This window comes from Micrococcaceae bacterium Sec5.7, assembly GCA_039636785.1.
Classification (GTDB): Bacteria; Actinomycetota; Actinomycetes; order Actinomycetales; family Micrococcaceae; genus Arthrobacter.
The window spans coordinates 3501541-3613787 of record CP144169.1 but is presented as its reverse complement, the minus strand read 5'-3'; the positions used below and the strand labels follow the sequence as shown (position 1 = coordinate 3613787).

115 protein-coding genes, 2 pseudogenes and 2 riboswitches (2 of these 119 only partly in view) are annotated in these 112247 nt (G+C 64.3%); of the genes and pseudogenes, 51 read left to right on the top strand and 66 right to left on the bottom strand.

Annotated elements, in window-relative coordinates; all coding sequences use genetic code 11:
- The 3 genes in view from V3C33_17330 to V3C33_17320 are tightly spaced (each overlapping or abutting the next) and all read right to left on the bottom strand, a layout consistent with a single transcriptional unit that may run on beyond the window.
- Positions 1-673: the 5' portion of an O-succinylhomoserine sulfhydrylase gene (locus V3C33_17330; GenBank protein ID XAS67188.1), read on the bottom strand. 536 nt of this gene lie to the left of the window's left edge; 673 of the gene's 1209 nt are visible here — the first part of the coding sequence; the start codon lies at positions 671-673; the stop codon falls past the left edge of the window.
- Positions 674-1093 carry a rhodanese-like domain-containing protein gene (locus tag V3C33_17325; protein XAS67187.1) on the bottom strand — a complete coding sequence of 140 codons (420 nt, stop codon included), beginning with the start codon at positions 1091-1093 and terminating at the stop codon, positions 674-676.
- Positions 1090-1401 (bottom strand): DUF1737 domain-containing protein, encoded by a 312-nt coding sequence (locus V3C33_17320; GenBank protein ID XAS67186.1) that lies wholly within the window; start codon positions 1399-1401, stop codon positions 1090-1092. Before V3C33_17320 ends, V3C33_17325 begins: the two co-directional genes overlap by 4 nt.
- Before the next feature lie 13 nt (positions 1402-1414).
- Positions 1415-1529, bottom strand: a riboswitch (SAM riboswitch).
- 224 nt (positions 1530-1753) lie between these two features.
- Between V3C33_17320 and V3C33_17315 the strand changes: the two genes are divergently transcribed.
- The 4 genes from V3C33_17315 (at position 1754) to V3C33_17300 (ending at position 6369) form a co-directional block, all read left to right on the top strand.
- Positions 1754-3088, top strand: coding sequence for an NtaA/DmoA family FMN-dependent monooxygenase (locus V3C33_17315; GenBank protein ID XAS69778.1), 1335 nt, complete (start codon positions 1754-1756; stop codon positions 3086-3088).
- Between the two features lie 2 nt (positions 3089-3090).
- Entirely contained in the window at positions 3091-4749 is a 1659-nt protein-coding gene (locus V3C33_17310) for an aromatic amino acid ammonia-lyase (GenBank protein ID XAS67185.1), read from the top strand.
- On the top strand, positions 4746-5780 hold the full coding sequence (locus V3C33_17305; GenBank protein XAS67184.1) for a cysteine synthase family protein: 1035 nt from the start codon (positions 4746-4748) through the stop codon (positions 5778-5780). Before V3C33_17310 ends, V3C33_17305 begins: the two co-directional genes overlap by 4 nt.
- A 205-nt stretch (positions 5781-5985) precedes the next feature.
- Positions 5986-6369, top strand: coding sequence for a hypothetical protein (locus tag V3C33_17300; GenBank protein XAS67183.1), 384 nt, complete (start codon positions 5986-5988; stop codon positions 6367-6369).
- Positions 6370-6451: 82 nt separating this feature from the next.
- On the opposite strand, the gene V3C33_17295 is transcribed toward V3C33_17300, so the two are convergent.
- Both V3C33_17295 and V3C33_17290 read right to left on the bottom strand, forming a co-directional pair.
- Positions 6452-6931, bottom strand: coding sequence for an SRPBCC domain-containing protein (locus V3C33_17295; GenBank protein ID XAS67182.1), 480 nt, complete (start codon positions 6929-6931; stop codon positions 6452-6454).
- A 156-nt stretch (positions 6932-7087) separates the two neighbouring features.
- Positions 7088-7798, bottom strand: coding sequence for a DUF4386 domain-containing protein (locus V3C33_17290; protein XAS67181.1), 711 nt, complete (start codon positions 7796-7798; stop codon positions 7088-7090).
- Positions 7799-8063: 265 nt separating this feature from the next.
- Here V3C33_17290 and V3C33_17285 point away from each other — a divergent pair, with 265 nt between their 5' ends.
- Positions 8064-8813: an ABC transporter permease gene (locus V3C33_17285; protein XAS67180.1), complete on the top strand. Its 750-nt coding sequence runs from the start codon at positions 8064-8066 to the stop codon at positions 8811-8813.
- An 87-nt stretch (positions 8814-8900) separates the two neighbouring features.
- On the opposite strand, the gene V3C33_17280 is transcribed toward V3C33_17285, so the two are convergent.
- Entirely contained in the window at positions 8901-9848 is a 948-nt protein-coding gene (locus V3C33_17280; protein XAS67179.1) for an aminodeoxychorismate lyase, read from the bottom strand.
- 123 nt (positions 9849-9971) lie between these two features.
- On the opposite strand from V3C33_17280, the gene cls reads away from it, so the two are divergent.
- Both cls and V3C33_17270 read left to right on the top strand, forming a co-directional pair.
- Entirely contained in the window at positions 9972-11417 is a 1446-nt protein-coding gene (gene cls, locus V3C33_17275) for a cardiolipin synthase (GenBank protein XAS67178.1), read from the top strand.
- 146 nt (positions 11418-11563) lie between these two features.
- The gene (locus tag V3C33_17270) at positions 11564-13144 is read left to right on the top strand and encodes an NCS1 family nucleobase:cation symporter-1 (GenBank protein XAS67177.1); all 1581 of its coding nucleotides are present in this window, start codon (positions 11564-11566) and stop codon (positions 13142-13144) included.
- Here the strand turns inward: V3C33_17270 and V3C33_17265 are convergent.
- Entirely contained in the window at positions 13077-15281 is a 2205-nt protein-coding gene (locus tag V3C33_17265; protein ID XAS67176.1) for a chorismate-binding protein, read from the bottom strand. The two genes, V3C33_17270 and V3C33_17265, sit on opposite strands and share 68 nt — an antisense overlap.
- Positions 15278-15838 carry a low molecular weight protein-tyrosine-phosphatase gene (locus tag V3C33_17260; GenBank protein XAS69777.1) on the bottom strand — a complete coding sequence of 187 codons (561 nt, stop codon included), beginning with the start codon at positions 15836-15838 and terminating at the stop codon, positions 15278-15280. Before V3C33_17260 ends, V3C33_17265 begins: the two co-directional genes overlap by 4 nt.
- Positions 15839-16004: 166 nt before the next feature.
- Between V3C33_17260 and V3C33_17255 the strand changes: the two genes are divergently transcribed.
- Positions 16005-17222, top strand: coding sequence for a transposase family protein (locus V3C33_17255; GenBank protein XAS67175.1), 1218 nt, complete (start codon positions 16005-16007; stop codon positions 17220-17222).
- Between the two features lie 462 nt (positions 17223-17684).
- On the opposite strand, the gene V3C33_17250 is transcribed toward V3C33_17255, so the two are convergent.
- The 7 genes from V3C33_17250 to V3C33_17220 form a co-directional block, all read right to left on the bottom strand.
- Positions 17685-17936 carry a hypothetical protein gene (locus tag V3C33_17250; GenBank protein ID XAS67174.1) on the bottom strand — a complete coding sequence of 84 codons (252 nt, stop codon included), beginning with the start codon at positions 17934-17936 and terminating at the stop codon, positions 17685-17687.
- 77 nt (positions 17937-18013) lie between these two features.
- Positions 18014-18415, bottom strand: a complete 402-nt coding sequence (locus V3C33_17245; protein XAS67173.1) for a VOC family protein — start codon at positions 18413-18415, stop codon at positions 18014-18016.
- A gap of 10 nt (positions 18416-18425) precedes the next feature.
- Positions 18426-18905, bottom strand: a complete 480-nt coding sequence (locus V3C33_17240; GenBank protein ID XAS67172.1) for a helix-turn-helix transcriptional regulator — start codon at positions 18903-18905, stop codon at positions 18426-18428.
- 48 nt (positions 18906-18953) lie between these two features.
- On the bottom strand, positions 18954-19223 hold the full coding sequence (locus tag V3C33_17235; GenBank protein ID XAS69776.1) for an amidohydrolase family protein: 270 nt from the start codon (positions 19221-19223) through the stop codon (positions 18954-18956).
- A 209-nt stretch (positions 19224-19432) separates the two neighbouring features.
- Positions 19433-19684: a VOC family protein gene (locus V3C33_17230; protein ID XAS67171.1), complete on the bottom strand. Its 252-nt coding sequence runs from the start codon at positions 19682-19684 to the stop codon at positions 19433-19435.
- Positions 19629-20243, bottom strand: coding sequence for a glyoxalase (locus tag V3C33_17225; protein ID XAS67170.1), 615 nt, complete (start codon positions 20241-20243; stop codon positions 19629-19631). The genes V3C33_17230 and V3C33_17225 overlap by 56 nt, the downstream gene beginning before the upstream one ends.
- 487 nt (positions 20244-20730) lie before the next feature.
- Entirely contained in the window at positions 20731-21657 is a 927-nt protein-coding gene (locus tag V3C33_17220; GenBank protein XAS67169.1) for a LysR family transcriptional regulator, read from the bottom strand.
- Between the two features lie 48 nt (positions 21658-21705).
- Between V3C33_17220 and V3C33_17215 the strand changes: the two genes are divergently transcribed.
- Positions 21706-22710 (top strand): DMT family transporter, encoded by a 1005-nt coding sequence (locus tag V3C33_17215; protein ID XAS67168.1) that lies wholly within the window; start codon positions 21706-21708, stop codon positions 22708-22710.
- Between the two features lie 86 nt (positions 22711-22796).
- Here the strand turns inward: V3C33_17215 and V3C33_17210 are convergent, their stop codons facing one another.
- The 8 genes from V3C33_17210 to V3C33_17175 all read right to left on the bottom strand — a co-directional run bounded on the left by V3C33_17210 (position 22797) and on the right by V3C33_17175 (position 28148).
- A complete protein-coding gene (locus V3C33_17210) occupies positions 22797-23255 on the bottom strand; it encodes a hypothetical protein (GenBank protein XAS67167.1) in 459 nt (152 codons plus the stop codon).
- 767 nt (positions 23256-24022) lie between these two features.
- Positions 24023-24445: a GNAT family N-acetyltransferase gene (locus V3C33_17205; protein ID XAS67166.1), complete on the bottom strand. Its 423-nt coding sequence runs from the start codon at positions 24443-24445 to the stop codon at positions 24023-24025.
- Positions 24446-24454: 9 nt separating this feature from the next.
- Positions 24455-24658 (bottom strand): sigma factor-like helix-turn-helix DNA-binding protein, encoded by a 204-nt coding sequence (locus V3C33_17200; GenBank protein ID XAS67165.1) that lies wholly within the window; start codon positions 24656-24658, stop codon positions 24455-24457.
- The gene (locus V3C33_17195; protein ID XAS67164.1) at positions 24655-24960 is read right to left on the bottom strand and encodes a sigma factor; all 306 of its coding nucleotides are present in this window, start codon (positions 24958-24960) and stop codon (positions 24655-24657) included. Before V3C33_17195 ends, V3C33_17200 begins: the two co-directional genes overlap by 4 nt.
- Entirely contained in the window at positions 24896-25258 is a 363-nt protein-coding gene (locus V3C33_17190) for a YciI family protein (protein XAS67163.1), read from the bottom strand. The genes V3C33_17195 and V3C33_17190 overlap by 65 nt, the downstream gene beginning before the upstream one ends.
- A 169-nt stretch (positions 25259-25427) precedes the next feature.
- Entirely contained in the window at positions 25428-26243 is an 816-nt protein-coding gene (locus V3C33_17185; protein XAS67162.1) for a class I SAM-dependent methyltransferase, read from the bottom strand.
- 58 nt (positions 26244-26301) lie between these two features.
- A complete protein-coding gene (locus V3C33_17180) occupies positions 26302-27135 on the bottom strand; it encodes a GNAT family N-acetyltransferase (protein XAS67161.1) in 834 nt (277 codons plus the stop codon).
- Between the two features lie 65 nt (positions 27136-27200).
- On the bottom strand, positions 27201-28148 hold the full coding sequence (locus V3C33_17175) for an NAD-dependent epimerase/dehydratase family protein (GenBank protein XAS67160.1): 948 nt from the start codon (positions 28146-28148) through the stop codon (positions 27201-27203).
- 162 nt (positions 28149-28310) lie between these two features.
- Between V3C33_17175 and V3C33_17170 the strand changes: the two genes are divergently transcribed.
- Entirely contained in the window at positions 28311-29096 is a 786-nt protein-coding gene (locus tag V3C33_17170) for a WHG domain-containing protein (protein XAS67159.1), read from the top strand.
- Between the two features lie 457 nt (positions 29097-29553).
- The gene (locus V3C33_17165; GenBank protein XAS67158.1) at positions 29554-30546 is read left to right on the top strand and encodes an extracellular solute-binding protein; all 993 of its coding nucleotides are present in this window, start codon (positions 29554-29556) and stop codon (positions 30544-30546) included.
- A gap of 240 nt (positions 30547-30786) precedes the next feature.
- On the opposite strand, the gene V3C33_17160 is transcribed toward V3C33_17165, so the two are convergent.
- The 6 genes from V3C33_17160 to ltrA all read right to left on the bottom strand — a co-directional run bounded on the left by V3C33_17160 (position 30787) and on the right by ltrA (position 35269).
- On the bottom strand, positions 30787-31251 hold the full coding sequence (locus tag V3C33_17160) for a GNAT family N-acetyltransferase (GenBank protein ID XAS69775.1): 465 nt from the start codon (positions 31249-31251) through the stop codon (positions 30787-30789).
- Positions 31252-31264: 13 nt separating this feature from the next.
- Positions 31265-31687 (bottom strand): NAD(P)H-binding protein, encoded by a 423-nt coding sequence (locus V3C33_17155; protein ID XAS67157.1) that lies wholly within the window; start codon positions 31685-31687, stop codon positions 31265-31267.
- Between the two features lie 231 nt (positions 31688-31918).
- Positions 31919-32272 carry a RidA family protein gene (locus V3C33_17150; protein ID XAS67156.1) on the bottom strand — a complete coding sequence of 118 codons (354 nt, stop codon included), beginning with the start codon at positions 32270-32272 and terminating at the stop codon, positions 31919-31921.
- Complete coding sequence (locus V3C33_17145) at positions 32269-32964, bottom strand: SDR family oxidoreductase (GenBank protein ID XAS67155.1); 696 nt, start codon at positions 32962-32964, stop codon at positions 32269-32271. The genes V3C33_17150 and V3C33_17145 overlap by 4 nt, the downstream gene beginning before the upstream one ends.
- 363 nt (positions 32965-33327) lie before the next feature.
- Entirely contained in the window at positions 33328-33780 is a 453-nt protein-coding gene (locus V3C33_17140; protein ID XAS69774.1) for an IS30 family transposase, read from the bottom strand.
- 115 nt (positions 33781-33895) lie between these two features.
- Positions 33896-35269 (bottom strand): group II intron reverse transcriptase/maturase, encoded by a 1374-nt coding sequence (gene ltrA / locus V3C33_17135; GenBank protein ID XAS67154.1) that lies wholly within the window; start codon positions 35267-35269, stop codon positions 33896-33898.
- A 53-nt stretch (positions 35270-35322) separates the two neighbouring features.
- On the opposite strand from ltrA, the gene istA reads away from it, so the two are divergent.
- Both istA and V3C33_17125 read left to right on the top strand, forming a co-directional pair.
- On the top strand, positions 35323-36876 hold the full coding sequence (gene istA, locus V3C33_17130) for an IS21 family transposase (GenBank protein ID XAS67153.1): 1554 nt from the start codon (positions 35323-35325) through the stop codon (positions 36874-36876).
- Positions 36873-37622: an ATP-binding protein gene (locus V3C33_17125; GenBank protein ID XAS67152.1), complete on the top strand. Its 750-nt coding sequence runs from the start codon at positions 36873-36875 to the stop codon at positions 37620-37622. The genes istA and V3C33_17125 overlap by 4 nt, the downstream gene beginning before the upstream one ends.
- 103 nt (positions 37623-37725) lie before the next feature.
- On the opposite strand, the gene V3C33_17120 is transcribed toward V3C33_17125, so the two are convergent.
- The 3 genes from V3C33_17120 to V3C33_17110 form a co-directional block, all read right to left on the bottom strand.
- Positions 37726-37914: a hypothetical protein gene (locus tag V3C33_17120; GenBank protein XAS67151.1), complete on the bottom strand. Its 189-nt coding sequence runs from the start codon at positions 37912-37914 to the stop codon at positions 37726-37728.
- A 538-nt stretch (positions 37915-38452) separates the two neighbouring features.
- Complete coding sequence (locus V3C33_17115) at positions 38453-39823, bottom strand: IS30 family transposase (GenBank protein ID XAS67150.1); 1371 nt, start codon at positions 39821-39823, stop codon at positions 38453-38455.
- Positions 39824-40132: 309 nt separating this feature from the next.
- The gene (locus tag V3C33_17110; GenBank protein ID XAS67149.1) at positions 40133-40435 is read right to left on the bottom strand and encodes a hypothetical protein; all 303 of its coding nucleotides are present in this window, start codon (positions 40433-40435) and stop codon (positions 40133-40135) included.
- Positions 40436-40666: 231 nt separating this feature from the next.
- Here V3C33_17110 and V3C33_17105 point away from each other — a divergent pair, with 231 nt between their 5' ends.
- The 8 genes from V3C33_17105 (at position 40667) to V3C33_17070 (ending at position 48716) form a co-directional block, all read left to right on the top strand.
- Complete coding sequence (locus tag V3C33_17105; GenBank protein ID XAS67148.1) at positions 40667-41233, top strand: hypothetical protein; 567 nt, start codon at positions 40667-40669, stop codon at positions 41231-41233.
- Between the two features lie 82 nt (positions 41234-41315).
- A complete protein-coding gene (locus V3C33_17100; GenBank protein ID XAS67147.1) occupies positions 41316-42635 on the top strand; it encodes a ParM/StbA family protein in 1320 nt (439 codons plus the stop codon).
- A gap of 835 nt (positions 42636-43470) precedes the next feature.
- The gene (locus tag V3C33_17095; GenBank protein ID XAS67146.1) at positions 43471-43773 is read left to right on the top strand and encodes a hypothetical protein; all 303 of its coding nucleotides are present in this window, start codon (positions 43471-43473) and stop codon (positions 43771-43773) included.
- Between the two features lie 435 nt (positions 43774-44208).
- Positions 44209-46092, top strand: a complete 1884-nt coding sequence (gene dnaK, locus V3C33_17090; protein ID XAS67145.1) for a molecular chaperone DnaK — start codon at positions 44209-44211, stop codon at positions 46090-46092.
- Positions 46093-46094: 2 nt separating this feature from the next.
- Complete coding sequence (locus V3C33_17085) at positions 46095-46784, top strand: nucleotide exchange factor GrpE (GenBank protein XAS67144.1); 690 nt, start codon at positions 46095-46097, stop codon at positions 46782-46784.
- A gap of 94 nt (positions 46785-46878) precedes the next feature.
- A complete protein-coding gene (locus tag V3C33_17080) occupies positions 46879-47856 on the top strand; it encodes a DnaJ C-terminal domain-containing protein (protein ID XAS67143.1) in 978 nt (325 codons plus the stop codon).
- Between the two features lie 15 nt (positions 47857-47871).
- Positions 47872-48294, top strand: a complete 423-nt coding sequence (locus V3C33_17075; protein XAS67142.1) for a helix-turn-helix transcriptional regulator — start codon at positions 47872-47874, stop codon at positions 48292-48294.
- Between the two features lie 65 nt (positions 48295-48359).
- Positions 48360-48716: a hypothetical protein gene (locus V3C33_17070; GenBank protein ID XAS67141.1), complete on the top strand. Its 357-nt coding sequence runs from the start codon at positions 48360-48362 to the stop codon at positions 48714-48716.
- Positions 48717-48840: 124 nt separating this feature from the next.
- Here the strand turns inward: V3C33_17070 and V3C33_17065 are convergent, their stop codons facing one another.
- Positions 48841-49995, bottom strand: coding sequence for a glutamate--cysteine ligase (locus V3C33_17065; protein XAS67140.1), 1155 nt, complete (start codon positions 49993-49995; stop codon positions 48841-48843).
- 158 nt (positions 49996-50153) lie between these two features.
- On the opposite strand from V3C33_17065, the gene V3C33_17060 reads away from it, so the two are divergent.
- Both V3C33_17060 and V3C33_17055 read left to right on the top strand, forming a co-directional pair.
- Complete coding sequence (locus tag V3C33_17060) at positions 50154-50366, top strand: hypothetical protein (protein XAS67139.1); 213 nt, start codon at positions 50154-50156, stop codon at positions 50364-50366.
- A 240-nt stretch (positions 50367-50606) separates the two neighbouring features.
- Complete coding sequence (locus tag V3C33_17055) at positions 50607-50783, top strand: CsbD family protein (protein ID XAS67138.1); 177 nt, start codon at positions 50607-50609, stop codon at positions 50781-50783.
- A gap of 210 nt (positions 50784-50993) precedes the next feature.
- Here V3C33_17055 and V3C33_17050 read toward each other — a convergent pair whose 3' ends face one another.
- Entirely contained in the window at positions 50994-54449 is a 3456-nt protein-coding gene (locus V3C33_17050) for a DEAD/DEAH box helicase (protein XAS67137.1), read from the bottom strand.
- A 178-nt stretch (positions 54450-54627) separates the two neighbouring features.
- Between V3C33_17050 and V3C33_17045 the strand changes: the two genes are divergently transcribed.
- The 7 genes from V3C33_17045 (at position 54628) to V3C33_17015 (ending at position 60228) form a co-directional block, all read left to right on the top strand.
- Positions 54628-55491, top strand: coding sequence for a hypothetical protein (locus V3C33_17045; GenBank protein XAS67136.1), 864 nt, complete (start codon positions 54628-54630; stop codon positions 55489-55491).
- A gap of 278 nt (positions 55492-55769) precedes the next feature.
- Positions 55770-55991, top strand: a complete 222-nt coding sequence (locus V3C33_17040) for a hypothetical protein (protein ID XAS67135.1) — start codon at positions 55770-55772, stop codon at positions 55989-55991.
- A 4-nt stretch (positions 55992-55995) separates the two neighbouring features.
- Positions 55996-56829 (top strand): ABC-2 family transporter protein, encoded by an 834-nt coding sequence (locus V3C33_17035; protein ID XAS67134.1) that lies wholly within the window; start codon positions 55996-55998, stop codon positions 56827-56829.
- Between the two features lies 1 nt (position 56830).
- Positions 56831-57805 carry an ATP-binding cassette domain-containing protein gene (locus tag V3C33_17030; protein XAS67133.1) on the top strand — a complete coding sequence of 325 codons (975 nt, stop codon included), beginning with the start codon at positions 56831-56833 and terminating at the stop codon, positions 57803-57805.
- Positions 57806-58097: 292 nt separating this feature from the next.
- Complete coding sequence (locus V3C33_17025) at positions 58098-58757, top strand: protein tyrosine phosphatase (GenBank protein XAS67132.1); 660 nt, start codon at positions 58098-58100, stop codon at positions 58755-58757.
- A gap of 132 nt (positions 58758-58889) precedes the next feature.
- Positions 58890-59453, top strand: coding sequence for a sigma-70 family RNA polymerase sigma factor (locus V3C33_17020; protein XAS67131.1), 564 nt, complete (start codon positions 58890-58892; stop codon positions 59451-59453).
- Positions 59446-60228, top strand: coding sequence for a hypothetical protein (locus V3C33_17015; GenBank protein ID XAS67130.1), 783 nt, complete (start codon positions 59446-59448; stop codon positions 60226-60228). The genes V3C33_17020 and V3C33_17015 overlap by 8 nt, the downstream gene beginning before the upstream one ends.
- 45 nt (positions 60229-60273) lie before the next feature.
- Here the strand turns inward: V3C33_17015 and V3C33_17010 are convergent, their stop codons facing one another.
- Positions 60274-60798: a hypothetical protein gene (locus V3C33_17010; GenBank protein ID XAS67129.1), complete on the bottom strand. Its 525-nt coding sequence runs from the start codon at positions 60796-60798 to the stop codon at positions 60274-60276.
- A 170-nt stretch (positions 60799-60968) separates the two neighbouring features.
- Here V3C33_17010 and V3C33_17005 point away from each other — a divergent pair, with 170 nt between their 5' ends.
- Positions 60969-61469, top strand: a complete 501-nt coding sequence (locus V3C33_17005) for a sigma-70 family RNA polymerase sigma factor (GenBank protein XAS67128.1) — start codon at positions 60969-60971, stop codon at positions 61467-61469.
- Positions 61466-62140, top strand: coding sequence for a zf-HC2 domain-containing protein (locus tag V3C33_17000; GenBank protein ID XAS67127.1), 675 nt, complete (start codon positions 61466-61468; stop codon positions 62138-62140). The genes V3C33_17005 and V3C33_17000 overlap by 4 nt, the downstream gene beginning before the upstream one ends.
- Here the strand turns inward: V3C33_17000 and V3C33_16995 are convergent.
- Complete coding sequence (locus V3C33_16995) at positions 62137-62610, bottom strand: SRPBCC family protein (GenBank protein XAS67126.1); 474 nt, start codon at positions 62608-62610, stop codon at positions 62137-62139. The two genes, V3C33_17000 and V3C33_16995, sit on opposite strands and share 4 nt — an antisense overlap.
- Before the next feature lie 32 nt (positions 62611-62642).
- Positions 62643-63473 carry a DUF1206 domain-containing protein gene (locus V3C33_16990; protein ID XAS69773.1) on the bottom strand — a complete coding sequence of 277 codons (831 nt, stop codon included), beginning with the start codon at positions 63471-63473 and terminating at the stop codon, positions 62643-62645.
- Positions 63474-64299: 826 nt separating this feature from the next.
- Here V3C33_16990 and V3C33_16985 point away from each other — a divergent pair.
- Positions 64300-64881, top strand: coding sequence for a hypothetical protein (locus V3C33_16985; GenBank protein ID XAS67125.1), 582 nt, complete (start codon positions 64300-64302; stop codon positions 64879-64881).
- Positions 64882-64934: 53 nt separating this feature from the next.
- Positions 64935-65381, top strand: a complete 447-nt coding sequence (locus V3C33_16980; GenBank protein XAS67124.1) for a hypothetical protein — start codon at positions 64935-64937, stop codon at positions 65379-65381.
- 84 nt (positions 65382-65465) lie between these two features.
- Here the strand turns inward: V3C33_16980 and trmB are convergent, their stop codons facing one another.
- Entirely contained in the window at positions 65466-66413 is a 948-nt protein-coding gene (gene trmB, locus V3C33_16975) for a tRNA (guanosine(46)-N7)-methyltransferase TrmB (protein XAS67123.1), read from the bottom strand.
- Between the two features lie 97 nt (positions 66414-66510).
- The gene (locus tag V3C33_16970; protein ID XAS67122.1) at positions 66511-66789 is read right to left on the bottom strand and encodes a hypothetical protein; all 279 of its coding nucleotides are present in this window, start codon (positions 66787-66789) and stop codon (positions 66511-66513) included.
- Positions 66790-67171: 382 nt separating this feature from the next.
- Here V3C33_16970 and V3C33_16965 point away from each other — a divergent pair, with 382 nt between their 5' ends.
- Positions 67172-68437, top strand: coding sequence for an MFS transporter (locus V3C33_16965; protein XAS69772.1), 1266 nt, complete (start codon positions 67172-67174; stop codon positions 68435-68437).
- 133 nt (positions 68438-68570) lie between these two features.
- Here the strand turns inward: V3C33_16965 and V3C33_16960 are convergent, their stop codons facing one another.
- The 3 genes from V3C33_16960 to V3C33_16950 all read right to left on the bottom strand — a co-directional run bounded on the left by V3C33_16960 (position 68571) and on the right by V3C33_16950 (position 72584).
- Positions 68571-69884 (bottom strand): DDE-type integrase/transposase/recombinase, encoded by a 1314-nt coding sequence (locus V3C33_16960; protein XAS67121.1) that lies wholly within the window; start codon positions 69882-69884, stop codon positions 68571-68573.
- A 132-nt stretch (positions 69885-70016) separates the two neighbouring features.
- Positions 70017-71306 carry an MFS transporter gene (locus V3C33_16955; GenBank protein ID XAS67120.1) on the bottom strand — a complete coding sequence of 430 codons (1290 nt, stop codon included), beginning with the start codon at positions 71304-71306 and terminating at the stop codon, positions 70017-70019.
- A 24-nt stretch (positions 71307-71330) separates the two neighbouring features.
- Complete coding sequence (locus V3C33_16950; GenBank protein XAS67119.1) at positions 71331-72584, bottom strand: M20 family metallopeptidase; 1254 nt, start codon at positions 72582-72584, stop codon at positions 71331-71333.
- 146 nt (positions 72585-72730) lie between these two features.
- On the opposite strand from V3C33_16950, the gene V3C33_16945 reads away from it, so the two are divergent.
- Positions 72731-73768 (top strand): Lrp/AsnC family transcriptional regulator, encoded by a 1038-nt coding sequence (locus V3C33_16945; GenBank protein ID XAS67118.1) that lies wholly within the window; start codon positions 72731-72733, stop codon positions 73766-73768.
- A gap of 72 nt (positions 73769-73840) precedes the next feature.
- Here V3C33_16945 and soxR read toward each other — a convergent pair whose 3' ends face one another.
- The gene (gene soxR / locus V3C33_16940) at positions 73841-74296 is read right to left on the bottom strand and encodes a redox-sensitive transcriptional activator SoxR (protein XAS67117.1); all 456 of its coding nucleotides are present in this window, start codon (positions 74294-74296) and stop codon (positions 73841-73843) included.
- Between the two features lie 84 nt (positions 74297-74380).
- Between soxR and V3C33_16935 the strand changes: the two genes are divergently transcribed.
- On the top strand, positions 74381-75841 hold the full coding sequence (locus tag V3C33_16935) for an MFS transporter (GenBank protein XAS67116.1): 1461 nt from the start codon (positions 74381-74383) through the stop codon (positions 75839-75841).
- A 91-nt stretch (positions 75842-75932) separates the two neighbouring features.
- Here V3C33_16935 and V3C33_16930 read toward each other — a convergent pair whose 3' ends face one another.
- The 3 genes from V3C33_16930 to V3C33_16920 all read right to left on the bottom strand — a co-directional run bounded on the left by V3C33_16930 (position 75933) and on the right by V3C33_16920 (position 78958).
- Positions 75933-77417: an amino acid permease gene (locus tag V3C33_16930; GenBank protein XAS67115.1), complete on the bottom strand. Its 1485-nt coding sequence runs from the start codon at positions 77415-77417 to the stop codon at positions 75933-75935.
- 457 nt (positions 77418-77874) lie between these two features.
- Complete coding sequence (locus V3C33_16925; protein ID XAS69771.1) at positions 77875-78093, bottom strand: DUF1801 domain-containing protein; 219 nt, start codon at positions 78091-78093, stop codon at positions 77875-77877.
- Positions 78094-78271: 178 nt separating this feature from the next.
- Complete coding sequence (locus V3C33_16920; GenBank protein XAS67114.1) at positions 78272-78958, bottom strand: class I SAM-dependent methyltransferase; 687 nt, start codon at positions 78956-78958, stop codon at positions 78272-78274.
- A gap of 435 nt (positions 78959-79393) precedes the next feature.
- Between V3C33_16920 and V3C33_16915 the strand changes: the two genes are divergently transcribed.
- Complete coding sequence (locus V3C33_16915) at positions 79394-81280, top strand: DEAD/DEAH box helicase (protein XAS67113.1); 1887 nt, start codon at positions 79394-79396, stop codon at positions 81278-81280.
- Positions 81281-81369: 89 nt separating this feature from the next.
- Here V3C33_16915 and V3C33_16910 read toward each other — a convergent pair whose 3' ends face one another.
- The 5 genes and pseudogenes from V3C33_16910 to V3C33_16890 form a co-directional block, all read right to left on the bottom strand.
- Positions 81370-82020 carry an MBL fold metallo-hydrolase gene (locus tag V3C33_16910; GenBank protein ID XAS67112.1) on the bottom strand — a complete coding sequence of 217 codons (651 nt, stop codon included), beginning with the start codon at positions 82018-82020 and terminating at the stop codon, positions 81370-81372.
- A gap of 21 nt (positions 82021-82041) precedes the next feature.
- On the bottom strand, positions 82042-83055 hold the full coding sequence (locus V3C33_16905) for an aldo/keto reductase (GenBank protein XAS67111.1): 1014 nt from the start codon (positions 83053-83055) through the stop codon (positions 82042-82044).
- A gap of 184 nt (positions 83056-83239) precedes the next feature.
- Positions 83240-83404, bottom strand: a pseudogene (locus V3C33_16900) (QacE family quaternary ammonium compound efflux SMR transporter).
- A gap of 351 nt (positions 83405-83755) precedes the next feature.
- The gene (locus V3C33_16895) at positions 83756-83947 is read right to left on the bottom strand and encodes a hypothetical protein (protein XAS67110.1); all 192 of its coding nucleotides are present in this window, start codon (positions 83945-83947) and stop codon (positions 83756-83758) included.
- A 986-nt stretch (positions 83948-84933) separates the two neighbouring features.
- Positions 84934-85431, bottom strand: a complete 498-nt coding sequence (locus V3C33_16890) for a hypothetical protein (protein XAS67109.1) — start codon at positions 85429-85431, stop codon at positions 84934-84936.
- Positions 85432-86008: 577 nt separating this feature from the next.
- On the opposite strand from V3C33_16890, the gene V3C33_16885 reads away from it, so the two are divergent.
- A complete protein-coding gene (locus V3C33_16885) occupies positions 86009-87406 on the top strand; it encodes an amino acid permease (protein XAS67108.1) in 1398 nt (465 codons plus the stop codon).
- A gap of 101 nt (positions 87407-87507) precedes the next feature.
- On the opposite strand, the gene V3C33_16880 is transcribed toward V3C33_16885, so the two are convergent.
- Genes V3C33_16880 through V3C33_16870 form a run of 3 tightly spaced genes read right to left on the bottom strand, consistent with a single transcriptional unit; the run spans position 87508 to position 91153 of the window.
- The gene (locus V3C33_16880) at positions 87508-89259 is read right to left on the bottom strand and encodes a cobalt chelatase (protein ID XAS67107.1); all 1752 of its coding nucleotides are present in this window, start codon (positions 89257-89259) and stop codon (positions 87508-87510) included.
- Between the two features lie 8 nt (positions 89260-89267).
- Positions 89268-90296, bottom strand: coding sequence for an AAA family ATPase (locus V3C33_16875; protein ID XAS67106.1), 1029 nt, complete (start codon positions 90294-90296; stop codon positions 89268-89270).
- On the bottom strand, positions 90284-91153 hold the full coding sequence (locus V3C33_16870) for an IclR family transcriptional regulator (protein ID XAS67105.1): 870 nt from the start codon (positions 91151-91153) through the stop codon (positions 90284-90286). Before V3C33_16870 ends, V3C33_16875 begins: the two co-directional genes overlap by 13 nt.
- Before the next feature lie 208 nt (positions 91154-91361).
- Between V3C33_16870 and xsc the strand changes: the two genes are divergently transcribed.
- Positions 91362-93266, top strand: coding sequence for a sulfoacetaldehyde acetyltransferase (gene xsc, locus V3C33_16865; protein XAS67104.1), 1905 nt, complete (start codon positions 91362-91364; stop codon positions 93264-93266).
- 138 nt (positions 93267-93404) lie between these two features.
- Here the strand turns inward: xsc and V3C33_16860 are convergent, their stop codons facing one another.
- Both V3C33_16860 and ald read right to left on the bottom strand, forming a co-directional pair.
- Positions 93405-94871, bottom strand: coding sequence for a PLP-dependent aminotransferase family protein (locus V3C33_16860; GenBank protein ID XAS67103.1), 1467 nt, complete (start codon positions 94869-94871; stop codon positions 93405-93407).
- A gap of 94 nt (positions 94872-94965) precedes the next feature.
- Positions 94966-96087, bottom strand: coding sequence for an alanine dehydrogenase (ald, locus tag V3C33_16855; GenBank protein XAS67102.1), 1122 nt, complete (start codon positions 96085-96087; stop codon positions 94966-94968).
- Positions 96088-96317: 230 nt separating this feature from the next.
- Here ald and V3C33_16850 point away from each other — a divergent pair, with 230 nt between their 5' ends.
- The 4 genes from V3C33_16850 to V3C33_16835 all read left to right on the top strand — a co-directional run bounded on the left by V3C33_16850 (position 96318) and on the right by V3C33_16835 (position 100720).
- Complete coding sequence (locus tag V3C33_16850) at positions 96318-97682, top strand: aspartate aminotransferase family protein (protein XAS67101.1); 1365 nt, start codon at positions 96318-96320, stop codon at positions 97680-97682.
- Between the two features lie 78 nt (positions 97683-97760).
- Positions 97761-98798, top strand: a complete 1038-nt coding sequence (locus V3C33_16845) for a phosphotransacetylase (GenBank protein ID XAS67100.1) — start codon at positions 97761-97763, stop codon at positions 98796-98798.
- Between the two features lie 122 nt (positions 98799-98920).
- On the top strand, positions 98921-99988 hold the full coding sequence (locus V3C33_16840) for a putative sulfate exporter family transporter (GenBank protein XAS67099.1): 1068 nt from the start codon (positions 98921-98923) through the stop codon (positions 99986-99988).
- Positions 99989-100000: 12 nt separating this feature from the next.
- Positions 100001-100720 carry a sulfite exporter TauE/SafE family protein gene (locus V3C33_16835; GenBank protein XAS67098.1) on the top strand — a complete coding sequence of 240 codons (720 nt, stop codon included), beginning with the start codon at positions 100001-100003 and terminating at the stop codon, positions 100718-100720.
- Positions 100721-100750: 30 nt separating this feature from the next.
- Here the strand turns inward: V3C33_16835 and V3C33_16830 are convergent, their stop codons facing one another.
- The 4 genes from V3C33_16830 to V3C33_16815 form a co-directional block, all read right to left on the bottom strand.
- Positions 100751-101137, bottom strand: a complete 387-nt coding sequence (locus V3C33_16830) for a multidrug efflux SMR transporter (protein ID XAS67097.1) — start codon at positions 101135-101137, stop codon at positions 100751-100753.
- Positions 101137-101460, bottom strand: coding sequence for an SMR family transporter (locus tag V3C33_16825; GenBank protein ID XAS67096.1), 324 nt, complete (start codon positions 101458-101460; stop codon positions 101137-101139). The genes V3C33_16830 and V3C33_16825 overlap by 1 nt, the downstream gene beginning before the upstream one ends.
- A gap of 9 nt (positions 101461-101469) precedes the next feature.
- Positions 101470-101535, bottom strand: a riboswitch (guanidine-III (ykkC-III) riboswitch).
- A gap of 97 nt (positions 101536-101632) precedes the next feature.
- Positions 101633-102163, bottom strand: coding sequence for a ferritin (locus V3C33_16820; GenBank protein ID XAS67095.1), 531 nt, complete (start codon positions 102161-102163; stop codon positions 101633-101635).
- 68 nt (positions 102164-102231) lie between these two features.
- Entirely contained in the window at positions 102232-102888 is a 657-nt protein-coding gene (locus V3C33_16815) for a HutD family protein (GenBank protein ID XAS67094.1), read from the bottom strand.
- A gap of 123 nt (positions 102889-103011) precedes the next feature.
- Between V3C33_16815 and V3C33_16810 the strand changes: the two genes are divergently transcribed.
- Complete coding sequence (locus V3C33_16810; GenBank protein ID XAS67093.1) at positions 103012-103608, top strand: phosphoribosylanthranilate isomerase; 597 nt, start codon at positions 103012-103014, stop codon at positions 103606-103608.
- A 166-nt stretch (positions 103609-103774) separates the two neighbouring features.
- Entirely contained in the window at positions 103775-104263 is a 489-nt protein-coding gene (locus tag V3C33_16805) for an SRPBCC domain-containing protein (protein ID XAS67092.1), read from the top strand.
- A 133-nt stretch (positions 104264-104396) separates the two neighbouring features.
- On the opposite strand, the gene V3C33_16800 is transcribed toward V3C33_16805, so the two are convergent.
- Positions 104397-105857, bottom strand: a complete 1461-nt coding sequence (locus V3C33_16800) for an amino acid permease (protein XAS67091.1) — start codon at positions 105855-105857, stop codon at positions 104397-104399.
- 208 nt (positions 105858-106065) lie between these two features.
- On the opposite strand from V3C33_16800, the gene V3C33_16795 reads away from it, so the two are divergent.
- The 4 genes from V3C33_16795 to V3C33_16780 all read left to right on the top strand — a co-directional run bounded on the left by V3C33_16795 (position 106066) and on the right by V3C33_16780 (position 109188).
- Entirely contained in the window at positions 106066-106467 is a 402-nt protein-coding gene (locus tag V3C33_16795) for a YccF domain-containing protein (protein ID XAS67090.1), read from the top strand.
- 551 nt (positions 106468-107018) lie between these two features.
- Positions 107019-107369, top strand: a complete 351-nt coding sequence (locus V3C33_16790; GenBank protein ID XAS69770.1) for a metalloregulator ArsR/SmtB family transcription factor — start codon at positions 107019-107021, stop codon at positions 107367-107369.
- Entirely contained in the window at positions 107362-107832 is a 471-nt protein-coding gene (locus tag V3C33_16785; protein XAS67089.1) for an SRPBCC domain-containing protein, read from the top strand. The genes V3C33_16790 and V3C33_16785 overlap by 8 nt, the downstream gene beginning before the upstream one ends.
- Before the next feature lie 279 nt (positions 107833-108111).
- Positions 108112-109188 carry an alkaline phosphatase family protein gene (locus V3C33_16780; protein XAS67088.1) on the top strand — a complete coding sequence of 359 codons (1077 nt, stop codon included), beginning with the start codon at positions 108112-108114 and terminating at the stop codon, positions 109186-109188.
- Positions 109189-109318: 130 nt separating this feature from the next.
- On the opposite strand, the gene V3C33_16775 is transcribed toward V3C33_16780, so the two are convergent.
- From V3C33_16775 to V3C33_16765, 3 genes are read right to left on the bottom strand one after another with little or no spacing between them, the layout of a single operon-like run.
- Positions 109319-109762, bottom strand: coding sequence for a VOC family protein (locus V3C33_16775; GenBank protein XAS67087.1), 444 nt, complete (start codon positions 109760-109762; stop codon positions 109319-109321).
- A 41-nt stretch (positions 109763-109803) separates the two neighbouring features.
- Positions 109804-110556 carry a 2-phosphosulfolactate phosphatase gene (locus V3C33_16770; protein XAS67086.1) on the bottom strand — a complete coding sequence of 251 codons (753 nt, stop codon included), beginning with the start codon at positions 110554-110556 and terminating at the stop codon, positions 109804-109806.
- Complete coding sequence (locus tag V3C33_16765) at positions 110553-111422, bottom strand: DUF4031 domain-containing protein (protein ID XAS67085.1); 870 nt, start codon at positions 111420-111422, stop codon at positions 110553-110555. Before V3C33_16765 ends, V3C33_16770 begins: the two co-directional genes overlap by 4 nt.
- A 27-nt stretch (positions 111423-111449) precedes the next feature.
- On the opposite strand from V3C33_16765, the gene V3C33_16760 reads away from it, so the two are divergent.
- Positions 111450-111677 carry a hypothetical protein gene (locus V3C33_16760; GenBank protein ID XAS67084.1) on the top strand — a complete coding sequence of 76 codons (228 nt, stop codon included), beginning with the start codon at positions 111450-111452 and terminating at the stop codon, positions 111675-111677.
- Between the two features lie 89 nt (positions 111678-111766).
- On the opposite strand, the pseudogene V3C33_16755 reads toward V3C33_16760, so the two are convergent.
- Together V3C33_16755 and V3C33_16750 are read right to left on the bottom strand one after the other, a co-directional pair.
- Positions 111767-111923 (bottom strand): annotated as a pseudogene (locus tag V3C33_16755) (DUF4031 domain-containing protein).
- Positions 111924-111975: 52 nt separating this feature from the next.
- On the bottom strand, positions 111976-112247 hold the final stretch of the coding sequence (locus V3C33_16750; GenBank protein ID XAS67083.1) for a hypothetical protein. It continues 469 nt past the right edge of the window; only the last 272 of its 741 coding nucleotides appear in the window; its start codon lies beyond the right edge, outside the window; it ends in the stop codon at positions 111976-111978.

Here is a 112247-nt window from a genome sequence, read left to right as displayed (position 1 = left end):
TCGCACCGCCAAGCACCCGGCCCTGGCCGTCGATGTGTTTGGTGCCCGAGTAGACAATTACGTCCGCGCCCAGCTCGCCGCAGCGCTGCAGCAGGGGAGTGGCAAAAACGTTGTCGACCACCACCGTGGCGCCGGCGGCGTGCGCCAGTTCGCTGACCGCGGCGATGTCCACAATCTCCTGCATGGGGTTCGACGGCGATTCGAAGAACACCGCCGCCGTCGGCTCCGCCAGGGCTTCGCGCCACTGATCAAGGTCCGGCCCGTCAACGAAGACCGTCTCCACGCCCCAGCGCGGCAGGATCTCGTTAAGGATCACGAAGCAGGAGCCGAACAGCGAGCGGGCGGCGACCACGCGGTCGCCGGCTGCCAGCAACGCGCCCAAGGCGGTGAATACGGCTGACATGCCGGACGCCGTCGCAAAGCATGCCTCGGTTCCTTCCAGCAGCCGGAGCCGTTCCTGGAAAGTGGCCACGGACGGGTTGCCGTAACGGGAGTAGACGAATCGTTCGTCCTCGCCGGTGAAGGCGCGCTCGGCGGCGGCCGCGGATTCATAAACGAACCCCGAATTCAGGAACACGGGTTCGGTGGTTTCCTGGAAATTGGTGCGGTCCAGCCCGCCGCGGACGGCCTGGGTTTCAGGGCTCCAGCCGGCGGCGTCTTTGTTGAATGTCACTTAGTTCTGTCCCAGCTTCGATGGCAGGCCGCGGTTCTTCCAGCCGTTGACGGTGCGCTCACCGTAACGGTCAGGTTCGCCTTCGAAGCCTTCGAGTACGTTGTATGCGGTGTAGCCGGCCTCGGTGGCAGCGATGGCTGCTGCGATTGACCGGGCGCCGGAGCGGCAGAGGAATACCAGTTCGACGGCGGTGTCCGCCGGAGCCTGCTGCTTGAGATCCGTGATGAATCCGGGGTTGAGGATGCCTCCGGGAAATGTCCACTGGATGAACAGGGGATCGTTGGCTGATCTGTTGGCGGACGCGGTGTCCGGGATGCCGATGTGCGCCCATTCGCCTTCGGTGCGGACATCCACCAGGACGGCGCCGTCTTCCAGCTTGGCCCAGGCTTCCGGCGGGGTGAGGTCTCCGGCGTAGCTCATGCGTGGCCCTCGCCGTCGAACTCGTCGTCGTTTTCCAGATCGTCCACGGCCGTGGCGACGGCGGCATCCGCGCTGGCGATTGCAGCCGGAAGGACGATGGCCTGCGCCACGATCACGCTGGTGCCGTTGAACGTCGCAGCAGGGCTGCCGTGCAGTACGTAGCCTTCGGCCAGGGCGGCTGAAATACGCTCGCAGAATATGCGGTCGTCCGTGCCTGTGATCAGGCGGTACGACAGTTTTTCCCCGGTGGCAGGTTTATCCCCTGCGGAGGCGGGTCCTTGGGACTCCGGGGCGGGCGCGTCAGACATGACGGATCTCCTTCTCTCACGCTTGCAGCTCGAATGGTCGATATGCCGAGTATTCACCTGAGGCACCCCGCCGCGAAAGGGAGGGTTGCCGACCGGCCAGTCAGGGCTTGGCGCCGGTTCTCATTACTCCCCAAAAACGTAACACTTGCAGCGGCGGCCCGCACCGCCGCCTTCGTCATGTTGCGTAACGCTCATCCTTGCAACGCGACTCCAACGCGGGGTCACCTACGGCCCATCCCGAGCCCCTCAATGGGCCGTAAGTGACCCCGCGTTGCAGTTACAAACGCCGTGGCCGGGGGGATAATGACGGGAGATGAAGCACCGTAACGCCGGATGAAATCAGGCAATTGTGATCGATTCGAAGAGGCCGCGTACCCCCAAATCCGGTCCCATGCTGCATTTTGGATGGTTTGTGGGACACGGATTCGGGGTCCAGGGCTGGGGTACGCCCGGCTACGGGATCGGCTACGACTGGAAGAAACCCGCGCTGTACCAGGACGCGGTGCGGGCGTTTGAGCGGTCCGGACTTGACCTGTTCATCATCGAGGATTCACTCACGGTGCCGGACACCTACGGCGGCACCTCCGAGGTTTCGCTGGCTCAGGCGTCCTTCGCGCCGAAGCACGATCCGCTGGCACTGGTGCCGTATCTGCTGTCCGCCACCGAGCATCTGGGCATCGTCCCCACTGTCAGCGCGTCGTTCTACCCGCCCTTCACCGCGGCCCGGCTGCTGGCCACGTTGCAGCACTTTTCCCACCGGCAACTGGGCTGGAACGTGGTGACCTCGGGCAGCGACCTCGCCGCGCAGAACTACGGCCTGGACCAGCAGATCGAGCACGATCTCCGCTATGAAAAGGCCGAGGAGTTTGTGGATGTGGTCCGCAAGCTCTGGCGGAGCTGGGAGCCGGACGCCATCAGGGAGGACGCCGAGGCCGGGATCTTCGCGGACCACAGCAAAGTGCACCCCATCAACCACAACGGCGAGTTCTTCAAGGTCCGCGGGCCCCTGAATACGGCGCCCTTGCCCGAAGAGCCGGTGCTGGTGCAGGCCGGTGCGTCACCCCGAGGCAAGGCGTTTGCGGGCGGGAATGCCGACGTCGCGATCGCCCTGGCCCGCGGCGCCGACGGCATGAAGGCCTACCGCGATTCGATCCGGGCCGAAGCGGCCAAAGCGGGAAGGAACCCGGACGACGTCAAAGTCCTTTTTGTTCTCAAGCCCACCGTGGTGGGCTCGCGCGCCGAAGCCGACGAGCTTCGGGCTGCGCGGAAGGAACTGACCCAGCGGGACATCGACAGCCAACTGAACTCCATGTCCTACCTGTCGGTGATCGACTTCAAACAGTTCGATCTCGACACACCGCTCCCGGAGCTCAGCACCAACAGCAACCGGGGCACCCTGGAGCACTTTGCCAAGGCCGCCCCTCCCGGTTCCACCCTGCGGGAAATCCTGCAGGCACGCAGCGGCGGCGCGGGGGACAGCATCATCGGCACAGCCGAGGAAGTCGCCGACTATCTGGAGGAAACCGGCGCCCACGTGGGCGGTGACGGCTTCCTCTTCTCCGGTTTTGTGGATCCTGCCACCGTGCACGGCGTGCTGGACAGGCTGACGCCGGTGCTCCGCCGGCGCAAGCTGTTGAGGACGAGTTACGGGAACGGCGGCTTCCGCCAGAACCTGCTGGACTTCTAGCCATGGCCGGTGTCCGCGCACCCAAGATATTCCTGATCGGCACGGCACAGGTCCGCGCCCGTGACGTCGCTGAGGCTGCGGCGGATCCATCTGCCGGGGTGGCCTTGAGCGCGGAGGCCCTTGAGCTCATCGGACGTTCCCGCGAAGTGGTGCAGAACGCCATTGACACCGGCCACAGAGTGTACGGACTCAACACCCTGTTGGGCTCCGGGCGCGATACCGCTGTGGAGGAAGAGTCGCTTTTGGCGTACCAGGTGCAGGTGGTCCGCTATCACCACAGCGGAATAGGGGAGATGCTGGGCCCTGCCGAGGTCCGGGCCGTGATGCTGGCGAGGCTGATCGGCTTCAGCCGCGGCGGCTCGGGAGTGAGGCCGGAAACTGCCCGCTTTTACGTCGAGCTGCTTAACCGGGGCGTGGTCCCGGCCGTTCCGCGCGACGGATCCGTGGGCTCCTCAGACCTGACGCAGCTGGCAGCGGTGGCCGCCGTGGTGATCGGTGAAGGGCAAGCACTGGGACCTGGCGGTGCGCTCATTTCCGGTGCCCGCGTGCTCGCCGACGCCGGGCTTCGGCCTCTGGTGCTGGCGCCCGGTGAAGCGCTCGCGCTGGTGAGCGCCAACTCTTATTCGATCGGCGCCGGGGCCCTGATCCTGGGCCGCCTTCTCCGGCTGGCGGACCTTGCGGACACCGCGCTCGCGCTGTCGCTCGAAGCGACGGCAAGGTACGACGGCGGCGGGAACCTCAGCCCGTTTTCGCCGGCGGTGCAGGCGGCCAAGGCGGTGGACGGTCAGCGGGTGTCTGCGGCCAATGTCCGGCGGCTGCTCAGGGGCGGCTGGCTGGAGGATTCCGGCCGGGAGGTCTCAGTGCAGGACGCACTGTCCTTCCGGGCTGCGCCGCAGACCCACGGCGCGTTCCGGGCGCAGGTCTCGGCGCTGGAGGATGCGCTGGCGGTGGAGCTCAACGGCCGTGGCGACAACCCGCTGACCGATCTTGAGTCCGGTCTGATGGTGTCCGGCGGCAACTTCCAGCCGCTGCAGCTGGCCCTGGCATTTGAGGCGCTGCGTCTGGGACTCGCCCACGTGGGCATCAGCAGCGAACGCAGGATCGCCAAGCTCTACCCGCCGCAGCGCCTGATCCGGCAAGGCAACCTCGAGGCAGCAAGGGGCATCGCCGGCCGGCACCCGGAGGCGCTGGAGTCCGAGGAACTGCCCGGTCTGCTGTGGTATTCGGCAGCGGGGCTGCTCTCCGAACTGAAGTTCCTCGCGGCGCCCGCCACGCTTGGGGCGCCCACGCTGTCGGCTGATGTGGAAGACCACTCAACCCTGGCGCCGCTGGCCCTGCAACAGCTGGAACGCTCAGCGGAAGCGGCTGAGAAGCTCCTCACCATCGAGGCGCTGACCGCCGCGTATCTGCTGGCGGAAGCGAAGAAGGCAGCGGACTCCTGCTGGTCCGGCGAATCCGCCGGGTCCGGTGCAAAGGTGCGGCCGCCCGGCACGGGGGCTGGCGCCGTCGTCGTGCATCTGGCGAAACTGCTGGCCGAACGGCTGCCCGCGGCAGCGCTCGTGGAGCGGGCGCGGACTGAACTGCGCACAGTTCTGGCGGAGCTGCCGGAACTGACGCCGGATGGGCCGCACGGCAGCGATCTTGCAGGAGGGGAATCATGAGCATCGTGACAGGCAGGCACACGGCTCCGGAAGTGGATGTTACGGCGGACGCGGAGGCCGTGCTGGCGCAGGTGGGCAACACGCCGCTGGCGCCGCTTGAGGTCCTCAGCAAAGGGCTGGGCAGCACCATTTACGTGAAGCTGGAGTCGGACAACCCGGGCGGGTCAATCAAGGACCGGACGGCGCTCAGCATGGTGCGGGCCGCCGAACGCAGCGGGGTGCTGCGGCCCGGCGCCACGATTGTCGAAAGTACGTCGGGGAATACGGGAATCGGCCTGGCGCTGATCGGCGCGCTGACGGGGCACCCGGTGGTGGTGGTTACGGGCGACACGATTTCCAGCGAGAAGCTCGCCGCCCTGCACCGCTATGGGGCGAGGGTGGTGCTGACGGACTGGGACGCGCCGTCGGAATCCCCGGAGAACGCGCGTGCCGTGGCGGCCCGGTTCACGGCGGATATCCCTGGCGCGTGGCGGCCGCAGCAGTTCGACAACCCGGACAACCCGCTGGCCCACTACCAGAGCACGGCGCCGGAGATCTGGCGGCAGACGGACGGGAAGGTGACGCATTTTGTGGCGGGCATCGGAACCGGAGGCACCATCAGCGGGTGCGGACGGTACCTGAAGGAGAAATCGGCCGGGCATGTTGAAGTGATCGGCGCGGACCCGTTCGGCTCCACCTACAGCGGCGGTCATGCGGGCGGGATCCTGGTGGACGGTGTGGGAAATGCCTGGCCCGAGGCGGAGTGGCCCAAAATTTTTGACCGCGGCATGGTGGACCGTTTCCTGCGCATTCCCAATGATGAGGTTTACACGACGGTGCACCGGCTGCTGAACGAGGAGGGCCTGTCATTGGGGCCGTCATCGGGACTGTCGGTGGCCGCGGCTGTCCGGGTGGCGCTCGCCGCACCGCACGGTTCCGTGGTGGTGGCCATAGCCCCCGACGCCGGCAGCAACTACCTGAGTAAGGCATTTAATCCGGTGTGGCTGGCTGAAAACCACATCCGGCTGGCGGGGGAGAGCGTGGAGGAGTAGCGGACTGACAACGATCCGGGCACAAAGCGGGTGCGGCCCGTCCGTTCCCCGTTTGCGCGGCGACAATGGGTGGATGGGGACCAGATTCAGGAACTGCCTTGGAGTCCGCTGCCTGAAGCCGGCTGTTGCTGCGGCTCTTGCGGCACTGTTTGTTCCGAGCGTTGCCGGATGTTCCGGCGGGCCCCCGTTCGGCCCGCCTCCTTGCATGCCGCCTGAATATTCAGTGGATCCGTCCTCGGCGAAGCCCGGCGACAAGGTGACGGTCGCTGCGGCGGACGCAACCTGCGATCCGCGTTACGGCGCAAACGCGCAGATCCAGGTGACCGTGTACAGCGCGAACGGCACAAGGATCCTGCAGGAGCTTGCTCCCATGAACGACGCCGGCGGGTTCCGTTTTGTCTTCAACGTTCCGGCCGGTGCGGCTCCCGGCGAGGCGGCGGTCACCGCGGAGCCGCACGGTCTGGACTGGTGCGACGATGCGGGCCGGAACAACCGTGCGGCACCCGGCAGGGCCGGCGTCGTTCCGGCGTTGGTGTCATGTGCACAGCGCATGCAGCCGCTGACAATTGCGCCAGCGGCAGCGGGGTGAGGTGATTCACCCCGCCAGAGGTGGTGCGATCACCTTGACAAGCAACCACAATCCACGTGGACGCTGATGCGGAAGCGGCTGTTCAGCCTGCGCTGGGTCGGGAATCCGTTTGATCCGGCGGTTGTGTTCCAGATTCTCGCTCGGCGATCGACTTCACGCCTTCTACGAGCTGGTCCCACATGCCCTTCGAATGCGCGGCTTCTTCAGTCGTCGCGTTGTTGTCCTGCGACAGCGTCAGGTCCGTCTTGCCGGCGTCGTCCTCGAGTGTCCACGTCAGCGTGTGGTAGTTCTCGGGCGTGTCCTCCTGGCCGCTGAGCGGACTGAAATGCGTGTTCACGAGCCGCCGTCCGGGTTCGAACTCGAGGACTGTGCCCTTGTCCTCGTAATTCTTGCCTTCCCAGACGCCGCGCCAGACGATGGGTCCTCCTATGGCCCAGTCGGTCACGACATCGGTCCCGAACATGAACTCCTCGATTGCGTCATGGTCCGTGAGGACGGACCACACGCGACTTGTTGGCGCATCGATGGTGATCATCGAAGTAGCTACATAGTTTCCAGCCATGGTGAAAGGTCTCCCGTCTGCGAAGTCAACTAACTATCCCACTATGGGTCGGTGGCCGTAAGAGTCAGGGGCTGGCGAGGAAGGGCTGCCCCTGAAGCAGAGGATTACCCGCCACAGGTGAATACACGGGCCGCCGGAGCCCCAGCTTCCGTGCGGTCAGGCCGCGGCGGGAACTTGTTCGGACTGCTTCGAGACTTTTACGCCCCTGATCAGCAGGCAGAAGACCATCCAGAGTTCGCCGGTGGCGGCCGGTATGGCGATGACTCCCGTGAGCGCCGATCCAATCCCGGGCCAGAGGAAGATGAAGGGCAGATGGATCAGGTAGCTGAAGCACGCGATCATCAGCAGCACGCCCAGTGCTCGCGGAAACATGCCCGATCTGAACGCAAGGTAGCCCAGCGGCAGCAGCCAGAGGCCGAAGAAGACCTGCGCGATGAGGAACCCATAGTGGTGCATGTCGACCAGGAGCAGCACGAGGGCGTCTGCCCCGTCGGCCCCGAGAGCGGATGGGTACGACGCGTCGGTGGCGACCAGCATCGCGGCGAAGTAGGGGACCAGGTTCACGGACTGCATCGCCACGCTGACGGCAACGAAGATCACCATTGCCTGAGCAACATGGATGCTGACGTGCCTGAGCAGCAGGTAGAGAGCCATCGAAACGAACAGGAAACACGTAACTTGGGCCAGGTCCGCCATGAAGCCGATTCGAATCAGCCCTGGGTTGGCCGCAATTCTATCTGCGGTGGCAGCAGCGTCACCGGGCACGTAGACGGAGGCGCGTACAAGGAATTCTCCGAAGGCAGCAAAGATGGCAACGGCGAGGTAGAGGACACCGGCAATTCTTGCCAGCCGCTTGGGTGATTTCATGACTACTCCTTGATTCTGGGTACGGACCAACCGCGTGATCTGGAACGCCGTCTCGAGGGACGCCGGCTCCAATGTCAAATATTATTGACACAATCAATGTATGGCTATGCAGACATGATGTCAAAGGTTTTTTACTTGCCGGTGATCGAACGGGGTCCGCGGGCAACGCCGGGATCAGGACCTGGATGGAAAGGGAATCTTCCCGCGGTGCATCCGCATGGAAGTCCTCGCCTACGACTTTCCCGTCCGTCGATAAGCTGGCCTAATGACGGAACTTGCCGGCGTCGCCCCGACCCTGCTTGGTGTTGGGCTTCTGGTGGCCTTGACGGTGACAGTTCTATCGGGTTTCCGGGCGCCGAACAGTTTCGCGCCCGCCGCTGCAATCCTTCGCGGGGCAGCGCAGCTCGCCGTCATCAGTTTCATTCTCGGCGGTGTGATCTCAAGCCCGGAATGGGTTGCCGTGGCGCTCCTGGTAATGTTCACGGTCGCCGCACTGACTGCTGCGCGTCGGATCGGCTGGAGCGGACCTCATCTCGCACTGGTTGCCGGTTCCATGGCGGGGGGCATCGCAGTAACGCTGGTCATCGTTTTTGTTACGGGAGCGATTGCGTTGACTCCCCGTTATGCCTTGGCTATTGGCGGCATTGTGATCGGGAACTCGATGACCATCGCTGCTCTGGCCGGTAGACGGTTCACCGAGTCCGTCGACGAACGGTGGGAGCAGGTGGAGGGGTGGCTCGCCCTGGGCGCTTCGCGGCGGCAGTCAACACTGGACCTCGCGCGCAGTGCCGTCTATTCCGCCCTGATACCTTCGACCGACCAGACAAAGACGACGGGCCTGGTCACCTTGCCGGGGGCGTTCGTCGGCGCCATCTTCGGAGGGGTTTCGCCGTTGGAAGCAGGGCGTTTCCAAATCGTGGTGCTCGCGTCGATCATGGCCGCGGGATCGGTCACGGCGGTCATGGTCATCGGTTTCCTCGCGCCCGTCCGCGTGCGGCCAACGGGCCTCCGGTGATGAGGTGGGCAAGGCGCATGGATTTCCACCGCCTGGCGTTTCGGTCGGCTCAACCGCCGGGCCCGCTCAACCGCCGGGTGGAACCGCCTACTCGATCCCGGCAATCAACTCGTTCAGCTCTGCCGTCAGCTGCTTCTGAAGTGCGGGCGTGCCGATTTCCTGCCCGTCGACGTGGTTCACCGGCGCGAGCAGCCGGATGCTGGAAATCAGCCACACGGCGTCGGCGTCCAACAGATCTTGCGGCTCCAGCGGACCGTAACCCAGCTCCCAACCGGCCGCCTTGGCGGCTGCGAACAGTGCCCCCTGCGACGTGCCCGGAAGAACGCCGCTGTCCAGCTGCGGCGTGATGAGCCGCTTGACCGCGGTCCCGCCAACACCAGCACCGCCGCCGGACGTTTCAAGGTGGGCCAACAGGACGGTCGACGTCGGTCCCTCCAGGACGCGGCCGTCCGTGGAAGTGAAGATGACGTCGTCAGCGCCCTGCTTGTGGGCATGCCGCAAGGCGGCCATGTTCACCGCATAGGAGAGTGTTTTCGCACCGAGCAGCAGCCACGGGGCGCGTTCGGCAACGCTGCTGTCGTAACCGCGGTCAAGCAGGATGACGTCGAGGCCGGTCTCGCGCTGACGCCGTCCGGCTGCCGGGATGGGGGACACCTGGACCCAGCAGGTGGGCGAGGACGCGCCCTCAACACCGCGGGTGACGATCAGCTTCACCACCACCTCGTCCTCGGCCGGGGCAGCCGCCGGGTGAAGGGTGCGGTGCTCTCCAATGCCCGTCTCCACGGCGCGCCGCCACGCATCCTGCACCGGAATATCAAGATCCAGCGCACGGGCTGAGCTGCCCAAACGGTCGAGATGGGCCTGGATCTTCCGGGGACGCCCGCCGACAGCAAGCAGGGACTCGAATACGCCGTCACCACGCGTGGCGCCCTGGTCCGTGGCCATCAGCTGCGGATGCGAGGCGTCGGCCAGGCGGCCGTTTTCGAAGGCTGGATCCAGGAAGACCAGCACTGTGGCAGGGGCAGGAGAAGTCATGCCTCCAGCTTAGTGCGGCGTGCCCCCGGTAGGCTGTGCTCACTGCCCGGTCGGGAACAGGTCCGGCGGGTGAGGGACTACGGGGGTTCGTCTGTGCTGTGGCCATTTCCGCTCGCGGGAACCATGCCTTCATGGCTGATCCTGCTGCTGAGCTTCGCTGACCTGGTCATCAGGGTGCTCGCCGTGGGCATCATCCCCGGCAACCGGCGCCCCACTACAGCCATGGCCTGGCTGCTGGGCATCTTCTTTGTGCCGTCCGTCGGCCTGGTCCTCTTCCTGCTGTTCGGCAACTTCCGGCTTTCGGGGCGCCGCACCGAACAGCAGCAGGAGGTCAACGGAAGGGTGCGGGCCGGCACCTCCGCGCTGTCCGACGTCGGGAGCCAATACCGGGGCCCGGAATGGGTAAAGTCCGCCGCCGAACTCAACCACCGGCTGGGCTCGCTGCCCATGGTGGACGGGAATTCCGTGGAACTCATCCCCGGCTACCCGGACTCCATCCTGGCCATGACCAACGCCGTCCGCGGCGCCAAAAAGTTCGTCAACGCCGAGTTCTACATCATGAGCACCGACCACGTCACCAACGATCTCTTCACGGCCCTCGAGGAGGCCGCAGACCGCGGCGTTGAGGTGCGTGTGCTGTTTGACCACATCGGAACGCTCAGGGTCAAGGGCTACCGAAATCTGTTGAAGAGGCTCACAGCCAGCAATATCCAGTGGCGCCGCATGCTGCCGCTGCTCCCGGTCCGCGGCCAGTGGCGCCGTCCCGATCTGCGCAACCACCGCAAGATCATGGTGATCGACGGCGACATCGCCTTCACTGGCTCCCAGAACCTGATCGAGCCCTCCTACAACAACCCCAAGCACCGCAAGGCCCGCCGCGAATGGGTTGAGCTCATGGCGTGCCTGCGCGGTCCGATCGTCCCCACCCTGAACGTGGTTTTCGCCACCGACTGGCTCAGCGAGACCGACGAATCACTCGAATACCAGCTGCAGCTGCCCGCCGATGTTGCACCCGGCGCCGTCACGGCGCAGGTGGTCCCCAGCGGCCCCGGATTCAGTACGGAAAACAACCTGCGGCTCTTCAACACCCTCATCTACTCGGCGCAGCACCGGATCTCCATCTGCAGCCCCTACTTCGTGCCTGACGACTCGCTGCTCTACGCGATCACCACCGCGGCGCAGCGCGGAGTCGCCGTCGAACTCTTTGTGTCCGAAAAAGGGGACCAGTTCCTGGTCCACCACGCCCAGCGCTCCTATTACGAGGCACTGCTGGAGGCCGGCGTGCGCATCTACCTGTACCGGGCGCCGTTCGTGCTGCACGCCAAGCACTTCACCATCGACGACGAAGTGGCCGTCCTCGGGTCCAGCAACATGGACATGAGGTCCTTCTCGCTCAACATGGAGGTCTCCGTGATGCTGCTGGGGGCGGAGATCGTCAACACCATGCGGGCCGTGGAGAACACCTACCGCGACATCTCGCACGAACTCAAGCTCGAGTCCTGGCTGCGCCGGCCACTGCTGGCCCGGTACGTGGACAATGTGGCCCGGCTGACCGCCACAGTCCAGTAGCGCAGGCGGGCAACAGCGCGGGGCAGCAGCGCCAGCTGAACGTGCCCGACGGCGGTGCTGCCGCCGGCGGGGGGCTTTTCATTCCGCCGGGATGGGGCGATTCTGTATGGAGAGGCACCACTCGGAAGCGCATCTGAGGAGGCATCATGGGCCTGAAAGACGAAATTCCAGCCAAATCGGCGCCGTCGGACAGCACCGACGAGTTCCCGGAAAAAGTCCGCATCCTCGCAGAGGGCCGGATTGTCAGTGACAGGCTGTGGAACGAGGACCTCGCGCCGGCCCGGCAACGGAACTGGAAGGTCCGCAGCCTCTTCGCCCTGTGGATGTGCGACGTCCACAGCATCGCCGGCTACACCTTCGCGGCAGGTCTCTTCATCACGGGGCTGGTGGGCTGGCAGGTCTTCCTGGCCCTGGTTCTGGGCATCATTCTGGTCTACTTCCTCATGAACTTCGCCGGCACGGCAGGGCAGAAGACCGGCGTCCCATATCCGGTCCTGGCGCGGATGTCCTTCGGGCTCTTTGGAGCCAATCTGGCGGCCCTGGTGCGGGCGCTGATCGCCATCGCCTGGTACGGCATCCAGACCTGGCTCGCCTCGGAAGCCGTCCTGGTGCTGCTGTTCTCGGTGTGGCCGGAGCTGACCGTCCTTGATGGGCCGGATGTGCCACATATTCTCGGCCTGACGCCGATCGGCTGGGCCGCGTTCCTGGCCCTGTGGGCCGTGCAGCTGCTGGTCATCCGCCGCGGCATGGAGTCGGTCCGGAAGTTCCAGGACTGGGCCGGCCCGGCCATCTGGGTGGCCATGTTCGCGCTGGCGATCTACATTCTGGTGCAGGCAGGCGACAAGTTCAGCCTTTCGATTCCCGGAGTCGCGGCCTTGGACGGACCCGCGGCGGTCACGCAGTTCTTTGCCGCCATCGCCCTGACGGTCACCTACTTCTCGGCGCTGCTGCTGAACTTCTGCGACTTCTCCCGGTTCTCGCCGGACCGCAGGACCATCGTCCGCGGTAACTTTTGGGGGCTGCCGGTGAACTTCATCGCCTTTGCGCTGGTCACAGTGGTGGTCACAGCCGGGTCCGCCTCGTACTTCACCGAAGACCAGTACCGGGGCCAGGACATGTTCAAGGTCATCACGGATCCGGTCGCGATCGTCCAGGCCGTCGACAACCCGTGGATCACCATCATCGCCGCCTTGACGTTTGTGGTGGCCACGATCGGCATCAACGTGGTCGCCAACTTCGTCTCGGCCTCTTACGATCTCGCCAACGTGGCCCCGCACCGGATCGATTTCCGCCGCGGCGGGCTGATCAGCGCCGTCCTGGCGATCGTGATCCTGCCGTGGAACCTCTTCAGCAGCCCGGTGGTGATCGTATACTTCCTGGGCGGCCTGGGTGCCTTGCTCGGCCCGTTATTCGGCGTCATCTTCACCGACTTCTTCCGGATCCGGCACCAGCGCTGCAAGGTCTCGGACCTCTACCACGAGGACGAGACCGGCCTCTATTTTTACACCAAGGGCTGGAACCTCAAGGCGATCGCCGCACTGGTCCCCGCGGCCCTCGTCGCCGGGGTGCTGGCCCTGCTCCCGGCGTTGCAGAACTTCCTGCCGGGAGGCTCGGGCCTGGGCCCGTACTCGTGGTTCGTGGGCGCCATCCTGGCCAGCGTCATCTACTATTTTCTGACCCGCGATGACGTGCGGACCAAGAGGGCGCTCGCCGAAGTCCACGACTGAGGCCGTTCCGGGTACCGGGATCCGGGAACTCTGCGCCGAGTGCCGAGAGCACGCCGAAGGCCTTGACCCGGATTTCCTCGTACTCCTCCTGCGGCGACGAATCCGCGGTTATGGCACCGCCGACGCCGAGAGAGAGTTCGGTGGTGCCCGCACCGTCTGAGCTGCTGCCGTCCGCCCCGGGACCGTCAGCCCTGATCACCAGGGTCCGGATGGCCACCGCCAGATCCGTGGCTCCGTTGAGGGAGAAGTAGCCGATCGCACCGGAGTAGACACCCCGCGGCGCACCCTCGAGGCGGTCCAGGATGGCCATGGTGCTGATCTTGGGCGCACCCGTCATGGAGCCCGCCGGGAAACAGGCGGCCACGGCCTCGGCCCGGGGAGAACCATTCCGGAGCCTGGCATCGATGGTGCTCACCAGTTGGTGCACCGTGGCATAGCTTTCGATCTCGCACAGCCTGCTGACCGTCACTGACCCGGGCTCCGCGAAGTGGCTCAGATCGTTGCGGAGCAGGTCCACAATCATGATGTTCTCGGCCCGGTCCTTCGGCGACGACTCGAGTTCGCGCCGCAGCAGATCGTCGGCCGCAGGCTCAGCAGCCCGGCGGCGGGTGCCTTTGATCGGCTCGGCTCGCATGCCGCCGTCGGCCGCTATCCGCAGGAAACGCTCCGGCGAGGTGCTGGCCACCGTCAGCTCCGCAAACCGCAGGTAGCTCGCGAACGGAGCCGGGTTCTTCCGCCGCAGCGCCAGGTACGTCTGCCATGGATCCAGGACGCCGGCGGGCACCTCGGCGGAGAGCGCCGTGGTGAGGCAGACTTCGTACGAATTTCCTTCCGCGATCTCGTGCTGCGCGTCGGAGATCTTGCGCTTGTACTCGGGCTCGCTGTCCCGGCTGGTGAAGGTCACTTCCGGTGAACGCACGACGCCGTTGCTGCCGCCGGCTTGCGCTGTTGCTCCGGCTTCCGCCGGGTTCGCGGCCGCCGTTGCCGAGGCTGCCGCGGCTACGGCTGAGCGCGCACGGGCAAGCCACTCACCGGCGTCGGGGGCTTCGAGGGCGAGCAGCCAGACCGTCCCCTCGGCATGGTCCAGCACCACGGCCCGTCCGGCGAAGATCAGCGCCGCGTCAGGGGTGCCGGCGGTTACGTCGGTGCCGCCGGTCTCGCGCTTGAGTTCGTAGCCGAGGTACCCCAGCCAGCCCAGGGTGAAGTCGCAGGGGTAGCCTTCGGGGGCGCGGACGGCCTTCCTGCCCCACACGCTGTCCAGCCAGCGGAAGAACGGACCGGACGTCACCACCGTTGCAGTGCCGGCGGTAACCCGGTTAGTCCCGGAACTGTGCCGGACCGACTGGCCGAACGTGCCGCCGTCGTCCGCCAGGATACTGAACCGGCTGCGTTCCGTGGCGGGTGTGCGCGGGGCGGCCGGTGCCGCCGTGTGAGCCATGGACGAATCGAGCCACACGGCATTTGGTGAATCCCCGTAGAGCGAGGCAAAAAGCGGGGCGGCGTCCGGGGCTGCCACGATCCGCTCAGTCCGGAGTTTGAGGCCACGGCGGGCGGCGAGCTCGGGCACCAGAGCCGGGGCAAGGGCAGGCAGGTAGGAGAGCACCTGCAGGACATCGCCGGGGGCCTGGCCCTCGGCGCGGTTGAGCACTCTGACATCAGCGTGGTCCCACACCTTGTCTTCGGCCAGCCACTCCGCTTCCTGGGCAGCCCACTGATCCCAGAACGGCTCGTAGGTGCCACCGTCCCGATCCAGGGCGCGGGCGCGGCGCTCGTCATCCGGCGAATCGGCCCAGATGACCGCGTCCAGCATGGGCCGGGCTGCGGCAGCCGCGGCCCCCACGCCCTCAATAATGACGACTTCCGCTGGCAGCGTGACCCGGGCTTCGCCGTCGTAATGCCTGTCCCAGTCCCAGCTGGTCCAGGTGGCCTGCTCGCCGCGGCGCAGCGGCGTGAGGACCGTGGTGACGTAGCGTTCCACGCCGGCGGCCAGACCATTCCAGCCAGGGTAAATGTCCTCGAGGTGGAAGAGCGACACTTTATGGTGCTCCCGCAAACGTGCGGCCAGCTCGATGGCCAGGGTGGTTTTACCTGCGCCGGACCGCCCGTCAATGGCGATGATCACAGGTGCGGGAGTCATGAAGTAGAGCGTACCTGCTGCTGGTTCTGCAGTTGGAGCCGGTCATCTTCTGCGATGGCAGACCGGACATATTCAACGATGCCGGGCACAGCGGCCTGGATCTGCTCCCAGACAGTATCGAAGTCCGCGTGGCCGCCGTACCAGGGATCCTCGATGCCCTGGTCCAGGAGGTCTTTGCCGGCCACTGCGGGATCGAAGCTGCGAAGCATGCGCACTTTGGCCAGGGGTTCGCTGTCCGGGGCGGTTTCACGCAGCCAGCCGTAGTGGTCGATGTCCAGGGCAAGAATGAGCTGGCGTTGCCCGAACCACTCCGGACGCCATGCACGTGCGACGTGATGTTCCGAGGCGATGTGGCGGGTGGCAAGTTTGCGCGCGGCGCGGGGGTCGATCGGACGGCCCGCCTCATACGCGGTTGTCCCGGCGGAATCCACGGCAACGGTGCCGGTGAACCCCTCAGCTGCGAAGGCCTCAGCCAGCATCAGCTCGGCCATCGGGGACCGGCAGATGTTGCCGGTGCAGACCGCGATGATCCGGTATGGGCTCGACGTTGAGGACATATTGCTAAGCATGGGGGATGCCTGGCCTTCTTGGCTAGTCAGGGCGTTGACTCATCAAAGATGCCCGCGTAGCTGCTATCGAAGAATCATTTGGTAATGCCCGCGAAGCGGTGTGTCTGCCGGGGCGGCGCCTGCCGGCCCGGCACGCTGAGCCATGGAGCTATCGATGAGTGAACGTAAGGCCGTCACGAAGACCATCGCCATCCGGTATGCGCGGTCTGACCGGGCCGCCAAGAAACTTATTCTGGACGAACTCTGTGCCACGACGGCGTGGCATCGGGACCATGCGAGGAAGGCCCTGCGCGGGGCTCTGGTGCTCAGACAGGTCAAGCCGCGCCCTGCCCGTCCGCCCCTTTACGGCGAGGCGGTGATCGAGGCCCTGCGGTTCTGCTGGGCTGTCCAGGGCACCCCGTGCGGGCGGTTGCTGGCGGCGGCGCTGCCTGATCTGGTGCCGCGACTGCGCCGGTTCAGGGAGCTTCAGATTGATGACGGGACGGCTGCGCAGTTGCTCAGGATCGCCCCGGCCACCATCGACCGGCGGCTCAAGGCGGACCGGGTGAAACTGGATCCGCGGGGCCGGTCCCATACCAAGCCCGGAACGCTGTTGAAGGACTCCATTCCGATGCGGACCTGGGCCGAGTGGGACGACGCGGTGCCCGGGTTTGTGGAGATTGATCTGGTCGGCCACGAGGGCGGGAAAAGCCAGGGGGAATTCTGCTTCACCCTTGACATCACCGACATCGCGACCGGCTGGACCGAAACACGGTCGGTGAAGAACAAGGCCCAGAAATGGGTATTCGCCGCGATCAGGGAAGCCACCGCGGCGTTCCCGTTTCCGATCCTTGGCATCGACTCGGACAACGGCTCCGAGTTCATTAACTGGGAGCTGTACCGCTGGTGCGAACAGGAGAAACTGACCTTCACCCGGTCCCGGTCCGGGAACAAGAATGACGGGGCCCACGTGGAGCAGAAGAACTGGCACATCGTCCGGCAGACCGTCGGCTACCGCCGTTACGACACCGCCGGCGAGCTGGAGTTGCTGAACCGGATCTGGGCGTTGCAGCGGCTGCTGAGCAATCATTTCGGGCCCCAGCAAAAACTCGTCGCGAAGGTCCGGACCGGTGCGAAGATCAGCAAGAAGTACGACCTGCCCGCGACCCCGTTCCAACGCGTCCTGGCCGATAAAGTCACAGTCGGCCAGAGCGTGCAGACCCGGCTGAAGCGGGAAAACAAACCCTTGAATCCGGCCGCGATCCAACGTCAGGTCCAGGCCCTCTGCGCTGAACTGCGGACCCTGGCCAACGCGAAACAAGACCCAAAACCCCAGCCGGCCATCCGGGCAAAATCAAATGATTCCACGAATCAATCCAGCCGGGCATCTTGACATGATTCCTCGGGGGCTCCGCCCGATATTCATGCTCTGCGAAGTAGCTCATTCCACGAGGTTAGGCGCGTCCGGCCCCGCCGGGCAGGGGCAGTGTGGGCTATGTGGAAACTGTCGGCCGTGGAGCCGGCGGGGCGGCACGATTCGCCAGTTTTGGCCGCATTGACGGCGCCATTCCGGCCAAAAGTGGCAATTGACCGCACCTTCGAAGCCGACATATGTAAGGAGCACGTCCTGCCCGCCATTCGCGCGGCTGCTAATACTACAGTCGTGTTTGTGGGGTCGGATTCCGGGCCCGGCAGTGGCGCCGTTTCGCGGTTTGTTGGTGTATCGCCAGTTCGGGCTTCTTCGCGAATGCGCGGGCCTCCGGGATGCCGGCGGACGCGCAGTGGTCCCGCTCATCCGTCCGGGCCTTGGGCAGGGTCGGCGGAGCCGAGATGGTCCGCACCCTAGGAGCGCAGGTCACCGCGGCCCGTCCGGGTCCCAGTCCGTGGTCGAAAGCAGCCGCTGCATCCGGTCCGGGATCGTCTGCCCGGCTCGCTCCGACAGGGTCCAGGAATTCTTCCGCTCCTCGGCCGACAGCAGACCCTTGAGGTACTCCACCGCCTTGTGGTGCGGTTCGGACCGGGCGAACCGCGGGGCAATCAGCTCCCGGATTTCCTCGAGCCCCTCCGCCCATTCCTGCACATCAGCCGCACAAATATCATCGCCCACCGACAAGGATTAACACGACGGCCGATGGACATCCGGTTAAAACGCCGACAGGAGACAAAATAAAAGCGACTGTAGTGCTAGTCCTGGGAAATGCGGACAGTGTTGCCGGACGGGTCGCGGAACGCGCAGTCCCGCGGGCCCCATGGCTGGGCGATGGGCTCCTGCAGCACCTCGGCGCCGGTGGCCCGGGCCTGCTCAAACGCGGCGTCCAGGTCATCTGTGCGGAACACGAGCATCGGCAGTACGCCCTTGGTGAGCAGTTCCTGGAGCGCGTCGCCGTCGGCTTGGGAGCGGCCGGCATGGGGTTCGGACAAGACGACGCCTAACCCGGGCTGGGCGTCGGTGCCAAGGGTAACCCAGCGGAAGCCGCCGGAAGCCACGTCATTGCGGACGGCCAGGCCCAGCGCGTCGCGGTAAAACGCGATGGATTCGTCGGGGTCGTTGACGGTGATGTTGGTGTACTGAAGTGAAATAGTCATGACGGAAACGCTATACGGCAGCACTCTGAACTGCTTCTTCATTCCTGCTCACCTTGCCCGGGGCCTCGGCTGTCGTGCCGACCGTCCGGGCACCGTAGCGAACGGGCCGCGTGGTGGCCCTGGCAAAGCACGGCGGCATGGCCTCGACGGCGTCGTGTTCCCGGGCGCGGTACGCGCTGGGCGTTTCGCCCATGAGCTCGGTGAACCGCGAACTGAAGGACCCCAGCGAGGCGGCGCCCACAGCCATGCACGCGTCGGTGACGGACGCGCCGGCCCGCAGCAGCGCCGTCGCCCGTTCAATGCGGCGGGTCATCAGGTAGCTGTAGGGCGTCTCCCCGTAGGCCGCGCGGAATTTGCGGGAAAAATGCGCCGCGGACATGAAGGCCTGCTGCGCGATGGTGGCCACGTCGAGCGGGAGCGCGAAGTCCCTGTCAATCAGGTCCCGCGCCCGTCGCAAGTGCGCGAGATTGGCCAGTTCCTCCGGGGTCATGGCTTGAGAATACCAGCGGTAGAGAGTAGCAACGCTGGGATGGCATATTTAGATCTGTTCGTAGCTGAATTTCCCGTCAACCGCTGACGCCACAACATAGATGTTGTCTAAAGTGTCACGGCCCAAGTACAGCGGATTTCTGTCCACGGCCACAAAATCAGCCAATTTGCCTGTGGAGATGCTGCCCTTGACGTGCCCGGCTCCCGTGGCTGGAGCAGACCACGTGGTGTAGGCGTACATGGCGTCCTGAACGGTGATGCGCTCGTCCGGGGCGAGAATGTTGCCGCTTTCCATGATGCGATCGATGAAAGCCTGCACACCGCGCAAGGGTGAAGCCTGGCGCGTTCATCGGCGCCCTGCCAATCTAGTGCGATTTCGCTGACCGAGGACATCTCGGCGTTCGGTGGGCGCGCTCAGGCCGAGGCACCGCGCGAGCTCTCCGAGGGTGAGGCCGTCCTGTTTCCAGAGGCAGGCGAGCAGGAACTGTTGCCCGGCGTGCAATCCATGCTGGCCGAATCGCTCGTCGGTCACCTCGACCATCGCGAGCTTCGTCGCCCATGACCAACCAGCGGCAGCGCGTTGATGCGGATCAGGTTGCCCGCGGGATCGCGGAAGGCGCAGTCGCGAACGCCGTACGGCTGCTTGGCCGGCTCCTGGATGACCTCGACGCCGCTGGCCTGCATCTGCGCGATGACGACGTCGAGGTCGCCCCGCTGCGCGCCCTCAGACTGACGCGGCCTCCCACGCGAACCCGTCCGGGTCGGTGAAGTTCCCGGCATCGCTGCCAAGGACGATCCGGTGCGATCCGTTTCCATCCGGTGAGACGCCGGCATCCTTGGCGGCGAATTTGCGCCCGTAGAGCGCCAGCTTGACGTGCCCTGATGGGGCGGCAAACTCGACGTACTTGCGGCCGAAGCTCTTCGCCACGGCAAGGCCGCGGTCGACGTAGAACCGCTTGGTCGCGGCAACGTCCGCGACTCCCAACAGCAGCACGATCTCATCGACCTGCCGGGTGGCCGGGCCGGTGTCCTTCTTCGACGACGTCGCGACCTTCCAGATCGCCCCGTCCGGGGCCCGTACGACGCCGCCGTAGCCCCAGAAACTCTTCTCGACTGGCTTCAGTACCGTGGCGCCGGCGTCGAGGGCGGTGCCGACGAGACTGTCGACGGTGGATGGCTGGGACACCACGAGCGACAGCGCGAACCCGCGAAAGCCGGTCGTCGGTGCCTCCGAGGCGCGTACGCCAACTTGAGTGCCCAAACCGAAGGCGGCGGTGTAGAAGGCGTTGGCGACCGTGGGGTCGGGCGCTTCGAGGGTGATGGATTCGATGGAGGTCATGGCAGGTCCTTAGATGAGGTGGGTTTGTCGTACTCTGGGCCGCCACCACGCCGCAGTGACAGCGGTACGATCGTGGCCGGCATAGATCAAGCCGTGGGTTGAGCCGGGTTGATCTATGCGATCGCCGCGCAGTTCGTTGATGCGTGTGATGTCCATGGCTGTCAGACTAGTTGCGGCTCGTGACCGGCGCTTCTCCAAAACTGCTCGCTTTCGGCCTGCCCTCCACGCCGCACGACGGCAGCTCCGCCGTCGTGCGAGCTGTCTGGCCCCGATAGATGCTGGGCGGCACACCGACCGACTCGGTGAAGCGAGTTCTGAAGGTGCCAGCGACGCGCAGCCGACCGCGAATCGTGTCGGGATCGGCCGTCAACGTCGGTAGCGTGTCGTCCAACTGAGCACCTGGCTCAAGCGGCTCACCGGTTAGGAGGCAAGCCCTTGGCCGCACAGCTGTCCTCAGTCCGGCCCCTACTCGGCGTCAGTGCAGAACTCAGAATTTCGTCGCTGAAGTTTCGGCGATGTCGCGCATTCGTTCGACGCCCGGATGCCACGGGCGCCCTGAGGGGCCGGCGAAGACGAGGGTGCGTTCGAGGTGCGGTTCGAGCTCGACCATCACGAGGTTGTTGGCGAGCATCGAGCCTGCAAGGGAGGGCAATATCGCGACGCCGATTTCAGCCTCGACCATGCCGAGCAGGGTGCTGGTTTCATGAACCCTCTGAGCCGGTGCATAAGGAATTCCGGCCATCGCGTGTATGCGGGTGATCTGGGGTTCACAGCCGCTGGAGGAGGCCAGCAGCGGATCGTCGAGGAGATCGCTGAGGGTGATGCGCTCCTCGCCGGCAAGCGGGTGGTCAGAGCGGAGCACGGCCCGGAACTCATCGCGGGCCAGGACGATGGAGCCGGAGGGAGCCGGGTCGGGGTCGACGAGAACGGCAGCGTCGACCGCGCCACTGGCTAGCCAGACTTCCAGTTCGTCGTCGCTACCTTCGAACAGGCGGATATCGAGCCCAGGTAGTTCTGCACGCCAACGTTTCAGGAGTTCGGGGATAAGCCGATGGGACGCGGTCGGTGCCGCCGCGAGGCGAACCATGCCTCTCACGAGACCTTCGCGCTGGATATCGACGGTGGTCCGCAGGGCGCGCACGTTAGCCAGGACGCTGCGGGCATGAGGCAGGATTGCGTCGCCCAGGGTCGTCGTCGCGATCCTGGGTGTGCGGACGATGAGAGGGGCACCCGACGCGCGCTCCAGCGCTGCGAGGGCGTGCGAGACGGCAGATTGACTCATCTGCAGATGATCAGCCGCAGCGCCGAAACCACCCTGCTCCACCACGGCGACAAAGACGTCAAGCTGACGCAAGGTGAGCGATCCCATATCTATTTTCGTCATATGCCTATGTGCCAGATTCATTTGATTCATGTCTTGAGTTTAGACAAGACTGACGTCAAGGAAAGATGAGGTGTGGGCGTGACAAGTCGATCAACAATGCGAGACGGACATGGAGTAGGTCTGGCCGCCCAGTACCTGGGCGCGGCCGCAGTATGGGGGGCAAGCTTCCTCTTCATCAAGGTGGCCGTCGGAGGGCTCTCCCCTGCGCAGGTCGTCCTTGGCCGGCTATTCTTCGGCGCACTCGTTCTCGCCATCATCATGCTCGTCACACGTCGACGGTGGCCACGCGGCCTGCGCGTGTGGGGTCACCTGACGGCGATCGGCGTGCTTATGTGTGTCGTCCCGTTCCTTTTGTTCTCCTGGGCCGCGCAGTACCTTCCAGCAGGGCTGTCCAGCATTTACAACGCGACGACGCCGATCGCCACCATGCTTGTCGCGCTGGCGATCCTTCCCGACGAGCGCCTTACCAAAACCAAAACAGCTGGCCTCTTCGTAGCCGCCGGCGGCGTCATCCTCGTCGCCGCACCATGGGACGCCGTGACAGACACGGCCAACGGCATGTTCTTCTGGGCGCAGCTGGCCTGTCTGGGGGGAACCACGTGTTACGGGCTCGGGTTCTCCTACACCCGACGCTTCCTCCGCGGACACGACTACGACGCCATCACGGTCTCCGCCTCCCAGATTGGCGCCGGAGCAATCATCATCCTGCTACTCACACCCTTCATCGGCACCGGCCCAGTCACCTTGAATCCCGGCATCGTTGCAAGCATCCTGATACTCGGCGGCGTCGGAACGGGCATTGCCTACATCTGGTACACAAACGTCATCAACGCGTGGGGTTCGACCATGGCCTCAACCGTCACCTACCTCACCCCGATCGGCGGCGTCATCCTCGGCGTCATGGTTCTCGGCGAATCAATCCACTGGAATCAAATTGCAGGCGGCACCGTCGTCATCATCGCCATACTCGTCGGCCAAGGACGACTACGGCCGCCACAACGCCGAAGAGGCACGGGGATCGGTACGGAAACACAGAAAATAGGACACGATCAAGACCAGGGTGTGGACATCAGGACTCGCTAGTACCTTCTTGCCCAAGAGGGGGAACCTCCTGCGGGCCAAAGCATCGTAGGCACGGGATCCCTGAGCGGTCTGCGTCGGGGCAACGTCTATGTGACCAGTCGCCTCAAATGCTTGCCTGCGGCATATGCTCCGAAAGTCGTGATGAGAGGTAGGGCCAGCAGCAGAACAGTTCCAATGTCGCCGTTGGTCAGCAAGGTGGCCGCTCCGACCCAGCAAAGAATTGCAGCGTAGATGCCAAGCAACACTACGGTTTTGCCCACACCCGCTTGGGGGATCGGTGCCGGTCGAATCTGTTCTTCACGCTGTGATCCGCCAGAATGGGTCACTGATGCGGGTCCACTCTGGTAGCGGGCAGCCCAGAACCCAGCGGCAGTTAAAGCCACCGGCGCGAACAGCAACACAAGAGCACCGGTGGAGATAATGCCCGATGCCGCGAGAACACCAAGCCAACAAAGCGCCGCCATGAATCTCATAGTGACGACCAGGAAAGTCGCCAATTGCAGACGATCCGGCAGGCGTATTTCAAGATCATCGGTCTCAGTCATAACAGCTCCTTCACCAACGGAAAATCCAGCGAACGGCCTTTGTGACTATCAGAGCACTAATCATTGGATCTGGCCATGGGTCGTCTGGATAGCCGAAGAGCGAACGGGGAACGCCTGTATATGTCTTACACGGCAAAGACTGGAGGGAAGACCGGCATCGACTTCGGGACACTTGACCTCTAGGTGGCAACTGCGCTGGCCGATGGTCTCGCCAAGCACACCGAAACGCCACAGGAATGCCATTTCGTTGCGTGGCTCGGCTATTCCGGTATAAGGGAGGAACTAACAGACGCACCCGTGGTGACACTTCCACCCGACCGCGAAATGGATCTTCTCAAGGGCCCAGTCGAGGCGGCCACAGTGGTCATAGATGAACTGCCATCAAGTAGGTGCTGTCTGCGATGGTCGCCGGCCGATCACGCTTGGTGCGTTGGGGGACCTATATGCCGATTCGATTTATGTCACAGGTTCCCTGGACTGCATACTGGCGCTGTTGGATAACCCTCGGCTTGAACCCATAGAGTCCTGCACTTGGATATTCATCCGGGAATCTACGCCTAGATTCCGTACCGTAAGCAGGTCGGCACCGTGCAGAACGTTCGCTGACCTGCACTGTCAATTGGTTGCGTCCATGAGGGCCGGCTACACCACGCTAATGGACTTGTCCACCATCAGAAACAGCCGATAGATTCCCGCTTCCTAGGCTAGCGAGGGCAGTAAGTCCGAAGTGAGTGCTCGTTCGTGCTGAATGAACCGATGCTGGATGGTCAATTCGTGAAGTGAACGAAGGCCCGAATACCTGGGTCGTGGTCATGTGACTCGGTAAAACCCAGGGATTCGTAGAAGGCCCGCTGCTTCTCCTCGACGTCCGTGATCAGGACTTTTTGGCGTACGCCTTCGTACGCTCCCAAGAGAATGGATACGAGTTGGCGTCCGACTCCCTGACGTTGTGCAGTGGGACGCACGAGAATATCTTGCAAATAGACGATGCTAACGCCGTCTGAGATTGCCCGTGCAAGGCCAACGAGCCGGCCATCGTCACGGGCCGTGACGATGGAGTGAGAGCCTTGGAGGGCCCCAAGGAGCAAATCAGGGTTCACCGTGTAGGCCATCCAACCGACCGACTCATACAATTCAACGACTTCATCGCGTTGTATCTGACTCGCGTTCTCGAAAGTTATTGCGGTCATTGTGGCAGCCTAGTCGCTTGGTCCTCCGGGTGGCACCTTGACGGTGGCCTCCGGAACCAGAAAGGCGCTCGCGATTTCGGCTGTCGAGAGTCCGCCCACGGCGCGCAGGATGAGGGCGAGCTGTGACGGTGCGGACAGCGCCGGGTGGCAGCACAAGTACAACAGCGTGAGGGCGTCGTCGGCGTCCGGTGCCGCACCGCCGTCGTGCCTCACCTTCGGTTCCTCGGAAGGAGCGGCCAGCGCAAAACTCCCGGCAACAAACTCTTCCTCCCGCCGCCGGGCACTCTCTCGCTACGCCACCCGTCCACCAGCCGACGGCCGGCCACGGTGATCAGCCACGCCCTCGGATTGTCCGGCAAACCGGCCGCCGGCCACTTCAGGGCGGCTTCAAGCAGGGCCTCCTGGACGGCGTCCTCGCAGGCCGGGTGCGGCCATGGCGTCAGCCAAAGGCTAGACCGAAGAGGGATCGAACTCCGGGATGGTCCGCAGCTCCACCACCTGCGAGTACTTGACAATCTGCGAGCAGATTTCAACGGCCCGTTCTTCGCTGGCTACATCCACCACCCAGTAGCCGATCAGCGACTCCTTTGCTTCCGCAAACGGCCCGTCCGTGGTGACCACTCCGTTGTCCGTCTGCCGGATGAGCTTCGCCGTGCTGCCATCCGCAAGGCCGGCGTTGAACACGAGCTCGCCGGATTCCCGCAGGTCCTTGTCGATCTGGATCATGAAGCCGATCATTTCCTGGACCCACTCCGGATCGGCGGTTTCCATCATGCCCTCGGCCGAGCCGAACATCATGATCATGTATTTCATCTCGTACTCCTTTTGACGGGGCTCCCTGTCCGGGTGCTTTCACTGACGAGTCGGAGCCGATGCACAGTTCTCTACATGGTCCGGGAAAACTCTTGAAAAATGTCCGACGTCGGCACTCACTCTCCGGTGCACGCTGAGGCGGCGGCTCTTACGCGTTGGAGCCCGGAGCTCATGCCCGGGCGATCACCTCGCCGTTGGGGATCAGGAACCAGCCGTCGTCGGTGGAGCCCCAGCGGTGCCAGCCGGCGGAGATCCGTGCGAGGTCCGCGGGATTCGCGAAGGCGTACTCGAGGGCCTGGTCGGCAAACGCAGAGTGCAGTACCCGCTCACCCCACACCCGCGCCTGCCAACGGCGCTGCTGCCCGGTGGCATACAGCCAGTTGCTGCTGGTGGGCGCAACGTCGCTGAAGCCGGCCGACTGTGCCCACGAGACCAGGCGGCGGCCGGCGTCGGGCTCGGCCCCGTTGCGGCGGGCGATCCGCTGGTAGAGGTCCATCCACTCGTCCAGCTCCGGGATGGCGGGGTACCAGCTCATGCCGTGGAAATCGGCGTCGCGCACGGCCACGATGCCGCCGGGCTTAGCCACCCGACGCATCTCGCGGAGAGCCTCCACCGGGTCGGTCAGATGCTGCAGCACCTGGTGGGCGTGGACCACATCGAAGGTGTCATCCTCGAAGTCGAGGTCGTAGATGTTGCCGGCCACGAATTCGACGTTCTCCACGCCGCGATCGGCGGCCAGCTCCTGGGCGTGGGCAATCACGTCAGGGGAGCGGTCCAGTCCGGTCACCTTCCCCGGTGCAACCATCCCGGCGAAATCGCAGGTGATGCTGCCTGGCCCACAACCCACGTCCAGAACGGAAACCCCCGCTGTCAGGTAGGGGATCACGAACGCCGCGGAATTCTCCGCCGTCCGTGAAGCATGGGCGCGGACCACGGATTCGTGATGGCCGTGCGTATACACATCTTCAGGCTGCTGCGCACTCATAGTGAAACGCTACTCCAGCGGAGCGGAAAACGCGCGGAGCCGCCCCAACTGAGTACCATCACCTGATGTTTTCGCCCGTCAGCGAGGTCACCCAGCCGGCGTCGGTGAAGCCCAGCCTGCGGTAGATCCCGGCCGCCGGACCGTCCGGCTCGGCATCGAGCACAAAAAGCTCCGTCCGCCAGTACGTGCGTGCGTGCGCCATCGCCAAGCCAAGCAAGGCCGCAGCGATGCCCTGGCGGCGGTGGGCCGGATCGGTCATGACGGCCTCGACTCTCGCCCGGTCGGCCGGCAGCCGGAGCAGAATCAGCGACGCCACCAGCGCACCGTCAACAAACCAACCGCAGCCCGCCCCCTGGTTCCGCCGGCTGATCCCGTGCTCAAGGCGGGTCTGTGTGCGGCAGAAGCGCGCGCCGTCGTCGTCCGCTTCCGCGGTGGTGCCCGTATCGGCGCAGCGCTGGGCGGCGAGAGCCAGCCAGTCGCCGTCGCTCTCCAGCAGGCGGCCATGCCCGACGGCGGGGATCCGGCCGGGTGGCGCGGCGCCGGTAGCGCTGGCGGTGGCACTCATGGTGAGGGTTGATTCGAGCCGAAGGCCGTGCCCGAACGCGTCCCCGCCGGGCAGGTCCCCGCCGGAAAAGTCCGCATGGGAAAACGCCGGCGCCGGCAAATCGCCGTTGATCCACAACGTGCGGTGCGTGGCATAGGGGAACTCCTGCTCGAAGAGGGTCAGCTCAGCAGAGCCCGCAGGCCAGTCGCTGAGTACCAGGTTGCCGTTGTGGAAGTACGGGTTGGAGTCGGTCCGGACCAGCATCGACCGGCCGTGAACAGTGATCTCCGCACCGTAGAGCCGGAGGGCATCCAGCGCTGTGGTGATGCCAAGTCCGTCGGGTCGCATGTGCGGGAGTCTAGCGCGCGGGTGCGTGGCCGCTTTGTCACACCGCTTTTGTCACACCGCTTTTGTCAGACAGCCGCCGGGGCAGTGTCCGTCGCCCTCCACCACGCAACGGTGGCCGCTGCTGCCCGGGACAGCGGGAGCGGCGCCAGGCCAAGGGCGGCTTCGCTGGCTTTCGAGTCCATCACAAACGGCCGCTGGAACTGGTACAGCATCTCGGCGAGCTCGCGCGCATCGGCCGAAACCACACCCGCCGCGCGCAAGACCCAGCCAGGCAAGACCCCTACCTCGGGTGCCGGTACACCGGCCGCGGCAGCAAACTCGGTGGCGAGCTCGCGCTGCGTCACGGCCGGGCCGGTGGGCGCGTGCAGCACCTGGTTCCAGACGGCTGGAGTCTGGGCTGCCCTGATCATGGCCGCTGCGAGATCCGCGATGTACGTGAACGAGTGCGGCCGGTCTGCGCTCCCGATCACCTGCAGCCTCTTACCGGAGAGGACCGACGGGACCATGCGCTCGCCGGCATGGGCTGTCCGCACCCGCGGTCCGAAAAAGTCGCCGGCCACCACGCTGACTGTGTTGGCAGGGGAGGTCGCGCGTGCTTCCAGGAGCTTGACCCGGATGCCGCGCTTGCCGGTCCGGGCTTCGCGGGGGCTGTCCTCGGACATCAGGCTGTCCGGCTCACTGTAGGAGTACAGGCTTTCGGGAAAAACGACGACGGCGCCCGCCCCGTGGGCCGCTGCAAGCACCGCCTGCTCGGCCTGAGGAAGTTCCCGTTCCCAGGACGTGGCGCTGTAAGCCGAACCATGGATGCAGTGGAAGACAGCCGTGGCGCCTGCGAAGGCCTCGCCGAGCCGGGCTGGGTCTGAGGCGTCGGCCTCGGTCTTTTCTATCAGCACATGATCCGGGCCGCTGCCGGATCTGGTTAGAACGCGGACCCGGTGGCCCTGTTCGGCGAGTTGTTCCGCAACGGTCCAACCCACGGGGCCGGCGCCGGTGACTACATACAGCTCAGACATTGGATGCTCTCTCTTTCGGATGGGCTCGCTTTTTGCGGTGGTTCAGCTAGCTAGCTAGCGAGAGCACTGCTCTCTGAACCAAGGATGCACCGTGTTTTTGGAAACGTCAAGAGCACTGCTCTCTAAAGTTGACACTGCTCTGTTTTGTGGAAAGCTGAGGTCATGAACGAGCGCCACCTCCAGCTCGACCCCAGGCCTGAGGGCTCGAAGGTTCCGGCATCCAAACCCTTGACGCCACGTGAGCGTGCCCGCGCCCAGACCATCGCAGACATCGTCCGGCTGGGACGTGAGCACCTGGCCGTGCGCGGCGCAGCCGCGCTTTCGCTGCGCGCTGTCGCCAGGGGGCTGGGCGTGGTGTCATCGGCCGTCTACCGCTACGTCGAGAGCCGCGACGAACTCCTGACTCTGTTGCTCATTGACGCCTACGGCGAGCTGGGCGATGAGGTGGATGCGGCCGTAGCTGCGGTTCCGGAAGAGGACTTCACTGGACAGTTCTGGGCCCTCAGCCGTGCCGTCCGCGCGTGGGCGCTTCGTGAACCTGCGCGCTACGCCCTGCTTTTCGGCAGTCCCGTGCCCGGATACCAGGCCCCGGCGGAGCGCACCACCGCTCCCGGGACGCGGGTGATCTACGCCCTCATGGCAATTTTCGATGCCGCCTACCGGGCAGGCGGGCTGAAAGCGGAACCTGCCGGCGCCGTCGTCGTTTCTCCTGCTCAGACCGCCGCACTTCCTCCCGCCCTATCCGCTGACATGGCAGCGATCCGCAGCGAACTGGGGCTGGCCGTGCCCGGCGCCCTGTTGGCGCGGGGGTCGCTCGTGTGGACGTCGCTGTTCGGCGCCATCAGTTTTGAGGTGTTCGGGCAGTACGGGGCGGACACGTTTGCGGCCCGCGATGAACTGTTCGACCATCACCTGCAGATGCTGGCGGGTGTCGCCGGGCTCGAGTAGCTCCGCCAGGCGTGGAGGCCGGGGGCGGATCGGGCCCGAACGAGGCGAAAATTTCACGAACAATTCTGTGAGCGCTAACAATATCCCTTGTATGTCAATTTACAACGATATAAAGTGGCGTGCAGCCCAGGGTTGCGAGGCCGGACATCCCGGTCACCCCGGACCGCCCGGCTGAAAGTTTTGACTGGCTACGTCCAAAAGGAGTGACGGTGAAGCAAGAGGATTCCAGCAGGAAGAGTTTGAGCCGCAGGCAATTGCTGCTCGGAGGGGGCGCAGTGCTTGGCGGCGTCGCTCTCGGAACGGGCCTGGCAGGGTGCGGCGGGGCGGCCCAGGCCGCCGGCACCGACATCCGGTTCTGGCATCTGTTGTCGGGCGGCGACGGCATCAAGATGCAGTCCATGATCGACCGCGCCAACGCGGCCTATCAGGAGTCCAGGGTCAAGCCCACGGTGCTTGCGTGGGGGCCACCGTACTACACCTCGCCATGGCATCTGCCGGCGGCCGTCCGCCCGAGGTCGCAATCATGCATGCGGCACGGGTTGCGGGCTACGCGCCGGGTGGCTTGCTCGACGCCTGGAACGTGCCCCTTCTGGCGGAGTACGGCATCCGCCCCGAGGACTTCACATCCCGCATCTGGGACAAAAGCCAGCTCGACGGGAAGGTCTTCTCAATCGCGCTGGACTCGCATCCGTTCATCCTGCTCTACAACACGGAGGTAGCCGGCAAAGCCGGGATCCTCGGAAGCAACGGCCAGCTCGCTGATATCTCGTCCCCCTCGCAGTTCCTCGAAGTGGCGAGGGAACTGCAGCGGGTCACCGGGAAGCACGGCCTGTCCTACGGCTACCTGGGAGACGGCGCCCAGATGTGGCGCATGTTCTACACGTTCTACAAGCAACATGGCGCGGACATGGTACTGGAGCCCGGGAAGCCGGCACAGGTGGACCGCGACGTCGCCATTGACTGCCTCGAATTCATCGCGTCGATGCTGGACGACGGCATTGCCACCAAGAGTGGAGACGGCGGAACAGCCATCGCCGAATTTGCCTCCCGGGGCTCGGGAATGCTCTTCACGGGAGTCTGGGAGCTGCCCACGATGAAGGCAGCCGGTGTCCCGCTCGACGCAACAACCATCCCGACACTCTTCGGCACGCCCGCGGCGTTCGCCGATTCACATTCGTTTGTGCTCCCCCACCAGGTCAACGCCGATGACGGCAAGCGGCGCGACGTCTACAAATTCGTGGCATCCATGCTCAAGGGCTCACTGGACTGGGCCGAAGCCGGCCACATCCCGGCGTACCAGCCGGTTGTCCAATCAAAGGAATACCGCGGACTCGTGCCGCAGTCCCACTACGCCCATGCCGCAGACATCATCAACTACGATCCCGAGGCCTGGTTTACCGGATCCGGTCCGACTTCCAGAAGTACTTCGCCGAAAACGTTCGTTCTGTGATCGCTTGGTGTCGCTCAACCGGGCTTTGAGTTGTCTTGCATCGCATGGGATTCGGGACACATTGGTTATGAGACACTTTCCCGAGCAATTTCGGGCTGTTTGTCTCATCCTCCGCGAATTGACACATTCCTACCGTTCCGCGGACGGCGTCTCGCCGAATTCCTTGAGCCGTGCTGGCGGGTGGTCGTCCGCTTGCGGGGTGCCCGTGTGCGGAACCGTCAGCGGGACGAGCGGGTGGAGCTAGTGAGCGAGTCGGTAGATGTGCTCGACGACATCGCGGCCCAGTCCATCGGCGTGCGATGTCTCGGAGCCGATCTCCACGAATCCCGCGTGGGCCAGCACCCTGGACGAGCCGAGATTGTGCTCGGCCACGCGGGCGAAGACCGGCCGTGTTGTCTCCACGGTCAGAAACACCGTCAAGGCTGCGGATGCAATTCCTTCGCCCCATCGAGCCGGGTCGATCCAGTAGGTGACCTCACGGTCACCATCGATTGTGAAACTTCCAATCGTTCCAACCAGGCCGTTACCGTCGTCGATCGCGCGGAGGGACACCGACGGGTCGTTTCGGATGCGCTCGTAGTGGGCATCGAACGCGTTCCGATCGGATGGATCCGCGCGGGTGAACGCCGCCATCTCAACTGCCGCACGATCCTGTTCCCAATCGAAGAGTCGATCAAGTTCAGCGTCGTCAAGATCCCGAAGCATTATCGTCACGCGCTCATCGTAACGGCTCCGACCGACAGCCGTACGCAAGCCGAACCTTGGGTTCTTGGGGTGGTTGCAACACTTGAGGGATGTCAGTGTTTACGTGGTTGCCGGCGTCGTCGATGTAGACGGCTTTGCTGGACAGCATGACGGCAGATCCAACCGCGTGCAGGTGGGGGAGAAGCAGACCTGCGTCGGCTGCCGTGTAGCAGGCGGCATCCACCACGAGGTCAGCTCCGTTCCTCATCGTGCGTCCAAGGTCGTCGTCGTTGCGCCGGTCTGAGGATAAGAACGTGGCCCCCGCGTCGCGCAGCACTGCAGGCATTTTTGACGCGTCCCGGCCCGTGATGTCCACCTGCCAACTGGCATCCAGCAAACGTTGCGCGATGGCCCGGCCCAACACGCCTGTACCCCCAAGAATGACAGCTCGTTTCATCACGCTAACCCTAGTGGACGGTCACCACGACTGCCGGGATGGCGTGGCGTGCAACGCCATCCCGGGTCCGCTTCAGAAAACGAAAAAAACGTACGGCAGATATCCGTCGGGTCAGCTCCCTGTTTACCAAGGCAACGCGTCAGCGTGCGTCCGTATGGGGAACCCTCAGCGGGAAGGTCCGGGTGCGCCAATGCCGGTCATGCTGTGCAGCGTTGTCGATGCTTGTCAGATTTAATTGCGATGCGTAGCGATGGCTTCGATTTCTAGTCGGAATTTTTGATCGATGAGTGCTGAAACTTGAACTAGGGTGCTGGCCGGTTTTGGATCTGCGAAGAAATTACCGATGACGACGCGGAGGCCGGGTAGATCGGTCATGTCGGTGAGGAAGTAGGTCAGTTTCACCACGTCAGCTAGGCTGCTGCCCTCTGTAGCCAAGACGGCGGATAGCCGTTCGAAGACGGCAGTTGCTTGTTCGCGGATCCCGCCACTAACAGGCATTCCTTGGTCGTCGAGAGGTAGCTGTCCAGAGATGAAAAGTAGAGGCCCGTCTGTCCAGCGGGCTTGGCTGAAAGCGGGCGGAGTCATTTATGCACCTGATGAGGCGGGTTAATGTTGATTGAATCGATCACGGCGTTACTTCCGAGATCTAGGGTTGTTTTTACCACCGCTGCCACTTGAGTCGGATGTATCCATGCCTCGCCGTCGTATTCTTTTTGCTCCCACGAATGCATCTGTTCCTGCATTGGTGTATCGACCCGGCCCGGATGCACTGAGGTCACTCGCACCCCGCGCGGCCCTTCTTCGAGTCTGAGTGCGTCTGCAAAAGCCCGCATTCCAAATTTACTGGCGCTGTAAGCACCGGAGCCAGGGACGGCGCGATTTCCCAATCCGGAATTCACCATGACCACGTGACCGGCGCTCTGGCGTAGTTGCGGCAACAACGCCTGCGTGAGCGCAACCGGGGCGAGGAGGTTGAGTTCCAAGCTCTCTCGCCACTGGTCCAAGCGAAGCTCTTCGACCGTACCTAGGTGAAGAACTCCTGCACAGTGGATTAAGGCATCGAGGTTTCGGACATTTGATGTGACGGCAGCGATGCCAGTCTCCGTGGCCAAGTCTCCGATGAGTACCTTTGCGGAAGGCAACTCATGCGCAAGGCTCTCAAGCGCTTCGCGGTTGCGTCCTGCCAGATAGAGGTGAGACGAGGGGGCCAAGGCCATCGCGATGGCCTTTCCGATTCCGCCTGACGCTCCCGTGATGAGTACGTTTCGTTCCGTCAAAATTCCCCCGATAGTTCGCTGTATTGTTTATCTGATTTCTGTAGGCAATGCACCGGTCTGGCAGCCAACGGGCGGCAGTTATGTCTGTAGCACTATGCATGGATGCCCTGTCGACAGATACTGTTCCCAGCGATCATCCTCCCTTGGACAGAGACGACGCCCAAATGAGGGCGGTGTCCCGGAAGCCGGTCCTTCACCGGCCGCCACCCTGCCTTGAAAAGCTCGCTTCGAAATGCCCGGATTTCCGGGCTCTCCAGATTCCCGTAAGACCCGCCCGCGAAACTGCCCGGTGAAGGTGGGGCGGTTTCTAGCGGTCGACGCAACAGATGCGTGAAATCGGGGCATGGTCCCGGTGTTTTGAGGCTACCGCAAAGCGGCCGACGGCGCTTTGCGTTCGGCTTTGAATCGTGCTGCCGGGGTGTCGTCGTCGAGAGTTTTCCGGGGCCGTTCGTTGAGTTCACGCATCACGTGGGAGACGTGCTCAACGCTGTGAACGGCGAGGTTGGTGCCCTTGGGGAAATATTGGCGGGCCAGTCCGTTGAAGTTCTCGTTCGCGCCACGCTGCCAGGGACTGGAGCGTTCGGCAAAGTAGACCGGAACCCCGGTCTTCTTTGTTAGTTCCTCGTGCCAGGCCATTTCCACGCCCTGGTCCCAAGTGAGTGTTCGTTTCAGGTGTGGTGGCAGCGTCGCGAACGCGCTGATGGCGGCCGCGTTGACGCTGGCAACGGTGTGATCCAGGGGCAGATTCACGATGATGCCGTACTGGGTTTTCCTTTCCCGTAGCGTCATCATCGCCGAGACGGACCCGACACCGATGATGTAGGGTCGGGCCGGAGCGCGATACCGGGATTGCTCCCGGCTCGTTTCTCGGACCCGCCCTCCGCACCGGACGTGCGACTCTCATCGCATCCGGCGCTCCACGGATAGCCACTCAGACCATGCTGGCAGCCCATGGCGTCGGGATATTGTGTCCTCGCCACCGATACCGTGTTACCGGGATCGTCGCGGTGTCGAACATGGTGACTCCCTCTGCCTGTGGCTGGTTCCCGGGCCTTCCTGTCAGAAAGCGCCGATAGAGTTCCCGCCACGTAATGCGTGGGTGCCGTTTACGAATCCATTGGGTCACTCGATGCCAAATGAACGCATCGAGATAACCAAAGGTCGCTTTTGAAACCCCATGCCGGAAATAGTTGCACCAGCCACGCACCACCGGATTCAACCGGCGGAGCAGGACCTCCAGCGAAGCATGCTCCGCTCGACGTGTCAGCGCCCGCACCTTCCCAAGAATCGTCAACAAGGACTTCTTCGACGGGTAGGTGTAGACGCTCATTTTCTGGGTTCCTTTCTTCAGTCTCCGCTGGATGTGAAAACCAAGAAAATCGAACCCTTCATCCAAATGGCAAACCCGGGACTTTGCCACGGAAATCTTCAACCCCAACGGGGCGATGACCTCCGCGACTTCGTCCCAGAGCGTCTCCGCATGGGATCTGGCACCGGCGACCATGATCACGAAATCATCGGCATAGCGGACGATGCGATAGGTCGCACCGCCCCGTTTCCGGTACGCATCCCTGCGTTGCGAGGTGCCGTGGGCATCCCACAAATCACAAAAATGCTTATCCAATACCGTCAAAGCGATATTGGCCAGAAGCCGAGAAATGTTACCTCCCTGCGGGCTTCCCATGTCAGATTCCCTGATCTTCCCCTCGGCGGACATGATGCCCGACTTCAGGAACTTGTCGATCAGGGTCAGCACCCGTTTGTCCGTGACGCGCTTGCGCACCTCGGCGATGACCGCAGAGTGCTTCAACTCGTCAAAACACGCCTCAATGTCCGCCTCAAACACCCAGTGATACCTTCGGGTGCCCAACGCATGTATCTCGGCGATCGCGTCCTGCGCCCGACGCTTCGGACGGAAACCGTAACTCACCGGTTTGAAATCCGCCTCAAATATCGGTTCCAACACCAACGCCAGCGACGCCTGAACCACCCGATCCCTCGCAGTGGGAATGCCGAGCCGGCGAAGTTTCGTGCTGCCCGGTTTGGGGATCATGCGCTCCCTCACCGGCAACGGAACAAAAGCCCGGGACTTGACCAGCTCCCTGACTTCCTCCAGAAACTCCTCGCTTTCAGCACCACCACTGATCAGAGCCGGAATGCGCCGGTCAACACCGGCCGTTCGGGCACCCTTATTGCTTTTTGAATATTCGCTCTTGAGGGGTCCATATGTGGTGCGGGTTAGCGCCGGGGTCCGAGCCCACGATTTGCGCTGGTCAGCGCCAGTGTTGGTGTGGTTGAGCGCCACCTGAAAAGCTCCTTCCACCGCGTGAGGGCCACGTGGTGGAAGGAGTACCGGTAATGGTACGGAAGATCAAGGCGAAGCTCGTCTTGCAGTTGCATAACCAGGGCCTGTCCGGCAGAGCGATCTCGCTTGCTCAGGGCATGTCCAGGCACAGCGTTCAGGCGGTGATCGATGCTGCGGATCAGCTCGGGCTCGGGTGGGACGATGTTGCGGAGAAGTCTGAGGGCGAGGTGTATCTGGCGCTGTTTCCCGGTCGCGGGGTGCGGGAGAGCGTGTTCGCGCAGCCGGACTGGGTCCAGGTGCATCGCGAGCTGGCCAGGGTTGGGGTGACGTTGAAGCTGCTGCACCAGGAGTATCTCGACGGGTGCAGTCGGGCCGGGCAAGCGGCGATGAGTTATGACCGGTTCTGCAGGCTTTACGGCGATTACGCCAACGTCACTGGCGCGTCGTCTCGGGTCGGCCATAAGGCCGGCCGCAGCGTCGAGGTCGACTGGTCCGGGCCGACGATGCAGCTCGTTGACCCGGCAACGGGAGAGGTCTCGAAGGTGTATTTGTTCGTCGCGTGCCTGCCGTTCAGCAGGTATGCGTTCGTGGAGGCGACGTTGGATATGCGGCAGGAGTCGTGGCTGCGCGCGCATGCGGCGATGTTCGCATTCTTCGGCGGCACGGTCCCGAGGCTCGTCCCCGACAACCTCAAGACCGGGGTGATCTCTCACCCGCGCGAGGGCGAAGTCGTCCTCAACGACGCTTATCGGGAGATGGCGGCGCATTATTCGGCGGCGGTACTACCGGGCCGGGTGCGGCACCCGAAAGACAAAGCCAGCGTAGAAAACACTGTCTCCCACGTCGCCACCTGGGTGATTGCGGGTCTGAGGCAGGAGCAGTTCACCAGCCTGGTGCAGCTGCGGGCCCGGGTTCGGGAGCAGATCGATGCCTACAACCGACAGCCGTTCCAGAAGCGGGAGGGCTCCCGGCTGAGCGTGTTCACGGCCGAGGAGAAGCCGCTGCTGCAACCGTTGCCGGCGGTGACTTTCGAGATCAGCACCTGGACATATGGGCGCAAAGTAGGCCGGAACGGACACGTGGTCTGGTCAAAAAACTTCTACTCCGTCCCGTTCACCCACATCGGCGCGCATGTTGATCTTCGCGTCACGGACACCATGCTCGAGATCTATCGGGGTGATGAGCGCCTGACCAGCCACCTGCTGCTGCCCGTGACGACGACGAACCAGTATCGGACGAACGAAGCCGACCTTCCCGAGGGGCACAGCTGGCAAGCCTGGGACCGGGCCCGGATCGACGCCTGGGCGTTACGGATGGGACCGGCGACCGGGACCGTGATCGAGAAGATCTTCGAGTCTGTCCGCATCGAGGAAGCCGGCTACGACCCGGCCCTGGCGGTGCTGCGTCTGTCTCGTAGGTTCTCACCAGCCCGGGTGGAAGCCGCATGCCAGCTCGCGCTGCGCGGTCCGATACGATCGCCCCGTTACGCCCACCTGCGGCCGATCCTGGACACCGGGCAGGACAAAACCGGGCACGTCGAGGAGCCTGATGACGAAGATGGCGGATACGTGCGCGGCAGCTCCTACTACGCAGGAGGGACCCGATGAGCCGCCTGGACACGGAAACCAAACGCAAGCTGCGGGAGATGAACGCGGGCGAGCTGCTGGAGGCCATAGATACCCAAGACGAGACGCTGAGCATCAGCCTGCCGTTCGAAGATCGTCTCCGGCTGGTCGTCGATGACGCCTACGCGTCGTTCACCCATGCCAAAGTCACCGGCCTGATCCGGCGGGCGGGGCTGCGCTACCCGAACGCTGACCTGCGCCGCATCGACCTCCTCGACGAGCGAGGTCTTGACCGGCCGCTGCTGAGCCAGCTCGGCACCTGCTCGTTCGTGGCCCGGCAGCAGAACGTTGTCTTCCAAGGGTTCACCGGGTCGGGGAAGTCCTACCTGGGGTGCGCGATGGCTAAACGCGCATGCGAACACCGCATCCGCGCGCATTACGTCCGCATGCCCGACCTCGAGGAAGCCTGGGTCGCCGCCCAAGACACCCCTGGCGGATCCGGCAAGTTCCTGCGCAAATATGCGGCATTCACCCTGCTGGTCATCGATGAGTGGCTGCTGGATCGGCCCACGGAATCGATGCGCACCATGCTGCTGGAACTGATGGAACGCCGCTACGGGGAGACGTCAACAGTGTTCTGCACCCAGTACTCGCAGAAGGACTGGCACCAGCGGCTCGGCTCCGGCGTTCACGCCGACGCGATCATGGACCGGATCATCCACAACACGATCTGGGTCGAGACAGGCAATTACAACATGCGCGAGCACACAGCACTCGCAACCGCCTAGCAACCGTCACGGAGAGCGTCAGCGGCGCCAGGCCCCGCGACCGCTGGCGCTCTCTCGCACGAACCCCGGCGCTGAACCGCACGAACAGGTGGCGCTCAAAGCTTCAAATACTCATGCTTTTGACCCGGCCCCACGCAACGGTGAGGAAATCCCGGTCATAGACGAGGTTGAACACATCCTCGAAAAGACGGCCAGGATCACTGACCGCCCAATGGTGCAGTTTCGTCTGCATCGCACGTACCCGCACGGACGCCTCATCGAGGTCAGCCCATCGCGGTTCACCGGTATTCACCAATGCCTCCGTTCCTTGCAGTAGCTACTGCGTCATATCCGCTGGGGCCCTTCGCCATGTACGAGGCTTTCCCCCGCCCGGACTACTACGGCCCCTCCGCCCCATCGCACATCGATCGACGGACAACACGCCCACCCGAACCCGCACCCCTGGATGGGGTAGCAAGCCCGGGAGACACACGATGGTTCCCACGTTCACTGTTAACCGATCGGCAAGTTAGGCGCCCAGCTATGCCCCTGCGATATCGCCACGGCTACGCCGCAGGCCTTCACCGTGGCCTCGAATGCCAACGACCTTAACCGACATTCAAGTTCCCACCCCGTAATGAGGAGGTGGTGCGCACCGCAGGCCAGCCCATATCCACCGAATTTGAGCCGGCGGGAGACTTGAGAGGCTTTTAGCACTGGTTCCTCGCGTACACCTTCCCGCCTTGCTTGCCGGACCCGGACCATCCGGTAGTGCTGGCCCGTCCCGGCGTTGTCGGGGCTGCTCTCCACCCTTCCCGGTGTTTCCCCAGGTCAGGCTGCCCCCAGCTTCATCATGCTGCTGCGACAGCACAACGGCGAAGGTCTTCCACCCCCGCTCGGTCAAACAGCGCCTCGTGGCGCACTAAGTCCCCTTCCCAATGGCCGGCCTCCAGGCGGGTTTCAACCTCGGCAGGCCGTTGGTCGATCATGGTCATATTGCGGATCCGTGATCCCTGCCCGATGCGGGTGCGCCAGCGGGTCTTGCGGATCCGCCGACCGGTGCGCAGCTTCGTGGCATACCGCCGGTGCAGGCCGTGGCCCTCACGCAGCAGCAATGCCCGGTAGATCGTTTCCGGGCATAACCGCATCGCGTGATCGTCGGGGTATGTCTTCTTCATCCACCCGCAGATTTCGTCCGGCGACCAGAAACGGTTGAGTTTACGTTGCACGAGGGTGCGCAGCCGGGCGTTGGCAACGAGCTTATGCACTTTCGGTCGGGCCCGTTGCGGCCGGGCGTCGTGATCGGCCGTGCGGGGCAGGTAGAGGCCCTGAGCGTCCCGATGGCGGTCCAGTTCCCGTTTGATCGTGGAAGCGTGACGGCCCAGCTCGATCGCGATGCGCCGCATCGAGTGCCCCAGCCGCAGCAGGTCCGCGATCCGCAGCCGCTCCCGCGCATCCAGGTAGCGGCCCGCGGTCAGGGACGGAACTCCGATGGGTGGGATCTGGAAGTTGCTGGCTCGACGCAGCTGCGTTCCCGTTCTTCTGTGCATGCCGAGAAGTCTGCATGCTTCTGCGTTGCTCACCCCGTCGCGCATCAGCTGCCAATACTTTTCGGCCCGTGCAGCGCGGTGTTGCTGCGCCTCAGAGAGCACCGCACCGAGCATCTGGTCTGCATAATCGCTGGAGGAGCGAACTGCGGCATGCTGCGCCGCCGTCGCCGCATTCTGCTCTTTCGATAATCGCGATAGCCGTTCGCGTTCGAAGTTCAGGCTGAGGCGATCCGTCAGGCGCAATTGGCCCTGGCACCGCCTAACGGTCACCTTGGACTGACGCAGCTGGTCGAAGCGATTGTGCATCCACCGATACGCGGTCGAACGGCTCACTCCCGCAGTCTTAGCTGCCTCCCCAGTGCTGTTCCCGCGATCAAACGCCGCCCAAAAGCTGGCCTCCTCGTCGACGTTAACTCGAAGATGATGGCGGTCTTTGACCTGGCCGACGTCCGCTTCCCACGCCACGAGCCGGGACGTGGTGAACCCAAGCTCCGCTGTCGTCTCGGCACGAGATTTGCCGTCGCGACGCAGTTGCAAGTATTCCTCGCGTAGCCAGCGGTAGCCGACCTCTTTATCGATGCCAGCTTGGCGGGCGGACGGTTTGAGACCATGCCCGTGCTTTACCGAGGCAAGAAACCGGATGCCTGCTGCTGACGAGGAACTGAGATACATGTCGAACCATCTTGAAAGAAGGTGTTGCTTCGATCAACAGAATCCCGCGTGCCCCATACGGACATGCAAAAACGACCTTTTTCGGCCAGGCCGATGGGCGCATAGGCCGGCTCAGCAAAAACTACCGCTGCAGTAGTCCGGGCGCTGTTAGCGGCCCAACCGGTCTCGAACAACGCTACCGCGGCCTCGCGTTGCTCATCGGATAACGAACAGCCCTTCAACGTAAAACTGCTCTCCGTAAGTCAGAACGGATTTCTCAGTCCAACTTTCGGGGAGCAGTTCATGACCCGGGTGGGGCCTATGTCTCAATTAGGCCATTGGCTCAAAATGAATGCCACGGCGACCAGAAGGTCGTGCTACTGAAGGGTTCAGGATTTCAGGGGAGGGTCGCTCCGCCGCGACCTGTTTGGTGAATCCGAGCGCCTCAGCAAGGCTTGCCGAGCTCATTCCTTCGTCGTGGGCTCGAATGACAGCTTCGATGAGGAGCTGGTCAACCGCCTGGCTGAGGGTCCTGAGGTCACGAAGAGCGGCTTCGGTCTCCGGTAACTGGAGGTTAATCTGGTGCCAACGAAATTCTTGGGCGTGGCGGCTGGCTTTTCGTTCTGCACTCATGTGGACAACATTAGTTCTACGGGCAGATACCAACAAAAAAGACACCGCTGCGCCGAGGCACAAGGATTAGTTGTAATGGCGGTAAATTGCTCCACAAATTGCGGGCTAAGGTTGGGTTGTTCCTGACCAGAACTGACCGGATATGTGGGTTGAGAGCTACGCGAGCGAGGGGTTTTGTCTGAGTCTCATCATGAACTTTTGTTAATCAGAGAAAGAGAGGGGGAGGGGTCCATGACCAATCTTCAGAGCAAGGTGGCAGCACCAAAGGCGAAGGCCGCTGCTGTGAAAACGGCAAAAACTTCTGCTGTAACAACTGTGAAACCGCAGCCGCACCGTTTCCGCGTGAGCGTCCCCGCAGCCGATGAGGCCGTGTTGGTGTGGATGAATTTGCAGGACAACCCATCACTGTCTATTCGGATGCTGATCCGTGAGAGCATCGAGCGCCTTGGCTACGTCGATGTCATTAACCGACCAGTTGCTCAGCTTCCCACGCGCGGGCGTCCTGTTGGTCCCGAAGATGAATCAACAGAGACAGAGCGGAATGCAGAAACGGCTGGGGCTCCGGCTGCGTTGGTGGAGCAGGTGGCGACACCTGCTGCGTCCGCGGATCTGGATCTCAGCCAGGAGACAAACACCGAACCCGAGATCCTGGGCATCGCCCTGGAAGCCCCGACACTGGTTCAGAAGTCTGCACCAAAACAGGACGACATCTACACTTCCTCCTCGACCACTCCTGAACCAGAGCAGCCTTCTGTCGGACAGGTTGAAGTCAACGACATTTTCTCGATGCTGCGCTGACTCCCGTAACAACTCCCAGCACTTTCTCTTGTATGGCAACTCAGTAACCACACCAAACACTTTCCACGAAGGGATCACATTCATGACCATTTCGATCAATCTCACCGGTGGCATCGACGTTGGCAACGGCTACGTCAAAGGCCTCATCCGCGGCGCCGGTGCATCAAGTACCACCAACGTCGACGAGATCGACCTACCAAGCGGCGTGTCAACGATCACGCGCCCGAACGCTCTGCCGACCCCCGACGATGAAGCCCCAGCGAAGATGGAAGGCAACTTCTATAACGAGCTGGACGTCAGCTTCGTCTCCCCTTTGGTAAGCAATCATCACCGCAGGCTCTTCGGCCTGCGTGCCCTGAGCGCCCAAGGTGCCTTTGATGAATTCGACGTGGTCGGCCGTCGCAGCAAGGCCCAGCAGGAGCTGAGCAAGGTTCTGGTCATGGGTGCTTTCGCCGCCAAGGCCCTGCGTGACTACGTGCGTCAGCACGGTGGATTGCCGCCGGCTATCGAAACCTTAATTGTGGAGGCTCGGGTAGCACTTGCGCTGCCGATCAACGAGTACCTCTCACACCGCACTAGCTACGCAGCCGAGTTCATGAGCGGCACGCATACGGTTACCGTGCATAACTTCGAGACCCCGGTCACCGTGAAGCTTGAATTCGTGGATGTACAGGTGATCCCCGAGGGTGCGTCGGCTCAGTATGCGATCACTGCCAAGGGTGAGCCGTTGATGGACGCTATGCTCGCCGATGTCCGCCGCAGGGGCCTGTCACTAGTGGGCATCACATCTGGTGACGTGCTTGCAGCCGAGCACACTGTCGGCATTGATGTCGGTGAAGGGACAGTAAATTTTCCTGTGTTCACCGCCGGAGAGTTCAACGCCGACGCCTCGACCACGCACAACCGAGGTTACGGTTCGGTTCTTAATGATGCGCTGAAGGCGATGGAGGACCAGGGCTTCTCGCCTGGCTTCACTTCCCGCAAGCAGTTGGCCGAGTACTTGCAGGCCGGAGCGTCGCCGTTGAAGCGTAACTTCTACGACAAGATCGCTCAGTTCGTCGATGAAGAGATGCGGTTCTTTGCCAAGGAAGTTGCCGAGCGGTTCGGCCGCGTTCTGGCCGTCGTTGGTGCGACCACAGAGGTCGCGTATGTCTTCGGCGGCGGGGCAGGTCCGGTGAAGGCACATTTGTATCCGGCACTTCTGGCCAAGGCCACCGAGATGAACTCGGTGGACTCGTTCCCGACTCTGTACCTGGATTCCTCCTACTCGCGAAACCTGAACCGTGAGGGTCTCTACATTGCCGCCGAGTCCGTGGAACAACGAGCCGGCGCCGCACCGGCTGCCAATGGTAAGCGCAGCACTCGTTCAAGCGAGAAGAAGCTCGTCGAGGCTGCTGTGTAGGTAACGGTGGGCAGGGACTGGTAAGAACCGTTGATCAAGTGGTGTGTATTCCTTGGATTTCTTACGGAAATGGTGAGGTGCATGCGGACGCAGGTGTTGATCCCGTTTTGTGGGCTCAGGTAGCTGGCTCGATGGTCACGTTGAATCCGAGAGATTGGATCTGCGGCTCGGCGGACTACTTGGGCTGGCCGTCGCTGGGTGGAGTAGTCCGGGCCGGGGTCGCGGTGGACCTCGCCGGTGGTAAGGATGTACCAGATTGCCAGGGGCGTGGTGTGTTGGACGCGAAGCGCCCTGACGGGCCCGGGCAGGGATGCGAGGCGCCGGTATTTCGCTGAGAAGAGGGTGCCGTTGGACCTGGCCGCCGAGAGGGCCCGAGGCCCAGGACTCGCTTGAGGTAGCGGTTGCCCGGTCGGGTCTTGGTGGACTTGACCCGGTCGGCGGACTCGTTGGCTCCCGGGATGTCCCGGCCCAGGACGCCAGATGCGCGGCGCTGGGGAAGACGGTCATGCCGGCCCCGGCTTCGGCGCTGAAGACCTCGGCGACGGCAGTGCTGAATCCCGGGATGCTGGTCACGAGTTCCCGGGATCCTGGCGCTGAACGGGGCATACCCTTGTCTCGAAAACGCGTCTCACCAGAATGAAAAATCGGGCGGCATCGCGTTGTTCCTTGCTAACCGCGGGCTCGAGGAAGCCGCCGACGTCGAGGTCGCCCTCCGAACTGGAGGTCGTCAAGAACTGACGGAACCGGCCCCGGCCCCTGTTGCCCCCGCCCTCGTCTCGGTAGACTGCCACTGCGTCCGGCCGGGCGTCCCAGTCCTCCAAGGAGTGATCAAGCGATGACGGAAAACAGCGAGTCTGAAGCAACAGAAGAGCGCCACAACAGCACCGGGAGGCCGGTTGCCGACGATGACAGCGGCCAGTACGTAGAAGGCGATTACGGCAATGCCGGCGTGGTGGGTGAGGAGCTCGCCGACGCCGAGGAAGGCGATTACCCCGAGGGTGATTATGGCACGGCCGGAACGGTAGGCGAGGAGCCCGCCGACGCCGAGGAAGGCGATGACCCCGAGGGTGATTATGGCAAGGCCGGAACAGCGGATGCGGCCGGTAAGGATCATGACTCCGAGGGCAACAACCCCTAATCCTTGCCGGGGAAGGGCCCGAGCCATGGTGGGGTGCTTTCTGCTGCCACGTCCGGCGGGTTTATGGGAGCCCGGGGCTCCTGCCTGTGGAATTCCGGGCTGGCCTGATTGGAGTGCGCCAAAAATCTGCGCCCGTGACGCGCACCCGCGAAAAAAGCAGCCCGGAGGTTAGTTCACGCAGAGCGAAACCGCGCTGGCGCCGTCGTCGTGCGTATCCAAAACCCCCGGAAATTAGCGGAATTTGCGGCGGCCCGGCCTGGTCAGCCAGCACGAGAATCCAAAGTTGAGCGTACCTCACTCAGCTTTGGATTGACTTTGTTTCCGGTCTGAGTAAAGTTGAGTGCAGATCGCTCAATCAATGGGCGATAGCTCTTGATCTCGACAAGCTCGATCACCGGGCGCCAGCAAGCTTCCAAGGAAAGAAGGACGCAACACATGTCACGTGCAGTAGGTATTGACCTCGGAACAACCAACTCCGTCGTCTCCGTTCTCGAAGGCGGCGAGCCCACCGTCATTGCCAACGCCGAGGGTGGCCGCACCACGCCGTCGGTCGTTGCGTTCTCCAAGTCCGGCGAAGTCCTGGTCGGCGAGATCGCCAAGCGCCAGGCCGTCAACAACATTGACCGCACCATCGCCTCCGTCAAGCGCCACATGGGCACCGACTGGGACGTCGCGATCGACGACAAGAAGTACACGCCGCAGGAAATCTCCGCGCGTATCCTCATGAAACTGAAGAACGACGCCGAGAGCTACCTCGGCGAAAAGGTCACCGACGCTGTGGTCACTGTTCCGGCATACTTCAACGACGCCGAGCGCCAGGCCACCAAGGAGGCCGGTGAAATCGCGGGCCTCAACGTCCTCCGCATCGTCAACGAGCCCACCGCGGCTGCACTGGCCTACGGCCTGGACAAGGGCAAGGAAGACGAACTTATCCTTGTCTTCGACCTCGGCGGCGGAACCTTCGACGTCTCCCTGCTCGAAGTTGGCAAGGACGAAGACAACTTCTCCACCATCCAGGTCCGCTCCACCGCAGGCGACAACCGCCTCGGCGGCGACGACTGGGACCAGCGCGTTGTTGACTTCCTGCTGAACCAGCTCAAGGTCAAGGGCATCGACCTTTCCAAGGACAAGATCGCCCTGCAGCGTCTGCGCGAAGCGTCGGAGCAGGCCAAAAAGGAACTCTCTTCCTCCACCAGCACCAACGTCTCCCTCCAGTACCTGTCCGTCACCCCCGACGGCCCGGTCCACCTGGACGAGCAGCTGACCCGCGCCAAGTTCCAGGAGCTCACCAAGGACCTGCTGGAGCGCACCAAGAAGCCGTTCCACGATGTCATCCAGGAAGCGGGCATCAAGCTCTCCGACATCGACCACATTGTGCTGGTTGGCGGTTCCACCCGCATGCCGGCCGTCTACGATCTGGTCAAGGAACTCGCCGGCGGCAAGGAGCCCAACAAGGGCGTCAACCCGGATGAGGTTGTGGCCGTTGGTGCGGCTCTCCAGGCCGGCGTGCTGAAGGGCGAGCGCAAGGACGTTCTGCTGATCGACGTCACCCCGCTGTCCCTGGGCATCGAAACCAAGGGCGGTGTCATGACGCACCTGATCGAGCGCAACACGGCCATCCCCACCAAGCGTTCGGAGACCTTCACCACGGCCGATGACAACCAGCCGTCCGTGGCCATCCAGGTCTTCCAGGGCGAGCGTGAATTCACCCGCGACAACAAGCCGCTGGGCACGTTCGAACTGACCGGCATCGCCCCGGCTCCGCGCGGCGTCCCGCAGGTTGAGGTTACCTTCGACCTCGACGCCAACGGCATCGTGCACGTCTCCGCGAAGGACAAGGGCACCGGCAAGGAACAGTCCATGACCATCACAGGCGGCACGGCCCTCTCCAAGGAAGACATCGACCGCATGGTCCGCGAAGCCGAGGAGCACGCCACAGAAGACAAGGCGCGCCGCGAGGCCACCGACACCCGCAACACTGCCGAGCAGCTCGCCTACTCGGTGGACAAGCTGATCGCCGAAAACGACGACAAGCTGCCTGAGGAGGTCAAGACCGAGGTCAAGGCCGACGTCGACGCCCTTAAGAAGGCGCTCGAAGGCACCGACGACGCCGCCGTGAAGGCCGCGTTCGAGAAGCTGCAGGCTTCCCAGTCCAAGCTCGGCGAGGCCATCTACGCGCAGGCCGGTTCGCCGGACGGCGCCACCGGTGCTGCCGGCGCCGAGGGCGCTGCTGGTGCTTCGACCGATGGTAAGGCCGGAGACGAGGACATCGTCGACGCCGAGATCATCGACGAAGACACTGCCGACGAGAAGAAGTAGCCATGCCGCATCACGGTAACGAGGAAGAGCACGACTCTTCATCGAATCAGCGGGACCAGGGCGATCAGGGCAACGAGCCTCAGAAGCCGGTCATCCGGGACAACCGCAAGGTTGACCCGGAGACCGGTGAGGCCCGCCACCCGCACCGGGAGCCGGTGGCCGAGACTCCAGCTGCCGAGCCTGCCGACCTCGATGGCGATGCCCTTGCCCAGGCTGAGGAAATCCTCAACGGGGTGGAGGTGCCGGCCGAGGAATCGGTGGCGCAGGGCGCCGGTGTTGCGGAAGCAGCCGAGCTCAAGAACGATCTCCTGCGCCTGCAGGCCGAATACGTCAATTACCGCAAGCGCGTTGAGCGGGACCGTGCCGTCGCAGGGGAGATGGCCGTCATCGGCGTCCTGAATTCCCTGCTCCCGGTACTGGATGACGTGGACGCTGCCCGCCAGCATGGTGACCTCGCGGACGGCCCGTTCGCCGCGATCGCCGCCAAGCTGGAAAACGCGCTGAAGACGTACGGCCTGGTCCGTATTGATGAGACCGGAGTGGAGTTCGATCCCACCATCCACGAGGCCCTCATCCAGCAGCCCGGCGAGGACATTGAGGTTGATACAGTCAGCCAGGTGCTCCGCTCCGGCTACAAGTCGGGCGAGCGGGTACTCCGCGCGGCGCAGGTGATTGTGGCCGTTCCGGCCTAGCATTACCCCATCGAGATGACAGTTCGCGCCCATGATTTGAGAGAACATCGGCGCGAACTGTCACCTCGGCACACAGATTTGAAAGGAAACGCCATTGGCTAGCCAGGACTGGGTGGACAAGGACTTTTACGCGATCCTTGGCATCGCCAAGGACGCTTCCGACGCCGACATCAAGAAGGCCTACCGGAAGCTGGCGCGCAAGTACCACCCGGATACCAACTCCGGTGATGTGGCTGCGGAGAAGCAGTTCAAGGATGTTTCGGAGGCCTACTCGGTGCTCTCCGACCCAGAGGACCGCCAGCAGTATGACGCGATCCGTGCCATGGGCAGTGCACGCTTTGCTCCCGGCGGTGCCGGCGGAGCAGGCAACGGAGGCTTCGAGGATATGTTCGGCGGGCTGTTCAACGGTGCCGGTGCCGGCCGCCGTCCCGGCGGTTACAGCACGTCCGGCGGACTCCCGCCTGAGTTCGCAGATCTCTTCGGCGGTGGAGGTTTCGGCGGCCAACCTGGCTTCCAGCGCGCACCCCAAAAGGGTGCGGACCGTACGGCGACCACCAGCATCTCGTTTGCCGGGTCCATCCGTGGCACCACAATCGGGCTGCGGGAGCCGAGCGGCGAGGTCATCGACGTCCGCGTTCCGGCCGGCATCAAGGACGGCCAGAAGGTCCGCGTCCGGGGCAAGGGCCAGCCCAGTTCAGCCGGTAACGGTGATCTGATGGTTGCCGTCACGGTGAAGCCCCACGATTTTTACACCCGCGACGGCGACAACCTCCGCATCCACGTGCCGGTCTCCTTCCCGGAGGCTGCTTTGGGCGCTGATATTGAAGTACCGACCATCGACGGGGAAAAGGTCAAGGTCCGTGTTCCTGCCGGCACACCCACGGGGCGCACGCTCCGGGTCAAGGGCCACGGTGTGAAAACGGCAAAGGTCACCGGCGATCTGCTGGTGACAATCGACGTCGCCGTTCCGCAGAAGCTGAGCAAGGAAGCAGAGGAAGCAGTCAAAGCCTTCGCTGCTGCCACCGCCGGTGCGGACCTGCGCGAAGACCTGGCAGCCAAAGCCAGGCTTTAGGGAATGTAGCCAGCCATGGACATCAACTTTGACCAGCCGATCTTCGTGATCTCCGTGGCGGCGGAGCTGGCGGACATGCACCCGCAGACGCTACGGCAGTATGACCGGCTGGGCATTGTTTCGCCGAGCCGGGCTCCGGGCAAGTCCCGCCGTTACTCGCAGCGGGACGTCAACATGCTCCGCGAGGTCCAGCGGCTGTCCCACGAAGGAGTTTCGCTGGAGGGCATCAAGCGGATCCTCGAACTCGAAAACCAGGTCTCGGCACTCCAGCGCAAGGTGACGGAACTGACGGAAGAGCTGGGCCGCCGTCGTACTCCGCTGGATTCGCGGATCTTTGCCGCCGGTACCGCCGGTGATGTGGTCAGCCTGGCCCGCGGCCAGCGGCCACGCGCCCGGTCCCAGGCTGTGGTTGTGTGGCGGCCGCGCGGCAGCGAGTAGTCTCGCAGGTTACCGTGTCCATTGGGGGCGGCACCGCTTGCGTAAATCGAGACCAAGGAGTTTCAATGCGTGACGTTTGGATTCGCACGGCCAACCGGAGTCTGATTCGGGCCGACAAGGTCACTGAAATTAGTTCTTCGTCTCGTGGATCCGTCCACGAGGAGACGGGATATTCGGTGAAAGTTGTTGCTGGAGATAAGGCTTTTACCCTTATCGACAACAGCGACCGCGTGGGGACGAAGGCCGAAAGGCTTGACCACGCAGGGCAGATGCAGGACGCGTTGTTGCTGGCCATTGATGCGGCCAGTGACGCTGGCCCATCCACCGTGATCAGCCATGAAGAAGACAGGGAGCGCTGGATGCTCACGCTGGCTTCTGATCTGGCCGGGGATTTCACGCCCTTGAGGTACACGAAGAACTAAGCCTCCGGCCAAACCGGCCTCCGGCGGCGTCGGCAACGGCCAAACCGGTCACCGCCGGCCCGGCGGCGTCGGCAACGGCCGACGTCCGGACTCGCCTGTCAGATTTGTAAGCGCCCTGGCACCCTCAATCCAGCCTGAAGGTCCCGGCACCGGCGAGATCCCCGCTGAGAGGCCGTGGGCGGTGGCTGAGATGGATGGCGTCGGCAACGACGGCGGACAGCTTTCCTGTGCGTGCGAGGGTGGCGCGTTGCCGGCGTTCCCCGGTTCCCCGCTGCATCATGGCAGCCAGCCCTGATTGCACACAGCCGAGATCCCCGGAGGCGGCCAGTGCGGCCTGGACATGGCTGACCAGTGCCCCGATGATGTGCGACGCCGGTTGCGGCCGGTTGTCCTCCGGGTGAAGGAGATCACCGTTGATGCCAGACCGGCTGGCCCGCCAGACCGCCAGCCGAAGCAGGGCGGACGGGACCGGGTGGGGCGGGACGCCCTGCCGCCATTCCTTTGCGGCCGTCTCCACGAGTGCACGGACCAGCCCCGCGATGAAAGCGGCGTCGTCGGCTTCCAGGCAGACATCGGCGACACGTACCTCCAAGGTGGGGTGTTCCCGGGACAGGCGGGCATCAAAGTAGATCATCCCTTCGTCCAGGAGAACACCCGATGCGATATGCCCCGCGATGAGGGAGCGGTACCCGGCGGCCGAGCCGAGGATCTCGGCCGGCCCGGCCGTTGGCCATCGGCTCCAGGCCTGTGTGCGGTAGCTGGCATACCCGGTGTCGGCGCCGTTCCAGAACGGTGAATTCGCGCTCAGGGCCGCCAGCACCGGCAGCCAGGTACGGATCCGGTCCAGGACCGCCACGCCTTCCTCATCCGAACCGATGGAGACGTGCACGTGGAACCCGCACGTGAACTGTTCCCTCGCCGTGAGGCCGAACCGCTCCATCATGGCCGCATAGCGGCGATCGCGTGTGGTGTGCGTGGAGGAGGGTACAGGGGACGTGGCCAGGGCAGCGACCCTGGCCCCCACAGCCCGCGCGGCAGCGTCCGCCGCGGCGCGTCCGCGGCGGATTTCCTCCAACAGGCCATCGAGGCTTGAACAGGGGCTGGTCTGGACCTCGATCTGCTCCTGTTTGAATTCGGCCGTCAGTACGGGCCCGCCGTCAGCGGATGAGGTGCTGCCCGGGGAGCTGCTGATGGCCAGTAAGCGTCCGGCCAGGGCCAGCGGTCGGCCGCTGGCAGGATCCACGATCAGCAGCTCTTCCTCGACCCCGAATGTACGCATACCGCCATTGTGGGCCAGCGGCACCCGTTTTGTCCGAAAATCGGGTTCACCGCACTCCTACTGGTTCTCAGAACAATAGACCGGAAGGAGCCCAGGCCTCCCCGAATGCCCCCGGCGCTACTATGATTGAATTTCCACCCCACAACGGGAGAACAGCGATGATACGCGGAATTGGCAGGCGCAAAATGGGCAGGCGCGGAATAAGTCTGATCGGGGTCGTGTATCTGGTCATCGGGGTAGTGGTCGCCGGTACCCACGGCTACCTCGTGGCATGGAACGTTCCCGGCAACATTCTGGAAGGCCTGGCGGCGATTGTGCTCTGGCCGCTCGTGGCCCTCTTCGGGGTCAATCTGCATACATTGATCGCCTAGCACCCTGCAACCCGACGCCGGTGACGGGTCTTCACCTCGCCTTGGGGGCCCTCAGCAACCCGCATGTGGCGAAATACGGCGTAACCCATCGCTGCCGGCGAGACAGCGGCGTCTCCGGACACCAGCTCTTCAAAGGGGGATGGGGCCAATTCTGTCTTTTCTGACGGCTCTGTACCTACAATTAACTGTCGGCCTCCGCGGTATTCACGTCGACGGGGCGGCCAAATAAGGAGGACCACCATGGGATTGGGTGACAAGATCCACAACGCTGCGGAGAAACTCCACGGCAAGGGAAAAGAAGCGACCGGCGATGCCACCGGCAACGACCGGCTGAAGGCCGAGGGCAAAGGCCACCAGGTGAAAGCCGATCTGAAGCAGGCCGGCGAAAAAGTCAAAGACGCCTTCAAGAAACACTGATCCATACAGCCAGAAGGCGGAGTTCCGGTCCGGACCGGAACTCCGCCCAGGCTTTCGTGGGGCGAGCAGGGGCCCGGCGGATGACCGTCAGGCCGCTGGATCTGAGTACGACGTTGTGGCTACATGGCGGTGGCCCTGATTCCTTCGTCCTCCGCGTCAACGTCGGGTTCGAGTGCGGATACAGCGTCCCTGGCGAATTCCAGGGGACCGTCAGTCGTTGAACAGCCCGGCCAGGTCCTCCGCCGTGATGGAGCCGCCGGAGAGTGCGTCGCCTTCCATTACATCCGCGAACAACTGCGACTTCCTGGCCTTGAGCGCCATGACCTTTTCCTCGATGGTGTCCTTGGCGACCAGCCGGTAGACCATCACGTTCCTGGCCTGGCCGATCCGGTGGGTCCGGTCCACCGCCTGCGCTTCAGATGCCGGGTTCCACCACGGATCCAGCAGGAAAACATAGTCCGCCTCGGTCAGGTTCAGGCCAAAACCGCCGGCCTTGAGGCTGATGAGGAACACGGGCGCCGAACCGTTTTTGAACTCGTTCACCACATCGGTGCGGTTCCGGGTGCTGCCGTCGAGGTAGCAGAACTCGATCTTCTCCTCGACGAGCCGCTCGCGGACCTTGCCCAGGAAGCCGGTGAACTGGCTGAAAATTAGCGCGCGGTGGCCTTCCGCCACCAGATCCTCCAGTTGCTCGAACAGCACATCGAGCTTGCTGGACCGCACGCCGGACAGCGAAGGATCCACCAGTGAGGCGTCCAGGCTGAGCTGGCGCAGCAGGGTCAGCGACTGGAAAATGGTGAAGCGGTTCTTGTTGGCGTCGTCGATCAGGCCCAGGATCTTCTGGCGTTCGCGTTGCAGGTGCGTCTGGTAGACCTTCTGGTGCCGCGGATTCAGCACCACCTCCAGGATCTGCTCCTGCTTGGGCGGCAGATCGTCCATGACCTGGTCCTTCGTGCGGCGCATCATCAGCGGACGGACCCGACGGCGGAGCTTGGCCAGCTGCCCCTTGTCACCGTTCTTTTCCACCGGCTTCTGGTAATACTCGGCGAACCGCTTGGGGCTGGCAAAGAGCCCCGGTGCCACGATCGAGGTAAGCGCCCAGAACTCCATCAGGTTGTTCTCCAGCGGGGTGCCGGTGATGGCCAGTTTGAACCCGGCCGGCAGCTTCCGGGCACACTGGTACGCCTTGGACTGGTGGTTCTTCACGAACTGCGCCTCATCCAGCACCAGGCCGGACCAGGTCCGCGAAGCATAGGCGTCGTAGTCGATCCGGAACAGCGCGTAGGACGTGATCACGATGTCCGCCCCGGCCATGGCCTCCACCGGGTCCGCGCCGTTCTTGGCGAATGTCTCGCCGACGGTCCGGACCGTCAGCCCGGGAGCGAAGCGGTGCGTCTCGGCTTCCCAGTTGCCCACAACACTGGTGGGCGCCACCACCAAAAAGGGAGCGGCGCCGTCGGACGTTCCACTGCTGGGCGTCCCGGACGCTGCACCACCCGGCGCATCGGCCGCATGCTCTTTCGCCGCACACATCAGCGCGAGTGCCTGCACGGTTTTGCCGAGGCCCATGTCGTCGGCCAGCACCCCGCCCAGCCCGTGCCGGTAGAGGAAGCTCAGCCAGTTGAAGCCTTCCAGCTGGTACGGGCGCAGCTCGGCGTTCAGCGAGGCCGGCAGCGCGAGACCATTCACGCCGCCCTCGAGCAGGCCGCCCACAGCCTCACGCCAGGCTGCAGCCTGCTCGTCCACAATCCCCAGCTGGGCCAGCTCATCCCAGAGACCTGCCTGGAAGCGGCTGATCTGCAGGGGAGCGTCCTTGTTGTCCTGGAGAGAGCGCGCTTCGTCGATCAGGGCGCGGAGCTGGTGCAGCTCGGGCAGGTCCAGGGAGAAGTAGGCGCCGCTGGGCAGGAGCATCCGGGTCTGTCCGGCAGCCAGCGCGGAAAACAGTGCGGCGAAGGAGACAGGCTGGCCCTCGAGCGTGATCACAATGCCCAGATCGAACCAGTCGCGGCTGTCCGTGGCCTTCGTGGAGATGGCCACCACCGGAGCCTCGGACGCCTCCCTGTAATCGGCAATGTCCCCGGAGGTGTCCACCACAACGTCAGGCGTATCCCGGAGCTGCGGAAGGACTTCTTCGGTGAAAGCCAGCGTGTCCAGGCCGCTCAGTTCGGCGGACGCAGCGAGCCGCGGAGTGCCCCAGCCACCGGAGGCTGATTCGCCCAGCGCGGCCACCACGTCCCAGGGCTGGCCGAGTCCCTCGAGAATCCGGGCTTCGGCGGGATCGTCGCGGTAGCCGTGGTCGCCCGGGTGCCGCCACAGCGGCTGCGCCGTGACCAGATTCCCGGACCTGTAGTGCCATTCCCAGTGCAACCGGACGCGGTGGTCCTCGCCGTAGTTGGCCAGGAGCGAGAGCGTGGGCACGGCCAGCGTGGGCAGTTCCACGGATTCATCGGACGCAGTGACCCGTGCGGCCTGCTTGAGCCTGGGGTAGAAACCGGTGAGGAAACGGCTTTCGTCGCGCGCCGGGATGTGCAGGGTGCTGCCGGCCGTCACAAACGTCAGCAGCTCCTCGCTGAGCCCGCTCTCCAACGGCGCCAGCGTGATGACGTTGTCCGCGGCCACGCCGGGAAGCGCGTTCCCTCCGGATGTCAGGAAAATGCCGTGCGCCGGCCGGCCGATCGTCCCCACGGTCGCCGGATCAACCACCACCCCCTCAACGGTGATGGTGGGCGCAAGCTCCAGCCCGCCGCCGTCGGGCGCGTTCTTCTCTTCAGGGATGCCTGCCGCTTCAACAGCGGCGCCTAAACGGCTCAGATTAAGCCCGACGGCGGCGGGAGACTCCGCGAGCCGGACCGGCTCCTGCCCGCGGCTGTGCACCAGTGCAACGCCGATCTTCCCGGCTTCGAGCAGCAGGCTCCACATGTTCTTTCCGGCGAAAGTGTTCAGGCCGAGCCACAGCGCTGACGAGCTGTGCAGCCGGTTGGTGGCCACAGTGTGCGCGGCGAGGAACGACTGCATCCACTCCACATGGGCCTCGTTGCATTCGCGCCGGAAATTCAGGTAGCTCAGGGTGTTCCAGGAGACGTCGCCGCGGATCCACTTACCCTTGGCGCCCATGATTACGGGCCGGGCCTTGAGCTGGCGCACGCTGCGGAGCGGATCCCGGCGGCCTGTGTAGGAGAAGTGCGGGGCGGGCTCTTCAACCTCGAACTGCAGGGCCAGCGGGATGCCGTTGGTGGACTGCGTGATGCCCGGCCGTGAAATCAGCGGGCTCAGCGCCTGCTCCCAGTCGGCTAGTTCCGGGCCGGCCGGCTGGCGGGACAGCCGCGAGACTTCGGCGGGTGTGAGGAGCTGGACGCGGATGGCGGGGTTGTCCTCGGCGGCGAACAGCAGCGCGGCCACATGCTTGCAGTCCTTGCGGACTGGGCAACTGCATACCCCCACGGTGCAGCTCCAGCCGCCCGCCTTGCGGACCAGCTTGGCCGTGGTCGAATACGGCACCTCCGCGCCGCCGCGGACTTTGCCGAGCATCAGGCCGGTGGCGGAGTCGAAGGACATCCCCGAGACCCGGCTCCCCATGGCATACGCCAGTCCGGCCGCGAGGGAGCGGTCGTTGATCGCGGGGGTCTGTATTGCCAGTGCCGCACTCTCGTCCGGTTGGGATGGCATGGTGCGCGCTACTTTCAGCAGGTCAAAAATCTGCAGGTTATCTGATCCATCTTAGTCAGCCGGAAGGGGCACTGAAACTTCGCCTGACGTTCACTTCCGCCTCAGCCGCCAGGCGGCCGCCCCCGCGTACGTTGAAAGGGTCCTGAGTACCACCAGCTTGCAGCAGTGAGGATTTCCCATGACTACGAACCAGCCCACCCCCGGGTACCCAACAGTTCTGACCACCGAAAGCATTGAAGCGGGCAACGAGGAAGTTGTTGATGCGAACGTGAACGTGGTGAACGCCATGTACCAGGTGCTGCTCTCCTCCGAGGAAATCGCGCCGAATGCCCTGCGCAGCTACTACGTCGACTTCTACCTTGCGCAGTCCGTGGGCGGCGGCTTTGCCCAGTACGTCTTCACGGCACCGGACCGCGAGGACCTGGATACCTACATCCGCGAGGGACTCGAAGGCATGGGCGCCACCGCCCACCTGGAGCTTTTCAACCGCACGGCCTCAGCGTTCGACTCACTGTCTGAGGGCGACGCCGAGATCTACCTTGACGGCGATCTGGACGAGGAAGAGGAAAGCCCGGAAGGTGTGCAGGCGCTTGAAGAGCTCGACGGCGAATTTGAGTCGCTGCTCGAAACCGAGGACATCATTGCCCTCAATGCGGCCTGGCTCCGCAGCCAGGAAGGCCTCCTGACACTGAACGAGGAGGAGCTGGACGCGCACATCGCCGAACGTGTGGCGCATATCCCCAACCTGGAAGAGCGCCAGGCCGAGGCCGATGAAGAAGCGCTGGAGAGTGCTCCGGAGTTCGAGGTCATCATCCGCGAACTGTGCGATGTTGCCGGTTACGCGCTGGAGAAGATCACCATGGGCGATCCCAATTACGAGCACAACGGCGAAACCATCCTGGCCTGGCACTTCACCACGGACCACGGCGACTTCATCATGGTTGAAGACGAGGACGAAGCCTTCATGATCAACCCGGAGACCAAGGAAATCGTGGCCGCCGTGGAGTTCGAGGAAGCCGACGACGAACTGGTTGACGCCTGACCCGCACCTGATTGGCGCGCAGAACTCCATCAGATAGGCCGGTTCCGGGTCCGTGTTGGCCCGTAGCCCCGCTAACTGATGGAGTTCTGCGCCGCTTCCTAGCCGCACCCACGATCTCGACGGCGGCCGCCGGTTAGACTCGACCAGTGCGTGCGTATTGGGAGCTGGCGAACTGGCGAACCGGGTCAAGAGCGGGGACATCGCCGTCGACCTTTCCCGTTCCGTCAATCTGACGGGCTCCTACTGGGCACAGGATCTGGGACGGGCCGCCTTTCCTGGTGCCGGTGACCTGGTTCCCGCAGTGGCTGCTGGACTTCGCCCGCGCCACCCCGTTTCCCTCGATGCTTCAGACTCCGGTGGACATCCTCGCGGGAAGGACCGACGGCGCGGAGTCCCTTGCGCTGGTGGGTGTCCAGCTGCTCTGTCTTGTGGTGCTGCTGGTGATCACGCAGCTCATGGTGCGGATCGGCTCGCGGAAGCTGGTGGTGCAGGGTGGCTGACAAAATGCTGCAAAACGCCGCCCTCGACGACGCCCCGGTTACCAATGCGAGGCTCCTCCGCCTCCTGGTCAGTGCGCGGCTCCGTTCACAGATTGCCTACCGCGGCAGCTTCCTGGCAGCTGTAGCGGGCCAGATCCTCCTGGGTACCACTGAATTCGTGGAGCTCTATGCCATCGTCCACAACATCCCCACGTTCGGTGGGATGACCTTCGCCCAGGCCCTGCTGGTGTTCGCCTTCGCCTCCCTTGCCTTCTCCATCGGGGACCTGCTGATGGGGGAGACGGACTCCATGAGCGAGACCATCCGCACAGGAAAGCTTGAAGTGCTCCTGGTCCGGCCGCTTCCGGTGTTGCTGCAGCTGATGACCTCCGACTTCCAGCTCAGACGCGTGGGCAGGCTGATGTTCGCCCTCGTTGCCCTCGCGGCCGCGCTGGTCATCACGGACATCCAGTGGGACCCGGCCAAGGTGGCGCTGTTCATCATCACGCCGATCGCCGGAGCCGCAATTTTCTGTGCCCCGTTCCTGGGCGCCGGGGCCGCGCAGTTCTGGATGTTGGACGGCAAGCAGTTTGGCAACGCTTTCACATACGGCGGCCGTTATGTGGCGTCCATGCCGGGCGCCGCCCTGTTCCTCCCCATGCAGGTTTCCTTCACCTTCGTGGTCCCCGCCACCCTGGTGGCGTACGCACCGAGCCTCGTGATTCTGGGGCTCGACGGCCCGGCCGGAATACCCAGCTGGACCGGCTGGCTGGGACTCCCTGCCGCCGTCGTGCTCTGGGGAATCATGCTGCTGCTGTGGCGGGCAGCCATCAAAAAGTACACCGGAGCGGGAGGCTGACATGACGATCATCGAAGTAGAGGGCCTGAGCCGGGAGTTCACGGTGTTCGAATCCGCGGGGAGGTTCCGGCGGCGCAAAAAGACGGTCCAGGCGGTGCGCGAAGTGAGCTTCACCGTTGAGCAGGGCGAGGCCGTGGGCTACATCGGTGCCAACGGCGCCGGCAAGTCCACCACCATCAAGATGCTCACCCGAATCCTGGTGCCCAGCTCCGGCCGGGTCACTGTCTGCGGGTTGCTGCCGGTGCCGCAGCGGCAGGCGCTGGCACGGAAGATCGGCGTCGTTTTCGGGCAGCGCTCGCAGCTCTGGTGGGACCTGCCGCTGCAGGATTCGTACCCGATCCTGGGCGCCATGCACCGCCAGCCGGAGTCCCGGTGGCGGCCCCGGCTCGAGGAACTGGCCGGGCAGATGCAGCTGGGTGCTTTCCTCTCCACTCCCGTCCGGCAGCTTTCTCTCGGCCAGCGCATGCGCGGTGAGGTGGCGGCCGCGCTGCTGCACCGGCCCGAACTGGTGATCCTGGATGAGCCCACTATCGGTCTGGACATGATCAGCAAGGAAAACCTGCGCCGCTTCCTGGACTTCGAACGCCGCGAAAACGGCACCACGCTCCTGCTCACCACGCACGACATGAGCGATGTCCAGCGGCTGTGCCAGCGCGTTTTAGTAGTCGACGACGGCGCCATCGCCTTTGACGGGCAGCTGTCCGGACTCGCTGAGGTGGCGGAAGCCGGACGCACCATGGTGGTGGACCTCGCCACCCCCGTGTACTCGGCCGAGGCGTTGCCGCTGCCGGCGGGCGCCGTGCACGAAGGCGTGGAAGCACAGGGGATCAGGCACAGTATCTCGTTCGACCCCCGGCAGCTGTCCGCCGCGGCCCTGCTGGCGGCCATCTCCACCACCGCGGAGGTGGCGGATCTGTCGCTTCACGGGCCGGACATCGAACACCTGGTGCGGCAGCTCTACACCTCGGGCCGCTAACGTCCAGCGGCCTTGCGCCGGGATCGCCGGAAACGTGCGAGATCGCTGGAAATTTGCGGCGAACTCGCACGTTTCCGGCGATTTCGCCGGCCCGGACCTTCGCGGCCTTCGGCAGGTGCGTCGATCCGGAGTATCGGGACTCAGCGACGGCCACAGAAAGTATTTTTCAGCCGACCGTAACTTTTGTGCCCACCGGGGCGATGTATAGGGAGTGTGGACCGCGTCCACACTCCTACAGATCGGTTCCAAGCGATCCGATGCTGAATTGTTCGCTAAGTTTTTGGAGGGTCATATGTCCTTGTTCACCGTTTTCGCCACCAGTAAAGTTGCCGCCGGAGTTCTGGCCGCCGGCACGTTGGCTGTAGGTGGCACCGGCGCAGCCGCAGTTGCCGGCGCCCTTCCTTCCGACGTCCAGCAGAGCGCCCATGAGCTTCTTGGCGCCCCGGCGCCGCACATCGGCGGAGTTTCCGCCACCGCCGCGACGTCAGCAGCTGCGTCTGCGGACGGCACCGCAAGTGTTTCGGAGTCAGGTACGGAAGCCGGCGTCAAAGCCGGGACCGCTTCTGGAACGGCAGTCGGCGCCGACGCAGCCGGCGCTGCAGCCATTGGCCTGTGCACCGCTTTCGCCAACGGTGGCCTGAACGCGCACTCCAACGGCTTCGCTTCGCTCGTGATCGCTGCAGACGGCAAAGCCAACATCGAAGGCTACTGCGCAAAAGTTTCCGCCAAGGGCCAGTCCGCAGGTACCAAGGCCGACGGCGCTGCCTCAGGTTCCGCAACGGTGAAGACTCACGTTCCTGCCGTGCCTGCTGTTCCGTCAGTTCCGGAGCTGCCCAACCAGGCCGCCGTACCGGCTGTCCCGGCAGTACCGGCCGTCCCCGCCACGCCCACGCTGCCGTCCCAGGTGCCCACCGACGCGGTTGACGTTCCGTCGGTTGCCGGACGTCCGTAGCCACCAGCTAGGGTGGACTGCGGGATTCCTTAGCCTTAATGGCCCGGAGTCCCGCAGTCCAACAGGCGATGGCTGAGGCCGCGCCGGAGACCGGGATGCGTGAATCCGCTGCCCCGGATGGAGGAGCCGCGAGTGCTTGACACTTTGGCTGAAGAAGACATCGAAATAGACACGGACGGGACTGATCCGGCCGTGCTGTTCGGTGCTGTCTACCGCAAATTGTCCGGTGCCGTCCTGGGATACCTGCGGGCGCGCGGCGTAGATGATCCAGAGGCTGTCACGCAGGACGTATTCCTCGCCTTCTTTCCAAAAATCGGAGATCTCAGCGGGGGCCTTCAGGGTGCCAAATCATTGGTTTTTTCGATCGCGCATGCCCGCCTGGTGGATCACTACCGACGCCGGGATCGCGCCCCGGCCTTCAGCCCCTATGACGCCTTGGCAGATAGCCGAAGCACGGCTTCGGCAGAGGACCAGGCATTGGGCCAGATAGACAGCGGCGGCGCTTCGGCTCTGCTGCAGGGTCTCAGCGAAGACCACCGGGAAGTCCTGGCATTGCGCGTTGTCGCGGACCTGTCGATCGAACAGGTTGCCGGCATCATGGGCAAAACCCCGGGCGCAGTGAAGCAGCTGCAGCGCCGGGCACTGTGCAATCTCCGGGACCAGACGCTAGGAAGAAACAAGGCACATCATGAGTGACACATCAGCATCCCGAAATTACGGGGGCATCGACCAGCTGCTGGCTGAGTCCGGACTTGGCGACGACGCCGGGCTCCGTTCCAGCCTGATGGAGCTGCGAATGCTCGCGGACGAGCGGCCGCGGGCGTCTGCCCAAGTTGAAGCACTCATGGTTCCTGCCGTTTCGGCAGCGGACTCCAGCCCGGAAGCCTCCAGCCCGGAAGCCGCCGGCCCGAGGGTCGACAGCATCACCGACGAGCTCGCTGCCCGACGACGCGTCAAACGCCGGCTGGCTCTTACTACCTTCTCCGTGGCTGTGTCCCTGGCTGCTGGAGGTGCCGCTGCTGCAGCGTCCGATCAAGGCGTCCGTGACTCGGTTGGCCACGTGAATCAGGCAATTACCTCTTTTGTTTCTGCTTTCATTTCCGGGCCGGGGGCCAATCCCGCTGACAGGCCGGCGCCGTCGTCCCCGGAGCCAGTGACCACCGGATCAGCCGGTGGCTCAGCCACTCCCGCCCCTGCGGCGCCCAGCCCCGCACCCGGACCGGCGAAAGCGACAAGCACGCCGCCGGGTGGGGGAGAAGCGTCGAAAAGGCCTGCTCCGGAAGTCTCACGTGTTGTGCGCGTTCCGTGGACTCCCCTGCCAGGCCAGGCTGGCGCCGGCGTCCCGGGAACGGGTCAGCCCATGGCGCCGGACCTGGATCTGCCCACCGGCACGGGCCCGGTCCAGGTATTACCTGTCCCGGACCCGACTGTGACCGAACCTCCGGTCCAGCTGCCGCATCCCGTTCCCTAGTGACTGCCCCCTAGTGACTGCCCCGGCCTGGTAACCAGCCGGTGCCTACTTGATCATCTCGCCAGCCGGGCTGACCAGATACCAGACGTCTTTGACGCCCTGGCCATTGATATCGCCCTCGGCTTTGTCCTTGTGGAAGTAGTAGACGGGCATACCGTTGACGGTTACCTGCTTCTTGCCATCGGCCGTGGTGATGGTTCCGACAGTCCCGGTGACGCCGTCGACAACAGGGGTGTCATTGGTGGTGAAAACCGGAGGCCACACGACCAGGCAATCACCGGAACAGTTGCTCTTGCCGGAGTCCTTTACATCCTTGGTGAAGTGGTAGACGCTCATGCCTTTGCCGTCCACCACAATCTTGCCGGCGCTGGACGTTGCGGTTTTAAGATCAGCGGTGGCCGACTCACTGGTGGTCGCCGTGGCTGACGCGCTTTCGGAGGGGGCGGGTTCGCTGGCAGACGCAGTGCCGGCCGGTGCGCTTGTGGGTGTTGTGCCCGCACCACCGCCACAACCTGTCAGGGCGGCTGCGAGAGCCAGAACGGTAAAACCAATGCCTAGTTGCTTTTTCATGTATTGCTCCTTGGCTTGTGCCCGGCGATTGGAGGACCGGACGCTACCCCGTAAGACGCGCGAAGGTGAAGAATGGTTCAAGGCGGCGTGAAGCAATGCTCTGAACCATTCGCAGCGCGTGCACGTCGTAACTACCGGGATGTGCCCGGAGGCGACAGGAGGCACCAGTCATGTCATTCGATGAAGATGTTGTGGCCGCGATCTACCGGGACCACGGAACCGCGCTTCGCCGATTTGTACTGAGCGCGTCCCATGATCCGCAGCTCGCCGAGGACGTTGTGCAGGAAACCGTATTGCGCGTCTGGCAGCAGGCGCCCGAGATCACGGGGAGCATGCGCAGCTACCTCATCCGGACGGCTCGAAACATCATGATCGACAACTATCGCAAGGCCCAGCGGCGGCCGCTCGAGGCTATTGAACGCGACATCGCCGATCCCGTGGAGGCGGCTGAGCGCGTTGATGAATTACTGAACAGGGTCTTGATGGAGGAAGCATTGATCAGGCTAAGTGCCGAACACCGGGATGTCCTGGTGGCACTGCATTACCGCCGCTTCACCGTGAATGAAGCGTCCGTGCAATTGAATATTCCCAGCGGGACGGTGAAATCACGGGCCTATTATGCAGTGCGTGCCCTGCGGACAATTCTTGATGAAATGGGGGTGGAACGATGAGCGTTCCTGAGTTGCATCAACTGCTGGGCGCCTACCTGCTCGGTGGCCTTAATGCCGCAGATACAGAGCGGTTCGACGCCCACTTGCAGGAGTGCCCCGCGTGCCGCGAGGAACTTGCAGAACTCCAAATCGTCCCGGCGCTGCTGGATGCAGTGCCCGTTCCGGACGCCGTGGCCTTGACCGCCGGCCGGCCGAGTGAAGCGGGGCCACGACAGCCGGACGTCCGCTTGCCTAAGCCGATGCTGGACGAGTTGGCCGCTCGCCGTCGTAATTTGCGACGCCGGTGGACAGCAATCGTGGGTGTCGTCGCGGCCGCCTGCCTGGCCCTCGGATTTGCCGCCGCACCGCTGCTCATCCGGCCGTCCCCGCCGGATGCGAGCTACTCGGCCCAAGCCGGGAACGGACCGCAGTTCACTGTGGACCTCGCCCGGAAAACGTGGGGCACGGAGCTCGCCGTGGCCGGTAGCAGCATGCCACTCAGCGGCACGCTCTCCCTGTGGGTTAAGGACCGCAAAGGCGGCGAGGACCGTGCGTGTGCATGGACCGCGACCCCCAGCGGCCGGATCAAGGTCACCGGCGCCACCCCGGTTCAGCTGGCCAGCATCGCGAGCGTGGAGCTCCGCAATGAGCTCAAGCAGACCGTCGCTGTGATCACCGTCCCGGACGGTTAAGGGCCGCGGAACTCAGCCACCGGGTCCGGGTCCCGGCACGCCCGCGCGGAGGCTTCAATCCGCTTTTCGATCTCGCGGCCCAGGAGCCAGCCGCCGATCCTTTCCGCCACGGGCCGCAACCAGGCCGGGCGGCAGGAGAAGGTGTACTTCCAGACCGCGCGGGTGCCGCCGTCATCGGAGGTAAACCGCCAGCCGGCACCAAAGTTTTCAAAGAACCACGGCCCGGACACCATGGTCATGCCCACATTCTGTGGCGGCATAAAGGAGACGTACTCGCTCACCATCACCAGGCCCATGCGCGACACCGTGCGTGTCCGGACGCCTTTACCCGCGGCCGTTGCTCCGTCCAGCCAGTCCTGGGCTGAAATGAACGGGTCCCATTTCAGCCGGAAGGCGCCGGTGGTCTGCGAGAAGGCAAAGGCCGTCTCCAGATCGAGTCTGATGAGTCGTTCGGCGCGGATCTGGGGCATGGACACCACGTTAGTTCGGAAGCGAGGGCGGACTACATTTTCGCGAGGCGCGCCCGGACCATCATGTATACGCCGTAGCAGATCAGTCCGATGGCCACCGCGGCCAGCAGGTATACGCCGAAGGGTTGCTCGCGGAGAGCCTTCAGCCCGCCGTCGAGCCCGGTGGATTCCGCCGGATGGGCGCGGACTGTGGCAATGACGATCAGGAGTCCCGTCAGCACGAGGACTATCCCTTTGGCGGCGTAGCCCACCACACCGAGCGCGGTTACGGCGGTCCGGGCGGTTCCTGATGCCGGCATCCTCAGCTGCTTCTCGAAGGACTTCCGGACACCCTGGACCACATACACAATGCCGGTGATGGCAACGGCGGCGCCCACAACGATCAGCAACGCCACGCCGCCAGGTGCCTTGATGACGGCGACAGTCAGGTCGCTGGCCGACTGGCTGCTGTCCTTGCCCGACCCTGTACCCCTTGCGAAGGAAGCCAGCGTCACGGCAAATCCGATGAACACCAGGGCCTGCCCGGCGGCTTTGAGCTTTTTCCCGAGCTTCTTTCCCGCGGGCAGTTGGTTGTAGTCGAAGATGGCGTCGCTGACCTGCCAGAGCGCCAGCGCCACGCATGCAGCGAAGCTGCCCCACAACAGGAGTGTTCCGGCAGGCTGGCGCGCCAGCTGCCCCACAGCGCCGCTGACATCGGCGCTGCCGCTGCCGCCTGTCGCCAGCCGGATGGCAATGACCCCCACCAGCAGATGCAGAATGCCGCTTACGGCAAAACCGGCTCGCGCCACCAGCTCAAGGGCCCGTGAGTTGGTGACATCCTCGGCGGTGTCCGCGGCTTGTTTTAGTTCTCTTTTGATGGTCAGATCCTTAGTGCCGGCACGACGATATGAAATTCCTGCGCCCCCGCCACACGCCAATCGTGCCACGGGATTGCACCGGAGGAAAGGCCTCCGGTGTCCGGTATTTCGCTGGATCCATGGCCACCGGCAACCCCAACGCACACCCTCATCCGCAACGTCCGTCCCTGGCGGAGGGAATCCTTGGGGGAACGCTCGACGGCGCGGCGACCGCCGCCGTCGAACCTCACGTTCCGGAGAATCTCCGGGGAGCCGGAGTCACGGTGATCGAGGGCCGTGGACCGGTTGCCGGACCGTGCCGTGATCCACAACGGCCGCGTGGTAGCTGAGGGGCTGGAACTGCTTGCCCATGGGGAGTGATCCCCATGGCAGGGATCAGGGCGCTGTGCAACGATATGGATCAGCGATGGACCCTGAACCGCGCGCTTCTCCGGGGGAGACACCATGACTTTTTACGGCGCTGACGTCAGCCAGCTTCGCGCGTTGGCCGAGGCCGCCGACAAAGCCGCCGCGCTGCTCAGCAGCAGGGCTTCGTCGCTGCAGAGCCAGATCCTGGCGGCTCCTTGGAAAGGCGGCGACGACGAACGCTTCAGACAGGACTGGACCGGAAGCCACCGCCCAGCATCGAACGTGCGGTTTCCAGCCTCCGCCAGCACTCCAAAATCCTGCTGGAGCATGCCGAGGAGCAGGAGAAATCTTCAGCAGGCAGTACCGGCAGTACAAGCAGCGGCCCCGGCTTCATTGAGAAGGCATCGAACTGGCTCAAGGAGAAAGCGAAGGAAGCGGCCGAGGTGCCGCCCACCGCAAAGAGCTCGGGGCCGGGCTGGACAAGATGTCCGATGCCAGCCCCGAGGCACAGGCCAAGTGGTGGGACAGCCTGTCCGCAAAGAACCTGACGGACGGCACCTCCACGGCCAGCGCCGAGGTCTCCGCCGAAGGTTCCCTGGACCTGAACGGCCGGACGTTTGAGGCATCAGGCAAGGGCGGCCTGGAAGTCAGCATGGACAAGGACAACAGCATCAGCTCCGTTTCACTGTCAATGGAGGGAACCGTGGCGCAGGGGCTGAAGGAAGGCATGGTCGTTAAGGCAGCCAACGTCGAGTCCAGCATCACGGCAGGAACCCAGGGCACGGTTAAGATCGATGTGGATTACTCACCGGAGAACAAGGCCGTGATCGACAGCTACATGAAGAATGTGGCCATCGGCAACACTGCCGGTGCCGCAGCAGACGCGGCCCGTCTCTACGATGCCGGTTCCGCCACGGTGCAGGTTAACAGCGTTCTGACGGCCAAGAATGAGGCCGGATTCGACCTGGAGGCCGGCGAGGTCAAGGTCAGCACGGAAAATTCCGCAACGACCAACGTCACCACGTACCACAAGGTGCCGAACGACACGAAGCTTGAGCAGCTCTAACACTCCAGGACCATAAGGCATCCCGGCCATTGCTGAAGGAGCAATCACACATCATGTCAGTGCACATTGAATCACCGCTTGGTTTCACGGCAGAATTTCCGGAGCACACGCAGATACTGGGCGATTCCACTGCGGGCCCCAACACCGAACAGTACGGCCTCCTGGGTGACATCCTGGTGACCGTCATCAAGGACGACAACTCGGTGCAGGACGCGCCCGCGGCCACCGGCTGGGCGCACCTGATGTCCGGCTTCTACCTCGAAGAGCGTGCCGGAACCCTGCTGACGGAAGGCGAACTGAACCTTCCCGGCAAAGCCACTTACGCCGTCGTGGTTGGTTATGACGACGCCGACGGTTCCGCAAAAGCCGCCGCTACGGTGGGCCTGTGGGAAAAGAACCGGTTCATCGGAGTTGTGGTGATCTGGCCCTGCGTCAACCCCGGGATCGAGCCGCGGATCAGCATGCTTAAAGAGGTAGTGGGCGCCATCAGCGTCAGCTGACGCCTTGTTGCGCAATCGATCCTTGTTACGCAGTCGATCCCGGGCAGCGCCGGCAATCCCGGGCAGCGCCGGCGACCGCCGCCGTTACAGGCGGCGGTAACAGAGGTCGAAGATCATCCGGCCCGCTTCGTGGGCCTTGCCTTCAAAGCTCGTGAGGACGCGGCCGTCGAACCGCGGCGCCCAGCCGCCCGCTACGTCGACGCCCTCGTTGGGGCCGGTGTGTTCGGTGCTCACCGGTGCCCGGCCTTCTTTGACGGGCGCGCCGCCCACCAGGGACTCGACGCCGGATTCCCACACCTGGGTGAGGGGGCTTTCAGGGCCGCTGCGCTCGCCGTCGTGCATGTTTTCAAAGTCCGTGGAGCCGGTCAGCACTTCCCGGACGTGCACGGCGTAGTTGGACCAGTCGGTGGCGATGCGCCACAGCCCGCCGGGCCTGAGGGACTTTGCAGCTAGCTCGGCGAACGCCGGCTGGATGAGGCGGCGCTTGTGGTGCCGCGATTTGTGCCACGGATCAGGGAAAAAGACCCACAGCTCGGTCACCGAGCCTGCCGGCAGCATGGTGGCCAGGACCTCGGGGGCGTTGGCCTCCACCACGCGGACGTTGCTCAGCCCGCGGCTGTTGATCTTGATGATGGTGTTGGCGAGCCCTGGCGTGTAGACCTCAACGGCGAGGAAATCGGTGGCCGGGTTCGCTTCCGCTGCATGGCACACGGCGTCGCCCAGCCCTGAGCCGATCTCCACGATCAGCGGCGCCTTTCGGCCGAACTCGGTTTCGGCGTCGAACGTGTAATCCGGGTGGACCGAAGTGTTGGCGATGTGGCGGGGGACGTCGATCGCCCAGCGGTCCGCGTGCTCTTCCCACGCCGCCTGTCGGCGCCCCTGCAGCCGGGTGCCGCGGCGCACGAAACTGACGGGCCTGCCGCCGTACGTGCCTAACGAGGCCTGGGTGCCGGGTGTCACGAGGCGGGCAGGTTGCGGTGTTTCCGGCGAGGCGGCGTCGGACAGCTGGGGGTTTTCTGGGGTTTCACTCATCCCTTCCAGAATAGTTGAGATTGCCTGCAGGACGGTGGCGGGAAAGCAGAACGATGTGGTTTCCCGGCACCGGGACCGGCGACTGAGCGGCACTGGTTCAAAGAAAGATCCGGAAACTTCCGCGGGCGGCCGCCAAGGCAAAGTACAGAATGCCCTCAGACCCCAAAATCCACAGCGCGGCGACGGCGGCACTCCAGCTGTTCGAATGTGGCACGGAGCGCCTAACGGCAGGTATGGCCTGGACCAGGCTAAGCACACCGAATAGCACCGGCAGGCTCCAGAAGACCGCAATCGCCGCCCAGTCACGGCCTCCACTGCCTTCGTCCGGACGCGTGAAGAGTGCCACAAGCAGACTGGGCATAACGGTGAGCAACATGCTGGGAATTATCAGCATGCCAAACACGAGGCTCGCTACTCCAGAGCCGCTGCCGCGTTGATTCAGGGGTGCAGGCTGATGGTTGATCTCTTGCGTCTGCGGCACGCTCATGTGTCTCCCATGGGTTCAGTGGCCAGATCTTGCGGAGTCCGGCCCGTTCAGCCCACAGTATTTGCCGGGCGATGGAAGCCGACACTGATTTCTGGCCTATGTGGATAACTTCCGGCAGCCTGGCCCGGCAGCGGCTGCCGTTGCCGCTCATCCAGGGTCCCGGACCACGATCCCCGTGGAAGGTCTGTGGGGGACCAGTGCGCAATCCTGCGAAAGCTCCTGCAAGAATGGGCGCGTGACCGAAGCGAGGAATGCAGCGGCGAAGAATGCAGTGCGCCGGGACGTTCGCGACGGCGGCCCCAGCACGCTGGTGGACGCCGAAATCGATGAAGTGCCCGCAGCCGGGCCCACGCACGTCGGCAGCACCCGGGTACTGATCTACCTTGGCGTGTGCCTGGTGCTGATCGGGCTGAACCTGCGCACGGTGTTCTCGAGTTTTGCGGCGGTGCTCCCGGAACTCACGGCCGGTGCCGGCCTGCCGGGCTGGGCGGTAGTGGTCCTTACCACGGTGCCGGTGACACTGCTGGGTGTCTTTGCGCCGCTGGCACCTGTTCTTGCGCGGCGCTTCGGCGCCGAACGGGTGCTTCTTGGTGCCATGGCGGTGCTGACTACGGGCCTGCTGCTCCGTCCTGTGGAGTTCCCCGGGGCCGGGCATCTACCGGCGCTGCTGGCCGGAACCGCTGCCTGCGGTGCCGCGATCGCGCTGTGCAATGTGCTGCTTCCCGGCCTAGTGAAACGCGATTTCCCGCACCGGCTCGGGCTCATGGGCGGGCTCTACACCACAGCCATCTGCGCCTCGGCGGCCTTGGGTGCCGGGTTCACCTACCCCGTGTTCAGTGCAACGGGCGAATGGCCTGCGGCGCTGTGGGTCTGGGCGATGCCCGCCGCCGTCGTGCTTCTGCTGTTTCTGCCGCTGGCCGCCAGGCAGCACCAGGGACGCCACACATCTCGGGCGGAGGGAGTCAGTGTGTGGCGCTCGGCGGTTGCCTGGCAGGTGACCATCTTTATGGTGCTGCAGGCCATGATGTCCTTCAGCGTTTTCGCCTGGCTGGCGCCGATCCTGCGCGAACGCGGCGTTGGCGGTGGGACGGCCGGGGTTATCGTGTCGGCATCGATTGTGCTGCAGATGCTGGGTTCTCTTTTTGCGCCGGCGCTGGCCACGAGGTTCCGCGACCAGCGCGTCATCAATACCGTGGTGGCGCTGATGACCGGCGGGGGATTCGCGCTGAGCATCTTCGGACCGCTGGACCTGATCTGGGTGTGGACCGGCTTGCTAGGACTGGGCCAGGGAAGCCTGACGGCGGTGGCACTGACCATGATCATGGTCCGCACCCGGGACGGCCACGCTGCCGCGCACCTCTCCGGAATGATGCAGGGGGTGGGCTACGGGCTGGGCTCCACCGGAACGCTGATGGTGGGCCAGCTGCACCAGTCCACGGGTTCGTTTACCGCCGCAGGTGTGCTGTTTCTGGTTGTTGGCACCCTGGCTGGCGTGTTCGGGTACCGCGCGGGGCGGAACCGCTTCATCGGCGACTGAGCCGCGAAAGCCGGTCGCCGCCGTCGTGCTTTGTCCCCCGACTGGGTAGCAGCAGACGCTGTTTTGCGCGCGTGTCATGTCTCAGGAGCTCGTAGACAGTTCATGTCTCACGTTCTTGTAGACACTTGGTGTCTCATGACCATGTAGACGGTTGTCCTGAGGGGTCCTGGGCTGGTTGTGGTGTGGTGCCGGTTTTTCGTGGGTAGTGTTTTCTCTTCTTGCGTGCTCCGACGGGGTCGGCCGCGATGCCTGAGTGTGGCCGTATGGTTTTGCCGTTGCCGACGTAGGCTGTTCCCTTGGCGGGTCTGGGGTGGCTGATGATCTCGGTGCCGTGGGGGTCGAAGAACAAGATGGTGGCCTCGTCATAGACGATATGCACGGTTGCGCCGATGTGTTCCTTGCCCATCCTGAAGTGGGTCCCCAGGACGGTGGCGCAGCCCTGGCGGTCGACGCGCCGTTGGGTGCTGCGGCGTTCCGTGCCGGCGGCCGCGTCCGGTTCCGGCGGTGTGGGTCCGGGCGCCTTGGGAGTGGCGTCCCAGGCCTCCTGCGGGGTCAGGCCGGGGGCCAGGGCCTGGTGTTCGCGTTCGGTGTTGTAGTAGCGGTCGAACGCGTCGATCTGGGCCTGCAGTTCGGACATCAATTCGGCCGGCGGTTGCCGGTGAAGGTAGGTGTGCAGGGTCTGGTGGAAGCGTTCGTTCTTGCCCTGGGTGGTGGGTTTGTGGGGTTTCCCGGTGATCGGCTGCACACCCCTGGCTTTGAGGAACCCGACCAGGGCGCCCGTGCGTCCGCGCCGGGTCGGGTTCAGGGCCGCACCATTATCGGACAGGAATTTCTCCGGCACGCCGTGGCGTTCGATGGCCAGGGTGGCAATGGCGATCGCTGCCGCGCTGGTCTCCCCGGTGGCCACCAGCGAGGCCAGTGCCAGGCGGGAATGGTCGTCGATGAGCTGGAAGACCGCGACCTTCGTTCCGCCGGCCAGGAGCCACTCGGTCGCGTCGATCTGCCAGCATCCGTTCGGCTGCGGGTAGACGAATCTCCGGTAGGCGCTGCGGGGCTTCTTCCGCGGCTCCGGGACCGCGGCTCCGGCCCGGGAGAAGATCCTGGCCACGGTCGCCCGCGACGGCGGAGCGAAGCCCTGCCGGGTCAGCTTGGCCACCACCGACAGCGGGCCGTGGTCGAACCCGGCCTGCATGAGCCCGGCACGCGTGTCCACCACGAGATCGACCATGGCGGGGGCCGTGGCGGAAGGCCTGCCCAAGGGGATCGGGGGCTTCTTCTCCAACGCCTTCACCGGCCCCACAGCCACGGCTGCGGCGCGGACCTGGTAGAACCAGGCCCGGGACACCTGGTGTTTTTTGCAGAACGCACTCACGGCCCCGCGCGGGGCATCCGCCGGCCAGGTGGCGACTGCGTGACGGATCTTGATATCGGGTTGGGGTTTGTTCATGCATCTGAGCAAACCCCAACCAAGTGTCCACGAGGTCCTGAGACATGAGTGTCCAATAAGACATGAGACTTAACAGTCGTTTTGAGCACGCAAAACAGCGTCTGCTGCTACCCAGCTGGGCTGTCAGGCCGGCTACTGAGTCAGGTCCTTGCCCATGGTCTCGGGGATGCTGAAGACGAACACTGCGCTGATAGCCAGCAACACCACCGCGTACACATTGAACAGGTTAGGCATCTGCATGGTGGTGCCCAGCCACTGCTGCAGGTACGGTGCGGTTCCGCCGAACACTGCCACGCAGATGGAGTACGGGACGCCGACGCCCACGGTCCGGATGCTTGTGGGGAACAGCTCGGCGTACACCGCGGGAACAATCGCGGCGCTCGCGGCGATGAAGATGAGCATCACGGACATGCTCGCGGCCAGCTGCCAGGCGGAGTCCTTGAGCAGCCACGTCATGGGGAAGTGCATGATGCCGGTGCCGATCGCGCCTGCCCACAGGACCTTTTTGCGGCCGATGCGGTCAGAGAGCTTGCCCCAAAAGGGGAGCGCGGCGATGAATACAAGGTTGCCGATGACGCCCGCCCACAGGGCTTCGCCGCGGTCGATCTTCAGCGCGGTGGTGGCGTAGCTCGGAGCCACAACGCCCCAGACGTAGTAGATGACGGTGAGCCCAACCGTCAGGCCGATCACCTGCATGGCCTGCTTGCGGTGACGGACAATCTGCGGCCAGATCGGCGCGCGTTTCTCGGTGGGTGACTCACCCTCGAAGACGTCGCTTTCGTGCAGACGGGACCGCATGATGAGCGCGTAGAGGCCCAGGGCTGCGCCGATCAGGAACGGGATGCGCCAGCCCCAGGCATTCATGACTTCCGTGCTGAGCGCCATGTTCAGGACAGCGCCCAGCAGCGTACCGAACAGGATGCCCACCGTGCCGGACGTGTAGATCAGGGTTGCCCAGAAGCCGCGCTTTTCCTTGGGCGCCACCTCGGAGAGGTACGTCTGCGACGACGGCAGCTCGCCGCCGTGTGCCAGGCCCTGGACCAGCCGGGCCACCAGCAGCATGAGCGAGGCCCACGCGCCGACGCTCGCAAAGGTGGGAGCGATGCCGATCATCAGGCTGCCCACGGAGGCCAGGCCAACGGCCAAGGTCATGGAGGTCTTGCGGCCAACACGGTCACCGATCCAGCCGAAGAGGAAGCCGCCGAAGGGGCGGGCAACGAAGCCGACGGCGAAGATCGCCAACGTGGATAGCACCGCCGACGCCGGGTCCGCCTTGCTGAACAGCTGGCTGGCGATGAACGGGGTAAAGGTGGCGTAAATGGCCCAGTCGTACCATTCGACGGCGTTGCCGATGCCGGTGCCGATGATGGTTTTCCGGGTAGACGCCCGGTCGGTGAGCTGAGGGTTGACGGTAATGGTCATGGTTTTCTCTCCGGGATGGTGGGTCTAGGACGCGTTGTTGGCGGACGCTGGCGCGGCTGCTGGCGCGGATGCCAATGTGGCGAGCCGCGAAATGGCGAGTTCCGCATAAAGGGTGGCCCCGTCGGCCAGCACGCCGTCGTCGAACGTGGCGTACGGCGAGTGGTTGTACGGGGACGTCGCGTGGTCGTTGCCCTTCGGCACGGCGCTCAGGCCGATAAACGTGCCAGGTACCTCGGCCAGCACGCGTGAGAAGTCCTCGGATCCGCTCAGCGGCGTGGCCCAGCGGGAGAGCCTGGATTCGCCGAACAGCCCGGTGATGACGTTTTCAGCGGTGTGGGTCTCGTCCACATCCGTAATGGTGAGCGGGTACTCCTGCCTGTAGTCCACATCGACGTCCAGGCCGTGGGCTCCCGCGATTCCGCGGAGCAGCCGCGGCACTGCCTCCATCATCTTCTGCCGGGATTCTTCGGTGAACGTCCGGATGGTGGCCTCGATGCGGGCGGTTTCCGGGATGACGTTGCGCTTGGTGCCGGCGTGGAACACACCGACGGACAGGACTACGGGATCGAACATGTTGAACTGGCGGGTCACCATGACCTGGAGGGCCGTGACCATTTCCGCGGCCGCCGTCACGGGATCCTTGGCCGAATGCGGGGCGGAACCGTGGCCGCCGGCGCCCAGCACGGTGACAACCAGGCCGTCCGAGGAGCTGAGCATTACCCCGGGCTTCGTGCAGAACTTGCCGTGGGGCTCCAAGGAGGAAAACACATGCATGCCGTAGGCGGCGTCAACGCGGCGGCCGGCTGCATCCAGTACGCCTTCGCGGATCATGTAGCTGGCACCATCGAAGCCCTCTTCGCCGGGCTGGAACATCAGGACGACGTCCCCGGCCAGCTGGTGCCGGTGTTCGGCCAGGAGGGTGGCGGCCCCGGCGAGCATGGAGGTGTGGAGGTCGTGGCCGCAGGCGTGCATGGCGCCGTCGATCCTCGAGGTGAAGTCCACGCCGGTTTTTTCCTGGACAGGCAGGCCGTCCATGTCGGCGCGCAGCAGCACGACGGGCTTGTCGGCGGAGGCGTGGCCGGCGCCGCCGCGCAGCACTGCGGTGACCGACGTCGTATCCCGGCCGAGCGTGATTTCGTAGGGAAGACCGTCCAGCGCCTTGAGCACCTTTTCCTGGGTGCGCGGGAGCTGCAGGCCGATCTCCGGTTCGCGGTGGAGCTCGTGGCGGAACCGGGCAATGTCGTCCTGCAATTCCCTGGCGTCGGTGGTGATGGTCATGTGTTCTCCTGGCCTGCAATCGGATTCCGGGTTTCCTGTATTGCCATTGTGTGGTGACGGGCTTCACAATCTTCCGAACCACTGAAAAGATTCATTTAGATGCCAGAATTAACAGGATTCGCGCGCTGATAATGAAGGAGTCGCTGATGGAACTCAGTGAAGAGGATCTTCGGCTGATCAATGCCCTGCAGATCTCCCCCCGCATCAGCTGGTCGGACGCCGCCGACGTCCTCGGCGTCCATGCCACGACGCTGGCGACGAGGTGGGACCGGCTGCGTGCCGCAGGTGCTGCATGGACCACGGCGCATCTCATGGGCGATCCCACGAACGCCTGCCTGGCGCTGGTGGATGTGGATTGCGAGATGCACCTCAGGCCCGACGTCACGGCCGCGCTCGCCGCGATCCCGGAAGTGATCACCGTGGAGGAGGCAGCGAGCAACCGGGACCTCATGCTGACGGTGATCACCCGGAATCTGGGGGAGTTCAGCAACCAGATCGTGCCCCGGCTCAGGGAGATCCGCGGACTGACGAAATACCAGACCTCGCTGTGCACCCGGATCCACACGAGCGGTTACGCGTGGCGGCTCAATGTGCTGAGCCGGGCAGAGCAGCAGGCGCTGCGGTCCCTGGCCGGACCGGAGGCTGCAGGTCCGTCCACGTCCGACGCCGTCAGCGCGCCCCTCCCGGACAGCCACCTCGCGCTCTTTCCGTTCCTGGCACGTGACGGCCGGGCGTCAGCGGCCGAGATTGCTCGCGCACTGGGGCGGCATCCCGCCACGGTGCAGCGGCAGCTTGGCCGGGTGCTTTCCAGCAGGCTGCTGTCCTTCCGTTGCGAAATCGCGCAGAAGTACTCCGCGTACCCGGTCACCTGCCAGTGGTTCGCGAACGTTCCGCCGGGAGGGCACGAGGCCGCCGCGACCGAACTCCGGGCCGTCCGGAACGTCAGGTTCACGGCATCCACCACCGGCCGGACCAACTTTGTGATCATCATGTGGCTGCGCTCGCTGGCCGACGTCCTGGAGATGGAACTCGCCATCCAGCAGCGCATTCCGGGCATCGAACTGGTTGAGAGCGTCGTCATGCTGAATACGGCGAAGCGCGTGGGCTGGATGCTGACCCCGGACTCGACGGCGAGTGGCGCCGTCGTCGTCCCCGGTCCCGAAGTGAAGGGCCCAACTGACTGACAGCAGGTGTCGTTTTGAGCGCTCAAAACGACACCTGCTGCCAGCTAGTTTGGGGGCGTTTGGAGACCCGGGTTAGGGTTCCCAGCGGCGAGGGCCGGAGCCGGTGCCGCCCAGCTCGTCGCCGGGGTTCTGCAGCCTGCATGCTTTCAGACTGAGGCAGCCGCAGCCGATGCATCCGTCGAGGTCGCGCCGGAGATGCTCCAGGGCCTCGATGCGCGAATCGAGCTCGGAGCGCCAGAGCCGCGAGAGCCTGGACCAGTCGCGTTTGGTGGGTGTCCGCCCTTCCGGCAGGGATTCCAGTGCCGCGCGGACGTCCTTCAAGGGAATGCCCACCCGCTGCGAGACGCGGATGAATGCCACGCGCCGCAGCATGTCGCGGCGGTACCGCCGCTGGTTGCCGGAGGTCCGTTCCGAGTCGATCAGCCCGTTGCGTTCGTAGAAATGAAGGGCCGACGGCGCCACCCCGCTCCGTTCCGACAGCTCGCCGATGCTGAGGGCATGGTGTGCTCCACCGGCGAGCTGTGGCATGCTTCCCCTTAGTTGCAATATGTCATTCCGCCCGCAGGACGGATCCTTGACCTCAACCATAGTTGAGGTTCTAGGGTTGCGTCCATGACAACTGATCAGGCCATCACTGTGCGCGATTCCGCCGTTTCCGTCTCCAGCCCGCCCGCCGGCATCCTGCAGCGCCCCTATGTGTGGGTGACCATCGGCGCCTGCGCTCTGGTGTTTCTGGGCGCGTTCGAATCGCTGGCGGTGACCACCATCATGCCGCTGGTCAGCCGGGAGCTTGACGGGGCGAGCCTGTACGCCCTGGCTTTCGCGGGCCCGCTCGCCACCGGTGTGATCGGCATGGTGGCTGCAGGGAACTGGTCTGACCGGCGGGGGCCGTCCGCGCCGCTGTATGCCTCGGTAGCGATGTTCGTGCTGGGCCTGCTGATCGCCGGAACCGCCGGATCCATGACCGCGCTCCTGGCCGGCAGGCTGGTCCAGGGGCTCGGCGGCGGCGCCATGACGGTTGCCCTCTACGTGGTGGTGGCGCGTGTCTATCCGGGCACGCTGCACCCCAAGATCTTCGCGGCCTTCGCCGCCGCATGGGTCATCCCATCCCTCGTTGGGCCGTTCGCCGCCGGGATCGTCGCACAGATTGCCAGCTGGCACTGGGTATTCCTCGGCGTGGTGGGGCTGGTGATCCCGGCGCTGGTGATGATTGTGCCCGCGCTCCGGGGGCTGGACCGCGCACCGGAAGGCAAAGCGAAATCGGCCAGGCACACCCCCAGGCCCACCCCGTGGGTCTTCGGCCGGATGGCCTGGGCCGCACTCGCTGCGTTGGCAGTCCTCGGCCTGAACCTCTCAGCCGAGGTCCGCATAGCCAGCGTCCCCGTGGCCGGAGCGCTGCTGGCCGTTGCCGCCGTCGCGGTTGCCCTGGTTGCCGTCCGCCCGCTCGTGCCGGGAGGAACCCTGACCGCCCGGCGCGGATTGCCCAGCGTCATCCTCACACGCGGGCTTGCCTCGGCCGCATTCTTCGGGGCCGAGGTCTACCTGCCGTACCTGCTGATTGAGCGCTACGCCTTCCCGCCCACGTTTGCCGGCCTGACACTCACCGGCGGCGCGTTGGCGTGGGCCGGGGCTTCGGCAATCCAGGGCCGGCTCGGCGCGCGGCTGATCCACAGTGCGGCGGTGCGGATCGGTTCGGTCCTGGTGCTCGCCGCCGTCGTCCTGGCTCTGGCAACGACAGCGTTCAGCTGGCCGGCCGCCGTCGCGATTGCCGGCTGGATCTTCGCCGGTGCGGGCATGGGCCTGATGTATCCGCGCCTGAGCGTTATGACACTGGCACTGTCCACGAAGGACACCGAAGGCTTCAACAGCTCGGCGATGTCCATTTCCGATTCCCTCGGCGGGGCGCTGGCGCTGGCGACCACGGGCATTGTGTTCTCGGCATTTACGACGACGGCGGGCTCGTTTTCGGGGGTCTTCGCACTGGCGGCGGTCATCGCCGTAGCCGCGGTGGCCATTGCGCCGAGGGTTGCCACGCGACCGAAGAAGCTGCAGAAGGATCCTGCTTCGGCCTAAGTGTTGTCGTGACCCGGCTGAGACGCGCTAACGGCAGGGGCCGCCGCGCCGCGGTGCAGGCAAAGGGAGACTGCCTGCACCGCGGCCGGGGTCAGCGGGCGACGTCGACTTTTTCGGCTGTGGACATGGCCTTCCATTCTTCGATCCGGGCCTGCTGGAGGGGGGTCTGGCGGTTGAAGTACCACGCCACGCCCAGCAAGATGAACCAGACCGGCGCCACCACCAGCGCAAGACGCGTGTCAGCGGCCTGAGCCAGCGCCACGAGCATGAAGATGAAGAACGCCAGCACCACATACGGCATGACGCGCGAGGCCGGCATCTTGAAGGCCGAGGCCGCGTGCAGCGCGGGCCTGCGCCGGCGGAACACGATGTAGCTGATGAGGATCATGGACCAGACAAACATTGTCAGCACCGACGCCACTGAGGTGACGATGGTGAAGGCGCCGATGACGGAGTCGCCGGAGTAGAGCAGGACCAGTCCGGCCAAGAGGAAGATGCAGGAGAACAGCAGGGCGTTCTGCGGAACCTTGCGGATGCTCAGTTTCCCGAAGGCCTTCGGTGCGTTGCCGTCCTGGGCCAGGCCATAAACCATGCGGGAGGTGGAGTAGATTCCGGAGTTGGCGCTGGAGGCTGCGGAGGTCAGCACCACCAGATTGATGACGACGGCGGCGATGCCCAGGCCGGCCAGGGTGAACATGCCGATGAACGGGCTGCTGGCGGCGTCGATGCTGCGCCACGGGTTGACCGCCATGATGACCACCAGGGCGCCCACGTAGAAGAGCAGGACACGGACCGGTATGGAGTTGATGGCCCGGGGCAGGTTCTTTTCGGGGTCCTTGGTTTCCGCGGCGGCGGTGCCCACCAGCTCGATGCCGGCGAAGGCGAAGATGGCAATCTGGAAGCCGAGGACGAAGCCGAACATCCCATGGGGGAACATTCCGCCGTCGTTCCACATGTTGGCCAGATTGGCCACCGCGCCGTTGGGCGACGTGAAGTGGGTGGCGATCATGACCACGCCGGTGGCGATCAGTGCGACGATGGCCACCACCTTGATGATGGCGAACCAGAACTCCGCCTCACCAAAGGCCTTGACGCTGGGAAGGTTCAGCACGATCAGCACCAGGGGCGTGATGAGCGCCGGGATCCACAACGGTGTTCCCGGAGCGAGCTTGTCGACGTAGCCGGCGATGGCCACGATGTCGGCGACGCCGGTGACCACCCAGAAGAACCAGTAGGACCAGCCGGTGAAGAAGCTGGCCCACGGGCCCAGGAGATCCCCGGCAAAGTCGCTGAAGGACTTGTACTTCAGGTTGGAAAGCAGGATCTCACCCATGGCCCGCATCACGAAGAACAGCATGAAGCCGATGATCATGTAGACGAAGATCACGGACGGGCCGGCCAGTGAGATGGTCTTGCCGGAGCCCATGAACAGGCCGGTGCCGATGGCGCCGCCGATGGCGAGCAGCTGGATATGGCGGTTGCCCAGCGCGCGGGCCAGATGCGGTTCCTGGCTGTGGCCCCCGGTGGCGGATTCGGTTGCGGTGTTCGCGGCAACCGTGGTGGTGCGTTCAGACATAAATGCTTCTTTCCTTGTCACGGGCGGGGCGAAGCGGGAACCGGAGGGCCGCAACGCCGACAGTGCGGATCCCTCACAGATGTGACGGAGGTAACAGATCGGGCTTGTGGATCAACAATAGGTCCACGTTTCGGGCCGTTCCGAACCCTCCGGCGGGCGGCCGGTCCGCGCCGATGGGCGGTCCGGGCAGCCACGGCGACTGCCCGGCGCGTCCTCGCCGAGCGTCGGGAAAGGGCATTCTCCCGCGTGGTGCCGCGTTTAGCGGAGAGGGCGTGCGCAGCCCGTCCGGAGCCGCAGGCCGGCGTCCTGGCCTGGCGGCTGGAGGGAAAGTTACTCGACAAATGTCGAGGTTCGTGGAACCAAGTGTCGACCCTTGTCCGCCGGGTTTTCGAACCGAGCATGAACCTGTCAACGCGAGCGATGGTCCAGCCGTTCGTCCCTCAGCTGCGCGGCCGGGCTAACGACCGCCTTTCATCTTGTGCCTGCCGCCGGAGCGGTTGTTGGCGATGATGCACTTGAGCATTTCGATAAGTGCGGCGGCGTTGACCGCCTCACCTTGGCGGAAGGCAACGGTGCGTGCGGTCTTGTTGTCATGTCCTGCCGCGATGATGTGTTCGGGATCAGGGACCATGGCGCCGTCGTACAGGAACAGATTGACGTGGTCCTTGGCTGCCAGCAGTGCGCAGATGTTGCCCTGGAGTACGAAGTACGGACGATTCGTTTCGTTCGCTTGATGGTTTCGACGACCTCGGGGTCGGCGGCGTGGACCACACTCCGGACCTCATGGCAGATGGCTTGCTGCCAGTCCGGCAATGCGTCGATATATTCGTCGACGCGCGGATCGACGGCGTACCTCACAGCTGCCCACCTTCCCTAGTGGCCCGCAATACGGCGTCGGCGATCGTGGCCCGCTGCCCGTCCGGGCCCTCGACCGCGCGCTCCCGGCTGGCCGCCACGTCCAGCCGCCAGCCCGGTCTGGTGGGATGGAGCTCGAATGCCAGCTGCTCAGGCGTGAAGAACCTGTCAGCTGACATGTGGCTGCCCCAGGGCGGCAGCCGGTCCGGGTGGTGGCCCACAATCAGCAGGGTGCCGCCCGGCCGCACGGCCGATGCCGCCGCCTTGAGCGATTGTTGCCATGGAAGGGCCGGAGAATGCAGGAACTGCGCGGACACGAGATCGAATTCCGCTTCGGGTTGCCACGCCGCCAGATCCTGCTGCACCCACGTGATCCGGGGCCCGTGCTTTGCCTCCGCGGCATGCGCCGCAGCGCGTCCAAGCGCGACGGCGGACACGTCGACGGCGGTGACCGTCCAGCCCTGCTGTGCGAGCCACAGGGCATCGGCGCCTTCGCCGCAGCCGAGGTCCAGAGCCCGGCCCGGCTTCAGCCCGGATGCCTCCCGCACCAACTGGGGGTTGGGCTTCCCGCTCCAGATGCGCGGGCGGGTCCGGTACATTTGGTCCCAAAGGTGAGCGGCGCCGTCGTGCGTGTTGCCTTGATCCTGGTGGTGCGCTCCCGGATGATCCCTGCCGTGTTCCGTCATGGCTCCAGCCTGCTCCACGGCGCCCGGCATGGCAACGGTTCCCAGCCCAACTGGGTCGCATTAGATGTCGTTTTGAGCGCTGATAACGACATCTAATGCCGGTCAGTTGGGGAAGTGGGAGGGGGCGGGGAGTGGGATGTCGGGGCCCTGGTCAGGCGGATGATAGACTGGTGGAACTTGATGTGCAGTGATGCCCACTTTTGAACTGGTTCATCAACCGGTTCGCCCCAAGGATTCGTCCGGCAGGGAGTGGGCTATTTTCATGTGAGAGGCACATCCTGCGTCGATGAACGCGTTCTATTTGGTCCCAGCCGCCGCCTTGTATGTTTGGCAGCAGCCCGGTTGACCACCTGACTTTTCTTCGGCGAACCCCTGAGCCAACCGGCATCGGGGCCGATATCCTCACGGATACCGCCAGAAAGACCCTTGAAATACATGACTACTTTCGCTGCCCTTGGCACGCCCAAGGCCCTCGCCGACACCCTCACCGCACAGGGAATTGAAACCCCGTTCCCCATCCAGGTGAAAACCCTCCCGGACACCCTGGCCGGACGCGATGTCCTTGGCCGCGGCCGCACTGGCTCCGGTAAGACCATTGCTTTCGCTATCCCGCTTGTAGCACGACTCGCTGAGCGCGAAGCCAAGCATTTCCGCAAGCCGGGCCGCCCCATGGGCCTGGTCCTTGCACCCACCCGCGAGCTGGCTACGCAGATCAACGCCACCATCGAGCCGATGGCCAAGGCCATGGGCCTGACCACCACGGTGATCTACGGCGGCATCTCCCAGGCCCGCCAGGAAAAGGCACTGCGCGCCGGCGTTGACATTGTCATCGCCTGCCCGGGCCGCCTGGAGGACCTCATCCGCCAGCGCATCCTGACCCTCGAAGCCGTGGAAATCACCGTGCTGGACGAGGCCGACCATATGGCCGACCTCGGCTTCCTGCCGGTCGTCAAGAAGCTCATGGACATGACCCCCGCCAAGGGCCAGCGCCTGCTCTTCTCGGCGACACTGGACAACGGTGTGGACAAAATCGTCCAGCGTTACCTGTCCAACCCGCTGACGCACGCCGTGGATGATCCCCAGGCCTCGGTCACCACCATGGAACACCACGTCCTGGTGGTCAACGACCAGACCGTCAAGAAGCAGCTGATTGTTGAGCTCGCCTCGGGTGCCGGACGCCGTGTGCTGTTCATGCGCACCAAGCACCACGCACGCAAGCTGGCCAAAACCCTGACGGACGCCGGCATCCCCGCCGTCGACCTTCACGGCAACCTGTCGCAGAATGCGCGTGACCGCAACCTGGCGGAGTTCTCCTCCGGCGAGGTCCGTGTCCTGGTGGCCACCGACGTCGCAGCCCGCGGCGTCCACGTGGACGACATCGAACTGGTCATCCACGTTGACCCGCCCACAGAACACAAGGCTTACCTGCACCGCTCAGGCCGTACGGCCAGAGCGGGCTCGGATGGCACTGTGGTCACTCTGACCCTGCCGGAGCAGCAGTCTGACGTCAAGAAGCTGATGAAGGCTGCCGGCGTCGAGGTTAACTTCGAGCGCGTCACCGCCAACTCCCCGCTGGTTGCTGAACTGGTGGGCGAAATGGCCGACAAGATCGATCCCCGCACCCGTGCGGCACTACTGGCGGCCAAGTCGCAGCAGGGCGGCGGAGGCTCCACCGGCGCCAACGCCGAGCGCAAGCGCGCACGCCGCACCACCCAGGCTGCACCCACCGCGGGTGGCCGTGGTGGACGTGGCGGCCGCGGGCGGGTTTCGTCAGAAGCCCCGCGCACCGATCTTGCCCGTGCTGACCGCCGCGCCGTGGCTTACGAGGGCCAGGCTGCTGCCCGCAACGCTGCAGAGCGCGTCACGGAGAAGAACGAAGACCGCATGGACGCCGAGCGCGCCGAACGCCGCAGCTCACGCGCCCGCAGCACTGCCTACACGCACCGCAACGACGTACCCGCAGCAGGTGGCCGTTCATCGGCTGGCCGCGGGTCTGACGTGCGGGCACCTGAAGGACGCGGCGACTCACGCGGTGCTTCGGCTCCGCGCGGCGGCGCAGCAGGAGGCCAGCGCAACGGACGTCCGGCAACGGGACAGCGTGCCGCCGGAACCGGCGCCCGCACAGGCGGAGCCGGCCAGCGTGCAGGTGCCGGGGCTTCAGGCAATGCAGGCAACAAGGCTGTCTGGTCTTCCAACACAGGGGGCAACTCCGGTGGATCCTACGCCGGCGGCGGCAACGGCCGCTCCAGCGAAGGCCGTCCGGCCCGCAGCGGCCCCCGCCGTGCTTCGGCTCCGGCCTCTAACGAGCGCCGCAGCCGCTAGGCTCTGAAACTAAACATCGAGTGCTCCGTAAACGCCGTTTAGCAGGATCATAACGGCGTTATCGGAGCACTCGATGGCATTTAAGCGGCCTACCAGCCGCGGGCGCGCCACTCCTGCAGGTGCGGGCGTTCCGCGCCGAGGGTGGTGGGCCTGCCGTGGCCCGGGTGCACCACGGTGTCATCCGGGTACGCGTCGAACAGCCGCTCGCTGACATCGGCGATCAGCTGCTGGAACCGCTCCGGATCCTTCTGGGTGTTGCCAACGCCCCCGGGGAACAGCGAGTCGCCGGAGAAAATGTGCGCCGGGCCCGCCGGGTCCCGGTACACATAGGCGATGGATCCCGGCGTGTGCCCTCGCAGGTGAACTGCGGTGACATCGAAGCCGTCGAAGTTCCCGACGTCCCCGTGCTCCAGCAGTACATCAACGGCTACCGGCAGCTCCGGGGCATCATCCACGCCGGCTGATGTCCTGACCCCGGTGGCTTTCACGAGCCCTGGCAGCGCGCGGACATGGTCCCAGTGCTGATGTGTGGTGGCGATCAGTGCGAGCTTCGGTGTCACCTCACTGTCCGCAGAGGAGCCTGCGATCAGGCTCTGGATTGCGGGCAGGTCGTCGGCGGCGTCGATCAGCAGCTGCGCACCCGTTGCCTTGGCGGTGAGCAGATACACGTTGTTGTCCATCTCGCCGACCGAAATCCGGCGGATGGTGATGTCGCGCAACGAGTGAATGAGTGTGTCCATGGGCCTCAGTCTACGGAAACGCTATTCACGGCCCTCGGACACCCACTTGGGATCCGCGGAACGGGAGCCGACGACGGCGTCCGCAGCGGCGTCGAGCTTCTCCAGTTGCGCTGTGGTGAGGGTCAAAGCGAGGGCGCCAAGGTTTTCGTCGACCCGGCGGGCCTTGCGGGTGCCGGGGATCGGGACCACCGGCAGGCCGAGCCGTGTGCCCTGCGCCAGCAGCCAGGCGAGCGCCACCTGTGCGGGCGTTGCGCTGCGCCCTGAAACCACAAGTTCTGAAGCGACGGACTGCACGGCTGCCACAACGGCCTGGTTGGCGTCCAGGGCGCCGTCGGCGAAACGGGGGATCCGGCGTCGGAAGTCGTTGTCTCCCAGCTGGGAGACGTCAACGGTGCCGGTGAGGAATCCCCGGCCCAGCGGCGAGTACGGCACAAAACCCACGCCGAGCTCGGCCGCGGCCGGAACAACGTTGCGTTCCACATCGCGGCTCCAGATGGACCATTCACTCTGGACCGCGGCGATGGGGTGGATGCTGCTTGCTTCGCGCAGCTCCTCGGCTGTCACTTCAGACAGGCCAAGGTGCCGGACCTTGCCCTGCTGCACGAGCTCCGCCATGGCCTCCACGGTTTCCACAATCGGAACGCGGAGGTCACGGCGGTGCATGTAGTAGAGGTCGATGACATCCGTGCCCAGGCGCTTGAGGCTGGCCTCTGCAGCCTGCTTCACGTAGGCGGCGTCACCCCGGACATCCGTGTAACCGGCGGCCGGGTTGCCCACCAGGGCGAACTTGGTGGCCAGCTGGATCTCGCCCCGGCGCTCCGTGAGTAGCTGGGAAATCAGCTCCTCATTGCTGCCTCCACCGTAGATATCCGCGGTGTCAATGAAGCTGACGCCGGCATCAACTGCGTGGTGCAGAGTCTTTATCGCTTCGGCCGGGTCAACCTCGCCGTAGACCGGGGTGAGGGCCATGCCGCCGAATCCGAGCGGGCTGACAACAAGGCCGTCGCCGAGCTGAACTGATGTTGCTGCCGTCATTGTGGTTCTCCGCTTCGCTGTTGGGAGGTGCCGTGTGAGTTGTGCGGCGCTGACTGCCTCCCCTGCCAAGAACCCCGGCAGCCGCGTCAGTATTCCTGACCATCCTGACCATCCTGCCCAGTTGCCCATTCCCAATCGGTGGGCTGCCCGGCGTGTTGGGGCCGACACGCCGCATGGAGCCGGACTAACTGGGCGGGAGAGCCGGCAACTTGGTTGGCGCACCGGCTGGCAGACGCTTCAGCCCCGCAGCGCACCCCACAATTCCCGCGATGAACATCAGCTTCAGCGGGCTGGCAGGTTCGACGCCGGTGAGCATCGCCCAGCCCACGGTCAGGGCCGCGCCGATCCCAGGGGCGCCACGCCTCGTGTTGGGATCCACGTCGATGTCCGCCGGATCATCGAGCAAAAGCGGGTCGGGACGGAAGCAGGCAAGCACTTCCATCAGACATCATGTCCCGAGCCCCTCCCACGTTTTCACGGGAAATGGTCGTCGACACGCCTCGCCATCGGGCATGGCTGAATGCTTCGTCTCCCGTGGCCGGTAGCCTCGTTTGGCGGTTTCGGTCCTGCTCAGGCCGAAGGCTCAGTCGGCCTGTTTGCGGGCGGTCAACGCGACAGCCCACACAAGTCTCTGCGCCGTGAAGCCTTTGGCAGGTCGACCTGGTTCCGTAGCGGAACGACCGGGCTTGGCCTGTCGGTGTCAGGTGGCGGGTTGCACGGTGAGGGTGCTCACACCGTAGATGCCAAAGAACTTAGTGAATGCCAGCACCTGGGGAGCTGCCCCCTGGGCGTCTGTTCGAAAAGTTACCAGCGGGATCTGCATGCCGTGGAATGTGCTGGAGGCGGTGTAGGCCGTGTTCGGAGTCAGCCCCTGCGCGCTGAGCTCGACCATGTCCGGCCCCGTCAATCCACGCACCGTCAGCCCGACCGCTGCCTTGGGCTCACCGGGTACGGACACATCGGCGTTCGCGACCGGTTGATCGAGTCCCTGGCGGCCGAGATTTGTTCGCCTGTACCGGACGGGACGGCACCGGCAACGTAGATGAGGGCCTGCCCTTCCTGGCCGACGTGCAGGGTATCAACCACCTTTTGTGTGGCCGTGCTAATGACGTCCACGGTGTCCGAGTGCTCGTTGACGACGTAAACCCGGCTGCTGTCCGGGCTCGGCCAGATGCCATGCGGTTCTACTCCGGAGGAAGCAACCGAGCCGACATACGATGGTTCTTCGCGGGCGGAATCCTGCCGGTAGACCTTGGTCTCACTTGATCCCCCGACCGTCAGGTAGACGGACTGGCCCTTCGGAGTATCAACAAAATTGGGGTGGTTGGTGCCGGGGCCGGTGGTGAGCTTCGTAACGACCCGGCGCCCGAGGATGTCGATGACACTGACCTGGCGTCCCGGGAAAACCCCAGACCATGCACATCGACCGCACGCAAGTACTGGGGACCCAGCACATCAGTCAGTCGCGGGCCCCCGAGGGAGATGGTGCCCAAAACCTTGACCGTTGCCGGATTGATGACCGTCACAGTGTTGGAGGTCTGGTCCGCCGTGTACACACGGTCACTCGCCGAGATGGGCTGTGCGCCGGGTAACGCCGGAGCCTGCTCAGGCCCTGTCCGGGAATCCTTCCGGATTCGCGTGCGCGGCAGACGCCGGCGGGTCATCGACAGCCCCGGTACTTACGGCCCCGGTGGTTAGGGCCGCGGCATAAAGAGAAGGCACGATCCTGATCCCGTGCCCGGATGGATGGCACACAATGGTGGCACGCCAAGTCCGACTTGTAGCTGATCGTGTCCGGGTGGGGCGCGTTCCGGTTCCGGCCCGGGTCCGGGCTGCACACGGAAGAAAAGTATGCAGCCCGTAGACCAGCCGGGACGACTAGCTGGCAGGTGTGCTGACTTTTTCTCCTGTGGGGGTGGTGACCCACCAGATCTTGTTGACGCCCTGGCCTTTGACGTCGCCCGGGGCGGCGTCTTTGGAGAACAGGTACAGGGGCATCCCGTTGAGCGTGACCTGTTTCGTGCCGGCCTCGGTGGTGATGACGCCGGCCTTCCCGCTCACGCCCTCCACGACCGGGGTGTCGGTGCTCGTGGTGACCGCGGACCAGATCGCCTGGCACGCCCCGGTGCAGGCGCTTTTCCCGGAGCCCTTGACGTCCTTATCGAAAACGTAGACAGACATTCCCTTTCCGTTAACAACGATGTCCCCGAGCGTCGTTTCAGCGGTTTTGAGATCCGACGGCGCGGAGCTGCTGGCCGGGGCACCAGTGGAGGCAGACGTTGTACCGGTGGACGTCGCTGCTGTGGCGCCGCAGCCGGTCAAGGCCAGGCCGGTCAGGGACACCACAGCCAAAACTGTGGTGATTCGCTTGTTCATCAAATGTGGCTCCTCTAATGACAAAGACCCCGGGTTGTTAGCCGCCGGTCGTTGCTTGGGGTTTCATCAGCGCAGGTACGCCGATGTGCACCCCCAAGCATCCTCGGAATCAGTGGACACTACAGGGGCCAGATTAGGTCGAATCATCCAGACCAGTTTTGCGGCGCGCATCTCCCGTTTATCTGGCTTTGCTGCGTGGTCGCCGGGATCGAGGAGGCCTCCGGGTTCCAGATATCAAGTTTTTCCCGGCCGGGATCCAGGCGGTTTGACGCCGGGTGGCCAGCGTCCCACCGGCTCAGCCGGTGAACGCTGGCTCCCTCTTTTCTGCGTGATCTGGCTCTGTGCACCTTAACGCTGCCTACGTAGGTTTGGGGCTACACCAGGAGGAGTGATCGGGATCACTCAAAGCTAGACTGTAGGGACCGATGCCTCCGGTGGACCCTAGTCCCGCCTCTTGGCGCAGGCGCAAAAGTGCACTTCAACGGGTTCCGTCAGAGATTTTGGAGGAAACGTGAACATTGCCGAACCTCGGCAGGCCGAGAATTCAGGCCTTACAAAGGGCCTCAAGAACCGACATATGAATCTGATCGCGATCGGGGGCGTCATTGGCGCCGGACTGTTCGTCGGCAGTGGCGTAGTGATCAGCAGTACAGGACCGGCGGCGATTGTTTCGTTCTCCATCGCCGGCATCATCACCTTGCTCCTGATGAGGATGCTTGCTGAAATGGCCGTGGCGCGCCCCGTACTGGGTTCCTTCTACGTCTATGCGCGGCAGGCGTTGGGCCAGCGGGCTGGCTTTGCCACCGGCTGGATGTACTGGTACTTCTTTGTGATTGTGGTGGCCGTCGAGGCCATCGCGGGCGGGCGGATCATCCAGCTCTGGTTCCCCATGGCCCCGCTTTGGATGCTCAGCCTGGGCCTGATGGTGCTGTTGAGTGCCACGAACATGGTTTCGGCCCGCTCCTTTGGCGAGTTCGAGTACTGGTTCTCCTCAATCAAAGTGGTCGCCATCGTGGTGTTCCTGGGACTTGGCATCCTGTGGATCACCGGACTCTGGCCCGAATCCACGCCCGGGCTGGGGAACCTGTTCGATCACGGCGGGTTCACGCCGCTGGGCTGGGGCGCGGTGCTCGCCGCCGTCGTTCCCTGTGTGGCCTTCTATACCGGCGCGGAGATCATCACCATTGCGGCGGCCGAATCGGAAGAACCCCAGCGGGCGGTCAAGAAGGCCATGCGCTCAATCGTGGCCCGGGTGGTGACGTTTTACGTCGGTTCGATCTTCGTTGTGGTGTCCATTCAGCGGTGGGACGCCGAGAGCGTTGGCGTGAGCCCGTACGCGGCCGTACTGGACGTGATGGGCATCCCGGCGGTTTCAACCATCATGAACTTCATTGTCCTGACAGCCGTGCTCTCCTGCCTGAACTCGGCGCTGTACACCACCTCGCGCATGCTTTTTGCCCTCACCCGCAATGGCGACGCACCCAAGTTCTTCACCAAGCTTTCCAAGGGCGGCGTTCCGCGCCGCGCCATCCTGCTGGGCACCACCGTGGGATACGTTTCCGTGGTTTGTGTCTATGTGTGGGGTGACGTGGTTTTCGCCTTCCTGGTGAACTCGTATGGCGCAGTGGCCCTCTTTGTCTATCTGGTGATCGCCATTTCGCAGGTGGTGCTGCGCAAGCGGCTTGACCGCGAAGACCCGGGGGCGCTGAAGCTCAAGATGTGGCTCTTTCCGTGGCTGAGCTACGCAACCATCGCGCTGATGCTGGCCGTGATCGCAGCCATGGCCATTCTTCCCAGCACCCAGTCCCAGTTCCTGATGAGCGGCGTGACGCTCGTTGTGATCCTGCTCGGCTATGAGGTGCGCAGACGATACGGGAAACGGCCCGCATCCACTCCGGACAGCGGCGATGGTCCCCCTGCAGATGAGGACCTGCATGAGGATCTGGACAAAGAACCAGAGGTAGTCCGCAGCTGATCTGCCCACGGGAAATTTTCAGCCCGGAAATCAGCCCTGGCTGCGGAGCCCGCTGCGGGAGAGTGCCAATGGAGGCACTCTCCCGCAGCGGGCTTTGGTTATTATTGGCGGCGGGCGGCCAGCATGGCCAGTACCTGGCCGACGACGGCGCTGCTGGTTCCCGCGGACAGGTCCAGTGAGATGTTCCGCCGGTAGTACGGCGACAGATCCAGCCCCACTCCCAGTCCGAAGATTTCGGCGCTGCCGGCTGCCTCATGACCGGCCACGGTATCCCGCAGGTGTTGCTCCAGATAGTGGCCGTCATTGGCCAGCGCGGTGGCACCATCCATCGGGCTGCCATCGGAAATGACCAGCAGGATCCGCCGTTCTGAGCGGTTGTCCCGGCCCCCGCTGTTGAGCCTCGCGCATGCCCAGTCCACGGCCTCGCCGTCCACGCCCTCGCGGAACAGATCCTTCTTCAGCAGCCCGGCAATGCCCGGGCGTGCACGCCGCCACGGGGTGTCGGCGTCTTTGAATACCAGGTGCCGTACCTCGTTGAGGCGCCCTGGATGCGCCGGCCTGTTGGCACGGATCCAGTCTTTCCCGGCACGGCCGCCATTCCAAGCACCAGTGGTAAAGCCCAGGATTTCGCAGCGCGCACCGGCCAGCTCAAGGGCGCGCGCATACACGTCCACCAGGGCCGCTACCGCTGCGCTGTGTTCCTTCATCGATCCGGAGCAGTCAACCAGAAATGTCACGGTGGCATCGGCCTGGGGCGCGATTCTTTCAGTCCTGAAGACCCTGCGGTCCGCGGTGGACGTGACCAGGCGGGCCAGCCGGCTGCCATCGAGGCGCCCCTCCAGTGCGTCGCTGTCCCAGCCATCGTGGATCGGTGTGGACAGCACCGCACCCAGGGCACGGCCCAGCCGGGGCACATTGATGCCCTGCCGGGTGATGTCAGCGTCCAGCTGCTGCCGGTATCCGCGCAGCAGCTCGGTGCGGACCAGGTCCGTGGCCTGAAGCTGGCGGTCATAGGCCGTGGAGAATTGCCGGTAGCGCCCGTCTCCGGCCTCCAGGGAGCCGCTGCGTCCGTACCCGGCAGTGGGGACCGCGCCGTCGTCGTCCTCCTGATCGAAGAGCAGCTGGAAAACCGGCGCCCTGCCGCCGGAGCGGGCGGGCCGCGTCTCCTGAGCTTCCAGTTGCTGGCACCGGGCCGCAACCGCCTCCGCGATGGCGCCGGCGTGCCGGGCAAAGCCGGACTGCGAGAAACGCTCCCGGCGCAGGGCGGCCAAATGGGATCCGATGCTCGGCGCCAGATCAGCCCTGGTGGATTCGATCAGGTTCTCGAAGGCTGCGGGCATGGGTTCGGCGGTGATCCGCGCCCGGCAGACCTGGGTCACAGTGAACAGCAGAATTCCCAGGGCTGTGTCGTTCAGGGTGGACGCCTCGAAGTCCTGGGACCACTGCTGGAAACGCCTGTTCAGGTTTGCCCGCACGCCGGGCATTGCAGGATCCAACAGTGATTCGGTGCGGAACTGTTCCAACATCTCAAACACCAGCATGGGTGCGGCCGCCGTGGGGCAGAGCTTGACGTGCAGCGCGGCGTCGCTGTGCTGCAGCCGCAGGGCCATGCCGTCGGCCGCTCCGCGGAAGGAAGCCAAATCAGCGTCTGCTTCCGGGTGGAGATGGGGCGCGGGCATGGCCACCGGGGTGTTTTCCCGGTAGAGCACCGGTCCGCGAAAATGCAATCCTCCCTGTCCGCTCAGCCCGCGGATGGCCGCGGCGCACAGTTCATCGGTACGCTTGCGACGGCGGAGCTCCGCTGCTGCGCCGGACCGGCCGGCTGTCTCCGACGGTTGCGTTTGGGCGGCCATGGGCGGCCTTACCCGACAGCGACGGCGGTGGCGAGAACAGGCGTGGCGAACTGCGGTTCTGCTGCGGGAGACTCTGACTTTGCTGGCGTGTCCAGTTCCCGGTTGAAACAGCGCTGGAAATATTCGGCGATGATCGGCTGTTCAGCCTCATCGCATTTATTGACGAATGACAGCTTGAAAGCCTTGCCCGGGTCACCGAAGATCTCGATGTTCTCTGCCCAGGTGATGACGGTTCGCGGGGACATCAGCGTGGACAGGTCCCCCACGCGGAAGCCTTCGCGGGTCAGCTGGGCCACGGCAACCATCGATGCCACCAGTCGCCGCCCGGCCGGGTGGTCCATTTCCGGCACCCGCGCCAGCACAATCCCGATCTCGTCCTGGGCCGGCGGATGGTTCAGGGCCGCCACGATGTTCCAGCGGTCGATCTGGGCATGGTTGAGCCGCTGGACACCGTGGTACATCCCGTTAAGGTTGCCCAGTCCCACCGTGTTGGCGGTGGCAAAGAGACGGAATCCGGGGTGCACATCAAGGACCCTGTTCTGGTCGAGCAACGTCAGCTTGCCGTCCCGCTCCAGGAGCCGCTGGATCACGAACATCACATCCGGACGGCCGGCGTCGTACTCATCCAGGATCAGCGCCACGGGCCGCTGGATGGCCCACGGGACAATCCCTTCCTGAAACTCGGTGACCTGTTTGCCGTCCTTGATGACCACGGTGTCCCGCCCCACCAGATCCAGCCTGCTGATGTGGCCGTCAAGGTTGACGCGCACGCAGGGCCAGTTCAGCCGTGCCGCCACCTGCTCAATGTGAGTGGATTTTCCTGTCCCGTGTAGCCCCTGGAGCAGCATCCGCCGGTTTCGGGTGAAGGCCGCCAGGATGGCCAGCGTGACGTCGTGATTGAACCTGTAAGCCGGGTCCACCTCGGGGACATGCTCCTCAGCTTCCCTGAAAGCCGCCACCATCAGGTCCGAGTCGAGGTTGAATGTATCCCGGACGGAGACCATGTGGTCCGGCATCAGCCGCGTCAGCTGGTCCACAGCTCGTCCTCCGACCCGTCAGTTGCGCCGCCGTCGTCGCTCTTGCCGCCACCGGACTCGGCTTCAATCTTGCCGATCGCCGCGGCCGCACGCTGAAGTGCGGGCAGTAGTTTCAGGCCCTTCTCCGGTGTGAGCCGCATGACGGGCGCCTGTACGGCGACACAGAGATTGGAGACTGCATTCGTCGTGGGGACCAGCACGGCGACGCAGACCAGTCCCGGAAGGAATTCTTCGTCGTCGATCGCATAGCCGTCCCGGCGGACGCGCTGAAGTTCCTCCTCGATCAGTTCAGGGTCTGTCACCGTTTTGTTCGTATGGCGTTCCAGCGGAGCGGCCGCAATGAGGCGCTTCCGCTGGGCCGGGCTGAGCTGGGAGAGGATCATTTTGCCGCTGGCCGAACAATGGACCGGAACTCTGGATCCGGGCTGGAGCGTGATGCGCAGCGGTTCGGACGTTTCAATGCGGTCCAGGTACACCACCTCGCTGCCGGATACCGCGGTCACGTTGCAGCTCTCGCCCAGTTCCGTGACCAGATTGCGCAGCACCGCGTGCCGTGCCCCGTGGTGCATGTCATTGATCAGCAGGTCCTCGGCCATGCGCCGGAGGCGGACCCCGGTACCGTAGTGCCGGCCGTTATTCTCCCGGATCAGCAGGCCGGAGCCTTCCAGCTGTTGCAGCATGCGGTGAAGTGTGGGCTTGGGCGTGCCAGTTTCCTCAACCAGGCCCTGAAGCGTGAAGAGCTGGTCCTTGGTGGCAATCAGTTCCAGCAGGGAGAACAGCCGCATGGTGGGAGTATCCCCGACCAGCTCTGTTGACGACCGCCCGTGCGGGTCACTGAGCCTGTGAATCTCAGCCATTTGTTGTCCTCCACCTCATCAAGCCGCACTGCATCCGGCATCCTGCGTTCAAATATATCGTACGGGAGGTTCCAAATATTTGAAATAGCCGTTGACCTGCTCGTCTTTTTGCCATAATCTCGGCGTTAGTACCAAAACAGGAACGTATTGTTCCACTTTTTATATTCCTAGCTTATCTGGGCGAAGTCCCGGAGGAGGAGCAGCCACCATGAACCAGCACACAGTCGAGGACACCGTCGAAATTTCAGATGTCGCCAACGGCGGCACGCAAGAGGCACCCGCCGCAAACGACGCACCGGTCCAGAAGGCGCCGGCCAAGGCAGCACGGGCTGTAGTCAAGGGCGTGCAGAAGATGACGCCGTCGGAGGCTTTCGTGGAGACGCTGGTCGCCAACGACGTCACCGACATGTTCGGCATCATGGGTTCGGCATTCATGGACGCGATGGACATCTTCGCGCCCGCCGGCATCCGGCTGGTGCCTGTGGTGCACGAGCAGGGAGCCGCGCACATGGCCGACGGCTATGCCCGTGCCAGCGGACGCCATGGCGTGGTGATCGGCCAGAACGGTCCTGGTATCAGCAACTGCGTGACCGGCATTGCTGCCGCCTTCTGGGCACACAGCCCGGTGGTCATCGTGACGCCGGAGGCCGGTACCACCGGGATCGGGCTCGGCGGCTTCCAGGAGGCCAAGCAGCTGCCCATGTTCCAGGAATTCACCAAGTACCAGGGCCATGTGACGCACCCGGCCCGGATGGCCGAATACACCGCGCGTTGCTTTGACCGGGCGATGTCCGAAAACGGTCCCACCCAGCTGAACATCCCGCGTGACTACTTCTACGGCGAGATCACCACCGAGATCCCGGAGCCGCGCCGCGTGGACCGCGGTGCCGGCGGCACCAAGAGCCTGGATGAGGCAGCGGCGCTGCTCGCCACGGCCAAGTTCCCGGTCATCGTCTCCGGCGGCGGCGTGGTCATGGCCGACGGCGTCGACGAATGCAAGGCGCTCGCTGAGCGCCTTGGCGCGCCGGTGGTCAACAGCTACCAGCACAACGACTCCTTCCCGGCCAGCCACCCGCTCTGGGCCGGACCGCTTGGCTACCAGGGATCCAAGGCGGGCATGAAGCTCATCTCGCAGGCCGACGTCGTTATCGCTTTGGGTACCCGGCTGGGGCCCTTCGGTACCCTGCCGCAGTACGGCCAGGCGTACTGGCCCACCGAAGCCAAGATCATCCAGATCGATGCCGACCACACGATGCTCGGCCTGGTCAAGAAGATCAGCGTCGGCATCTGCGGCGATGCCAAGGCCGTTGCCATCGAACTGACCAAGCGGCTGGCGGACCAGAGGCTGGCCTGCGACGCCACCAAGGCCGAGCGGGCCGCCGCTATCAAGGCCGAGAAGGAAAGCTGGGAGCAGGAGCTGGGCGCCTGGACTCATGAAAAGGACGAGTACAGCCTGGACATGATCGAGGAGCAGAAGAACGAAGACGGCAACTGGCTGCACCCGCGCCAGGTGCTGCGCGAGCTGGAAAAGGCCATGCCCGAAAATGTCATGATCTCCACCGACATCGGCAACATCAACTCCGTGGCCCACAGCTACCTCCGCTTCGAAAAGCCGCGCAGCTTCTTCGCCCCGATGAGCTTCGGCAACTGCGGATACGCACTGCCCACCATCATCGGCGCCAAGGCCGCAGCCATGGACCGGCCCGCCGTTGCCTACGCCGGCGACGGAGCCTGGGCCATGAGCATGGGGGAGGTCCTTACCGCCGTCAGGCATGACATTCCGGTCACGGCCATTGTCTTCCGCAACCGGCAGTGGGGCGCGGAGAAGAAGAACCAGGTGGAGTTCTACAACCGCCGCTTCGTGGCCGGTGAGCTCGACAACGAGAACGAGAGCTTCGCCGCCATGGCCCAGACCATGGGCGCCGAAGGCATCGTCGTGGACCAGCTGGAGGAGGTTGGGCCCGCACTCAAACGCGCCTTCGCCGCCCAGATGGATGAGGGCAAGACCACCGTCATCGAGATCATGTGCACCCGTGAGCTGGGCGATCCCTTCCGCCGCGACGCACTGGCCAAGCCGATCCGCCTGCTGGAAAAGTACAAGGACTACGTCTAGACAGAACGCTGGGAAGCACGTCCAGACAGGACAGCGCTACCTGCGGCAATGCTCCCCGGACCGAAGGGTCCGGGGAGCATTGCTGTCCCGCCGCGGAGATCAGTGCTGCCTGGCCGACTGGTCGCCTGGCTGCCGGGGCTACCCCTCGGCGAGCAGAGTCCGCGCTACGTCGCCCACTATCGCCAGGCCCTCCGCTATGGAGCGGGTAGGAATAGCGCCGAAGCCTATCCGGAAGCAGTTCCGCGGCGCGTCCGGCTGGATGAAGTAAATATCGCCGCGTTCAATCAGCACTCCACGCTGTTCGGCCCGGCGGACCAGTTCCTGGGCGTCAAGTTCTTTCGGTCCTTCCACCCAAAGGCTTACGCCGCCGGGCGGGTAGCTGCCCTGCTCCCATGGCAGATATTGTGCAGAGAGCTGGCTGACCATTTCCCAGCGCGTCTTCATCTGCCGGCGGTGCCGGCGCAAAGCACGGTGGTAGTCACCGCTGTCAATCATCAGGGCGAGCGCGCGCTGCATGTGCCCGGGCGGGTGGCGGACCTGGTAGCGCCGCACCCTTCGCAGCTCCTGGATCAGTTCCGCAGGTCCCACCAGGAAACCCAGCCGCAAACCCGGTGAAAGGAACTTGGAAAACGTTCCCAGGTACAGCACATCCCCCGTGGAATCGAGAGCCTTCAGTGCAGGGCTGGGGCTGCCTTCATAGCGGAATTCACTGTCGTAGTCGTCCTCGATGACCACTGTTTCGGAGGCAGCGGCGAGTTTGAGCAGACGGCGTCGGCGCTCCATGCTCAACGTGACGTTGGTCGGATGGTGGTGGCTGGGGGTGACATAGACCAGGGCCGTGCCGCTGAGCGTTTCAGGGAGGCAGAGGCCCGCCTGATCCACGTTGATCCCATATACCTGGGCGCCTGTGCGCAGGAAGATGTGGCGGGCGTCAAGGTAGCCGGGATTCTCGATGCCCACACGCTGGTGGGAGCCGAGCAGTGTCCTGGCCAGGAGGTCCAATCCCTGCTGGGACCCGATGGTGATCAGGATTTCGTCCGGCCCGGCCTCGATGCCGCGTGCCGGAAGTATCTGGCGCCGGATCATGTCGATCAGCATCGGATCATCGGCGCCAATGCTGTCCTGGAGGCTGGCGAAGCGATGGGGCTCGTACAGAGCCTCCCGAAGGCTTCGCACCCAGGCGGTTGCGGGAAAGCTGTGGACATCCACTTGGCCGGCTACAAAAGGGTACGGATACTTGTACCAGTCCGCCGTCTTCTCTACGTCCGGGACGCCCTCGTCAGCGTAGCGCCGCATCCTGGAGGACCAGTCGATCATCGAATCCGTTGCCGGCAGGTCAGCTTCCGCTGCGGCCAGCATCTCCGGATTCACAAAAATACCCCGGCGCTCGTGGCTGAGCACCAGGCCTTCCGTCAGCAGTTCCTGATACGCAAGATTAATGGTGTTGCGGGAAACCTTGAGTTCAGCAGCCAGTTCCCGGGAGCTGGGGAGCCTGCGGCGCGAATCGAAAATCCCGACGGCGATGCTGTGCTCGATGACGCGGCGGACTTGCCGGTAGAGCGGCTCACTGGAACTGCGGTCAATCTCGATGAGTGTCCGCGGCACGTTTCTCCTCCCGGGTTGCGAGTCAAAGTATCGGAACTGGAAGAGGCGGGGGAGTTCGCCAATGAACTCCCCCGCCAGGATCCTCTCTATTACTCTAGCGACGCGCCAAAGTTTCCGGTGAATCAATGACCTCGATGCCCAGTGCTGCACCCACGGCCGCGTTGGTGAGGCGCCCGCCGAGTGTACTCAGACCGGCCCGGAGGGCTGCGTTTTCAGCCACGGCCCGTTCCACGCCCTTGTCGGCGAGCTGCAGTACGTACGGCAGCGTCACGTTTGTCAGGGCATAAGTGGAGGTGTGGGGAACGGCGCCAGGCATGTTCGCCACGCAGTAGAAGACCGAACCGTGGACGCGGAATGTCGGTTCCTGATGCGTCGTAGGGCGTGAATCCTCGAAGCAGCCGCCCTGGTCGATGGCGATGTCAACCAGGACACTGCCGGGCTTCATTCGGGACACCAGCTCATTGGAGATGATCTTCGGCGCCTTGGCTCCGGGGACCAGCACGGCTCCAATGACCAGGTCCGCCTGGAGCACTTCCTGCTCGATGGCCAGCTGGTTAGCCGCAAGTGTGCGGACCCGCCCTTTGTACATCCGGTCCGCGGCGCGCAGCTTGTCCACGTTCTTGTCGAACAGCACCACGTCTGCCCACAAGCCGGCGGCCACAGCCACCGCGTTCATGCCGGACACACCGGCACCGATGATAACAACGCGGGCCGGTGCTACCCCGGAGACGCCGCCAATGAGCACACCACGGCCACCTTCGGGACGCGTCAGGCACTGCGCGCCCACCAGCGGGGCCAGCCTGCCTGCCACCTCGCTCATGGGGAAAAGCAAGGGCAGGGAGCCGTCCTCGAGCTGGACAGTCTCATAGGCAATCGAGGTGCTGCCCGAGTCCAGCAGCGCCCTGGTGCAGGCCTCATCAGCGGCCAGGTGCAGGTACGTGAAAATTGTCAGATCCGGCCGCATCCGGTGGTATTCCGCGGCAATCGGCTCTTTGACCTTCAGCAAAAGATCTGCCGTGTCCCAGACCTCATCCGGTGTCTGGAGAATAGTGGCGCCTGCCAGTGTGAAGGCGTCATCGGAGATGGACGAACCCTCGCCTGCGCCAGCTTCAATGAACACGTCGTGCCCGTGGGCAACCAGCTCATTGACTCCGGCAGGGGTGACCGCCACCCGGTATTCGTGGGACTTGATTTCTTTCGGGATGCCGATTTTCATGCGTGACCTCCGTGTGATTGATGCGTGATCTCAATACGTCCGCCGTGCGGGCTGCGCAGCATTAACGAAGTATGGGCCGGAGGCCAATGGGTCCAGAAGATCCAGAAGAGTGCCGGTGCATGGGTCCAAACTGGACCCCTCAGTTGCGCCTCGTTTGGCCCTGATGCCCACGGTGAACCCCGGCCTAGGCTTCGATCATAGCTATTCACCTCGAACAGAAGGAGATGGTCATGGACGCCACCACACTCCGGGCCCAGGCCCGGCGACACCTCGGACCCCACTTCACCCGCAAGGACACCTGGGACAGCGAGTTCCCCATTTTTGTCCGCGGGGAAGGAAGCTACCTCATCGATATCGAGGGGGACCGTTATCTGGACGGCCTGGCAGGACTTTTCTGCGTCAATATGGGCCACGGGCGCTCCGATATCGCCAAGGCGGCCAGCGAGCAGATCAGCACCCTGGCGTACGCCTCCAACTGGGGATCGGCGCATCCGCCGGCCATCGAGGCCGCCGCACTAATCGCGGAGCTGGCCCCCGGCGACCTTGGTACCACTTTCTTCGTTAACTCCGGCTCAGAGGCCGTGGAGACCGCGCTGAAGTTTGCCCGCCAGTACTTCCGCAGCCAGGGACAGCCGCAACGGACCAAGGTCATCAGCCGTGACATGGCCTACCACGGCACCACCATGGGCGCGCTCTCGATCACCCAGCTGCCCAAGATCAAGGATCCGTTCGGCGAGCTCCTTCCGGGAATCCGCAGCGTTCCGAATACGCTCGGCTTCACCGGAGACTGCGGTCCGGTCACCGAGCTGGACTGCTTCCGGGCCATTGAACGGGTGGTTCTTGAAGAGGGCCCCGAAACCATTGCGGCCATCTTTGCCGAGCCGGTCCAGAACGGCCGGGGAGCCCTGGTGGCACCGGACGGCTACTGGCCCGCGCTGCGCGCACTCTGTGACAAATACGGGATCCTGCTGGTTTCCGATGAGGTCATTTGCTCGTTCGGCCGGCTCGGGCACTTCTTCGGCTACGGCGTGACAGGCGTCGTTCCGGACATGGTCACCTTCGCCAAGGGCTCCACCTCCGGATATGCGCCGCTGGGCGGAATGATCGTCCGGGAGAAACTGGTCCAGGAACTGTTCAATTCTTCCAAGGGTGGCGTCTTCACCCATGGCGCCACCTGGGGTGGGCACCCGGTTTCCACCGCAGTTGCGGCCGCCAACATCACAGCCATGCGCGACGAAAACGTGCTTGGCAACGTCCAGGAACAGGGTCCGAAGATCATGGAGGCCCTGGAATCATTGAAGGGCTCGCACCGCTGCGTCAAGGCAGTCCGGGGTATGGGCTTCTTCTATGCGATCGAGCTCATGGCGGACAGTTTCAGCGGCCGGGAACTGACCGACGCGGAATCGATGACGGTATTGCGTGAAGTGCTGCCGGAGTCCTTCAAGCGGACCAAGGTGATCCTGCGCGGGGATGACCGCGGCGCGACCATGATCATGATCTCCCCTCCGTTGGTGGCGGACGCCGATGTGCTGTCCGAGCTGCTGCACGGCGTGGACGGAATGCTCAACGACGTCGAAAAGGCCATCCAGCCCTAAGCCGCCACTTCCGGTTTTACCCCTGCGGAGATCTCCCTCGTGGCGGCCTCCGCAGGGCTCGATTTGAGAGGTGGAGCCATGGCGACCGCGATCATTGACAGGCGGGGACCGCAGGCAGCGCGGCCGGCGGGCAGCCCGGTGTTTGAACGCTGGCGCCAGGAGCTGTCCGGCCGCGGGCGGGTGGTCGGATTTGCCGACGGCGAGGACCAACGCGCCGTTCGCGCCGCCAGCACGCTGGCGGCCGAGGGGATTCTCAGCCCCAGGCTGATCGGCAGGAGTGCCGAAATCCGTCAGATCGCAGCGGATCTGGGCTGTGGGCTGCCCGACGGCACCATTGTCGATGTCGAGGCGCTTGCCCGTGACAGCACCATCAGCTCCCTGATCGGGGAGGCCTATGCCCGGAAGCCCGAGCAATTGGCACAGGCACGGCAGGAGCCCGTGCATATAGCCGCGGCTGCATTGCGGGCCGGGTATGTTGATGCCTGCGTCGCCGGAGCGGGAAGCCCCACGGCACTGGTGCTGCGGGCGGCGCTGCGGGTGGTGCGGCTGGCTCCTGACTGCACCACCTTGAGCAGTTCCTTCCTGATGCTCCTGCCCGACGGAAGAGAGCTGACGTTCGGTGATTGCGCCGTCGTTCCTGACCCTTCAGCCGAACAGCTGGCGGACATAGCCGGATCGGCAGCTGCCATGCACCAGGCCCTGACTGGGCAGGTCCCGAAAGTGGCCATGCTGTCCTTCAGCACCCGGGGCAGCGCCATTCATCCACACGTGGACAAGGTCAGAGCCGCGATGGAGATCCTGCGAACCCGTCATCCGCTGCTCCGGGCGGACGGCGAGATGCAGTTTGATGCTGCCCTGGTGCCTCAGATCGGGGAGTCGAAGGCGCCCGGCTCGGACGTCGCAGGCCTGGCAAATGTCCTGGTTTTTCCCACTCTGGATGCAGGAAACATCGGCTATAAAATCACCGAGCGCCTGGGCGGGGCGGTCGCGGTGGGCCCCATTCTGCAGGGCCTCGCCGCACCGTTGAACGATCTGTCCCGGGGCTGCAGCGCGGAGGACATTGTCTCCGTCGGCCTATTGAGCGCCATCCAGTCGCTTTCGCCCGCGGAGGCCTGAGCGTCCTGCCTCGGCGGACGGCCCAGGAGACCGGCCGCCGTCCCGATACCTGCTGCCTCGAAAGAAAGGAGATCCTCACCAGAGCCGGGCGCATGCCGCCTCCGGGAGGATCGTAGACAAACATGACACAAGAAGTTGCCACACCCGCAAGAAACGGACGGCAGGATGCACTTCTTCCCAGGGGCCTGCGGAATAATCGGCTGCCGGGGTTGGCGGCGGCCGCGGCCGCCGTCGCCGTCGCCTGGCTGATCCATTCGGCCGTCCCGGTGTTGCCTTTCCTCACGGTGGCCGTGATTCTGGGTATTCTTTCCGCAAATCTTCCCGGGATCAGTTCCGTCGTCGAAGGAGTCCTGCAGCCCGGGCTGGTTCTTTCCGCCAAGCGCTTCATGCGCCTCGGAATCGTGCTTCTTGGCCTCAAACTCAGCCTCATCGATGTGGCTGCGCTGGGCTGGAAGACGCTGGGGATCGTGGTTGGCATTGTGCTGCTGACTTTTGTGGGGACACTGGCTTTGGGCAGGGTGCTCAAACTTCCGGGCGACCAGCCCCTGCTGCTCGCCGCAGGCTTTTCCATCTGCGGTGCCTCCGCCATCGGGGCAGTGAGCGGGGTCACCAAGACCGACCACCGCGACACCGTTGTGCCGATCGCCCTCGTGACCCTGTGCGGAACGCTGGCCATCGCGGCTCTTCCCGCACTGAAAGGGCCGCTTGGCCTGGACACCGTGCAGTTCGGGCACTGGGTGGGAGCCAGCGTCCACGATGTGGGGCAGGTGGTGGCAACGGCGCAGACGGCTGGTGCGGCGGCCCTTGCCGGGGCGCTGATCATCAAGCTCACCCGCGTACTGATGCTTGCGCCGATGGTAACGGGGGCAGCGCTGGTGGACCGCTACCGCCGCCGGAGGGCGGCAAACGGCGCTGACGTTACCGGGATTAAGCTCCCGCCGCTGATCCCGCTCTTCGTGGCCGGATTCATGGCGATGATCGTTCTGCGTACGCTTGGATTCCTGCCGCCGGTTGTCCTCGAAGTTGCCGGCACCGTCCAGGATCTGCTGCTGGCCGCGGCACTTTACGGGCTTGGGGCGTCGGTGCAGGTAAGGTCCCTGCTCCAGACCAGTGGAAAGGCCATCATCGCGGCGATGCTCTCCTGGGGCCTCATAGCGGCGCTGGCCTTCGTCGGCGTGCAATTCATCTAGGAGTACAACACCATGACCACCACGGAACTCATGATTTCGGCGCTGATTGTTGCCGCCGCCGTGGTGGCACAGGCCAGCACGGGTTCCGGCTTCGGCATATTCGCCTCACCACTGCTGCTGATGATCAGTCCGGACCTGGTGCCTGGCCCGCTGTTGGTTGTCACCCCGGTGGTCATGCTGCTTGTCACCTGGCAGAACCGGAGCGGACTGCGGCACCTGGACCTCAACACGGCACTGGCCGGATGCGTGCCCGGTGCTGTCGCCGGACTTTTGGTGTTGCCCCTGTTGGATGCGAAATGGACGGGAGTCATCGTCGGGGGACTGGTGGTGCTCAGCGTGCTCGCCGGACTGGCGAAATTCCACGTACCGCAGAACCGGTTTTCCCTATTCACCGCCGGCGTACTTGGCGGCGTGCTGGGAATGGTTGCCGCGACGTCGGGTCCGCCGCTCGTGGTGGTCTACCGCAACCTGGATCCGCACCGGTACCGTGCCAACCTCTCGCTGTTTTTTCTCATCTCATCTGTGGTGGCACTCGTTGCGTCGATTGCTGTCGGTTCGTTCGGTACGTCAGAGCTGGTGGCCTCCAGCTGGTTGCTGCCGGGTGTTGTCTTCGGTGCGCTGGCTTCGAGGCCGGTGGTGAAGCGGCTTTCCGCCTCCGCAATCCGTCCCGCGGCTCTGGGGCTTTGCCTCGTGGCCGGCGTGAGCCTCGTTATCAAAGGAAGCCTTGCCTGACGGCTTGACTGACGGCTTGCCCGGGGATTCCTAGGGGGTATCGACGCCGGACGGGGCCGGTTCTGAATCCAGGCCGGGCGCACCGGCTGGCAGACGCTTCAGCCCCGCAGCGCACCCCACAATTCCCGCGATGAACATCAGCTTCAGCGGGCTGGCAGGTTCGACGCCGGTGAGCATCGCCCAGCCCACGGTCAGGGCCGCGCCGATCCCCACCCAGACGGCGTAGCCGGTGCCGAGGGGGATGCGCTTCACGGCGAGTCCGAGACTGAGCATGCTCGGTGTCGCCGTCACGGCGAAAACCGCGGTGGGCAGCGGACGGGTGAAGCCGTCGGACAGGCCCAATGCCGTCGCCCAGACGGCCTCGAGCACCGCGGAGGCCAGCAGGATCATCCAGCTGAAGCTTGGTTTGGCGAACATCACGCCACCACCTTCAGGCCGACCACGCAAGCGGCGATCCCGCCGAGCAGCAGAAGCCGCGCCGCCGTCGGGCGTTCAACTTTGGTGATGATGGCGTAGGCGGAGGTCAGCACAACGCCCACTCCCACCCACACCGCGTAAGCGGTGCCTGTGGGGATGGACTGCATCGCGACGGCGAGTCCGCCGGTGCTGGCCAGCACGGACACCAGGAAAAGCAGCGCCGGGAGCACCCGCTTGGAGCCCTTGGCTTGGAAAGTCCGGTGCAGCGCTGCGGCCCAGACGGCCTCGAGCGCCCCGGACAGAATAAGAATTAACCACGACATGACAGATCCCTTGGCCAGTCTTGTCGCGTGCCGGGTACTGAACCGTCGTCCGGAGGCTCCAGTCCGGAACCTTCATTTCAGGCTAGCAACGCCCGACGCCGGAGGCCACCTCTGGTGGTTAACCTCACCAGCGGTGGCCACGGACTCACGTGCCAAACAGACGGTGCCGGGCCTAGAGCGCTCCGCCGGCGGCCTCGGGTGCCGAGGAGTCACGCCCGCCGTTGCCAACGGTTTCCCGGGCGATGAAGTTCTCGATGTCGAACAGGTTGTCCGCCCGCTCGGCGATGTTCAGGAGCGTGGTCATGGAGGCGACTTCCTCCACCTGCTCCCTCAGGAACCAGAGCATGAACTGCTCGCCCAGGGCATCGTCCTCGGCACGGGCGGCGCGGAACAGGCTCTCGATGTTCTTGGTGACCTCTTTTTCCTGCTGGAGTGCTAGCGTCAGTGGTTCCGTCACGGAGGCGAAGTCGTTGCGGACGGCCGGGATGCCGGGAATGGTGACAGGCAGGTCGCGGTCCAGCATGTACTGGACCATCATCATGGCGTGGTTGCGTTCCTCCACGGACTGCCGGTAGAAGTAGCGCGCCAGCTGCGGGAGGTCCTGGTTGCCGAACCATGTTGCCACGGCAATGTACTGCTGTGAGGCTGCAAATTCGTTGGCAACCTGGGTGGTCAGAAGATCATTGAATTTAGGCGTCGTCATGGGCCCGAGTCTATGGTTTGTCCGGCACGACTGACCAGTGTGGAAAGGCTCAGGTAACGAAGGCGAGGCTAGCCTGTCACGTGGTCGATCGAGACCACGGCGAGGAATCCGCGGCCCAGGATTTCGGGGGAGTGAGTGTCCGTCCCGACGACGGCGTCATAGCGGTTCAGTGTCTCCGGCTCGCCGGGAGCCGGGGCTGCTTCCGTCGCTTCCGCAGCTCCTCCGGCAACGGCCGCGGCGGCGGGCGCGGCCTCCGTGGCCGGTTCGGCCCCGGGGCTGACCGAGGCCTGGCCCTGCAGCAGAATGCCGAGCTGTCCTTCGAACACCGGGTGCGCCCGCTTCTTGGAGAGCTCGATGATGGACGTATAGCCCTTGAACGCGCCGTTTCTGGTGATGACATTGAGATCGCGGATGTCGCCGGTGGGAAGTGCGCCGCTGGCTCCGGCGTCGCCGGAAAACTTGAAAGGACGGTACTTCTCCAGGGGGTGCTCGTCGCCGTCGACGGTCAGCAGGAGGAGCTCGCCGTCGATCACGGTCAGTACGCGGTCCATGCCCGGGAAAGCGGAGAAATCGCCGGCCTTGGTCACCTCGGCGATGCTCACCCGCCAGTCCCACGCGCCGTCCTGCGCGGAGGCCGCCTTGGGGTGGCTTGCCAGTTCACGCGTCACCCCGCCGCCATTGCGCCACGGTTCGGACCTGAGTTCTGCATAGCGGATGATCTCCATCTGCCCAGCCTAGCCGCGCACCTGCCCGACTTCAGCGCACATACGCTCGCCGCACGTAACGTCGGCACGGGAAGCCCGGTGTTGCTAACGTCAGGAGGAGCAAGACTGTCTGAAGGAGCTGGGATGTTCGTCAAAGTGTGCGGGCTGAGTACGCCCGAGTCTGTCCGTGAGGCTGTCGCTGCGGGCACGGACGCCGTCGGATTTGTCCTTACTCCCAGCCCGCGCGAGGTCTCTCCAGCGCGTGTTTTGGAGCTGCTTGCCCACGTTCCTGCGGGCACTGTTGCCGTCGGCGTTTTCCGCCACGAACCGGCCGCAGACGCCGTGACCATAGCGCGTGCTGCCGGCCTGAAGTGGATCCAGTTGCACGGCGACCGCCTGCCGGAGGACGTCAAAACAGCGCACGACGCCGGTATGAAGGTCATCAGGGCAGTCACCATGGGTGCCGCTCCGGAAGCGTTCGCAAGCCGGGGTGAGGAGCTCCTGCTGATCGACGCTGCCGTTCCGGGCTCAGGCGAAGCATGGGACTACGGCTCGGTGCGGGATAAAGGCCTCGAGGGCCGAAGCTGGCTCCTGGCTGGCGGACTCGATCCGGCGAACGTCGCTCAGGCAGCCGCGACAGCGGGTGCGTGGGGCGTTGACGTCTCCTCCGGCGTCGAAAGTTCCCGGGGTGTGAAGGACCTGGCGAAGGTCCGCGAATTCGTCACGGCCGCGAAAGCCTGAGCTGCCCGGGCCTGGCGGGCCTGTCAACCAACCCTTGACACCGGAATCACCAGGTGTCATATTTAACATATCAGTTAATTAGCGCAGGTGTTAAATACCAGGCTTTAGACTGGCGGTATCCCGGCGCATTTCATACGAATCCAACATGGTTCAGGAGTCAGAAAAAATGAGCACGGAGCAGGAAACTGAAACTTACACTCTGTCCATGGAGCGCGAATTTGATGCTCCCCGTGAACTGGTCTTCAACGCCTTTATGGACCCGGATCAGCTCGCTGCCTGGTTCGGCCCGGAAGGAGTGGACACACCCCGCGACCGGATCACCGTGGAGCCGCGGGTGGGCGGTAAATGGGATCTGGTGATGGTCTACGAGGAGGGCGGCGTCCACAAGGAATCGCCCATCATGTCGGTGATCCAGGAATACGATCCGCCCCGGTTGCTCGCGGCGTCCCAGCCGGAATCGGACCTGGGTGACGGGCAGCCCCACGTTATGGGGATGCGGCTCGAGTTCGAGGATCTCGGCGGCCGCACCTTGCTGACACTGACCCAGACCGGTTTCACGAACCAGGAACGGGTGGACATGACCCGCGAAGGCTGGGACAGCTCCTTCGCCATCCTGGACAAGGAGCTGACGGCGACCTCAGACACCGCCAGCTGAATTGAGCGTCTGCTGAATTGGCAGACTCAACCGCCGGTCCGGATTCGGCTACCGGCGGTTGAGCTTGTCTAGAATCCGCTGGTTGAGCCTGTCGAAACCCGGTGGTTGAGCCAGTCGAATCCCGGCCAGGTCATCACAAGGGCCGGTGCATTTCCACGGCTTCCTGGTGGCGGGGGCTGTCGGGGTTCATGAGGGAGTGTTTGCGGCCGTAGAGGAAGTAGATGGCGAGGCCGATGATGAGCCAGATCACGAAGCGCCATTTGGTGTCTGCGGGCAGTTGCCAGATGAGCAGTGCGGAGGCGAGGATGCCGAAGGCGGGGACCGCGGGCATGAACGGGAGGCGGAAGGTCCGGGGTGCGTCTGGTTTTTTGTAGCGGAAGACGATGACGGCGAGGCAGACGACGACGAACGCGGCGAGGATGCCGATGTTGGTCAGGTCCGCGACGGCTTTGATGGGGAACACGCCGGCGAGCAGGGCCGAGGCGGTGCCGGCGATCCAGGTGACGCGTTGGGGGGTGCCGTGTTTGTCGGTGCCGGCGAACCAGCCCGGGAGGAGGCCGTCGCGGCTCATGGAGAACCAGACGCGGGTGACGCCCAGGAGGAAGGTCAGCATCACGGTGAGGATGGAGAGCACGGCGAAGACGGAGATGATGGTGGCGATCACGGGCAGTCCCGCGCCCTGGAACGCGGAGGCGAAGCCGGCTTTCGGGTCGATGTCCTTGTAGTTCTGCATTCCGGTCAGCACCAGGGTGGCCGCGACGTAGAGGAGCATGGCGATGATGAGGGAGAGGATGATGGCCTTGGGCATGTGCTTCTTGCCGTCCACGGCTTCCTCGGCCGCGGTGGACATCGCGTCGTAGCCGAACACGGCGAAGAAGACCGTGGCGGAGCCGGCCAGGACCGGGCCGAAGCCGCTGGGCATGAACGGGTTGTAGTTGTTGGTGTCGATGTAGAAGATGCCCAGGCCGATGATGAACAGGATCAGGATGACCTTGATGGCCACGGCCACGAGCTCGAACCGGCCGAAGGCCTTGGTGCCGCGGGAGAGGATCCAGGTCACCAGCAGGCACACCAGGATCGCGGGCAGGTTCACGATCCCGCCCTTGCCCTCATCGGCGGTGGAGGTCATCCAGTCCGGCATGTTGATCCCGATCCCGGTCAGGAACGCGTCGAAGTAGCCGGAGATCCCGATCGCCACGACGGCCACGATCGCGATGTATTCCAGCAGCAGGTCCCAGCCGATGAACCAGCCGATCACCTCGCCCAGCGCCACATACCCGTAGGTGTACGCCGAGCCCGCCCGCGGGATCATGCCGGCGAACTCCGCATAGGACAACGCCGCGGCCGCCGAAGCCAGGCCCGCGATCAGGAACGAGAACAACACCGCCGGACCCACCCCGGGCGTATCCTCGCTCCCGGCCGCCACCAGCCCCGCGAGCGAGAAAATCCCCACACCGATGATCCCGCCGACACCGATCGCCGTCAGCTGCCACAACCCCAGCGACTTAAACAGCCCGCTGTGCTTGTTCTCTTCCTCAATGTCATCAATCGGCTTACGCCGCATGATGGAATTCGGGTTTCCTGCGTCGGCCATGGGTTCCTCCAGATATCGTCCTTCGGGTGTGACAGCTTACTGAAACTATTCACCCCGTCCTGTCATAGGGCAAGAGGTTTCGACAAGCTCCTCCACCGGCGGTTGGGCCTGTCGAAGCCGCGTCTGAACTTCCGGGAGCGGGCAATTCAGGGCTCAGTCAGGGTGAACCCCTACCTTTTTGTCGTACCCGGCGGGAGACAATGGATAGATGAAGACACTGCTCAACATCATCTGGCTGGTTTTTGGCGGTCTGTGGCTCGCCATCGGCTATTTTCTGGCCGGCATCATCTGCTGCCTGCTGATCGTCACCATCCCGTGGGGCGTCGCCTCGTTCAGGATCGCCTCCTACACACTGTGGCCGTTCGGCCGCATGGTGGTGGAGAAGCCTGGCGGCAACGGCGTGTTCTCGCTGCTGGGCAATGTGATCTGGCTTCTGGTTGCCGGAATCTGGATTGCGATCGGCCACGTTGTCACGGCGTTCGCCATGGCCATCACCATCATCGGCATCCCGCTGGCCATCGCGAACCTCAAGCTCATCCCGGTCTCCCTGATGCCACTTGGCAAGCAGATTGTGCCCACCAACTCCCCGTTCGTCAAAAGCTACCGCTAGGCGCGCGCTCAGACGCCGTGGACGTCTCCGGCCCACATGTCGCACCGGTACGTTGCCGGCCCAGCCTGAGAAGGCAGGGATGTCCCCGGATTGCAGCCGGAATGATGGTGCCGTATTCGGGGTCCTGGGCGTGCGTGCCCAGCACCGGCACCTGCTCTGCTTAGTGGCCTTGACCGATTTCCTTGTACGTCTGCACGTCCAGTCTGCGTTGCCGTATGCGAACGGCATGGAACCAGCTGGCGTTCCGGCAGATTGTTGGCCGCCCGGCGTAATTGGACGAAATCTCCATCAGGAGCTCCAATTCCGGGCCGTTCTGGCTTGAATCCGGGGTGTCTGACGGAGTTTTACGCAGCTGCTCAACTGGCCGAGATGCGGGATGGGTGAGTTGGCTTGAGCCGGCGGTGCTGCAAGGTGGCGCCGTCGGCGGCCGCTGCGCTCTTGCGCTGGCCGGGGTGGCGGCATTGCGCAATCGTAGGAGCCGGTGCTTGACACTACGGAATCCCTTCGCCATATTTAACATATTAGTTAATTAAGGGAACGGTTAGGTGCAGATGGCAGGCGACCAGCTCAGCATGATCTTCGCTGCACTGGCAGATCCCACGCGGCGGGCCATACTGGCGAGGCTGGTGGACGGCGAGGCCACGGTTAATGACCTCGCCGAACCGTTCGAGATCAGCCTCCCGGCCATCTCGCGCCATCTGAAAGTGCTCGAGGCTGCCGGCCTGATCTCCCGCAGCCGCTCCGCCCAATGGCGCTCAAGCCGTCTGGAAGCCGAACCTCTGCGGGAAGCCACCCAGTGGATGGAGAAATACCGCCGCTTCTGGGACACCGGTTTTGAGCGGTTGGACGCGCACCTCAAAAGAATCCAGTCCAAGGAAACCGAGGAAGGCCGAAATGTCTGAGCAAACAGCCACAACGGATGAGCTGATGCTGGTCATCACCCGCGATTTCGAGGCCCCCATCAACGTAGTGTGGTCCGCGCTGACGGACCCCGATCAGGCGCCGGAGTGGTGGGGTCCGCTGGGGTTCCGTACTCCGCGCGAGACCATTGAGACAGACCTGGAGGTGGGCGGGCGCTACCGGGCCTGCATGATCCAGGGGGAGACCGGAGAAAAATTGTGGTGGAGCGGCATCCACACCCGGATCGATCCGCCCGGCCGCCTTGACTTCACCCATGCCTGGGACAACCCGGACGGCACGCGCGGATCCGAGACCGAGGTCAGCATTGCATTGGAGGAATCCGACCTCGGCACCCGGATGACGTTCATCCAGGGGCCCTTCGAATCCGTGGAAAGCCGCGACGGCCACGGCAGAGGCTGGGGCGAATCGTTCGACCGGCTGGCCGCGCACGTCCAGGCCACCTGACGCGAAAATATAGTTTCTTGACTGTGGTCTGTCCGGCCAGGGTCTGCGGTTCGAGGGTGACGATGCATACGAGTGCGTCGGGTGGTCGGATCGCGCGGATCCGCGTTGTGCGGGCTTGCGCCGGGCGAAGGCATCCCTCGCCTTGCCTGACGGTCTGAGCCTCGCCGGGTTCCATCGCTTCCAGGCGCCGAACACCAGCCTGAGAGTTTCCGCAAACGCATTGTCTCCAGGCATCGCCACGGCATAGATTGAACGTGGTCGAGCAGAAAGCCGGAACAAATGAGCCGTAGCAGCGCTGGAAGCATTCCAATCCCGATCGGGAAACGCCGCGCGCCATGGGTGGCCATTGCTACGGGGGCCCTCATGGCGCTGACCGCGTGCCAGCCGACGCCCCCGCCCAACCTGGAGCACGTGTTTGTGATCAACCTTGAAAACGAGGGTTATGACAAAGTCTGGGGCTCCGGATCCGAAGCCCCGTACCTATCGCAGACATTGCGCGGCCAGGGAGTGCTGCTGACCCAGTACTACGCTACCGCGCACCCGTCGGCACCGAACTACCTCGCCCAGATCTCGGGTCAGGAATCGAACGCAGCCACGCGCGGGGACTGTCCGACATATGAGCCCTTCACCTCCACCGGGACCGCCGCACCGGACCAGATCCAGGGAACCGGCTGCGTCTATCCGGCTTCTGTCGACACAGTTGCCGGTCAGCTGATGTCTGCCGGCAAGACCTGGAAAGGCTACATGGAGGACATGAAGACCTCTTGCCGGCACCCGGAACTGGGGGCCAAGGACGGCAATCAGGGCGCCAAAATCGGGGACCAGTACGCCACCCGGCACAACCCGTTCGTCTACTTCCAGAGCATTACCTCCTCCCCGGAATGCCAGAGCAACGTGGTTGATTTCAGCACCCTCACCGGCGACCTGGCCTCGGTCCAAAAGACGCCCAACCTGTCCTACATCACTCCGAACCTGTGCAATGACGGCCACGACTCGCCATGCGTGGACGGACGTCCCGGCGGGCTGGCCAGTGCCGATGCCTGGTTGAAACAGCAGGTACCGACTATTCTGGACTCCCCGGCCTTCAAGAAGGACGGCATCCTGGTCATCACCTTCGATGAGGCCGAGGGCCGGGCGACGGGACCCTCCGGGATACCGGGAGGCACCGCCGGCGGACGGATCGGTGCACTGGTCATTTCACCCCTGATCAAGGGCGGCACCACCTCAGATACGATGTACAACCACTACAGCCTGCTGGCCAGCATAGAAGATATCTTCTCGCTTCCCTACCTCGGCCACGCCGGTGCACCAGGACTGAACCGCTTCGGATCCGACGTCTTCAACGCCCGGCCGTAGCCCGCACCCGGACGGCGGTCTGGCCATCACGGCCGCCCGCTTGTGCACATCGCCAAAGACCGGGCGGGCAGACCGCGGACTTTCCCCCACCGCGGCGCGACAGCGACGCCGTACCGCAAATCCGGGGTGCCTAGTCCATGAGTTCCTGGGCGTCGAGCATTTGAGTCCCCTGCCCCTGGACGAGGCCCTGGGCTTCTAGCTCCTCGGGACGGAGCGGGCGCAGCACACAGAACTCGTTGCCGTCGGGATCGGCCATCACCACCCACGTGACTTCACGGCCCTGGCCCACGGACGTCCGGGTGGCGCCGAGGGCTTCCAATCGTGCAACCTCGGCGGCCTGATCGTCCGGCCTGAGATCCAGATGCAGCCGGTTCTTCCGTTCTTTGCGCTCGGGAACCTTCAGGAAAAGCAGGTCCGGCGAGACGCCATCCTGGGGGCTGCCTGCCGGAGGTTCGAGGGCGATTTCCTCCTCCGATTCGAAGGTGCGGCGCCAGCCCAGGGCCTGCTCCCAAAATTTCGCCGGAACGGCAGGGTCAGGGGAATCGATGCTCAGGCACTGGATGCTTAGGTTCATCCGAGCAGTCTGCCACTGGAGCCTGCCACGGTAAAGGGCTGCTAGGCGCGCCGGAACGCGCCATTCGTCAGCAGCGCTACGGCGCTGCTCTGGTTCAGTTCCGCTGAGATGGCCACGTCCTCTGCGTAGCCGGCGAAGATCAGTTCGCGCCCGCTGGAGCACTCCTCCAAGGTGTCCGCCAGCCGAGGTTCGGCAGCGCTGAACGCTTCAAGGGCCCACTGCGCCTCCGGCGAAAAACCGGAACCGCGGTGTTCAGGGAGAGCCGCCAGGAAGGCACCCGCACCGAGTTGATCCTCAACGGCCGGACGCAATCCACCGCCGGGCCACCCCTCACCCGCGGCGATGACGGCAATGGTTGCGGCCGGAGGGAGTTGGGCTGCGGCCCACTCGGCAGTGGCCCGGGCATTCCGCAGCGACACCGCAACCACCCGCGGCACCAGCCCTGCCAGGGCACGCGAGATGGTGGAGCCGTTGGGCGAGGGCAACACCACACGGCTCAACCCGTGCGCCCTGCGGAGGCTCGCAGGGGAGAGGTTGAGTCCGGGACCGCCCCGGCGCCCGGCCAGTTCAGCGCCCTGTTCAGCGGCAAACGCGGCGGCCGATTCGTCGTTCCATCGGTACGGCAGCACGTGCGCCCCGCGGTCCACAGCGACGCTTACGCACGTGGTGAACGAGAGAACATCAACCACCACGGCAAGCTCCGCGCCGGGCGCAATGGCCATGGCGCCGTCGAGCCCCCATTCGAACCGGACCGTGAAGGGCAGCTGCCGGTGCGCGGCAAGAAGCTCTGTCACCCGAGTTCGCCCTGGAGGTTCCGGCGGGCGGCGTCCTGCCACAGTTCGCGGGCGCGGGCGCTGTGGAAGAGCGGGTCAACTTCCAGCAACTGACGGACGACGGCGGCGCGTCCGGCTGCGAAATCGGCGTCACCGATGTGTGCATAATCTTCCCGGACAGCTGCCAGATAACGGGAGTAGGCCACAGGCTCGCCGCCGAGAACGGAGAGGTCGGCGTCGCACAGCAGGGCGCCGTCGTCATCTCCTGGGTCCGGCTGGTGCGCGGTGGTGAGCAGAACCAGCCTGGCCACTTCTTCCACTTGGTCGGCCGGGAGGCCGGCGGCCGTGAGCCTGTCTTCGGCCAGCCTGGCGGATTCTTCCTCATCCTGGCCTGCAGTTCCGCGGTAGACGGCATCGTGGAACCAGGCCGCGAGCACCACGGAGCGGGACGGTTCGGTGGGCTCGCTGAGCAGGTCCAGGGCTTCCAGCACGGCCAGCAGATGGGTGCGGCCGTGGTACTTGCGGTGGCTCTCGCCCCAACGGTCCAGCAGGTCCAGGAACAGGGCATCATGGCCGGGCATCACCGTATTCCAGCGGTTCAGCAGCGGCACTTTCAGGGATTCGCTGCGCTCGCGGGCGCGAATGCGCAGGCCGCAGCCGATGAGCTTGCGGACCAGGATCCGGGCTTCAACGGGGATGGCGCCGGCTGACACGAGGCCGTTGTAGCGGTGCTCCGGGACATCATAGTGGTCGCCGTCGAACGCCCGTCCGGGGACCCCGGCCGCTGCGGCAAAGGCATGCAGTTCCTGCAGCGACGTGTCCGAAATCAGGTGAGAGAAGTGCGTTCCGTGGGCTGGCCAAAGCGGCGGATCCAGGTAGATGGCCATGCATGAAGTCTAGTGTGCCGTGGATTGATGGAGTGCGGGGCGGTGGGCCGCGGCCTGCTTGCGGATCTCGGTGACCTTGACGATTTCAGGCTCCGGCTGCAGCATCCTGGTGGTCAAATGCTTGTCGAGCGCTGCATCCAGCTGGGCGTGGAAGTTGACCTGCCCGCGGCACGTGGCGTCGGTGCCGGCGATCTTGAACTCGGCCTGGCACCGGCCGCCTGTCCCGCTGACACGGCATCGGAAGGGCTTCGGTGATGGCTTTCTGGAAACCGGGGTCGCTCCCGGCCGAGCCAGCGGTGGCCGTGGCGAGCCCGGGACCGGTGCGGTCCTGGCGTGCCGGTTCAAACTCGGATGGCGCCGGCTGATACGGGCGCGTCATAGCGGCGCTCGGGAACATCATCGTGGCCGCCGTCGAACGACCGTTCGGGGACCCCGGCCGCTGCGGCAAAAGGCGTGCCCTTCCTGCAGTGACGAGTCCGAAGTCAGGTGAGAGAAGTGCATTCCGTGGGCAGGCCAGAGCTCCTGAGCGGAGGTAGTGGTCAGCGGGTCCGTATCAGGTGGCTGACCGCTTGATGATGACGTCGTCGATGTAGCTGTCTCCCATCTGGCGGGCGTGCTCGGACCCGAGCATGATTGAACTCAGGCTCGTGGCGCCCATTTTGACCGTGCTGCTGGTGAATTCCGGCGAGCCGTCAAACCACACTTGGATCGTTGATGCAGTGCCCCTGGCCGAGACCCGCATGGTGACACGATGCCAGGAGTTCAGCGGAATGCTCGAGGCCTTCAGCTGCGTGTAGACAAACGTCCCGTTCGGCGCGGTCACCC

Bases quoted from the DNA above. Each gene is read 5' to 3' on its own strand.
- V3C33_17325 (XAS67187.1), bottom strand. From the start codon at position 1,093: ATGAGCTACGCCGGAGACCTCACCCCGCCGGAAGCCTGGGCCAAGCTG.
- V3C33_17320 (XAS67186.1), bottom strand. From the start codon at position 1,401: ATGTCTGACGCGCCCGCCCCGGAGTCCCAAGGACCCGCCTCCGCAGGG.
- V3C33_17310 (XAS67185.1), top strand. From the start codon at position 3,091: ATGGCCGGTGTCCGCGCACCCAAGATATTCCTGATCGGCACGGCACAG.
- V3C33_17305 (XAS67184.1), top strand. From the start codon at position 4,746: ATGAGCATCGTGACAGGCAGGCACACGGCTCCGGAAGTGGATGTTACG.
- V3C33_17300 (XAS67183.1), top strand. From the start codon at position 5,986: ATGCCGCCTGAATATTCAGTGGATCCGTCCTCGGCGAAGCCCGGCGAC.
- V3C33_17295 (XAS67182.1), bottom strand. From the start codon at position 6,931: ATGGCTGGAAACTATGTAGCTACTTCGATGATCACCATCGATGCGCCA.
- V3C33_17290 (XAS67181.1), bottom strand. From the start codon at position 7,798: ATGAAATCACCCAAGCGGCTGGCAAGAATTGCCGGTGTCCTCTACCTC.
- V3C33_17285 (XAS67180.1), top strand. From the start codon at position 8,064: ATGACGGAACTTGCCGGCGTCGCCCCGACCCTGCTTGGTGTTGGGCTT.
- V3C33_17280 (XAS67179.1), bottom strand. From the start codon at position 9,848: ATGACTTCTCCTGCCCCTGCCACAGTGCTGGTCTTCCTGGATCCAGCC.
- cls (XAS67178.1), top strand. From the start codon at position 9,972: ATGCCTTCATGGCTGATCCTGCTGCTGAGCTTCGCTGACCTGGTCATC.
- V3C33_17270 (XAS67177.1), top strand. From the start codon at position 11,564: ATGGGCCTGAAAGACGAAATTCCAGCCAAATCGGCGCCGTCGGACAGC.
- V3C33_17265 (XAS67176.1), bottom strand. From the start codon at position 15,281: ATGACTCCCGCACCTGTGATCATCGCCATTGACGGGCGGTCCGGCGCA.
- V3C33_17260 (XAS69777.1), bottom strand. From the start codon at position 15,838: ATGTCCTCAACGTCGAGCCCATACCGGATCATCGCGGTCTGCACCGGC.
- V3C33_17255 (XAS67175.1), top strand. From the start codon at position 16,005: ATGAGTGAACGTAAGGCCGTCACGAAGACCATCGCCATCCGGTATGCG.
- V3C33_17245 (XAS67173.1), bottom strand. From the start codon at position 18,415: ATGACTATTTCACTTCAGTACACCAACATCACCGTCAACGACCCCGAC.
- V3C33_17240 (XAS67172.1), bottom strand. From the start codon at position 18,905: ATGACCCCGGAGGAACTGGCCAATCTCGCGCACTTGCGACGGGCGCGG.
- V3C33_17230 (XAS67171.1), bottom strand. From the start codon at position 19,684: ATGCCGGGAACTTCACCGACCCGGACGGGTTCGCGTGGGAGGCCGCGT.
- V3C33_17225 (XAS67170.1), bottom strand. From the start codon at position 20,243: ATGACCTCCATCGAATCCATCACCCTCGAAGCGCCCGACCCCACGGTC.
- V3C33_17220 (XAS67169.1), bottom strand. From the start codon at position 21,657: ATGAATCAAATGAATCTGGCACATAGGCATATGACGAAAATAGATATG.
- V3C33_17210 (XAS67167.1), bottom strand. From the start codon at position 23,255: ATGACTGAGACCGATGATCTTGAAATACGCCTGCCGGATCGTCTGCAA.
- V3C33_17205 (XAS67166.1), bottom strand. From the start codon at position 24,445: ATGACCGCAATAACTTTCGAGAACGCGAGTCAGATACAACGCGATGAA.
- V3C33_17190 (XAS67163.1), bottom strand. From the start codon at position 25,258: ATGAAATACATGATCATGATGTTCGGCTCGGCCGAGGGCATGATGGAA.
- V3C33_17185 (XAS67162.1), bottom strand. From the start codon at position 26,243: ATGAGTGCGCAGCAGCCTGAAGATGTGTATACGCACGGCCATCACGAA.
- V3C33_17180 (XAS67161.1), bottom strand. From the start codon at position 27,135: ATGCGACCCGACGGACTTGGCATCACCACAGCGCTGGATGCCCTCCGG.
- V3C33_17175 (XAS67160.1), bottom strand. From the start codon at position 28,148: ATGTCTGAGCTGTATGTAGTCACCGGCGCCGGCCCCGTGGGTTGGACC.
- V3C33_17170 (XAS67159.1), top strand. From the start codon at position 28,311: ATGAACGAGCGCCACCTCCAGCTCGACCCCAGGCCTGAGGGCTCGAAG.
- V3C33_17160 (XAS69775.1), bottom strand. From the start codon at position 31,251: ATGCTTCGGGATCTTGACGACGCTGAACTTGATCGACTCTTCGATTGG.
- V3C33_17155 (XAS67157.1), bottom strand. From the start codon at position 31,687: ATGAAACGAGCTGTCATTCTTGGGGGTACAGGCGTGTTGGGCCGGGCC.
- V3C33_17150 (XAS67156.1), bottom strand. From the start codon at position 32,272: ATGACTCCGCCCGCTTTCAGCCAAGCCCGCTGGACAGACGGGCCTCTA.
- istA (XAS67153.1), top strand. From the start codon at position 35,323: ATGGTACGGAAGATCAAGGCGAAGCTCGTCTTGCAGTTGCATAACCAG.
- V3C33_17125 (XAS67152.1), top strand. From the start codon at position 36,873: ATGAGCCGCCTGGACACGGAAACCAAACGCAAGCTGCGGGAGATGAAC.
- V3C33_17115 (XAS67150.1), bottom strand. From the start codon at position 39,823: ATGTATCTCAGTTCCTCGTCAGCAGCAGGCATCCGGTTTCTTGCCTCG.
- V3C33_17110 (XAS67149.1), bottom strand. From the start codon at position 40,435: ATGAGTGCAGAACGAAAAGCCAGCCGCCACGCCCAAGAATTTCGTTGG.
- V3C33_17105 (XAS67148.1), top strand. From the start codon at position 40,667: ATGACCAATCTTCAGAGCAAGGTGGCAGCACCAAAGGCGAAGGCCGCT.
- V3C33_17100 (XAS67147.1), top strand. From the start codon at position 41,316: ATGACCATTTCGATCAATCTCACCGGTGGCATCGACGTTGGCAACGGC.
- V3C33_17095 (XAS67146.1), top strand. From the start codon at position 43,471: ATGACGGAAAACAGCGAGTCTGAAGCAACAGAAGAGCGCCACAACAGC.
- dnaK (XAS67145.1), top strand. From the start codon at position 44,209: ATGTCACGTGCAGTAGGTATTGACCTCGGAACAACCAACTCCGTCGTC.
- V3C33_17085 (XAS67144.1), top strand. From the start codon at position 46,095: ATGCCGCATCACGGTAACGAGGAAGAGCACGACTCTTCATCGAATCAG.
- V3C33_17075 (XAS67142.1), top strand. From the start codon at position 47,872: ATGGACATCAACTTTGACCAGCCGATCTTCGTGATCTCCGTGGCGGCG.
- V3C33_17070 (XAS67141.1), top strand. From the start codon at position 48,360: ATGCGTGACGTTTGGATTCGCACGGCCAACCGGAGTCTGATTCGGGCC.
- V3C33_17065 (XAS67140.1), bottom strand. From the start codon at position 49,995: ATGCGTACATTCGGGGTCGAGGAAGAGCTGCTGATCGTGGATCCTGCC.
- V3C33_17060 (XAS67139.1), top strand. From the start codon at position 50,154: ATGATACGCGGAATTGGCAGGCGCAAAATGGGCAGGCGCGGAATAAGT.
- V3C33_17055 (XAS67138.1), top strand. From the start codon at position 50,607: ATGGGATTGGGTGACAAGATCCACAACGCTGCGGAGAAACTCCACGGC.
- V3C33_17050 (XAS67137.1), bottom strand. From the start codon at position 54,449: ATGCCATCCCAACCGGACGAGAGTGCGGCACTGGCAATACAGACCCCC.
- V3C33_17045 (XAS67136.1), top strand. From the start codon at position 54,628: ATGACTACGAACCAGCCCACCCCCGGGTACCCAACAGTTCTGACCACC.
- V3C33_17035 (XAS67134.1), top strand. From the start codon at position 55,996: ATGCTGCAAAACGCCGCCCTCGACGACGCCCCGGTTACCAATGCGAGG.
- V3C33_17030 (XAS67133.1), top strand. From the start codon at position 56,831: ATGACGATCATCGAAGTAGAGGGCCTGAGCCGGGAGTTCACGGTGTTC.
- V3C33_17025 (XAS67132.1), top strand. From the start codon at position 58,098: ATGTCCTTGTTCACCGTTTTCGCCACCAGTAAAGTTGCCGCCGGAGTT.
- V3C33_17015 (XAS67130.1), top strand. From the start codon at position 59,446: ATGAGTGACACATCAGCATCCCGAAATTACGGGGGCATCGACCAGCTG.
- V3C33_17010 (XAS67129.1), bottom strand. From the start codon at position 60,798: ATGAAAAAGCAACTAGGCATTGGTTTTACCGTTCTGGCTCTCGCAGCC.
- V3C33_17005 (XAS67128.1), top strand. From the start codon at position 60,969: ATGTCATTCGATGAAGATGTTGTGGCCGCGATCTACCGGGACCACGGA.
- V3C33_17000 (XAS67127.1), top strand. From the start codon at position 61,466: ATGAGCGTTCCTGAGTTGCATCAACTGCTGGGCGCCTACCTGCTCGGT.
- V3C33_16995 (XAS67126.1), bottom strand. From the start codon at position 62,610: ATGCCCCAGATCCGCGCCGAACGACTCATCAGACTCGATCTGGAGACG.
- V3C33_16985 (XAS67125.1), top strand. From the start codon at position 64,300: ATGTCCGATGCCAGCCCCGAGGCACAGGCCAAGTGGTGGGACAGCCTG.
- V3C33_16980 (XAS67124.1), top strand. From the start codon at position 64,935: ATGTCAGTGCACATTGAATCACCGCTTGGTTTCACGGCAGAATTTCCG.
- trmB (XAS67123.1), bottom strand. From the start codon at position 66,413: ATGAGTGAAACCCCAGAAAACCCCCAGCTGTCCGACGCCGCCTCGCCG.
- V3C33_16970 (XAS67122.1), bottom strand. From the start codon at position 66,789: ATGTTGCTCACCGTTATGCCCAGTCTGCTTGTGGCACTCTTCACGCGT.
- V3C33_16960 (XAS67121.1), bottom strand. From the start codon at position 69,884: ATGAACAAACCCCAACCCGATATCAAGATCCGTCACGCAGTCGCCACC.
- V3C33_16955 (XAS67120.1), bottom strand. From the start codon at position 71,306: ATGACCATTACCGTCAACCCTCAGCTCACCGACCGGGCGTCTACCCGG.
- V3C33_16950 (XAS67119.1), bottom strand. From the start codon at position 72,584: ATGACCATCACCACCGACGCCAGGGAATTGCAGGACGACATTGCCCGG.
- V3C33_16945 (XAS67118.1), top strand. From the start codon at position 72,731: ATGGAACTCAGTGAAGAGGATCTTCGGCTGATCAATGCCCTGCAGATC.
- soxR (XAS67117.1), bottom strand. From the start codon at position 74,296: ATGCCACAGCTCGCCGGTGGAGCACACCATGCCCTCAGCATCGGCGAG.
- V3C33_16935 (XAS67116.1), top strand. From the start codon at position 74,381: ATGACAACTGATCAGGCCATCACTGTGCGCGATTCCGCCGTTTCCGTC.
- V3C33_16930 (XAS67115.1), bottom strand. From the start codon at position 77,417: ATGTCTGAACGCACCACCACGGTTGCCGCGAACACCGCAACCGAATCC.
- V3C33_16920 (XAS67114.1), bottom strand. From the start codon at position 78,958: ATGACGGAACACGGCAGGGATCATCCGGGAGCGCACCACCAGGATCAA.
- V3C33_16915 (XAS67113.1), top strand. From the start codon at position 79,394: ATGACTACTTTCGCTGCCCTTGGCACGCCCAAGGCCCTCGCCGACACC.
- V3C33_16910 (XAS67112.1), bottom strand. From the start codon at position 82,020: ATGGACACACTCATTCACTCGTTGCGCGACATCACCATCCGCCGGATT.
- V3C33_16905 (XAS67111.1), bottom strand. From the start codon at position 83,055: ATGACGGCAGCAACATCAGTTCAGCTCGGCGACGGCCTTGTTGTCAGC.
- V3C33_16895 (XAS67110.1), bottom strand. From the start codon at position 83,947: ATGGTCGAGCTCAGCGCGCAGGGGCTGACTCCGAACACGGCCTACACC.
- V3C33_16890 (XAS67109.1), bottom strand. From the start codon at position 85,431: ATGAACAAGCGAATCACCACAGTTTTGGCTGTGGTGTCCCTGACCGGC.
- V3C33_16885 (XAS67108.1), top strand. From the start codon at position 86,009: ATGAATCTGATCGCGATCGGGGGCGTCATTGGCGCCGGACTGTTCGTC.
- V3C33_16880 (XAS67107.1), bottom strand. From the start codon at position 89,259: ATGGCCGCCCAAACGCAACCGTCGGAGACAGCCGGCCGGTCCGGCGCA.
- V3C33_16870 (XAS67105.1), bottom strand. From the start codon at position 91,153: ATGGCTGAGATTCACAGGCTCAGTGACCCGCACGGGCGGTCGTCAACA.
- xsc (XAS67104.1), top strand. From the start codon at position 91,362: ATGAACCAGCACACAGTCGAGGACACCGTCGAAATTTCAGATGTCGCC.
- ald (XAS67102.1), bottom strand. From the start codon at position 96,087: ATGAAAATCGGCATCCCGAAAGAAATCAAGTCCCACGAATACCGGGTG.
- V3C33_16850 (XAS67101.1), top strand. From the start codon at position 96,318: ATGGACGCCACCACACTCCGGGCCCAGGCCCGGCGACACCTCGGACCC.
- V3C33_16845 (XAS67100.1), top strand. From the start codon at position 97,761: ATGGCGACCGCGATCATTGACAGGCGGGGACCGCAGGCAGCGCGGCCG.
- V3C33_16840 (XAS67099.1), top strand. From the start codon at position 98,921: ATGACACAAGAAGTTGCCACACCCGCAAGAAACGGACGGCAGGATGCA.
- V3C33_16835 (XAS67098.1), top strand. From the start codon at position 100,001: ATGACCACCACGGAACTCATGATTTCGGCGCTGATTGTTGCCGCCGCC.
- V3C33_16830 (XAS67097.1), bottom strand. From the start codon at position 101,137: ATGTTCGCCAAACCAAGCTTCAGCTGGATGATCCTGCTGGCCTCCGCG.
- V3C33_16825 (XAS67096.1), bottom strand. From the start codon at position 101,460: ATGTCGTGGTTAATTCTTATTCTGTCCGGGGCGCTCGAGGCCGTCTGG.
- V3C33_16820 (XAS67095.1), bottom strand. From the start codon at position 102,163: ATGACGACGCCTAAATTCAATGATCTTCTGACCACCCAGGTTGCCAAC.
- V3C33_16815 (XAS67094.1), bottom strand. From the start codon at position 102,888: ATGGAGATCATCCGCTATGCAGAACTCAGGTCCGAACCGTGGCGCAAT.
- V3C33_16810 (XAS67093.1), top strand. From the start codon at position 103,012: ATGTTCGTCAAAGTGTGCGGGCTGAGTACGCCCGAGTCTGTCCGTGAG.
- V3C33_16805 (XAS67092.1), top strand. From the start codon at position 103,775: ATGAGCACGGAGCAGGAAACTGAAACTTACACTCTGTCCATGGAGCGC.
- V3C33_16800 (XAS67091.1), bottom strand. From the start codon at position 105,857: ATGGCCGACGCAGGAAACCCGAATTCCATCATGCGGCGTAAGCCGATT.
- V3C33_16795 (XAS67090.1), top strand. From the start codon at position 106,066: ATGAAGACACTGCTCAACATCATCTGGCTGGTTTTTGGCGGTCTGTGG.
- V3C33_16790 (XAS69770.1), top strand. From the start codon at position 107,019: ATGGCAGGCGACCAGCTCAGCATGATCTTCGCTGCACTGGCAGATCCC.
- V3C33_16785 (XAS67089.1), top strand. From the start codon at position 107,362: ATGTCTGAGCAAACAGCCACAACGGATGAGCTGATGCTGGTCATCACC.
- V3C33_16780 (XAS67088.1), top strand. From the start codon at position 108,112: ATGAGCCGTAGCAGCGCTGGAAGCATTCCAATCCCGATCGGGAAACGC.
- V3C33_16775 (XAS67087.1), bottom strand. From the start codon at position 109,762: ATGAACCTAAGCATCCAGTGCCTGAGCATCGATTCCCCTGACCCTGCC.
- V3C33_16765 (XAS67085.1), bottom strand. From the start codon at position 111,422: ATGGCCATCTACCTGGATCCGCCGCTTTGGCCAGCCCACGGAACGCAC.
- V3C33_16760 (XAS67084.1), top strand. From the start codon at position 111,450: ATGGAGTGCGGGGCGGTGGGCCGCGGCCTGCTTGCGGATCTCGGTGAC.